The sequence below is a fragment of the Pontibacter beigongshangensis genome, assembly GCF_014332515.1.
GTDB classification, from domain to species: Bacteria; Bacteroidota; Bacteroidia; order Cytophagales; family Hymenobacteraceae; genus Pontibacter; species Pontibacter beigongshangensis.
Window position 1 is genome coordinate 1 of the sequence record NZ_VFSD01000023.1, and the last position, 115,343, is coordinate 115,343.

At 51.5% G+C, this 115,343-nt stretch carries 100 protein-coding genes and 2 tRNA genes (1 of these 102 running past the window's edge); 69 read left to right on the forward strand and 33 right to left on the reverse strand.

Annotated features, from left to right (window positions below; translation table 11 throughout):
* Positions 1–3: 3 nt before the first annotated feature.
* The 4 genes from FJM74_RS17155 to FJM74_RS17170 all read right to left on the reverse strand — a co-directional run bounded on the left by FJM74_RS17155 (position 4) and on the right by FJM74_RS17170 (position 4,207).
* Positions 4–528: an NADPH-dependent FMN reductase gene (locus FJM74_RS17155; RefSeq protein ID WP_187263870.1), complete on the reverse strand. Its 525-nt coding sequence runs from the start codon at positions 526–528 to the stop codon at positions 4–6.
* 134 nt (positions 529–662) lie between these two features.
* Positions 663–1,418: a succinate dehydrogenase/fumarate reductase iron-sulfur subunit gene (locus FJM74_RS17160; RefSeq protein ID WP_187263871.1), complete on the reverse strand. Its 756-nt coding sequence runs from the start codon at positions 1,416–1,418 to the stop codon at positions 663–665.
* A gap of 152 nt (positions 1,419–1,570) precedes the next feature.
* Entirely contained in the window at positions 1,571–3,505 is a 1,935-nt protein-coding gene (locus tag FJM74_RS17165) for a fumarate reductase/succinate dehydrogenase flavoprotein subunit (RefSeq protein ID WP_187263872.1), read from the reverse strand.
* A 15-nt stretch (positions 3,506–3,520) separates the two neighbouring features.
* Positions 3,521–4,207 carry a succinate dehydrogenase cytochrome b subunit gene (locus FJM74_RS17170; RefSeq protein ID WP_187263873.1) on the reverse strand — a complete coding sequence of 229 codons (687 nt, stop codon included), beginning with the start codon at positions 4,205–4,207 and terminating at the stop codon, positions 3,521–3,523.
* A 227-nt stretch (positions 4,208–4,434) separates the two neighbouring features.
* Here FJM74_RS17170 and FJM74_RS17175 point away from each other — a divergent pair, with 227 nt between their 5' ends.
* The 4 genes from FJM74_RS17175 to fabD all read left to right on the forward strand — a co-directional run bounded on the left by FJM74_RS17175 (position 4,435) and on the right by fabD (position 11,951).
* Positions 4,435–7,188 (forward strand): T9SS type B sorting domain-containing protein, encoded by a 2,754-nt coding sequence (locus FJM74_RS17175; RefSeq protein ID WP_241739225.1) that lies wholly within the window; start codon positions 4,435–4,437, stop codon positions 7,186–7,188.
* A gap of 14 nt (positions 7,189–7,202) precedes the next feature.
* Positions 7,203–7,613: a thiol-disulfide oxidoreductase DCC family protein gene (locus tag FJM74_RS17180; RefSeq protein ID WP_187263874.1), complete on the forward strand. Its 411-nt coding sequence runs from the start codon at positions 7,203–7,205 to the stop codon at positions 7,611–7,613.
* A 408-nt stretch (positions 7,614–8,021) separates the two neighbouring features.
* Positions 8,022–10,775, forward strand: a complete 2,754-nt coding sequence (locus FJM74_RS17185) for a T9SS type B sorting domain-containing protein (protein ID WP_187263875.1) — start codon at positions 8,022–8,024, stop codon at positions 10,773–10,775.
* 297 nt (positions 10,776–11,072) lie between these two features.
* On the forward strand, positions 11,073–11,951 hold the full coding sequence (fabD, locus tag FJM74_RS17190; RefSeq protein WP_187263876.1) for an ACP S-malonyltransferase: 879 nt from the start codon (positions 11,073–11,075) through the stop codon (positions 11,949–11,951).
* Positions 11,952–12,256: 305 nt separating this feature from the next.
* On the opposite strand, the gene FJM74_RS17195 is transcribed toward fabD, so the two are convergent.
* The 4 genes from FJM74_RS17195 to FJM74_RS17210 all read right to left on the reverse strand — a co-directional run bounded on the left by FJM74_RS17195 (position 12,257) and on the right by FJM74_RS17210 (position 14,929).
* The gene (locus FJM74_RS17195) at positions 12,257–12,778 is read right to left on the reverse strand and encodes a hypothetical protein (protein WP_187263969.1); all 522 of its coding nucleotides are present in this window, start codon (positions 12,776–12,778) and stop codon (positions 12,257–12,259) included.
* A 197-nt stretch (positions 12,779–12,975) separates the two neighbouring features.
* Positions 12,976–13,455, reverse strand: a complete 480-nt coding sequence (locus tag FJM74_RS17200; RefSeq protein ID WP_187263877.1) for a 3'-5' exonuclease — start codon at positions 13,453–13,455, stop codon at positions 12,976–12,978.
* A gap of 129 nt (positions 13,456–13,584) precedes the next feature.
* Positions 13,585–14,079, reverse strand: coding sequence for a 2-amino-4-hydroxy-6-hydroxymethyldihydropteridine diphosphokinase (folK, locus tag FJM74_RS17205; protein ID WP_187263878.1), 495 nt, complete (start codon positions 14,077–14,079; stop codon positions 13,585–13,587).
* Positions 14,072–14,929 (reverse strand): alpha/beta hydrolase family protein, encoded by an 858-nt coding sequence (locus FJM74_RS17210; protein WP_187263879.1) that lies wholly within the window; start codon positions 14,927–14,929, stop codon positions 14,072–14,074. The genes folK and FJM74_RS17210 overlap by 8 nt, the downstream gene beginning before the upstream one ends.
* 102 nt (positions 14,930–15,031) lie before the next feature.
* Between FJM74_RS17210 and FJM74_RS17215 the strand changes: the two genes are divergently transcribed.
* Both FJM74_RS17215 and FJM74_RS17220 read left to right on the forward strand, forming a co-directional pair.
* On the forward strand, positions 15,032–16,009 hold the full coding sequence (locus tag FJM74_RS17215; protein WP_187263880.1) for a polyprenyl synthetase family protein: 978 nt from the start codon (positions 15,032–15,034) through the stop codon (positions 16,007–16,009).
* 228 nt (positions 16,010–16,237) lie between these two features.
* Positions 16,238–16,861 carry a class I SAM-dependent methyltransferase gene (locus tag FJM74_RS17220; protein WP_187263881.1) on the forward strand — a complete coding sequence of 208 codons (624 nt, stop codon included), beginning with the start codon at positions 16,238–16,240 and terminating at the stop codon, positions 16,859–16,861.
* A gap of 310 nt (positions 16,862–17,171) precedes the next feature.
* On the opposite strand, the gene FJM74_RS17225 is transcribed toward FJM74_RS17220, so the two are convergent.
* Positions 17,172–18,434 carry a peroxiredoxin family protein gene (locus FJM74_RS17225; RefSeq protein ID WP_187263882.1) on the reverse strand — a complete coding sequence of 421 codons (1,263 nt, stop codon included), beginning with the start codon at positions 18,432–18,434 and terminating at the stop codon, positions 17,172–17,174.
* A gap of 172 nt (positions 18,435–18,606) precedes the next feature.
* On the opposite strand from FJM74_RS17225, the gene FJM74_RS17230 reads away from it, so the two are divergent.
* Complete coding sequence (locus tag FJM74_RS17230) at positions 18,607–20,886, forward strand: aconitate hydratase (protein WP_187263883.1); 2,280 nt, start codon at positions 18,607–18,609, stop codon at positions 20,884–20,886.
* Between the two features lie 69 nt (positions 20,887–20,955).
* On the opposite strand, the gene FJM74_RS17235 is transcribed toward FJM74_RS17230, so the two are convergent.
* Complete coding sequence (locus FJM74_RS17235) at positions 20,956–21,375, reverse strand: acyl-CoA thioesterase (RefSeq protein ID WP_187263884.1); 420 nt, start codon at positions 21,373–21,375, stop codon at positions 20,956–20,958.
* A 285-nt stretch (positions 21,376–21,660) separates the two neighbouring features.
* On the opposite strand from FJM74_RS17235, the gene FJM74_RS17240 reads away from it, so the two are divergent.
* Together FJM74_RS17240 and paaN are read left to right on the forward strand one after the other, a co-directional pair.
* A complete protein-coding gene (locus FJM74_RS17240; protein ID WP_187263885.1) occupies positions 21,661–21,993 on the forward strand; it encodes a hypothetical protein in 333 nt (110 codons plus the stop codon).
* 177 nt (positions 21,994–22,170) lie between these two features.
* Entirely contained in the window at positions 22,171–23,832 is a 1,662-nt protein-coding gene (gene paaN, locus FJM74_RS17245; protein WP_187263886.1) for a phenylacetic acid degradation protein PaaN, read from the forward strand.
* Positions 23,833–23,888: 56 nt separating this feature from the next.
* Here the strand turns inward: paaN and FJM74_RS17250 are convergent, their stop codons facing one another.
* On the reverse strand, positions 23,889–24,188 hold the full coding sequence (locus FJM74_RS17250; RefSeq protein WP_187263887.1) for a sll1863 family stress response protein: 300 nt from the start codon (positions 24,186–24,188) through the stop codon (positions 23,889–23,891).
* A gap of 459 nt (positions 24,189–24,647) precedes the next feature.
* On the opposite strand from FJM74_RS17250, the gene FJM74_RS17255 reads away from it, so the two are divergent.
* A complete protein-coding gene (locus FJM74_RS17255; RefSeq protein ID WP_187263888.1) occupies positions 24,648–25,088 on the forward strand; it encodes a response regulator in 441 nt (146 codons plus the stop codon).
* Between the two features lie 49 nt (positions 25,089–25,137).
* Here FJM74_RS17255 and FJM74_RS17260 read toward each other — a convergent pair whose 3' ends face one another.
* Genes FJM74_RS17260 through FJM74_RS17280 form a run of 5 tightly spaced genes read right to left on the reverse strand, consistent with a single transcriptional unit; the run spans position 25,138 to position 29,235 of the window.
* Positions 25,138–26,502, reverse strand: coding sequence for a sensor histidine kinase (locus FJM74_RS17260; protein WP_187263889.1), 1,365 nt, complete (start codon positions 26,500–26,502; stop codon positions 25,138–25,140).
* A 5-nt stretch (positions 26,503–26,507) separates the two neighbouring features.
* A complete protein-coding gene (locus FJM74_RS17265) occupies positions 26,508–27,542 on the reverse strand; it encodes an ATP-binding protein (RefSeq protein WP_187263890.1) in 1,035 nt (344 codons plus the stop codon).
* Entirely contained in the window at positions 27,532–27,936 is a 405-nt protein-coding gene (locus tag FJM74_RS17270; RefSeq protein ID WP_187263963.1) for an anti-sigma regulatory factor, read from the reverse strand. The genes FJM74_RS17265 and FJM74_RS17270 overlap by 11 nt, the downstream gene beginning before the upstream one ends.
* Positions 27,937–27,941: 5 nt before the next feature.
* Positions 27,942–28,352, reverse strand: a complete 411-nt coding sequence (locus tag FJM74_RS17275) for an STAS domain-containing protein (protein ID WP_187263891.1) — start codon at positions 28,350–28,352, stop codon at positions 27,942–27,944.
* A gap of 4 nt (positions 28,353–28,356) precedes the next feature.
* Positions 28,357–29,235, reverse strand: coding sequence for an STAS domain-containing protein (locus tag FJM74_RS17280; RefSeq protein ID WP_187263964.1), 879 nt, complete (start codon positions 29,233–29,235; stop codon positions 28,357–28,359).
* A gap of 396 nt (positions 29,236–29,631) precedes the next feature.
* Between FJM74_RS17280 and FJM74_RS17285 the strand changes: the two genes are divergently transcribed.
* Positions 29,632–30,099, forward strand: coding sequence for a DUF4136 domain-containing protein (locus tag FJM74_RS17285; protein ID WP_317175579.1), 468 nt, complete (start codon positions 29,632–29,634; stop codon positions 30,097–30,099).
* A gap of 291 nt (positions 30,100–30,390) precedes the next feature.
* Here the strand turns inward: FJM74_RS17285 and cobA are convergent, their stop codons facing one another.
* Positions 30,391–31,125: a uroporphyrinogen-III C-methyltransferase gene (cobA, locus tag FJM74_RS17290; RefSeq protein ID WP_187263892.1), complete on the reverse strand. Its 735-nt coding sequence runs from the start codon at positions 31,123–31,125 to the stop codon at positions 30,391–30,393.
* Positions 31,126–32,129: 1,004 nt separating this feature from the next.
* Between cobA and nirB the strand changes: the two genes are divergently transcribed.
* The 13 genes from nirB (at position 32,130) to mobA (ending at position 48,174) form a co-directional block, all read left to right on the forward strand.
* A complete protein-coding gene (gene nirB, locus FJM74_RS17295; RefSeq protein WP_187263893.1) occupies positions 32,130–34,634 on the forward strand; it encodes a nitrite reductase large subunit NirB in 2,505 nt (834 codons plus the stop codon).
* Between the two features lie 187 nt (positions 34,635–34,821).
* Complete coding sequence (nirD, locus tag FJM74_RS17300) at positions 34,822–35,178, forward strand: nitrite reductase small subunit NirD (RefSeq protein WP_187263894.1); 357 nt, start codon at positions 34,822–34,824, stop codon at positions 35,176–35,178.
* A 63-nt stretch (positions 35,179–35,241) separates the two neighbouring features.
* Complete coding sequence (gene moaCB, locus FJM74_RS17305; protein WP_187263895.1) at positions 35,242–36,192, forward strand: bifunctional molybdenum cofactor biosynthesis protein MoaC/MoaB; 951 nt, start codon at positions 35,242–35,244, stop codon at positions 36,190–36,192.
* Positions 36,192–37,421 (forward strand): molybdopterin molybdotransferase MoeA, encoded by a 1,230-nt coding sequence (locus tag FJM74_RS17310; RefSeq protein WP_187263896.1) that lies wholly within the window; start codon positions 36,192–36,194, stop codon positions 37,419–37,421. Before moaCB ends, FJM74_RS17310 begins: the two co-directional genes overlap by 1 nt.
* A gap of 226 nt (positions 37,422–37,647) precedes the next feature.
* Positions 37,648–39,006 carry an MFS transporter gene (locus FJM74_RS17315; protein ID WP_187263897.1) on the forward strand — a complete coding sequence of 453 codons (1,359 nt, stop codon included), beginning with the start codon at positions 37,648–37,650 and terminating at the stop codon, positions 39,004–39,006.
* Positions 39,007–39,417: 411 nt separating this feature from the next.
* On the forward strand, positions 39,418–42,939 hold the full coding sequence (locus tag FJM74_RS17320; RefSeq protein WP_187263898.1) for a nitrate reductase: 3,522 nt from the start codon (positions 39,418–39,420) through the stop codon (positions 42,937–42,939).
* A gap of 207 nt (positions 42,940–43,146) precedes the next feature.
* A complete protein-coding gene (locus FJM74_RS17325; RefSeq protein ID WP_187263899.1) occupies positions 43,147–44,634 on the forward strand; it encodes a rubredoxin in 1,488 nt (495 codons plus the stop codon).
* A complete protein-coding gene (locus FJM74_RS17330) occupies positions 44,631–45,368 on the forward strand; it encodes a sulfite exporter TauE/SafE family protein (RefSeq protein WP_187263900.1) in 738 nt (245 codons plus the stop codon). Before FJM74_RS17325 ends, FJM74_RS17330 begins: the two co-directional genes overlap by 4 nt.
* On the forward strand, positions 45,365–46,315 hold the full coding sequence (locus FJM74_RS17335; RefSeq protein WP_187263901.1) for a GTP 3',8-cyclase MoaA: 951 nt from the start codon (positions 45,365–45,367) through the stop codon (positions 46,313–46,315). The genes FJM74_RS17330 and FJM74_RS17335 overlap by 4 nt, the downstream gene beginning before the upstream one ends.
* Before the next feature lie 176 nt (positions 46,316–46,491).
* Positions 46,492–46,725, forward strand: a complete 234-nt coding sequence (locus FJM74_RS17340) for a MoaD/ThiS family protein (RefSeq protein ID WP_187263902.1) — start codon at positions 46,492–46,494, stop codon at positions 46,723–46,725.
* A gap of 112 nt (positions 46,726–46,837) precedes the next feature.
* On the forward strand, positions 46,838–47,311 hold the full coding sequence (locus FJM74_RS17345; protein ID WP_187263903.1) for a molybdenum cofactor biosynthesis protein MoaE: 474 nt from the start codon (positions 46,838–46,840) through the stop codon (positions 47,309–47,311).
* On the forward strand, positions 47,308–47,586 hold the full coding sequence (locus FJM74_RS17350; protein WP_187263904.1) for a SelT/SelW/SelH family protein: 279 nt from the start codon (positions 47,308–47,310) through the stop codon (positions 47,584–47,586). The genes FJM74_RS17345 and FJM74_RS17350 overlap by 4 nt, the downstream gene beginning before the upstream one ends.
* An 18-nt stretch (positions 47,587–47,604) precedes the next feature.
* The gene (gene mobA / locus FJM74_RS17355; protein ID WP_187263905.1) at positions 47,605–48,174 is read left to right on the forward strand and encodes a molybdenum cofactor guanylyltransferase; all 570 of its coding nucleotides are present in this window, start codon (positions 47,605–47,607) and stop codon (positions 48,172–48,174) included.
* A gap of 96 nt (positions 48,175–48,270) precedes the next feature.
* Here the strand turns inward: mobA and FJM74_RS17360 are convergent, their stop codons facing one another.
* From FJM74_RS17360 to FJM74_RS17385, 6 genes are all read right to left on the reverse strand, one after another.
* Positions 48,271–48,717: a c-type cytochrome gene (locus tag FJM74_RS17360; protein ID WP_187263906.1), complete on the reverse strand. Its 447-nt coding sequence runs from the start codon at positions 48,715–48,717 to the stop codon at positions 48,271–48,273.
* A gap of 434 nt (positions 48,718–49,151) precedes the next feature.
* Positions 49,152–49,373: a hypothetical protein gene (locus FJM74_RS17365; RefSeq protein ID WP_187263907.1), complete on the reverse strand. Its 222-nt coding sequence runs from the start codon at positions 49,371–49,373 to the stop codon at positions 49,152–49,154.
* Position 49,374: 1 nt separating this feature from the next.
* The gene (locus FJM74_RS17370) at positions 49,375–49,824 is read right to left on the reverse strand and encodes an SRPBCC family protein (RefSeq protein ID WP_187263908.1); all 450 of its coding nucleotides are present in this window, start codon (positions 49,822–49,824) and stop codon (positions 49,375–49,377) included.
* Positions 49,825–50,202: 378 nt separating this feature from the next.
* Positions 50,203–50,276 (reverse strand) — tRNA-Pro (locus FJM74_RS17375).
* A gap of 49 nt (positions 50,277–50,325) precedes the next feature.
* Positions 50,326–50,399 (reverse strand) — tRNA-Arg (locus FJM74_RS17380).
* A gap of 252 nt (positions 50,400–50,651) precedes the next feature.
* Positions 50,652–50,957 (reverse strand): ArsR/SmtB family transcription factor, encoded by a 306-nt coding sequence (locus FJM74_RS17385; RefSeq protein WP_187263909.1) that lies wholly within the window; start codon positions 50,955–50,957, stop codon positions 50,652–50,654.
* 225 nt (positions 50,958–51,182) lie between these two features.
* On the opposite strand from FJM74_RS17385, the gene FJM74_RS17390 reads away from it, so the two are divergent.
* From FJM74_RS17390 to FJM74_RS17430, 9 genes are all read left to right on the forward strand, one after another.
* Positions 51,183–51,479 carry a hypothetical protein gene (locus FJM74_RS17390; protein ID WP_187263910.1) on the forward strand — a complete coding sequence of 99 codons (297 nt, stop codon included), beginning with the start codon at positions 51,183–51,185 and terminating at the stop codon, positions 51,477–51,479.
* Positions 51,480–51,652: 173 nt separating this feature from the next.
* The gene (locus FJM74_RS17395; protein ID WP_241739226.1) at positions 51,653–52,477 is read left to right on the forward strand and encodes an SDR family oxidoreductase; all 825 of its coding nucleotides are present in this window, start codon (positions 51,653–51,655) and stop codon (positions 52,475–52,477) included.
* Positions 52,478–52,834: 357 nt separating this feature from the next.
* Entirely contained in the window at positions 52,835–54,010 is a 1,176-nt protein-coding gene (gene uxuA / locus FJM74_RS17400) for a mannonate dehydratase (RefSeq protein ID WP_187263911.1), read from the forward strand.
* Between the two features lie 903 nt (positions 54,011–54,913).
* Positions 54,914–56,047, forward strand: coding sequence for a Re/Si-specific NAD(P)(+) transhydrogenase subunit alpha (locus FJM74_RS17405; protein ID WP_187263912.1), 1,134 nt, complete (start codon positions 54,914–54,916; stop codon positions 56,045–56,047).
* A complete protein-coding gene (locus FJM74_RS17410) occupies positions 56,044–56,334 on the forward strand; it encodes an NAD(P) transhydrogenase subunit alpha (protein WP_187263913.1) in 291 nt (96 codons plus the stop codon). The genes FJM74_RS17405 and FJM74_RS17410 overlap by 4 nt, the downstream gene beginning before the upstream one ends.
* Before the next feature lie 3 nt (positions 56,335–56,337).
* A complete protein-coding gene (locus FJM74_RS17415; RefSeq protein ID WP_187263914.1) occupies positions 56,338–57,744 on the forward strand; it encodes an NAD(P)(+) transhydrogenase (Re/Si-specific) subunit beta in 1,407 nt (468 codons plus the stop codon).
* A 498-nt stretch (positions 57,745–58,242) separates the two neighbouring features.
* A complete protein-coding gene (locus tag FJM74_RS17420; RefSeq protein WP_187263915.1) occupies positions 58,243–58,620 on the forward strand; it encodes a hypothetical protein in 378 nt (125 codons plus the stop codon).
* A 102-nt stretch (positions 58,621–58,722) separates the two neighbouring features.
* Positions 58,723–61,014 carry a TonB-dependent receptor gene (locus FJM74_RS17425; protein ID WP_187263916.1) on the forward strand — a complete coding sequence of 764 codons (2,292 nt, stop codon included), beginning with the start codon at positions 58,723–58,725 and terminating at the stop codon, positions 61,012–61,014.
* A 32-nt stretch (positions 61,015–61,046) separates the two neighbouring features.
* Positions 61,047–62,297 (forward strand): sialidase family protein, encoded by a 1,251-nt coding sequence (locus tag FJM74_RS17430; RefSeq protein WP_187263917.1) that lies wholly within the window; start codon positions 61,047–61,049, stop codon positions 62,295–62,297.
* Between the two features lie 365 nt (positions 62,298–62,662).
* Here FJM74_RS17430 and FJM74_RS17435 read toward each other — a convergent pair whose 3' ends face one another.
* A complete protein-coding gene (locus FJM74_RS17435) occupies positions 62,663–63,646 on the reverse strand; it encodes an ABC transporter ATP-binding protein (RefSeq protein WP_187263918.1) in 984 nt (327 codons plus the stop codon).
* Between the two features lie 652 nt (positions 63,647–64,298).
* Here FJM74_RS17435 and FJM74_RS17440 point away from each other — a divergent pair.
* The 21 genes from FJM74_RS17440 to FJM74_RS17540 all read left to right on the forward strand — a co-directional run bounded on the left by FJM74_RS17440 (position 64,299) and on the right by FJM74_RS17540 (position 88,045).
* Positions 64,299–65,729: an FAD-binding oxidoreductase gene (locus tag FJM74_RS17440; RefSeq protein WP_187263919.1), complete on the forward strand. Its 1,431-nt coding sequence runs from the start codon at positions 64,299–64,301 to the stop codon at positions 65,727–65,729.
* A gap of 658 nt (positions 65,730–66,387) precedes the next feature.
* A complete protein-coding gene (locus FJM74_RS17445; RefSeq protein ID WP_187263920.1) occupies positions 66,388–68,322 on the forward strand; it encodes a PAS domain-containing sensor histidine kinase in 1,935 nt (644 codons plus the stop codon).
* Between the two features lie 227 nt (positions 68,323–68,549).
* Positions 68,550–68,963 (forward strand): hypothetical protein, encoded by a 414-nt coding sequence (locus FJM74_RS17450; protein ID WP_187263921.1) that lies wholly within the window; start codon positions 68,550–68,552, stop codon positions 68,961–68,963.
* A 91-nt stretch (positions 68,964–69,054) separates the two neighbouring features.
* Positions 69,055–73,065, forward strand: coding sequence for a response regulator (locus tag FJM74_RS17455; protein WP_187263922.1), 4,011 nt, complete (start codon positions 69,055–69,057; stop codon positions 73,063–73,065).
* Positions 73,055–73,885, forward strand: a complete 831-nt coding sequence (locus FJM74_RS17460; protein ID WP_187263923.1) for a CheR family methyltransferase — start codon at positions 73,055–73,057, stop codon at positions 73,883–73,885. Before FJM74_RS17455 ends, FJM74_RS17460 begins: the two co-directional genes overlap by 11 nt.
* Positions 73,886–74,452: a chemotaxis protein CheB gene (locus FJM74_RS17465; RefSeq protein ID WP_187263924.1), complete on the forward strand. Its 567-nt coding sequence runs from the start codon at positions 73,886–73,888 to the stop codon at positions 74,450–74,452.
* Positions 74,449–75,669 carry a sensor histidine kinase gene (locus tag FJM74_RS17470; RefSeq protein WP_241739227.1) on the forward strand — a complete coding sequence of 407 codons (1,221 nt, stop codon included), beginning with the start codon at positions 74,449–74,451 and terminating at the stop codon, positions 75,667–75,669. The genes FJM74_RS17465 and FJM74_RS17470 overlap by 4 nt, the downstream gene beginning before the upstream one ends.
* 560 nt (positions 75,670–76,229) lie before the next feature.
* Entirely contained in the window at positions 76,230–76,562 is a 333-nt protein-coding gene (locus FJM74_RS17475; RefSeq protein ID WP_187263925.1) for an ArsR/SmtB family transcription factor, read from the forward strand.
* Between the two features lie 44 nt (positions 76,563–76,606).
* Positions 76,607–77,452, forward strand: a complete 846-nt coding sequence (locus FJM74_RS17480; RefSeq protein ID WP_187263926.1) for an arsenite methyltransferase — start codon at positions 76,607–76,609, stop codon at positions 77,450–77,452.
* Positions 77,453–77,541: 89 nt separating this feature from the next.
* Entirely contained in the window at positions 77,542–78,615 is a 1,074-nt protein-coding gene (gene arsB, locus FJM74_RS17485) for an ACR3 family arsenite efflux transporter (protein WP_187263927.1), read from the forward strand.
* Positions 78,616–79,021: 406 nt separating this feature from the next.
* The gene (locus FJM74_RS17490) at positions 79,022–79,636 is read left to right on the forward strand and encodes an arsenate reductase/protein-tyrosine-phosphatase family protein (protein ID WP_187263928.1); all 615 of its coding nucleotides are present in this window, start codon (positions 79,022–79,024) and stop codon (positions 79,634–79,636) included.
* A gap of 474 nt (positions 79,637–80,110) precedes the next feature.
* The gene (locus tag FJM74_RS17495) at positions 80,111–80,617 is read left to right on the forward strand and encodes a GbsR/MarR family transcriptional regulator (protein WP_187263929.1); all 507 of its coding nucleotides are present in this window, start codon (positions 80,111–80,113) and stop codon (positions 80,615–80,617) included.
* A 61-nt stretch (positions 80,618–80,678) separates the two neighbouring features.
* A complete protein-coding gene (locus tag FJM74_RS17500; RefSeq protein WP_187263930.1) occupies positions 80,679–81,515 on the forward strand; it encodes a DCC1-like thiol-disulfide oxidoreductase family protein in 837 nt (278 codons plus the stop codon).
* A 12-nt stretch (positions 81,516–81,527) separates the two neighbouring features.
* Complete coding sequence (locus tag FJM74_RS17505; RefSeq protein ID WP_187263931.1) at positions 81,528–82,232, forward strand: DUF2071 domain-containing protein; 705 nt, start codon at positions 81,528–81,530, stop codon at positions 82,230–82,232.
* A complete protein-coding gene (locus FJM74_RS17510; protein WP_187263932.1) occupies positions 82,214–83,098 on the forward strand; it encodes a Rossmann-fold NAD(P)-binding domain-containing protein in 885 nt (294 codons plus the stop codon). The genes FJM74_RS17505 and FJM74_RS17510 overlap by 19 nt, the downstream gene beginning before the upstream one ends.
* Before the next feature lie 210 nt (positions 83,099–83,308).
* Positions 83,309–83,611, forward strand: a complete 303-nt coding sequence (locus tag FJM74_RS17515) for a hypothetical protein (protein WP_187263933.1) — start codon at positions 83,309–83,311, stop codon at positions 83,609–83,611.
* Positions 83,612–83,642: 31 nt separating this feature from the next.
* Positions 83,643–84,227, forward strand: coding sequence for a Crp/Fnr family transcriptional regulator (locus tag FJM74_RS17520; RefSeq protein WP_187263934.1), 585 nt, complete (start codon positions 83,643–83,645; stop codon positions 84,225–84,227).
* Between the two features lie 74 nt (positions 84,228–84,301).
* Positions 84,302–84,721 (forward strand): DUF4345 domain-containing protein, encoded by a 420-nt coding sequence (locus FJM74_RS17525; protein WP_187263935.1) that lies wholly within the window; start codon positions 84,302–84,304, stop codon positions 84,719–84,721.
* A gap of 1 nt (position 84,722) precedes the next feature.
* Positions 84,723–85,292 (forward strand): DinB family protein, encoded by a 570-nt coding sequence (locus FJM74_RS17530; RefSeq protein WP_187263936.1) that lies wholly within the window; start codon positions 84,723–84,725, stop codon positions 85,290–85,292.
* A 326-nt stretch (positions 85,293–85,618) separates the two neighbouring features.
* Positions 85,619–86,155, forward strand: a complete 537-nt coding sequence (locus FJM74_RS17535) for a type 1 periplasmic-binding domain-containing protein (protein ID WP_187263937.1) — start codon at positions 85,619–85,621, stop codon at positions 86,153–86,155.
* A 225-nt stretch (positions 86,156–86,380) separates the two neighbouring features.
* Positions 86,381–88,045: a hypothetical protein gene (locus FJM74_RS17540; protein ID WP_187263938.1), complete on the forward strand. Its 1,665-nt coding sequence runs from the start codon at positions 86,381–86,383 to the stop codon at positions 88,043–88,045.
* Between the two features lie 129 nt (positions 88,046–88,174).
* On the opposite strand, the gene FJM74_RS17545 is transcribed toward FJM74_RS17540, so the two are convergent.
* Entirely contained in the window at positions 88,175–89,215 is a 1,041-nt protein-coding gene (locus tag FJM74_RS17545; protein WP_187263939.1) for an LLM class flavin-dependent oxidoreductase, read from the reverse strand.
* 326 nt (positions 89,216–89,541) lie between these two features.
* Here FJM74_RS17545 and FJM74_RS17550 point away from each other — a divergent pair, with 326 nt between their 5' ends.
* The 3 genes from FJM74_RS17550 to FJM74_RS17560 all read left to right on the forward strand — a co-directional run bounded on the left by FJM74_RS17550 (position 89,542) and on the right by FJM74_RS17560 (position 92,640).
* On the forward strand, positions 89,542–90,456 hold the full coding sequence (locus FJM74_RS17550; protein WP_187263940.1) for a pirin family protein: 915 nt from the start codon (positions 89,542–89,544) through the stop codon (positions 90,454–90,456).
* Positions 90,457–90,917: 461 nt separating this feature from the next.
* Positions 90,918–92,132, forward strand: a complete 1,215-nt coding sequence (hmpA, locus tag FJM74_RS17555; RefSeq protein ID WP_187263941.1) for an NO-inducible flavohemoprotein — start codon at positions 90,918–90,920, stop codon at positions 92,130–92,132.
* A 19-nt stretch (positions 92,133–92,151) separates the two neighbouring features.
* Positions 92,152–92,640, forward strand: a complete 489-nt coding sequence (locus tag FJM74_RS17560) for an Rrf2 family transcriptional regulator (protein ID WP_187263942.1) — start codon at positions 92,152–92,154, stop codon at positions 92,638–92,640.
* A 353-nt stretch (positions 92,641–92,993) separates the two neighbouring features.
* Here the strand turns inward: FJM74_RS17560 and FJM74_RS17565 are convergent, their stop codons facing one another.
* Positions 92,994–93,878, reverse strand: coding sequence for an AraC family transcriptional regulator (locus FJM74_RS17565; RefSeq protein WP_187263943.1), 885 nt, complete (start codon positions 93,876–93,878; stop codon positions 92,994–92,996).
* Between the two features lie 163 nt (positions 93,879–94,041).
* Between FJM74_RS17565 and FJM74_RS17570 the strand changes: the two genes are divergently transcribed.
* Both FJM74_RS17570 and FJM74_RS17575 read left to right on the forward strand, forming a co-directional pair.
* Complete coding sequence (locus FJM74_RS17570; RefSeq protein WP_187263944.1) at positions 94,042–94,443, forward strand: DUF983 domain-containing protein; 402 nt, start codon at positions 94,042–94,044, stop codon at positions 94,441–94,443.
* 208 nt (positions 94,444–94,651) lie between these two features.
* A complete protein-coding gene (locus FJM74_RS17575; RefSeq protein WP_317175580.1) occupies positions 94,652–95,785 on the forward strand; it encodes a serine hydrolase domain-containing protein in 1,134 nt (377 codons plus the stop codon).
* Between the two features lie 561 nt (positions 95,786–96,346).
* Here the strand turns inward: FJM74_RS17575 and FJM74_RS17580 are convergent.
* Entirely contained in the window at positions 96,347–97,624 is a 1,278-nt protein-coding gene (locus tag FJM74_RS17580) for a PQQ-dependent sugar dehydrogenase (protein ID WP_187263946.1), read from the reverse strand.
* Between the two features lie 730 nt (positions 97,625–98,354).
* On the opposite strand from FJM74_RS17580, the gene FJM74_RS17585 reads away from it, so the two are divergent.
* Positions 98,355–98,792, forward strand: a complete 438-nt coding sequence (locus FJM74_RS17585; RefSeq protein ID WP_187263947.1) for a hypothetical protein — start codon at positions 98,355–98,357, stop codon at positions 98,790–98,792.
* 610 nt (positions 98,793–99,402) lie between these two features.
* On the opposite strand, the gene FJM74_RS17590 is transcribed toward FJM74_RS17585, so the two are convergent.
* Positions 99,403–100,161 (reverse strand): class I SAM-dependent methyltransferase, encoded by a 759-nt coding sequence (locus FJM74_RS17590; protein ID WP_187263948.1) that lies wholly within the window; start codon positions 100,159–100,161, stop codon positions 99,403–99,405.
* Positions 100,162–100,472: 311 nt separating this feature from the next.
* Here FJM74_RS17590 and FJM74_RS17595 point away from each other — a divergent pair, with 311 nt between their 5' ends.
* On the forward strand, positions 100,473–101,324 hold the full coding sequence (locus FJM74_RS17595) for a universal stress protein (RefSeq protein WP_187263949.1): 852 nt from the start codon (positions 100,473–100,475) through the stop codon (positions 101,322–101,324).
* 305 nt (positions 101,325–101,629) lie between these two features.
* On the opposite strand, the gene map is transcribed toward FJM74_RS17595, so the two are convergent.
* Complete coding sequence (gene map / locus FJM74_RS17600) at positions 101,630–102,427, reverse strand: type I methionyl aminopeptidase (protein ID WP_187263950.1); 798 nt, start codon at positions 102,425–102,427, stop codon at positions 101,630–101,632.
* Between the two features lie 3 nt (positions 102,428–102,430).
* Entirely contained in the window at positions 102,431–103,594 is a 1,164-nt protein-coding gene (nhaA, locus tag FJM74_RS17605) for a Na+/H+ antiporter NhaA (RefSeq protein ID WP_187263951.1), read from the reverse strand.
* Positions 103,595–103,892: 298 nt separating this feature from the next.
* Between nhaA and FJM74_RS17610 the strand changes: the two genes are divergently transcribed.
* Positions 103,893–104,549, forward strand: a complete 657-nt coding sequence (locus tag FJM74_RS17610) for a helix-turn-helix domain-containing protein (RefSeq protein WP_187263952.1) — start codon at positions 103,893–103,895, stop codon at positions 104,547–104,549.
* Positions 104,550–105,315: 766 nt separating this feature from the next.
* Positions 105,316–106,884, forward strand: coding sequence for a pectate lyase family protein (locus tag FJM74_RS17615; RefSeq protein WP_187263953.1), 1,569 nt, complete (start codon positions 105,316–105,318; stop codon positions 106,882–106,884).
* 232 nt (positions 106,885–107,116) lie between these two features.
* On the opposite strand, the gene FJM74_RS17620 is transcribed toward FJM74_RS17615, so the two are convergent.
* Positions 107,117–107,467 (reverse strand): DUF779 domain-containing protein, encoded by a 351-nt coding sequence (locus FJM74_RS17620; protein ID WP_187263954.1) that lies wholly within the window; start codon positions 107,465–107,467, stop codon positions 107,117–107,119.
* Positions 107,468–107,543: 76 nt separating this feature from the next.
* Complete coding sequence (locus tag FJM74_RS17625) at positions 107,544–109,100, reverse strand: aldehyde dehydrogenase family protein (protein WP_187263955.1); 1,557 nt, start codon at positions 109,098–109,100, stop codon at positions 107,544–107,546.
* Positions 109,101–109,333: 233 nt separating this feature from the next.
* Between FJM74_RS17625 and FJM74_RS17630 the strand changes: the two genes are divergently transcribed.
* The 6 genes from FJM74_RS17630 (at position 109,334) to FJM74_RS17655 (ending at position 115,341) form a co-directional block, all read left to right on the forward strand.
* Positions 109,334–110,167 carry a helix-turn-helix domain-containing protein gene (locus FJM74_RS17630; RefSeq protein ID WP_187263956.1) on the forward strand — a complete coding sequence of 278 codons (834 nt, stop codon included), beginning with the start codon at positions 109,334–109,336 and terminating at the stop codon, positions 110,165–110,167.
* Between the two features lie 592 nt (positions 110,168–110,759).
* Positions 110,760–111,104 carry a hypothetical protein gene (locus FJM74_RS17635; RefSeq protein ID WP_187263957.1) on the forward strand — a complete coding sequence of 115 codons (345 nt, stop codon included), beginning with the start codon at positions 110,760–110,762 and terminating at the stop codon, positions 111,102–111,104.
* Between the two features lie 769 nt (positions 111,105–111,873).
* Positions 111,874–112,638, forward strand: a complete 765-nt coding sequence (locus FJM74_RS17640) for an SDR family NAD(P)-dependent oxidoreductase (RefSeq protein ID WP_187263958.1) — start codon at positions 111,874–111,876, stop codon at positions 112,636–112,638.
* 70 nt (positions 112,639–112,708) lie between these two features.
* Positions 112,709–113,275 (forward strand): NADPH-dependent FMN reductase, encoded by a 567-nt coding sequence (locus FJM74_RS17645; RefSeq protein WP_187263959.1) that lies wholly within the window; start codon positions 112,709–112,711, stop codon positions 113,273–113,275.
* A 368-nt stretch (positions 113,276–113,643) separates the two neighbouring features.
* Positions 113,644–114,888 carry an amidohydrolase family protein gene (locus FJM74_RS17650; RefSeq protein ID WP_187263960.1) on the forward strand — a complete coding sequence of 415 codons (1,245 nt, stop codon included), beginning with the start codon at positions 113,644–113,646 and terminating at the stop codon, positions 114,886–114,888.
* A gap of 303 nt (positions 114,889–115,191) precedes the next feature.
* The gene (locus tag FJM74_RS17655) at positions 115,192–115,341 is read left to right on the forward strand and encodes a hypothetical protein (protein WP_187263961.1); all 150 of its coding nucleotides are present in this window, start codon (positions 115,192–115,194) and stop codon (positions 115,339–115,341) included.
* Here the strand turns inward: FJM74_RS17655 and FJM74_RS17660 are convergent.
* Positions 115,336–115,343, reverse strand: the final stretch of a protein-coding gene (locus FJM74_RS17660) for an MFS transporter (RefSeq protein ID WP_206684059.1). It continues 1,168 nt past the right edge of the window; the window shows 8 of its 1,176 coding nt (coding positions 1,169–1,176); its start codon lies off the right edge, out of view; it ends in the stop codon at positions 115,336–115,338. The two genes, FJM74_RS17655 and FJM74_RS17660, sit on opposite strands and share 6 nt — an antisense overlap.

Below are 115,343 nucleotides of genomic sequence, written 5' to 3' on the forward strand. Positions count from 1 at the left end.
GTGTTAAAACCGGATGAACTGCTCTATCTGTTGCTCAATTAGTTCGAGGTACAATTTGTTGGTAAGGGTGTTGCCGTCGAAGTTTTTGTTGATATGCGCCAGCTTGGGCTTTAGGGCCAGTACATGCATACCCAGGTAGTTAAAGATGTCGGTCAGGTGGCTCATGGCCATGCCGCTGCCCTGCATGCCAGACGATAGGCCCACCAGGGCAGCTTTCTTGTTGTTGAAGGTGTTCGGATAGTCCAGCCCATCGATAAAGGCTTTCAGCACCCCGGGGAAGGAGTTGTTGTATTCTGGCACTATAAAAACAAACTTCTCTGAGGTGGCAATCAGTCGGCTGAGCCTGTTAAACTTCTCGTTCTTGCCGGTGTTGTGGTAGAGGGCAGAAGAAATAAAGTCGGCAGGGAGTTTAGCCAAGTCCAGCACCTGGTAGGCCACGCCCCGCTGCTCCAGCAAAGACGCATACAGTTTTACAATGGCACTGGTGGTAGATTCAGGTCGGTTGGTTCCTGAAATAATTGTGATCATAGTTGGTTTTGAATTTCGGCATACTACAAACGGATCTGCCGCCACTTTGCAGGCTGGGCTGATTCAGGTTACAAGTAAACCAAAAAAGGCGAAACATGTTCTGTTTCGCCTTTTCTTTTGCTATAAAATGCAGCCTAGGCTACGTTTTCCGACGTTGCCTTGGCTGTAAGGTACTCTCTGTTCATGAAAGCGATGTTCTCCAGCGAGATGCCAACCGGGCACTCGGCAGCGCAGGCGCCGGTGTTGGAGCAGGCGCCAAAGCCCTCGATATCCATTTGAGCTACCATGTTCTCTACACGCGTTTTGCGCTCTACCTTGCCTTGTGGCAACATGGCCAGCTGCGACACCTTAGCGCTCACAAAGAGCATGGCCGAAGCGTTTTTACAGGCAGCCACACAGGCACCACAACCAATGCAGGTAGCAGCATCAAACGCCTTGTCTGCAATTGTTTTCGGAATCGGGATCTCGTTCGCATCCGGCACTCCGCCCGTGTTCACAGATACATAACCGCCTGCCTGCTGAATGCGGTCAAACGCAGCACGGTCTACGATCAGGTCTTTGTATACCGGGAAGGCGGCGGCCCTCCAGGGCTCAATGGTAATGGTGTCACCATCTCTGAAGCTGCGCATGTGTAGCTGGCAGGTGGTGGTGCCACGCTCGGGTCCGTGGGCACGGCCGTTTATAAACAGGCTGCACATCCCGCAGATGCCCTCGCGGCAATCGTGGTCGAAGGCAATCGGGTCTTCGTTCTTGACCAGCAGCTCCTCGTTCACCACATCCAGCATTTCCAGGAAAGACATGTCCGGAGAGATGTTTTTTACCGGGTAGGTTACCAGCTGCCCGGGGGTATTCATATTTTTTTGGCGCCAAACCTTTAACGTCAGGTTCATTAGTTTAGCATTTGGGTTATTACCAGCCATTTTTTCTTTCAATTAGAAATTAAAAATTTTGAATTAGAAATTATGTTAGAACTGATGCCCTGTTTCCATTAATCATGTGAGCCTCTCATTTCTAATCTTACATTTCTAATTTTTAATGACACTTACTTGTAGCTACGCTGTGTCAGTTTTACGTTCTCGAACTTCAGTTCCTCCTTATGCAGAATCGGCTCGTTGCCCTCGCCTGCATATTCCCAGGCAGCTACATAAGCGTAATTCTCATCGTCGCGCAGGGCTTCATTTTCCGGAGTCTGAGACTCTTCGCGGAAGTGACCGCCGCATGACTCGTTTCTGTTCAGGGCATCGTCTACCATCAGTTCTCCCAGTTCCAGGAAGTCGGCTACGCGGTGCGCTTTCTCCAGTGTCATGTTCAGCTCCTCGTTTACACCGATCACTTTTACATCTCTCCAGAATTCGGCGCGCAGTTTTCTGATTTCCTGCTTGGCAAATTTGAGGCCTTCTGCATTACGGGCCATGCCGCAGTAATCCCACATAATCTGGCCAAGCGCTTTATGGAAGTCATCTACCGTGCGGGTGCCGTTTATAGAGAGCAGTTTGTTGGTGATGGCCTGCACATTCTGCTCAGCTTCTTTAAAGGCTGGGTGATCAGTGCTAACCTTGTCGGATGGCATCTGTGCCAGGTAGTCGCCAATGGTGTAAGGAATCACAAAATAACCGTCGGCAAGTCCCTGCATCAGCGCGGAGGCACCTAAGCGGTTGGCGCCGTGGTCAGAGAAGTTGCACTCGCCGGTAGCGTACAGGCCAGGCAGATTGGTCATCAGGTTGTAGTCTACCCAAAGGCCACCCATGGTATAATGTACGGCCGGGTAAATGCGCATCGGGCTCTCGTAAGGGTTCTCATCAGTAATCTTGGCGTACATGTCGAAGAGGTTGCCGTACTTGGCGCTGATGGCGTTCAGGCCTTCGCGTTTAATGGCATCGGCAAAGTCGAGGTAAACCGCCAGGCCGGAAGCGCCTACGCCACGACCTTCGTCACACACCAGTTTGGCGTTACGGGAGGCCACGTCGCGTGGAACGAGGTTGCCGAAAGCAGGGTATTTGCGCTCCAGGTAGTAATCGCGGTCGGCCTCGGCAATATCGCTGGCTCTTAGTTCGCCTGTCTGAAGTTTCTTGGCAAGTTCTATTGTCTTAGGAACCCACACACGGCCGTCGTTACGGAGCGACTCCGACATGAGTGTAAGCTTAGACTGATGGCTACCCGAAACCGGAATACAGGTTGGGTGAATCTGGGTATAGCAAGGGTTTGCGAAAAGTGCTCCTCTGCGGTGTGCTCTCCAGGCTGCCGTGGTGTTGGAACCCATGGCGTTGGTAGAAAGGAAGAACACGTTGCCGTAACCACCGGTAGCCAGTACCACCGCATGGGCGCTGTGAGATTCTACTTTACCAGTGATCAGGTTACGGGTAACAATACCACGCGCCTTGCCGTCTACCATGACCAGGTCCAGCATTTCGGTGCGTGGGTACATCTTCACTTTGCCGTAAGCGATCTGGCGGTTCAGGGCAGAGTAGGCTCCCAGCAACAGCTGCTGGCCAGTCTGGCCACGGGCATAGAATGTACGCGACACCTGGGCGCCACCAAACGAGCGGTTAGCCAGCAGGCCACCATATTCGCGGGCAAACGGCACACCTTGTGCCACGCATTGGTCAATGATGTTGACAGATACCTGCGCCAGGCGGTACACGTTGGCTTCGCGGGCACGATAGTCGCCACCTTTTATGGTGTCGTAGAACAGACGGAAAACCGAGTCACCGTCGTTCTGATAGTTCTTGGCGGCATTGATACCACCCTGCGCAGCAATAGAATGTGCACGGCGTGGAGAGTCCTGGTAGCAGAAGGCTTTTACGTTGTAGCCAAGCTCACCGAAAGTAGCGGCAGCAGAGGCACCGGCCAGTCCGGTTCCTACTACTATAATGTCGTATTTGCGTTTGTTGGCCGGGTTTACCAGCTTTACATTAAATTTATGCTTCTCCCACTTTTCAGCCAACGGCCCTTCAGGGATCTTAGAATCTAATATCATAGTAAAGGAACTAGTTTATTGTTGAGTGAAAAAGAAATACAGCGGTATGATGGCGAAGCCGAGGCAGATCAGCACGGAAAAGGCAAATCCGAAAATCTGGATAAACGGCGTGTATTTCTTGTGTGTCAGGCCAAGAGACTGGAAAGCGCTCTGGAAACCGTGGATCAGGTGATACGCCAGGGCGATCATGCCGAGGACATAGATCAGAACATAGATCGGATTCTTAAATGCTTCAACCACTGACGTATACAGGTTGTCGTACTCTACGTTTTCGATCAGAACCGGGTCCAGACTGCCAAAACGGGCTGGTACAAAGAAGTTCCAGAGGTGCACAATCAGGAAAACAAGAATAACGGTGCCCAATAACCCCATGTTGCGGGAGGCCCAGGAGGTGGTATTCTGCTCCGGATGATTCTCTGCGTAATTAACAGGACGTGCTCCCTTGTTGCGGCGGGAAAGCACAATGGCATCGTAGATGTGGAAGAGAAAACCTAACACCAGTACAATTTCCATGGCTCTGATCACGCCGTTGCTGGCCATGAAATGCGAATAGAGGTTAAACGCCTCTCCGCCATCGTTCCTGAATAAAGTAAGGTTTCCAAGTAAATGAACCACCAGGAAGGAGCACAGAAAAAGTCCTGTGACAGACATTACGATCTTTCTCCCGATTGTACTGGAAAACGTTTTTGTAAACCAATTCATTTGAAACAGTTAAGGGTTATAGAATTATGCATTTATATTCTCCCAAAGTTACACGGCGGGCTTTTATGAAACAATTCTTGTCTCTATTTTGAATTAATCTAAATTACCAACCGCCAATTCCCATTTCCGTACCTTAAAAACCTGCTTCCCATTCGGAAGTTTACAATAATATTTCTTTATTTAAGTTAACAAAACACCTTCTCTCCACACAGATTCACCTTTGTCCTATGTTAAATAGTTTACGCTTAAGGTTTCTGTTGCTCCACGGACTTTGGTTAGTGTTACTGCTTTGCCTGCTGCTACAGCACGAGGCACAGGCCACACACCTTCGTGCCGGAGATATAACCGCCAAACGCGACACCACGCCTAACCCAAACCCGCGCCGGTTCTTTTTTACCATGATCATCTACACCAACCAGGACTCACAGGCAGAGGACCCCCAAGTTACGATTTATACAGGTGTAGGAAACGAGACCATTGTGGTGCAGCGGGGACCAATAACTCCTATCGGGAACCGAACAGACCGGGAGGAATTCAGGTGGGAGTATACCTATCCGGCAGACGGGAATTATACGGTTTCCTGGACGGGAGTAAACCGCAATAATAACATCCTGAACCTGGCGGCACCTTCCGACCAACACAGCTTTTACCTTTCCACTACCATCTCAGTTAATGCGCTTCGGGGGTTCAACAGTACGCCGGTGCTGCGCTACCCGCCCATAGATTTTGCCAACGTGGGGCGCAAATTCGTGCATAACCCGGGTGCCTACGACGCCGATGGCGACAGCCTCTCTTTTAAATTTACCACCCCGAAGCGACGGGATGCCAACAATAACAACATCATTACAGTGCCTGGCTACGTGCTGCCCAGCCTGCGGTTTACCTGCAACAACTCCACCGACTCCGGCATAAGCACCATGACGCTGGACCCTTTTGCAGGGCAGCTGGTTTGGGACGCACCTTGCCAGAAGGGCGAATACAATGTAGCCTTTGTTATAGAGGAGTGGCGGGTATCGCGTGGCGGGGGAGCCGTAAAGTTGGGGGAGGTCGTGCGCGATATGCAGATTACTGTGACCGAGACCCCCAATAAACCGCCGGTGCTGCAACCCAAAGATACCTGTGTGGTAGCCGGCACGGTTCTTAACGGCATCATAAGGTCCACCGATCCGGATGGCGATCTGATAACCCTAACTGCCATCAGCGGAATCCTGCCACCTGCTACCTTTCAACAGACTTCAAACACAGCGGGGACTGCCACAGGTGAGTTCCGCTGGGCCACTCTATGTGCCGATGTGCGGCAGCAGCCATACCAGGTACTCTTCAGGGCAGAAGACGTACGCCCGAATCCTTCCGAAAGGCTGGTTGACCTGCAGCCGTGGCGCATTACAGTCGTTGGCCCGCCTCCACAGAACCTGGTGGCCACGGGCCAGGGCAAGGACGTGCTGCTGACGTGGGACCCCTACATCTGCCAGAACGCCTCCTCCATCCGGATCTACCGGCGGGAGGGCCCCTCGGGCTTCGAGCCCGACACCTGCCAGACGGGCATCCCGGGCAGCACGGGCTACGTGCTGATCGCCGAGGTGGGCAAGGACGGGGTCTCCTACCTGGACAACAACGGGGGCCGGGGGCTGGAGTCGGGCAAGGAGTACTGCTACATGATCTACGCCGAGTTCCCGGTGCCGGGCCGTGGGCAGAGCCTGGCCTCCAACGAGGCCTGCGTGGCCATCGAGCAGGACATCCCCTACCTGACGCACGTGACGGTGGACGCCACCGATGCCACGGACGGGCAGGTGACGGTGCGCTGGACGCAGCCGGGGGCGGGGATCGGGCAGCTGCAGGGGCCCTTCCAGTACCGGCTCTACCGCAAGCTGGGGCAGGGCCCGGACGGGGGCCAGGGCTACACCCGTATAGCCTCGTTCGACAGGCTCTCGGACACGGTGTTCGTGGACCGGGGGCTCAACACCCTGGAGGAGTCCTACCGCTACAAGCTCGAGTTCTACCACTCGCCGGCCGGTACGCTGGCCCTCTACGACAGCACCAGCGCCTCGAGCGTGCGCCTGGAGCTGGCCGCAGCCCCGGAGGGGCCCAACGAGATCGCCCTGAGCTGGGGCTACCAGGTGCCCTGGGAGAACACGGCCGGGCTGCACCGCATCTACCGGCGGGCGGGGGACGCCTTCGTGCTGATCGACAGCGTGGCGGCCACGGCCGCGGGGGGCACCTACACCGACCGGGGCACCTTCGGGGGGCAGCCGCTGGCGCGGGGGCAGAGCTACTGCTACTACGTCGAGACGGTGGGGGCCTACCCGATCCCGGGGCTGCCGCGGCCGCTGGAGAACCTGAGCCAGCAGGCCTGCGCGCTTTTGCCGCGGGTGCTCTGCGCCCCGGAGCTGTCGGTGGACGCGCTGGACTGCGGGAGCTTCTCGCCTGGCTCCACGCCGCCGCCCTACCAGAACGTGCTCACCTGGTTGCCCAGCATGGCCGGGGACTGCACCGAGGAGATCGCCCTCTACAGCGTCTACTTCAGGGCGCGGCTGGAGGGGGAGTGGGAGCTGCTGGGCACCACGGCCGAGACGCGCTATGTGCACGCGGGGCTGGCGAGCTTCGCGGGCTGCTACCGGGTGACGGCCACGGGGGTGGACGGGCAGGAGAGCGCCCCGAGCAACGAGGTCTGCAAGGACAACTGCCTGCGCTTCGGGCTTCCCAACATCATCACCCCGAACGGGGACGGGCGCAACGACGTGTTCCGGCCCGACCGGGAGACGGGCTTCGTGCGCTCGACCAGGTTCAGGGTCTACAACCGGTGGGGGGTGCGGGTGTTTGAGGGCAGCGGGGACCCCTACATCAACTGGGGGGGCACCAGCAGCGGCGGGGGCCGGGTGAGCGACGGGGTCTACTACTACGAGGCCGAGGTGGAGTTCTTCTCCCTGGACCCGGCCCGGGAGCGGCAGACCTTCAAGGGATGGGTAGAAGTGGTCAGGTAACGTAAACGTATGATATGGAACTGAATCAGCAAAAATCGATTGTCTTTTATGACGGCTCCTGCGGATTTTGCCAGGCAAGCGTACAGTTTGTGCTAAAACACAACAGCAGGCAGAACCTGCACTTTGCGGCACTGCAATCAGAAATGGCCACACAACTGCTGGCGGAGGCAAGGCAGGCTGCGCCATTACCAGATGCGATGCTGTTTTATGAAGGTGGCCGGTTATACACAGCCTCTGGAGCTGCGCTGCGTATAGCCCGGCACCTTCGGTTTCCCTTCTTTCTGCTCGGTTATGGGCTGGTTATTCCTGCTTTTCTTCGGGATTTTTTATACCGGATGATAGCCAGAAACCGTTACCATATTGCTGGCCGCACAGCCGCCTGCCTGCTGCCTACACCACAGCAACGCAGCAGGTTCCTGGCCTGAGCGAGTTGGTCCGTTGCCTGCAAGCAAAATAATGTGCGTATTGCTAAATATAAATATTAAAATCTTCGTAGAGGTTACCTGAAAGAGACTCCTGTATTAATTTATGCCTATATTTAAATTCGCTGATGGGAGGTAGCCTGATGTGCTATCTTTGGTTTTGCTGCCAGAATCCGTTCAGGTAGTAAGGCAGCAGTAGAAAACCGTAGAATGCTGATCCTGGAAATCGGTGATTTAAACACGAGCTTTGCTGCCAGATGCCGCCTGAAAAAATAAATCCTGAAGGAAACAGGCCTTGCTGCCAGGCTCCGTTTAGTTTGTGACCGGAAGGTGGAGGAAGAGGAGATGAAACAGTTGCAGGCACTCTCATCACAGGACTTCCATAATATTATCATTACTATAGTTAAGAGTATGAGACAAGGTTTACACATAAGGTTCCTGCTGCCACATGCCTGGTTATTTATCCTGGTGTTGCTGCTGCTGGTTTCGTCTTCGGCCGTGCAGGCCACGCACATCCGGGCAGGGGACATAACCGCCAAAAGAGATACCACTCCCAACCCGAATCCGAGGCGCTACTTCTTTACCATGGTTATTTACCGCGATACAGGTGGTGTGCAGATGGACAATCCGGTCACTATCTGGAATGGGCTGAACAATATTACAGTGCCTTTAAACAGGATGATCCCCATCGGGAACCAAACGGAAAAGCATATCTTTACCTGGGAAACTACGTATCCGGCTGACGGCACCTACGAAGTTTCCTGGACGGGTATAAACCGGAACAATAATATTCTTAACCTACAGTCACCTTCTGAACAGCACAGTTTCCATATTACTACAACCCTCAATATCAACTCGCTGCGGGGCTATAACAGTACGCCGGTACTGACCGTCGATCCGATAGATCTGGCCATGACCTTCCGCAAGTGGGTGCACAACCCGGGTGCCTATGATGCCGATGGCGACAGCCTTGCCTTTAAGTTCAGAGTGCCGCAGCGACGAGAAGGTAGTGGTATTACCGGTAAGGTAATTAATGTGCCAGGTTTCGTGATGCCTCACTTGTACGACAATTGCCAGAATTCCATAGGCACAGGGCCTGCCACTTTTACACTTGACCCGTTGACGGGGCAGCTGGAGTGGGATGCCCCCTGTATCACTGGCGAGTATAATATTGCTTTTGTGGTGGAGGAATGGCGCGTGTCTCCTTCAGGCGGAGCAGTGAAGCTAGGCGAAGTAGTACGCGATATGCAGATCCTAGTGCGTGCTGGCTCTAACCGTCCTCCGATATTGGAGCCCAGAGATACCTGTATTGTAGCGGGTACCACCCTGAACTGGCTGATGCGCGCTACCGACCCGGACGGTGACCGGATTATGCTAACAGCCTCCAGCGGGGTTATACCGCCGGCTACTTTTACGCAAACCACCAATACGCCGGGCGCTGCTGCCGGGCTCTTTTCATGGGCCACCCAGTGCTCCGATGTACGCGACGAGCCATACCTGGTGGTGGTGAGGGCCGAAGACCAATTGCCGCTCGGTCAGCGGCTGGCCGATTTGCAGCCGTGGCGCATTACAGTCGTTGGCCCACCGCCGCAGAACCTGGTGGCCACGGGCCAGGGCAAGGACGTGCTGCTGACGTGGGATCCCTACATCTGCCAGAACGCCTCCTCCATCCGGATCTACCGGCGGGAGGGCCCCTCGGGCTTCGAGCCCGACACCTGCCAGACGGGCATCCCGGGCAGCACGGGCTACGTGCTGATCGCCGAGGTGGGCAAGGACGGGGTCTCCTACCTGGACAACAACGGGGGCCGGGGGCTGGAGTCGGGCAAGGAGTACTGCTACATGATCTACGCCGAGTTCCCGGTGCCGGGCCGTGGGCAGAGCCTGGCCTCCAACGAGGCCTGCGTGGCCATCGAGCAGGACATCCCCTACCTGACGCACGTGACGGTGGACGCCACCGATGCCACGGACGGGCAGGTGACGGTGCGCTGGACGCAGCCGGGGGCGGGGATCGGGCAGCTGCAGGGGCCCTTCCAGTACCGGCTCTACCGCAAGCTGGGGCAGGGCCCGGACGGGGGCCAGGGCTACACCCGTATAGCCTCGTTCGACAGGCTCTCGGACACGGTGTTCGTGGACCGGGGGCTCAACACCCTGGAGGAGTCCTACCGCTACAAGCTCGAGTTCTACCACTCGCCGGCCGGTACGCTGGCCCTCTACGACAGCACCAGCGCCTCGAGCGTGCGCCTGGAGCTGGCCGCAGCCCCGGAGGGGCCCAACGAGATCGCCCTGAGCTGGGGCTACCAGGTGCCCTGGGAGAACACGGCCGGGCTGCACCGCATCTACCGGCGGGCGGGGGACGCCTTCGTGCTGATCGACAGCGTGGCGGCCACGGCCGCGGGGGGCACCTACACCGACCGGGGCACCTTCGGGGGGCAGCCGCTGGCGCGGGGGCAGAGCTACTGCTACTACGTCGAGACGGTGGGGGCCTACCCGATCCCGGGGCTGCCGCGGCCGCTGGAGAACCTGAGCCAGCAGGCCTGCGCGCTTTTGCCGCGGGTGCTCTGCGCCCCGGAGCTGTCGGTGGACGCGCTGGACTGCGGGAGCTTCTCGCCTGGCTCCACGCCGCCGCCCTACCAGAACGTGCTCACCTGGTTGCCCAGCATGGCCGGGGACTGCACCGAGGAGATCGCCCTCTACAGCGTCTACTTCAGGGCGCGGCTGGAGGGGGAGTGGGAGCTGCTGGGCACCACGGCCGAGACGCGCTATGTGCACGCGGGGCTGGCGAGCTTCGCGGGCTGCTACCGGGTGACGGCCACGGGGGTGGACGGGCAGGAGAGCGCCCCGAGCAACGAGGTCTGCAAGGACAACTGCCTGCGCTTCGGGCTTCCCAACATCATCACCCCGAACGGGGACGGGCGCAACGACGTGTTCCGGCCCGACCGGGAGACGGGCTTCGTGCGCTCGACCAGGTTCAGGGTCTACAACCGGTGGGGGGTGCGGGTGTTTGAGGGCAGCGGGGACCCCTACATCAACTGGGGGGGCACCAGCAGCGGCGGGGGCCGGGTGAGCGACGGGGTCTACTACTACGAGGCCGAGGTGGAGTTCTTCTCCCTGGACCCGGCCCGGGAGCGGCAGACCTTCAAGGGATGGGTAGAAGTGGTCAGGTAACGTAAACGTATAAAGGCCTTCTGGAGACCCATCGGCTGCTCATGTTGCTGAAGGACCTCCGGAAGGCCTTTTTCATTCAAATAATTCGGGTAGAAGAGGAGAATCAAGCATGAGCTTTTCAGTGCAAATTTCTATTGGGCTATGGCTGGCTTCGTTTCCTGACACATTAAATTGGTATTTCAGACAGGATGCTTTAAGTTTACTGCCTCGTTGCTTCCGACCTTCTACAGAGGCATCAGCCGGAATTCTGAGGTGACTACGAGCGCAATTCAAATAGATAACATAAAGTATTTTTACATGAAGGCATATGTATTCCCGGGTCAGGGATCTCAGTTTGTGGGGATGGGCAAGGAGCTGTATGAGCAGCACGCTGAAGCCAAGGCCCTGTTCGATAAAGCCAATGAGATCCTGGGCTTTAATATTACCGAAATCATGTTCCATGGCACAGATGAAGAGCTGAAGCAGACGAAGGTGACACAGCCTGCCATTTTTCTGCACTCGGTGGCGCAGGCCTCCGTGGCCAAAGATTTTGCACCTGATATGGTGGCAGGACACTCGCTGGGTGAGTTCTCTGCGCTGGTTGCCAGCAAGGTGCTGAGCTTTGAAGATGGCCTACGGCTGGTTTCTAAAAGAGCGCTGGCCATGCAGGCCGCCTGCGAAGCAAACCCCTCTACCATGGCGGCCATTCTGGGCCTCGACGATGCCAAAGTAGAAGAAGTGTGTGCCGCCATAGAAGGAGAGGTAGTTGTGGCTGCCAACTATAACTGCCCCGGCCAGTTGGTTATTTCCGGCTCAAACAGAGGCATAGAAATCGCCTGCGAAAAGATGAAGGAAGCGGGAGCTAAGCGTGCTTTACCATTGCCGGTAGGAGGTGCATTCCACTCGCCGCTCATGAAACCGGCTGAAGAAGAACTGGCCAAAGCGATTGAGGGAACAACCTTCAGCCAGGGAATTTGCCCGATCTACCAGAACGTAGACGCCAAACCGCACACTGACCCTGCCGAAATCAAGCAAAACCTGATCAAGCAGTTGACGGCCCCGGTTCGCTGGACACAGTCGGTGCAGCAGATGCTGACCGAGGGCGCGACTCATTTTGTGGAGTGCGGCCCGGGCAAAGTACTGCAGGGGCTGGTGAAGAAAATTGAACGCACGGCAGAAGTAAGCTCAGTGGAGTAGTTGATTTGTATCCATGAAAAAGGTCTGCTTCACTTTGTGAGGCAGACCTTTTTTGTTTTGTATGTGTTCTTCTTGGCTTATCGTTAAATCTAGAATATTTTCAATGCAAGCATATAGCTGTTAATCGGAGGTGAGATAAGATAGCGTTTAAACAGGCGCATCCTCAGAAGGCAATAGGTTGGTGTAATTGAAAACTACACCCAGAAGAGATAATCCTGATTTTGCCAAGTTACTTATAATGGCTAACCTGCGCGTGCAGCAGGATGCAGCGTAGCAAAGCTTCTTGCTACACATTGTTTTACATTTCAAGACTGCCATAACTTCCACGGTTCATAAACTTGTAAGTAAAGTTGGTATAAACTGAAGTTTATTACTCCGGTCAGTATTAGCTTTATTGTAAGATCTATATCTCTGTTAGTGGAGTAATTTATTTTCCAGATCACCAGAGTTACCATGAAGGAGCTAAGGACAGGAAAGCCTAATCCTTGTTTATCTCTTACTTCTCCATAATAGAAGGTAGAACCAAAATATAATTCAAACCACTGCAATGCCGCAATCGCAAAGGCTGACGTCAGGTAGGTAGTTAGAACAGCTGTATTCTTTCTGTACTTGTCAAAGCATTGAAGTGTAAAAAATAGCAAGAAACTAAACCAGGCAATCGTTTTGAAGCAGTGAATTCTTCTTATGCCTGGATTAGAATAATAATCAGCGAAAGGATCGCTTACCGCTGTTTCCAGACCTTCTATTGGAATGTAATTGATTACAGAAAGGATAATGGCAAACGGAACCAAAAGAGCGAGAGCCGTTTCAAAAATAGTTGACTTCATCCATCATTTACCTATTTCCAGTTCTTAAGCTTGCATACTGCTTGTCTGTAAACCACCAACATGGTTTGCTGCAACGCGAATCTGAAATTTTAATTACCTCATTAATTTACAAGGCACATCGCACCCTTTTATTTAAATCTTTGTGCTATTAAAGCTGAAAGGAACTCGACAGTATTTCAGCGCTCCAAAACCCAACCCTACCCCATACTCCTCAGGTGCAGCATATACAGCCGGGCGCAGGCCATGGCGTCGCTCAGGGCGTCGTGGTGGTTCAGTTGGATGCTGTGTTGCCGGCACAGGTCGGCTAAACTCTTCTTGAAGATCTTGTAGGTGCATTGCTGCTCGTAGGCTGGCTGCGGCATGTTGTAATAGTCGAGGGTGTGGCGGAGGCAACTGAAGTCGAAGGCGCCGTTGTGCGCCACCACCGTCTGATCCTGAATGTAAGGCTGAAGCTGCTGCCAGACACTCTTAAATGTAGGGGATTGGCAGGTATGCGCCGCAGAAATGCCATGAATCTCGGTGTTGCGGTAAAAGTAGAAGTTGTCGGGTGGGCAAACCAGCTGATTAAGTTTGGCGGTTACGGCACCGTTTTCTACCCGCACCAGTCCCACCTGGCAGATACTGTAGCGCTTGCCTTGCGCGGTTTCAAAATCGATGGCGGTAAATGTATGGTTCATGTTTTTAATCTAAAGCAAGACCTTAAGTACTTCGTCTTGTAAATTGTGAATTATTCCAATCAAAAAGGGCCTCCAGAGGCACTTTTGCTGCTGGCACTGCTGTGTGCTGTACATCTTCTGCTTCTCGTTTTACTCAGGCTGCTCCATAAACTCGTGCACCTCCAGGGCATCTTCACAGTTTTCCAGAAGCGACTTTACGGTTTGCTGCAGCACCGGGTGCACCAGCTCGGGCGCAAGCTCGACCAGAGGCATCAGCGTAAAGCGGCGTTTGTGCAGTTGCGGGTGGGGGATGGTGAGGCGCTGCGTCTGCAGCACCAGGTCCTCATAAAACAAAATGTCGATGTCGATCACGCGCGCCCCCCAGTGCTCAACGCGTTCCCGGCCGAGTTCCTGCTCTATGCGGTGGATGGCCAAGAGCACCTGCTCCGGCTGCAGCTCTGTTCTGAGCCGGAGTACCTGGTTCAGAAACGCGGGTTGGTCTGTTTTGCCCCAGGCAGCGGTTTCGTAGAGTCTGGAGCTGCTGGTAATAGCCCCTACTTCAATAGCCAGACTTTCGCGGGCCTGCTGCAGAAAAGCAGGCCGATTGCCGAGGTTGCCCCCCAGAAGCAGGTAGATATCAGCCATGTTTCCGGATAAACTGAATGGTGAGGTCCGCGGCTTTTTGGGCGGCAGCAGGCAGGTGCGGCTCTGCATACGGATGCCTGCCTCCGTACGAGTGGTCGGTTTCGGGGAGCAGGTGCAGCTCAGCGTCGGGCTTCCGGCTTTTCAGGTCCAGGGCCATTTGCACCGGCAGCGTCTCGTCTTCTTCGCCATGCAAAATTAAAAGCGGCTGCTCGATTTGCTGCACCAGGTCAGGCAGGTGCAGGCGGTGCAGGTTGGCCTGGTAGTTTTCTACCAGTTGGTAGTAGAGCGGCATTTGCTGGCCGGTGCGGGCATTGGCTACCCACTGCACACCTTCCTGCTTCCACTGCGCCATCACCTCGGGCGGCCAGCGCATGTTAAAGTCGCTCACCCCCGACCAGGTGGCTACGCCAGTCACGCGGCTGTCTTCGGCGGCTTTTGCCAGCACGGCCCCACCCCCCCGGCTGTGGCCTATCAGGAAGATCCTGCTGGGGTCTAGCTCCTGTGCTGGTAAGGTGCCTGTGGGTGTGTACAGATCATCCAGCAATGTGCCTATGTCGTCGAGTTCCAGGCAGAAGTTGTTGTTGCCGAAAGCCTCCATGTCGTGCACATCGGAGCAGTCGGCTACGCTGGTGCCGTTGTGGGAGAGGTTCATTTTAATGAAGAAGAAGCCCTGGCCCGCAAAATAGTCGGCCAGCAGGTTAAAATGCCCCCAGTCTTTAAAGCCCTTGAAACCGTGCACAAACACCACCACAGGCTTGGGCTGCCCGCTTTCGTGGTAGCGGGCATCGGCGGTGAAGGGCCGCTGGTGGGGCGGGTGTACTATAAAGTCCAGTTTTTTTAGTTCGGGCATCTGCTGTTGCTGTTATCGGGTTAATATTATTCAATTATTAGCCCATTTGCAAAGACATCGCTTGGAAACCATGGGGAAGCATAGTAATATTGTGCACCCAAAATGAGCATCAGTCTAGACGAAATACAAGCACCCATCGCGCAGGAAATGCAGCTTTTCGAGAAGAAGTTCAGGACTTCCATGAAGTCTAACGTCCTCCTTCTGGATAAGATCATGAGCTATATTGTAAAACGCAAAGGCAAGCAGATGCGGCCCATGTTTGTTTTCTTTTCGGCCAACCTTTTTGCCAAGGGCATTACAGAAGCTACCTATCGCGGGGCGGCCCTGATAGAGCTGCTCCACACGGCCACCCTCGTGCACGACGATGTGGTGGACGATGCCAACTACCGCCGTGGCTTCTTCTCTGTAAACGCCCTCTGGAAAAATAAGATTGCCGTGCTCGTGGGCGATTACCTGCTCTCGAAGGGCCTGCTGCTCTCGCTGCACCACAACGACTTTGAGCTGCTCAAAATCGTGTCGAACGCGGTGCGGGAGATGAGCGAAGGGGAGCTGCTGCAGATAGAGAAAGCCCGTCGCCTCGACATTAACGAGGATATATATTTCGACATTATCCGCCAGAAAACAGCCTCGCTTATTGCCTCCTGCTGCGCCGTAGGAGCCGCCTCGGCAGGCGCCACGGTAGAGGAAATAGAGAAAGCCCGCCTGTTTGGCGAAAAGGTAGGCATTGCCTTCCAGATAAAAGACGACCTCTTCGATTACGGCACCGCTGAGATCGGAAAGCCTGTCGGTATCGACATCAAAGAGAAGAAAATGACGCTGCCGCTCATCCACGCGCTGCGCGAAGCTGATTGGCTGACCAAGCGCAAGGTGATTTACAATGTGAAGAACAACAACGGCGACAGCAAGCGGGTGCAGCATGTTATCGATTTTGTAAAAGGATCAGGCGGCATCAACTATACCATCGGACAGATGAACAAGTATTACTCGGAGGCACTGGCCATTCTGAGTACATTTCCCCCATCCCCTTCCCGCACTTCGCTGGAGCAGCTCATGGCCTTCACCATCGCCAGAGAAAAATAATCATTTCTGGAGTTAGAGTTACTGCTGGAGATAGCATCGGTAACCGTCTCCGGAACAGCACCACCACGGGCGGCAGCGCTTTTGGAAGGCCATTTTCATTAGAATAATTGCTGTTCTCTACGGCATATTTCCTCAAGCTGAAATAACTGTAAATCTCTTCCTTAAATCTGTAATGGAAGGTGACGATGCGGTAGGTAGCTTTGTGTGTATCAGCTAAACGCAACTCTCATGAGCATCAACACCAACACCTGGAACAGGCTCCGCTACACCATCTACCTTCCTGTTTATGACCTCATAGCAGATCGGGTGTTCCGCAAGTACCGTGCGCGCTCCCTTTCATTGCTGCAGGCCAAACCCACAGATGCTGTTCTGTTGCTGGGAGCAGGCTCAGGGTTGGACCTGGTGTACCTAAAGCACTGTACGAACCTGAGTGCCATCGATATTACGCCGGGTATGATCGCGAAGCTGAAGGAGCGGGCAGCAGCCCTGCAATTGCCGGTGCAGGCGCAGGTTATGGATGGGCAGAAGCTTTATTTTGAAGACAACAGTTTCGATGCGGTGGTGCTGCACCTGATCCTGGCTGTTATTCCGGACCCGGTGGCTTGTATAAAAGAGGTGGAGCGTGTGCTGAAGCCGGGAGGCACCGTGATGGTGTTCGATAAATTCCTGCCAGACGGGCAAGCCCCATCGCTACTGCGCAGGTTCCTTAACCAGATCGCCGGCACGCTTTTCTCCGACATCAACCGTTCCATAGGCAAGATCATAGCCCGCACCTCGCTGCAGGTGGAGCTAAATGAGCCAGCCGCACTAGGCGGCACTTTCCGGATCATCAGGCTTCGGAAGCCAAATTAAGCGAATTATTCTAATGGAAATGCCCTTCTGGAACTCCCAGTTGCCGTAGATAAGCCAGCAGTATAGCTACAAGGTGCAAACAAAGAAGGTTTGGTCGCGCAGGCCCTGATCAGGAGGCTGAAGGAAAGCCTCTGGAAGGCATTTTTCATTCAAATAATTTGAAACGCCTGCAAGAATCATTCTATTTTGAATTGCGTAACGGCCTTCGTCCCAACCTTCGTCTCTACAACAGGCGGCATATGTTGCTGGAGCGAAGGCCGTGATAGCTGGTATTTCATTTCTGACAAATAGTGAAGCGCAGTTTCCGAGCTTATTTTTCCGCGAGCAGCTTATCGATGGTCCTGTTAAAGTCCTCAACCCAATCCTCATAATACTGGCCGGTGCCGGGGCCGGAGAAGCCGGTATGGATTTTCCGGACTTTGCCTTTTTTGTCGATGATGATGGTGGTCGGGAACGACATCACGTGGTTCAGGGCCGGAAGGGCCGCTGCTGCTGCCTTGCCATCGGCGGGGCCGGCTACCAGCAGCTCATACGCTATGTCTAAGCGATCTTTCATTTTGCGGAGGCGCGCCGCTGCTTTTTCAAACTCCGGGTTACGCTCAAAACCAAGACCTATAATTTCAAACCCTCTGTCCTTGTTCTTTTTGTAGAACGGTGCCAGGTAGTTGGTTTCGTCCAGGCAGTTGGGGCACCAGGTTCCGAGCAACTGCACCACTACCACCTTGTCTTTAAACTTGGGGTCAGAGAGCGATACCTCTTTCCCATCGATATTGGGGAAACTGAATGCCAGCTCGTCGTAGCCGGGCTTCAGGAACGTGAGGGAGTCGGCATGGGCGAGGGCGGCGTTTTCGTTTCGGGTGGCGGTCCAGGTTCTGTAGCCGGTAATGCCAGAGTAGAACTCCCCGTTTATCGTGCTGCTATCAGCAGGAGCGGCCTTGAACAGGTAGACATGGTTGCCGTCGAAGGCCGAGAGCGCCAGGCTTTCTCCGGCCACTTCGCCTTCCAGGTAGCGGTAATCGCCGGTGGTGGTCATAAAAGTGCCGGTAAGGTAGTTTTCGTTCTGTTCAAAAAGGCCTACCGCCTGGGTGGTTTTTCCTTCTTTGTCGGAGAAAGTTACTTCCCACTTACCCGCATAGTTGTAGGTAGCCGGAGCAGGATTTTCCGAGAAGCGGTATGACTGACCGTGCGTGGCCGTAAACGGAATGCCATAATAGGAGGGGGCATCGTGCTTTACCAGCCGGCCGGCCATTTTTTCGCCCTCTACCTTCACAATCAGGTCCGCATCAAAAATGTGCAGCCCGATCCTGAGCGAATCGCCTTGCTGCTGCACATCGTCCAGCAGGATGCGTTCTTCTCCGTTTACCAGGTAAAGTACAGTTTTGCCATTTTGTTCGGAGGCCTCCATTATAAAGGGAATCTGTTGCCCCTGGGTGCTAAGCTGTGCCCGCCAGCTCCCTGCTGCCACTGCCTTATCATCTGATGTAGAAGAAGAACAGGATGTTATGAACTGGCTCAGGACGAATCCTAAAAACAAAATCAGGCTGAGTGGTGTATCTATAAAGGTGTATTTCATGAGGCAAAAGTAATGCACGTATTCCTGAAAAGCTATAATGGTTCTAAATAGCAGTTAAAGTAAAACCGTTGTTAATATTAGTAAGTACTAATGTTGCTCAAAATCTGGAGGATTTTGTACCTTTGTGGAATTATTAGTAAAGCATTTAAAACAATAATATAATAGCAAAACTATGGCATTTGATTTAGAAATGATCAAGGCAGTTTATGCCGGCATGGCCGAGCGGATCGCTGCTGCCCGTAACGCAGTAGGCCGGCCGCTTACCCTGACTGAAAAGATTCTGTACACGCACCTGTATGATGGCAATGCGTCGCAGAGTTTTGAGCGTGGCAAGTCTTACGTTGACTTTGCGCCAGACAGAGTGGCCATGCAGGATGCTACGGCACAAATGGCCTTGCTTCAGTTCATGCAGGCAGGAAAGCCGACAGTAGCAGTTCCGTCTACTGTACACTGCGACCACTTGATCCAGGCAAGAGTAGGAGCTGATCAGGACTTACAGGATGCCTACGATGAAAACAAAGAAGTGTACGATTTCCTGGCCTCCGTGTCTAACAAGTACGGCATCGGTTTCTGGAAGCCGGGCGCAGGCATCATTCACCAGGTAGTGCTGGAGAACTATGCTTTCCCGGGCGGCTTGATGATCGGTACCGACTCCCACACACCAAATGCAGGCGGCCTGGGTATGGTAGCGATCGGTGTTGGTGGTGCTGATGCCGTAGACGTAATGGCCGGCATGGCCTGGGAGCTGAAGTTCCCGAAAGTGATCGGTGTGAAACTCACCGGTAAACTGAGCGGCTGGGCTTCTCCGAAAGATGTTATCCTGAAAGTGGCCGGTATCCTGACTGTAAAAGGCGGTACGGGTGCCATTGTGGAGTATTTCGGCGAAGGTGCCGAGTCTATGTCTTGTACGGGTAAAGGTACTATCTGTAACATGGGTGCAGAGATCGGGGCTACTACCTCTGTTTTCGCTTACGACAACAGCATGCGTGCTTACCTGAACGGTACCAAGCGCGAAGAAGTAGTAGAGCTGGCTGATCAGGTAGCAGAACACCTGCGTGCCGATGACGAGGTATACGCTGACCCGGCTTCTTTCTACGACCAACTGATCGAGATCGACCTGTCTACGCTGGAGCCGCACGTAAACGGTCCGTTTACGCCGGATGCCGCCTGGCCAATTTCTCAGTTTGCTGCCGTAGTAAGAGAGCACAACTGGCCAACCAAACTGGAAGTAGGCCTGATCGGTTCCTGCACCAACTCTTCTTACGAAGACATGACCCGTTCTGCCTCTATCGCAGCACAGGCTATCGATAAAAAATTGGTTGCCAAGGCTGAGTTCACGATCACGCCTGGTTCTGAGCTGGTACGTTACACCACTGCCCGCGACGGTTTGTTAGATACGTTCGCGCAAATGGGTGGTGTGGTACTGGCTAACGCCTGCGGTCCGTGCATCGGGCAGTGGGCACGTCATACCGACGACCCTACCCGCAAGAACTCTATCATCACCTCGTTTAACCGTAACTTTGCAAAGCGTAACGATGGCAACCCGAACACGCACGCGTTTGTGGCCTCCCCAGAAATCGTAACTGCTTTCGCTATTGCCGGCGACCTTACGTTTAACCCGCTTACCGATACGCTTGTAAACGAAGACGGTGTAGCCGTGAAGCTGGATGAGCCACAAGGCATTGATATGCCAGTAAATGGCTTTGCTGTAGAGGATGCCGGTTATGTAGCGCCTGCCGAAGACGGAAGCACCGTGCAGGTGGCAGTAGATCCAAAGTCCGATCGTCTGCAGTTGCTCGAAGGCTTTAAGCCATGGGAAGGCACAGACCTGAAAGGGTTGAAGCTTCTTATCAAAGCGCAAGGCAAGTGTACCACCGACCATATTTCTATGGCAGGCCCGTGGCTGAAATACCGTGGCCACCTCGACAACATCTCCAACAACATGCTGATTGGTGCCATCAACGCGTTCAACGGCGAGGCGAACCAGGTATTCAGCGACATGACCCGCGGTTATGACTCTGTGCCTGCCACTGCCCGTAACTACAAAGCGGCTGGTATTGGTACTGTAGTAGTAGGAGACGAGAATTACGGAGAAGGATCTTCACGTGAGCACGCGGCCATGGAGCCTCGCCACTTAGGTGTTAGAGCCGTTCTGGTAAAATCCTTTGCCCGTATCCACGAAACCAACCTGAAAAAGCAAGGTATGCTGGCGCTGACGTTCGTAAACAAAAACGATTACGATCTGATCGAAGAGAACGACACGATCGACATCCTGGGTCTGGAGAACTTTACACCAGGTCAGCCACTGAAAGTAGTGCTGCACCACGCCGACGGTTCTATCGACTCTTTCGAAGTAAACCATACGTATAACGAAGGTCAGATTGCCTGGTTTAAAGCCGGTTCTGCCCTTAACCTGATTCGTCTGCAAAATAAGCAGGATGCGCAGGCTTAATGGCCTAACTAATAAGTATGAAAGAAGGCCTTGCTGCAAAGCAAGGCCTTCTTTGTTTTTAGACGGCGGCTAAAGAACTGAAATAGGCACCCGGGCTTCGTCGATTGCCACAAAAGTGAATTTTCCGGACACAGCCAGGTGTCGCTCCTCCCGGTACATTTCCTCAACATAAATATCCGCCCTCACATCAATACTGGTTGTGCCTATTTTGATAATAGTGCCTGATACCTCGATAATGGTGCCAGCCGGAATCGGTATTTTAAAGTCTATCTGGCTGGTAGAAACAGTGACCAGGCGTTTGCGACAGAAGCGGGTCGCTGCAATAAAGGCTACCTCGTCCATCAGCTGCATGGCTACCCCTCCAAACAGGGTGTCGTAGTGGTTGGTGTCGTTCGGGAAAACAGCCTTGAATACGCTGGTCTGGGAAAAGGAGATTTTTCGCTGGATTTCTAATGGTAAGTGGTTGAAGTTTTTATCGAGCTCTTGCATAAAAATAGGTTTAAAATACAAAGCTAAGGTTTAATCTTTAATGATTGTTTGCCTAAAAGAACACCTCGCAACAGGGTACGTAGGCCAAGGCACTGGCTGAGAGCTTAACCTGGCTTGCTGCCTTTTTAGAAATGTCTGCGGAGCTTATAGAAGGAATGCGTAAATGAATCTCCAACAATGGAATACGAGAAGCAGGAATTATTTTTTATTTACTAACGCGCATTAGTTTAATTCGTATATTTCCTTGACGTCACCAATATTTCCTCATCCGTTAAATTGAATGCTATGGTTCTGGACTTAGTAGATAAACATCAGGAAACAATACAGGCAGCCATAAAGGCGCTGCATACACGAACATTTTTTGCACACTATCCCGAAAATCCTTCACCAGAGATCTATGGTGAAAATACCGACAAGGAGGCTCGTGAAAAATTTAAGGCCAGCCTGAACAAACGCTTCGAGGAGCTGCAGCAAGGGGAGCCGGAAGGATGGGTGGGGCAGGAGGAGTCACCATATGAACAGCAACCGCTGGGCATCACCTATATCTTTAATGATTGTTTGCCTAAAAGAACACCTCGCAACAGGGTACGTAGGCCAAGGCACTGGCTGAGAGCTTAACCTGGCTTGCTGCCTTTTTAGAAATGTCTGCGGAGCTTATAGAAGGAATGCGTAAATGAATCTCCAACAATGGAATACGAGAAGCAGGAATTATTTTTTATTTACTAACGCGCATTAGTTTAATTCGTATATTTCCTTGACGTCACCAATATTTCCTCATCCGTTAAATTGAATGCTATGGTTCTGGACTTAGTAGATAAACATCAGGAAACAATACAGGCAGCCATAAAGGCGCTGCATACACGAACATTTTTTGCACACTATCCCGAAAATCCTTCACCAGAGATCTATGGTGAAAATACCGACAAGGAGGCTCGTGAAAAATTTAAGGCCAGCCTGAACAAACGCTTCGAGGAGCTGCAGCAAGGGGAGCCGGAAGGATGGGTGGGGCAGGAGGAGTCACCATATGAACAGCAACCGCTGGGCATCACCTATCCGTATTTTGCGCCGGACACCCTGGTGGAGCGGGCCGATAAAGCGTTTCATGCATGGCGCAAGGTAAAGCCCGACCTGAGGGCCGCCATGTTAGTGGAGTCGCTGGAGAGGCTGCGGGAGAGGTTCTTTGAAATTGCCTACGCCACCATGCACACCACCGGGCAGGCATTCCTGATGTCGTTTCAGGCCTCAGGGCCGCACGCCGCCGACAGGGCACTGGAGGCCGTGGCAACAGGCTACGAGGAACTGACGCGTTTCCCGGAATCTGCGGAGTGGGAAAAGCCAATGGGCAAGTATAATATCCGGCTTCAGAAATCCTGGGTGGCGGTGCCCAAAGGCATCTCGCTGGTGATCGGCTGCTCCACATTTCCTACCTGGAACTCTGTGCCTGGCTTGTATGCCAGCCTGGTTACGGGCAACCCGGTTATTGTAAAGCCACACCCCAAAGCTGTGCTGCCTATGGCGATGGTTGTAGCCGAGATTCAGAAAGTGCTGGTGGAGAACGGCCACAGCCCCGACATCTGCCAACTGGCTGTAGATGCCGAAGATCACCTGATCACCAAAGAACTGGCGGAACACCGCAAGGTGAAGCTCATAGACTACACCGGCAGTTCCCGGTTCGGAGAATACCTGGAGCAGCTGCCCGGCAAAATAACTTTTACCGAAAAGGCGGGTGTTAACTCTGTGATCCTGGACTCGGTAGAAGACATCGATAAAGTGGTGCAGAATCTAGCCTTCTCTGTGAGCCTCTACTCCGGCCAGATGTGCACTGCGCCTCAGAACTTTTTTGTGCCCGCAGCAGGCGTAAAAGCGGGGGAGCAGACCATTCCTTATGAAGAAGTAACCAGAAAACTGGCCGAAGCCATCACCAGCCTCGTGAATAACCCCAAAGCGGCGCCGCATGTGCTGGGTGCCATCCAGAATAAGGCCACGGTGGAGCGGGTTAAGGAGGCGCAGGGGCATGTACTGCTCAGCACCTGCGACTTCAGCAACCCGATGTTTGCCAATGCCCGCACCTGCTCCCCGGTTATATACGAAGCAGATGTAGCTGACAAAGAGAGCTACAGCCGCGAACTGTTCGGGCCGATTATGCTCATCATCAGAACAAAAGACACGGCCCAGTCTATAGAGTTGGCGCAGGAACTGGCGCTGGAGCATGGGGCTATTTCCTGTGGTGCCTACACCACCAGCCCTGAGGTAAAGGATCAGATTAAAGAAGCCATGAGCCTGGCCGGAACACCTGTAAGTTTTAACCTCACAGGCGGAATTTACCTGAACCAGCATGCGGGCTTCTCCGATTTTCATGTAACCGGAGCTAACCCGGCCGGCAACGCATCTTTCACAAATCCGGAGTTCGTGATAAAGCGCTTTACCTGGGTGGGCTTCCGAGAGCCGGCAATCTAACTGATAACTATTTAATACAAAGCCCCGGTAATTTTGCCGGGGCTTTGTATTGGTGGTTACTTCATAAACCCTTCGATATCGTTATTCAGGTTGTCAATTCCTTTGCGGAGGTCCTGCCACTTCTCCTGATAATCATCACTAGTGTCGTCGAGCTTTTGGGCTATCAGGCTTCGCTTGGCCTCCAGGGCGGCAATGTGCTCATGGTAGGTGTGGTTCGAGTCGGCTGTGGTAGCATGGGCCCGCCCTTTTAGGACCTTGATTTTTCCATCGAGCTCGTCTAAGCTTTTTTGAATGTCTTCCCTGCTCAGGTTAGCCGGTGCACGCATGTTCTCAGGTTTCATGTTGTATGTATCCATTGGTTCTTATTTAACTGTACCAGAAAATTAAGCCTGCCGCGAGACTTGTTTTTCCTAAATACTTAAAATTTCCGGAAAAGGATATATAAAATGAACTGCCAACCAGGCAGCGCAAGGAAAACGGAGGGCTTCCTAAATGGCGTATAAACTCGGGAAAGCAGCCGGGACTCTGACAAGGATTGCTAAATTTTAGCGGGTAGAGCAACTAAATGCTGCGAAAGGTAGTAATATCATCATTCTTAGGGATTAGCACTTCAGAATATTATTCCAAGCTAAATCAGAATAATGTTTTAAGTTGATAAACCCATTATTAAATACGAACTTTGTCAAACAAAACGCCACTTTCGTACTATACCGGGTATACCTGTCAGCCACCTCTGCCTTAAGCCGCAGGTCAGGCTATTTTAGAGAAATTGAAGTTTTATTCGCAATAATAATATAGGAACACACTTTTTTTGGATGACTGCATCTCAACCTCCCCTCGATCTGGTTCTGTTAGTGGACGACGACGATACTACCAATTACCTGAACAAACGTCTCCTGAGCGAAATGCAGGTGGCGAAGGAGATAATGGTTTTAAAAAACGGAAAAGAAGCTATTGAGTACCTCAGCGAAGCTTGCAACAACAGCGTGGTGGAGGATAAAAAATGCCCGGACCTTATTTTTCTGGATATTAAAATGCCGGTAATGGATGGGTTCACCTTTCTGGAAGAGTACCAGCGCAGGGGCCTCGATGCCAGCGACCATGTTATCATCATGATGCTGACCTCCTCTGCCAGCTTCTATGATCTGGAGCGGATAAAGAATTTCAAACGCGTTAAAAAGCATTATTCCAAGGCCCTTACCAGGCACGACCTCAAAGAAATCTTAGATGAGTTCTTCAGACATAGAAATAACTGATGTTTCCTGGTCTATGCCGTCTGTCTACCTTGCATAAGGAGGTCTGAGATCAGCCAGGGTCGCTGCCCTCTGTGGGCAGAACCGTAACCAGTTCGCTGGCAGGCCATGTGAAAATAAAGCGTGCCCCCCTTCCATCCGATTCGACCCAGACATCGCCTCCTTTGCCTCGTACCATCTTTCTGACAATGGCCAGCCCTATGCCGGTGCTCACATGCGTTGAATTCGCCGTCTCATACATTTCAAATATACTGCTTTGCGATGCAGCAGGTACACCAGGGCCATTATCTGCCACCACAAATTCCATCCAGTCGCCTTTCAGCAAAAAATCAATCTTTATCTGCGGCTGTTCAGCCAGGTCATGATACTTAATAGCATTGCCAAGCAGGTTGCTGAAGATCTGGTGCAAAAATATTTTTTCGGTAAGCAGTACAGGGAGCCTGGGCGGTATGGTCAGCTGTAAGGAGTTTTTAATGCCCAGCAGGCTCACCACGTCTGCTATCAGCACCCTCACATCGGTCTCAACCTTCTGCATGTTCTGGCGGCCGGCAAGCGAGTAGGATAGAATACTGGTAATAAAGTTATCCATCTTGGAGGTTTGCAGATACAGCATCTTAAACATCTCCTTGGCTTCGTCTAGCTTATTGGCGTGCAGGCAGTCTTCCAAGGCGCTCGACAATCCTCTTATGTTCTGAAGGGGTGCCCGCAAGTCGTGCGAAACGGTGTGGGCAAAAGCATCCAGCTCATTGTTGATCTTGTGCAGGAGTTTGTTCTGGCTTTCGCGCTCATGGAGTAGCTCCTGGATACTGGTGTTGTACTGTTGCAGTTGCTGGTTCAGTTGCCTGATCTCCCGGAGCTGTTTCTGCGCCACCTCATCGCGTTCACGCAGGTTGTCGAGCAGATCCAGCAGCTGCATGTTCTGTTGTTTTATTTCGGCGTAGGGCGACACTTTTTCCTGGTCGAGCTCCTTAATCCAGCCTGCCAGAGTGGCCCTCGACACATGCATGGCATTATAGGGCAGGCGCTGCCGCAGCGTCACCTTCGTGCCTTTCTCAGATCCGGTCTCAATATCAAAAAAGTCGACCAGTTTACGCGAGTTGCTGAGTCCTGTTCCTTTGGCGCCCACCTGTAGATCTGCCTGTTTCTGCAGCGCATCCAGGTTCCCGATGCCACGGCCATGATCCGAGACAACAGCTTCCAGCCATTTTACGCCAGCGTCTTCCACAAGGCCAAACTGTATTTGCCCGCTCCCTGCATGCTCTACCACATTGCGGCATATCTCCGATACAGCTGTGGAGAACTTGGTACGGCTACTCATAGAGATGCCAAGGCGCTCAGATAATTGCTTGGCCCTGTTATAGGCAAGCACTACATCCAACTCGTTCGATATATTTATTTTGATAATACTGCTGGTCATCCTGATTATGGTTTAGAACGGGCTACCATCACGAGTGTATCATCCGTCTGGCGGCTATGGTCTCTGTATAGTAAGGCAGCTATAATGCTGGCGTCGTGCCGGTGCAGGTTGGGGTACCGGCTGATGTCCCACCTGGATTTGATCCCGTCGGAGTGCAGCACCAGGACCTTGGAATGATGCCAGGTGTCGGATTGTGTGCTGAAAGATGATGGAATATTGTGCCCTAAAATGCCATTATAAGCCATAATGTTCCGGCTTGGTCCGTTCATCATGACAGGGCCTTCGACTGTAAATATTTTACCTGCTATATTGCCGATGCCGCAGTATTTAATCTGCTTACTGCCAAGATTCAGATGTACTATGGTGCCGACCGAGCCGCGTGTGCGGCGAATGGCGCCGTGTATTTGCCGCAGTGCCTGAGCCGGGTCTTGTTTATAATATGTTTCGAATGCCGCCGCCGCTTCGGTACTTGCTTGCTGAGCGGGTATGCCATGGCCAAGGCCATCCAAAGCCACCAGATAACAATCGTTTCCCTGCTCTATTACTGCAAAACCGTCGCCACAGGCATACTCCCCGGGTTTGGGAACCATAACGGTGGCCACTTCGAAGCGGCTTTTAGGAAGCGGAGTTGGGTCGTGGTGTGCTTTGTAGATTCTGGAAAGCAGGATAGTGCCAGCACCGGGCTGCGAATACATGTCGAACTCCTGCGACTGCCTTTTAATGGCTCCCAGGCCTTCTCCTGCTGTTCCTGCTGTGGAGCTGCCATCTTCCAGCATGCGCAGCGGTTCGGCCATGCCTGGTCCTTTGTCGAGGCAAAGAATTTCTATTCCTCTCTTGCCGATGGACCTTATCAGGATCTCGCCTCCCTCTGTGGTGTGTTTCTGCAGGTTGGAGGCCATTTCTGACACCACAATATTTATTTTTCCTACTTCAGAAGGAGAGAACCCATAGCTCTCGGCAATGCGGGTAATATCACGCTTTACGATATTGGCATAGCTGCGGTCTGGCAATGCAAAACGCTGGTGGTGTTTACCGTCCATTTTTCCAGTGTGTAACTGTTACGGCTGTTCCCTGCCCAACTTTGCTTTTTATATCAAACTCATTTACAAGACGCCGTGTGCCGGGCAGCCCAAGCCCCAGGCTTTTTCCGGTGGAGAAGCCATCCTGCATGGCCTGTTGTATGTCCGGTATGCCGGGACCTTCGTCTGTAAACGTTAGTCTTATGCCCGTTTGTCCGTTTTTGCTAATTATTTCAAGGGTTACTCTGCCTCCGTTTGCGTATTTGAGCATGTTGCGCACCAGCTCACTGGCCGCCGTAATAAGCTTGGTCTGGTTCACCAGGCTCATCCCTATTTTGGTCGCAAGCTCTTTTACCCGGTTCCGGAAGGGTACCACGTCCTGTTCCCGCACGATTTCCATCATGTCTTTGGTCATCGTAATCATTCCGGATCCTGTTCTGGCGCTTCCTCCTCTTCTTCGTCCTGGTGCAGCAGTATGTCGGTTTTCTGGTAGAGCAGGTCCATGCCGCGCTCCACATTAAGCGCCGTGTGTACTCCCTGCAGGGTTAATCCAAGTTCCACAAGTGTAATGGCTACAGCTGGTTGCATGCCCACCACCACTGTTTCGGCATCCATGATGCGCGACATGGAGGCGATGTTTCCCAGAATGCGGCCCATAAAGGAGTCTACGATGGTCACAGCCGAAATGTCAATCAGTACTCCTCTGGCCCCGGTTTTACTGACCATTGTAATGAGGTCGTTTTCGAGGTTCAGTGCCAGCCTGTCGTAAAGATCTACCTGTATGGTAACCAACAGGAACGGCCCCATCTTTAAAATCGGTATTCTATCCATGGTATTACCTTAGCAGTTTTGTGTTGCCGGCCTGTCCGGTTTTTCTTACTTGCAGGTTCAGCATCTCAAACGCGATCTGCAGGGCACTGGCCAGGGTGGCCTTGGTTCGGATATTGGAAAGGTCTATGCCCAGGTGCACAATTGTCTGGGCTATTTCGGCTCTGATGCCACTGATAATGCACTCTGCGCCCATCAGGCGGGTGGCACTCACGGTTTTAATAAGGTGTTGTGCCACCAGCGAGTCTACAGCCGGAACCCCTGAAATGTCGAGAATGGCAATGCTGCTGCCGGTGTTCACAATTTCCTGCAGCAGGTTCTCCATCACGATTTGGGTGCGGGAGCTGTCCAGCGTGCCGATAATGGGAAGGGCCAGAATACCGTCCCAAACCCGGATCACGGGTGTGGAAATTTCGTTTATCTCGTCGGTTTGCCTCAGAATAACTTCTTCGCGGCCTTTCAGGTAAGTCTCGAACGTGGCCAGGCTCAGGCTATCAAGCAGCTTATTGATCAATACCACCTCCTGGTAGAGTAGCCTGGGGTCGTTCTGATGCTCCTGCTCCAGCACATCTGTCAGGGCCTGCTTCAGGCTCAGCACATATAAATTAGTTTCGCGTGGGGAGAAGCCCTGGCGGGCACGGGTTATAGAGATATCGCCCAGCACATCGAGCGTCTGCTCAAATTCCGGCGTGTAAATGTTTTCGAAGTTACCATCGGAGGTAGCCTTCAGTAAGCCATCCAAAAACTCTTCTGATTGCTTGTTAAGTTCCTCGTTAGAGAGAAGGTCATCCCGAAGAGTATCATCAAGTAATTGATTTTGCATCCAGTTAACCAGGATGTCCTGTTTTTTCTTGAGCAGCAGTCTTGCAGTTGAGTTGGTATCCATAAATTGGCCTACGAAGGTGTTTTTTTTCTTGTCAGTCAAATATAAGTTAATATCGATTCACTACCTACTGTACCTCCCCGATAGCCGTTAATTATGGCTTTTTCCCGGAGATGGCAGCTGGTTGATGATGATCCTGTTCCCGAAGAGCAGGTAAAGGAGCGATTGTTTACGAGGTGCGGGAAGAGTATGTTCTGCAGATTCCAAATGCCAGCTAAGCTCTCCAGGAACTGATGGTTGGCTAAGGTCGTATACGTAACCGGTTGCGGCGAGCGGCAGCTGTGTCCGGATCGGCTAAACGGAAAGAGGTAACAGGCAATGAAAAAGGCAGACTATTTTATATTTTGTATGGCGTGTTGCGTGGTTGTTTTTGCAGCTGCCTGCTCTCCTATAAAGATCGTGAAAGCAGATGCAGCCGGCAATTTCAGGCTGTCGGACTACCAGACTTTTAATTTCTACGAGATGGAGGCCTCCGGCAACGCACTTCGGGCGTACGGGCAGCAGATGGATTTTATCAGAACCGAGATGATCCGGGAACTCGAGCGGCGCGGCCTGCGGCAGGCCGACGAGAACCCGGATCTGCGCATTAACCTGGGGGTAGTGATAGAGGAGGAGGTGCAGACCCGCGAAACAAACATCCTGACAGACCCGCCTACTTACATAGGCCAGCGCCGGTACAGCTGGAAGAGCCAGGAAGTAGAGGTCGGCCGTTACAACGAAGGCACTCTCTCTGTGGATCTGGTGCATAACAGGCGGAATGAGCTGGTGTGGCAGGGAGTGGCAGAAGCGGTAGTGCCCAAAGACCCCTCAAAACTCCGGGAGCGGATAACTGCAGGGGTAGAAAAGCTGGTCAAGCGAATTCCTTAGGTTCCGGCTAAGGCACATGCCCGAAGCCAGCATGGTCTCCGGAAGGCTGTTTTCATTCGAATAATTTGATTGCTGGTTGTTGATTGTTGTTGATGTGTTAATTTTTTGTTTTGGAGATTTGAGAATTTGGTGATTTGAAGATGAGCAGGAAAACATAAAATCATTCTTAACTCATAACTTCTCACGCTCAAATTATGAAAGTCCTGTGTCTTACGTCCTGTTTCCTACGTCCCTAAATAAGCCTCCGGAGGGGCTTTTTCATTAGAATAATTGGTGGGGCCTGGCCGGTTGTCAGGCATTTAGCTCCAGCCCCACGACCCATCCTATAATAATGAGGGCCGGATGCGTAAGATGATTCTCCCGGATAAGTTGCGGAAGATCTTTTACCTGCCCCGTTGCTGATTTTCTGTGTGGAAGCGAGGCATGTTGCACCACCGCAACCGGTATGTTCCCGCTTCCGGCTTCCTGATAGGTATTTGCTATCTCTTCTGCTTTTTTCATGCCCATATAAATAACCACGGTGGCATTGCTCTGCATGGCCAGGCGCAGGTCATCAGAGAGGGAGCCATCTTTCTTGGTGCCGGTAATCGCCCAGATGCCTTCGCTCACGGCCCGGTGCGTAAGCGGGATGTCTTCGAGTCCGCTGGCCTGCATGCTGGTAATGCCCGGTATATAATAGGTGTTAAGGCCATGTTGCCTCGCAAACAAGACTTCCTCAAAGCCCCTTCCGAATATGTAGGGGTCACCACCTTTTAGCCTCACTACCGTGCCTTTGCTGCGCGCCTTCTCCAGTATTAATTCATGTATTTTTTCCTGTGGCGTGTAAGAGCCGTAGGGGTGCTTTCCAACGTAAATCTTTTCGCAGTCCTCGCGGGTAATAGCCAGCAATTCTTTGTTGGCGAGGTTGTCGTACAGCACCACATCCGCGCGTTGCAGTATCTTGTACGCTTTTACAGTTATCAGCTCAGGGTCTCCGGGGCCTGCTCCTACCACATAGAGCGCTGGTGTTATCTTGCTATCTGACATACTACTCTTAACGATTTTTTGTAAACAGGAGATTTGAAGTCTCAATATTATAACCTTTCGCCGACTTTTTGCTCATCTAGTTAACTGATTCTGCTCCCGGCTTCCATTGCATCCAGCATTCATCCCTTCTATTGCAAGGCCTTCCAGGTAGTTGCCTTTCCCCCGACCACCTACATCCACCACATTTTTTATTCCACTATCCTGTATAGTGGAGCAAAATCTGGAAGATGAGAAAAAGACTCCTCCCCCTAAAAGCAGAAGCCACTTCGGCAGAAACTAAGATGATACCTATAAGCGCAAGATATAGTCGATGTCCTTACTTTCTGGAATTCTCCATGACAGAAAAAGCGATTTGAATTCCTCGCCTTCGTTAAGGAGGGGTTAAGGATAGTTGTTTTTTTTAGTTCTATTTCCGATAAGCTAAGACGCAGTCTAAGGTAAAATATGCGATTCGTAAAAATAAGATAAAAAAAAGAATTAAGGCTGATCCTTCTCACTTTAAACTCATAAGGCCCATATTTATAAGCGATTTATTGATTTCACTCCTTATTTGTTAAGTTATAATCATTAAAAACATAAAAATTAAGCAAGTGCCCCATGAATTAGAGGGGGTGTTGGTGTTAAATATTTAAAAAAAATAAATACACCCTATTGTTTTTTAAACGATCATGCTTACATTTAGCAAATATTATAAAAGATACCCTATTGATGATAGGGTTTATAAATTGTCTTGAAATAGATAAATTTATGAGTATAATTACATATTAAGTCTTCCTGAGGCACATCAAATGGAAATTTAGTATATTTTAATATAATAACAATTATTAGTTTAATAAGGTATGTGGTTTTTAAGTAGTGTAAATTGTAATTGCTAATTGTGTATATGTTAAGCTAAATAATTGAAAAAACGTTAAAATTTAAGTTAGTTTAAATAGAAATTAGTTTATTTCAAGAGAACAGGTGCCTGGTTTGGAAAGTTTTTACACTTATAAATATTGATTTTTATGTCACAGCAATCTATCCCCACAGTAGTAGTAATCGGAAATGGAATGGTCGGCTATAAGTTCTGCGAGAAACTTGTAGGAAAGTCAGCAAACTTTCGGATAATAGTTTTTGGGGAGGAGCCCCGTCGTGCCTACGACAGGGTGCACTTGAGCGAATTCTTTAACGGGAAGACCGCTGAGGACCTGGCGATGTCTGCAGAAGGCTGGTACCAGGAGAAGGACATTGTGCTGCACCTGGGCGACCCGGTCATAGAGATAGACCGCCTCGGAAAAACAGTGCGCTCCTCTGGCGGCAAAGTGCAGCCCTACGATTACCTGGTGCTGGCTACCGGCTCCGGCGCATTTGTGCCGGGCATACCTGGTGTGGAAAAAGAAGGCGTGTTTGTTTACCGAACCATTGAGGACCTGGTGCTGATACAGCAGTACGCCCGTAACTGCCGGACAGGTGCTGTGATGGGAGGGGGGTTGCTGGGCCTGGAGGCCGCAAAGGCGCTGATCGATCTCGGAATAGAGCAAACGCATGTCATTGAATTTGCGCCGCGGCTCATGCCCCGGCAGGTCGACTCGGTTGGTAGCAAAACGCTGCAAGCCAAGTTAGAAGCCTTGGGCCTGCAGATGCACCTAAGCAAAAGCACTGCTAATATAGCCGGTAACGGAAAAATTAATGCCCTGGAGTTTGCCGACGGAACCTCATTGGAAGTAGATATGCTCGTGATCTCTGCCGGAATACGCCCGCGCGACGAGGTGGCCAAACTGGCTGGCCTGGAAGTTGGCACACGGGGTGGCATTGTAGTAAATGAGAAGATGCAGACCTCCGACAGCAGTATTTTTGCGATAGGCGAGTGCGCCCTGCACGAAGGGACAATCTATGGCCTGGTAGCGCCTGGTTATGAAATGGCCGAGGTAGTGGCAAACCAGCTTTGTAGTGGCGATAAAGGCTTCTACGGGTTCGACATGAGCACCAAGCTGAAACTGATCGGTGTGGATGTGGCCAGCTTCGGCGATCCGTTTGTGGCCGAGCCCGATGGCCGATCTATCGTGTTCGAAGATGCTAACAAAGGAATCTACAAGCGCATCAACATCAGCAACGACGGAAAATACCTGTTGGGTGGTGTGCTGGTAGGCGATGCAGACGCTTACAACATGCTGCTCCAGACGGTTAACAATAAACTGGTACTGCCGCCAAACCCCGAAGACCTAATACTGGGAGCCAGAGGAGGAGAAGCCAGTTCGGGAGCCGGCGTCATGAGTCTGCCCGACGATGCGCTGATCTGTTCCTGCGAAGCCGTGACCAAAGGGGATATATGTTCCGCCGTAAACGAGCAGAACATAACCTCTGTGGACGGCATGAAGAAATGCAACAAGGCTGGCACCGGTTGCGGTGGTTGCGTACCACTCGTGAAAGACCTGATCACCGGTACGATGAAGGAAAACGGCCAGTACATCAAAAATGTGGTGTGCGAGCATTTCGATCATTCACGGCAGGAGCTGTTCGACCTCATGAAGATCAACAACATCCGCACCTACGACGACGCGCTGGACACCTTCGGCAAAGGCGATGGCTGCGAAGTGTGCAAACCGGTAGTGGCCAGCGTGCTCGCCAGCCTCTGGAACGATGTGATCGTGAAGCAGCACACCATCCAGGACAGCAACGACCGCTACCTGGCCAACATCCAGAAAGGTGGTACTTATTCGGTGGTTCCACGCATTCCGGGAGGCGAAATAACACCGGATAAACTGATCGTGATCGGGCAGGTGGCCAAAGAATACGGGCTGTACACGAAGATTACCGGCGGCCAGCGCATCGACCTTTTCGGGGCACACGTAAGCGACCTGCCGGCGATATGGGAGAAGCTGATTGATGCCGGTTTTGAGAGCGGGCACGCCTACGGAAAAGCGCTTAGAACTGTTAAAAGCTGCGTAGGCAGCACCTGGTGCCGCTTCGGCCTGCACGACAGCGTGTCGTTTGCCATAGAGGTAGAAGATCGCTACAAAGGCATACGGGCACCGCACAAACTCAAAGGCGGCGTAAGTGGCTGTATAAGAGAGTGTGCCGAGGCGCAGTCGAAAGACTTCGGAATTATAGCCACCGAGAAAGGCTGGAACCTGTTTGTATGCGGAAACGGCGGCTCCAAGCCACAGCACGCGCTGCTGCTGGCCACCGATGTAGACAAAGAAACCTGCGTGAAATACCTCGACCGGTTCCTGATGTTCTACATCAAAACAGCCGATCCGCTTACCCGTACCGCCACCTGGCTCAACAAAATGGAAGGCGGCATCAGCTACCTCAAAAATGTGATCATCAACGACAGCCTGGGCATAAACGAGCAGCTGGAAGAGGAAATGCAGGCCCTGATCAACAACTACCACTGCGAATGGAAAGAAGTGGTGCAGAATCCGGAGCTGAGAAAACAGTTCAACCACTTCGTAAATGCACCGGAAGAAAAAGACCCTTACGTGCAGTTCGACACCATGCGCGAGCAGGTGAAAGCCAAAGAATGGTAGCCAGGAAGGAGGCAATAACAAAAGGCTCCGGAGGGCCAGTTTCATTAGAAAAATTGCTGCTGAACTAAAAACTCAAATTTAAATAGTCGAGATAGATGAGGGCGAAATTAACCAGCGAACAGCTGCTGCTGCACCCGCTGCCAAAATTCACTCATCCACTTATTAACTCATTCAAAATTCAAAAACCATGGAAATTCAAGTTGCAGAAGCCGTAAAATGGGTAATGATTTGTAAAACAGATGATGTGCCGCAGAATGGTGGCGCCTGTGTGAAATACAAAGACGAGCAGATCGCTATTTACAACTTCGCCCGCCGCGGCGAGTGGTATGCTACGCAGAACCTCTGCCCGCACAAGCAGCAGATGGTGCTGTCGCGGGGCATGATCGGGAGCACCGGCGATGCCTGCGAACCGAAAGTGGCCTGCCCGTTCCACAAAAAAGCCTTCTCGCTTATTTCTGGAGAATGCCTGTCGGGGGAGGAATATCAGCTGAAAACGTATCCGGTAAAAGTGGAGGCAGGCATGGTATACCTCGGAATAGAATAAGTAATTTCTTGTTTTATCCGGAAAAAGCAGATTATTTAAGCCTTCAACTATAAATAAATCTGCATGCGCGACATCACACACAAGCAAATCACACTTCGCACAGCCCGGGCTGTAGCCGTGATCTTTTGCACCCCCGAAACCATTGAAACCATCAAAAGCGACCAACTCCCCAAAGGGAACCTGTTCGACGTAGCCAGAGCTGCCGGCTTTTTAGGAGCCAAAGCCACCCCGCAACTGTTACCGCACTGCCATCCCGTTGGGATAGACGGCATGCAGATAGAGTTTGAGTTTCTGCAGCAGGAACAGCACGGGGGGCAATTTCCCGAAGCTGTTTTTCAGCGCTCTGGCATTGTGATAACGGGTGAGGCCAAGTCGATCGGGCGCACCGGCATCGAAATGGAAATGCTCACTGCCGTTTCGGTGGCAGCCCTCGAGATTTACGACATGCTCAAGCCGGTGGACACGCAACTTGAGATCGGACACATCAAGCTACTGGAGAAGAAGGGCGGCAAAAGCGACCGCAAAAAGTTCTTTTCCACGCCGCCTACCTGCGCCGTACTCGTCTGCTCCGACTCTACCGCCGCCGGCACCCGCGAAGACGCAAGCGGCAAGCTGATAAAGCAGCTATTGGAGGAGGTAAAGGCCAACGTGAAACACTACGCTATACTGCCCGACGACCGGGAGCAGATACAACAGCAAATCAGAGCCTGGGTGGCCGAAGACGTGCATTTTATCTTCACTACGGGGGGCACCGGCCTCGGCCCGCGCGACAATACCGTGGCTGCCGTGGAGGAAATACTGGAACGCGAAGCAGCAGGCATCGCAGAGGCTATGCGGGCCCACGGACAGCTCCGCACACCGCTTGCCATGATGAGTAGAGGTGTAGCCGGAGCCATCGGGAATACCCTGGTCGTGACCTTGCCCGGAAGTACAAACGGAGCCAGAGAGTCGTTGGAAGCTATTTTGCCAGCCGTGTTCCATGCCCGCAAGATGATGAAGGGAGGCGGGCACTGATGGCGCAGCAAGCAGATCAGGCCCCGGCGCTGATCCCTTTCGAAGAGGCGCAGCAGCTGGTGAAGGCCCAAGCAAAGTCGTTTGGGCAGGAGCAGGTGGCGCTTGATGAGGCAGACGGTAGAGTACTGGCCACCGCCATACGCGCCGACCGCGATTATCCGCCCTTTAACCGCTCGGCCGTAGATGGTTTTGCCATCAGAACAGAAGACTGGGAGCAGGGGCAGCGGAGCTACCCGATACAGGAAACCATATTCGCGGGGCAGGCGCACCAGCAGGAGTTGCAGCCAGGAGCGGCCTATAAAATTATGACAGGAGCTGCCGTGCCGACCTCGGCCGATGCAGTTATCCGAAGAGAAGACACCACCGAAGGAGAGGGCACTGTGACGATTTTAATGGCTGCGGTTGCCACTTATCAGAACATAGCAAAACAAGGGGAAGACATACAAAAGGAGGAGGTGCTGGTGCCAGCGCCCATTCTGATTAACCCTTCTGTCATTAACTCGCTTGCAGCTGTGGGGCAGGCACGCGTGCTGGTGGAGAAGCTGCCACGCATCGCCCTTTTTACCACAGGAGATGAGGTAAAACCCATCAATGCAGCCGTCTCACCGATCCAGATCAGGAACAGTAACAGACACTTGCTGCAGGCGCTGCTCCGGAAATGGAACATAAAGCCGGATGTGTATCAGCATATTCCAGATACGAAGGAGGCGCTGCACCAGGCATTGCAAGGGGCACTGAAGCATGACATCATCATCATTAGTGGCGGTGTCTCGGCCGGAGATGCCGATTATGTGCCGCAGGTGCTGCAGGAGTTGGGTGTGGAGAAGCTGTTCCACAAGGTAGCCATCAGGCCTGGGAAGCCTGTTTTCTGCGGAAAATTGCCAGGCGGAGGAATGGTGTTCGCGTTGCCCGGAAACCCGTTCTCCTGCCTTGTTACCTTCACCCTGTTCATCGAATATTATCTCTACAACTGTTTCGGCTTCGACGCTGGATCAGTTTATAAATACAAACTGCTGGAGCCACGCACCAAGAAGCACAAGCTCACAGAGTTCTTCGCCGCGAAGCTCGATAAAGCGACTGCTGCGCTGCAGCCGCTCACGTTCAACGGTTCCGGCGACATACGGGCGGGGCTCATGGCCCATGGTCTGGGAGTTCATCCGGCGGAGCAACAGGTGCTCGGGCAGGGGAATCACATCGAATTCATATCCTTCAGCAATAGCCTGCTGTAAGCTAAGGTTGCCACAGCAGCCTTAGCCTTCAGCGCTGCTTGTGGAGAGGATGGAAGAGAAAGAAACAAAAATAGAAATCGCTGGTGCGAGCTTGTAGCTCGTACTTCCAAAGTTTTGCTGAAAAGTAGCGGTGCGAGCTACAAGCTCGCACCAGCGTCAGCTGAACCAGCTATGATTATTTCATTCAAGGTCTAGCATCTAAAATCTAATATCTAACATCTCAAAAATGAAGGCATCACACAAAAAAGCAACCTCCATAAACCTGTTTAGCCTGAAGACAATTCAGATGCGCACGTTCCACCTGTCGTGGCTGGCGTTTTTCCTGTGCTTCTTCGGCTGGTTTGGCATTGCGCCCTTAATGGCAATAGTTCGCGACGAGCTGGATCTGACCAAGGATCAGATTGGCAACATCATCATCTCTTCGGTGGCCATTACCGTTATTGCCCGGCTGCTCATCGGTTGGTTATGCGATAAGATCGGACCGCGAATCAGCTATACCGCCCTGCTTATTCTGGGTGCTATTCCGGTGATGTGTATCGGGTTCAGCAACAGCTACGAGTCTTTCCTGCTTTTCAGGTTGGCAATAGGTGTAATCGGAGCCTCTTTTGTGATTACCCAGTACCATACCACCGTTATGTTTGCTCCAAATGTAGTTGGAACTGCCAATGCCACCACGGCAGGCTGGGGTAACCTGGGCGGAGGCGTGACGCAGATGGTGATGCCGCTCATTTTCGCAGGCTTTGTAGGGCTTGGGTTCGTTGCCTCAGATGCCTGGCGCTACGCCATGGTGGTACCTGGTGTAGCCATGGTTATCTGCGGTATCCTTTACTTCAAGCTCACCAAAGATTCTCCGGCAGGCAACATCTCCGACCTGTCGGATATTGCGGCCGCCAAAAAGAAGAAAGACACTGTTTCCTTCTGGAAAGCTGCTGCCGATTACCGTGTGTGGGTACTGTTTGTGCTCTATGGCGCCTGCTTCGGTATTGAATTAACAATTAACAACATCGCCGCCATTTACTACCACGACTTTTTTGAGCTGGACCTGGGAACAGCCGGACTGATAGCAGGCCTGTTCGGATTGATGAACATCTTTGCCCGTACCCTCGGAGGATTCTTCGGCGACAGAGCCGGTATCCGCTACGGATTGAGCGGCAGAGTGTGGTTCCTGGGTGCTGTTGTCTTTATTGAAGGACTTGCCTTGATTGCTTTTTCACAGATGACGGTGCTGCCGCTCTCTATTATCGTAATGATCGTGTTCAGCCTTTTTGTGCAGATGGCAGAAGGCGCCACCTTCTCGGTGGTGCCTTTCATTAACAAAAAAGCCATGGGCGCTGTGTCGGGTATAGTAGGAGCCGGTGGCAATGCCGGTGCGGTGGCGGCAGGTTTTCTGTTTAAGGTGGATAACCTCTCGTACCCCGAGGCGCTGTTCCTGATTGGTTTGGTTGTGGCGGGCACATCGGTACTTGCCCTGCTGATCCGCTTCTCGCCGGCCATGGAGCAGGAAGCCCGTGACGAAATGCACCAGCTGCTGGCCGAGAAAAACGGACAAGCTGTTCCAGCCTACGAATTGGAAGAAGCGAGATAAGCAGGTCTGACTGGTAATTATTCGAATGAAAAAGGCCCTCCGGAGGCAAAAACAGGCCGCAAGACACATGACGTCAGACACAAGATTCTGTGTGAGGCACACGCTCCTCCTGCTTCTTCCAGACACTCGCAGGAGCTGCGCACGCTGCGAGGTCTTCAGGCTATAATTGGACAATCAACAAGCAATTCTTCTAATGAAAATAGCCTTCCGGAGCGATTTTGCCGATTTTTTGCCAAGGATTACAACGGATGCAAACCTGAAGCCTCGCAGCGTGCGCAGCTCCTGCGAGCGTTTTGTTAGCAACGCAGAAGTAGCAGTTTCTGCCTGTTAACCAAAGCCTCGCACAAGTCCAGAAGGAAAGTGTGTTCACCCCAAGCATAGATTAGTTAAAACCAAGGTTCAGACAAAACGATGACCAGACAACATAAGGATAAATTTGCCAGTACCTGCTGCTATTGTGGTGTTGGTTGTGGCGTAACGGTTTCGAAAGACAAAAGCGGAACAGTTACCGTAGAAGGCGACGCTGAATATCCTGTAAATAAAGGGATGCTGTGCAGCAAAGGCCTGAACCTGCAGTACACCGTAAACGATAAGAGCGACCGCCTGTTGTACCCGCAGATGCGCTACAACAAAAGCATGCCTATGCACCGCGTCAGCTGGGACGAAGCCTTGCAGCGCACGGCCGCCGTTTTCAAAACCTTTATTCAGAAATACGGACCAGAGTCAGTCGCTTTTTATGCCTCGGGGCAGTGCCTTACCGAGGAGTACTATGTGGTAAACAAGCTGATCAAAGGTTTTATCGGCAGCAATAACATCGATACCAACTCCAGGCTTTGCATGAGCAGCGCGGTGGTGGGCTACAAAATGGCCCTCGGCGAAGACAGTGTGCCCATCAGCTACGAGGATATTGAACTGGCCGACTGCTTTTATGTGACCGGTGCCAACCCCGCCTGGTGCCACCCGATTCTATGGAGAAGGGTCGAAGCGCACAAAGCCGCTAACCCTGGCGTAAAGATCATTGTGGTAGACCCCCGCGTTACAGATAGTGCGGCTATTGCGGATCTGCACCTGCAGCTGAACCCGGGCACCGACGTGGTGTTGAACCACGCCATCAGTCGTGTGCTGATCGAGAACGGCGACATCGATCTCGACTTTATTCAGAACCATGCCGAGGGTTTCGAGGCGTATAAAGAAATTGTGTTTGAGCGTTCTCTGGCAGAAGCGGCAGAAATGTGTGGTGTGCGTGAAGAAGAAATCCGGCTGGCTGCCACCTACATAGGCGGAGCCAAAGGCTTTATCTCGATGTGGACGATGGGCCTGAACCAAAGTGCCGTGGGCGTAGACAAAAACCTGAGCCTGCTCAACCTCAACCTGATTACAGGTCAAATCGGCAAACCCGGTGCCGGACCATTTTCACTTACAGGGCAGCCCAATGCCATGGGAGGACGTGAGGTGGGCGGCTTGTCGAACCTGCTGGCGGCGCACCGCAACCTCAGCGACCCGGCACACCGCGAGGAGGTGCAGAAATTCTGGGGTGGCACCTTGATCTCAGAAAAACCCGGCCTCACCGCCACCGAAATGTTCGATGCCCTGCACGACGGCCGCCTGAAGGCCATCTGGATTCTGTGCACCAACCCCCTCACCAGCTTGCCCAACGCACGATTGGCAGAAGAAGGCCTGAAAAAGGCGAAATTCGTGGTGGTGCAGGACATCAGCAACAAACCCGAAACCCTGAAATATGCGGATGTGGTGCTGCCGGCTGCCGGCTGGGCAGAGAAAGAAGGCACCATGACCAACTCCGAGCGCCGCATCAGCCATTTGGCGAAGGTAGTGGATGCTCCCGGCGAAGCATTGCCGGATGCAGAGATCATCTGCCGGTTTGCGCAAAAAATGGGCTTCCGGGGATTCGACTTTAAAAACGCCGCCGAGATTTACCAGGAGCATGCGGAGCTAACAGCCGGCACCAACATAGACATTACCGGGCTGAGCTATGAGCTGCTGCAGCAAAAGCGCAGTGTGCAGTGGCCTTACAAATTCGGTGAGACAGGAGAGGGAACACCTCGTCTGTTTACTGATAATATATTTTACACGCCATCTGCCAAAGCCCGGATTCATCCGGTGCCGGTAGCTTTCCGAAGCGAAGTACCGGACGAGGATTTTCCGCTCATTCTCACCACAGGCCGCATACGAGACCAATGGCACACCATGAGCAAAACCGGCAAAGTGAACAAGCTCAGGAAGCACATCTCGCAGGCCTTCCTCGAAATACATCCCGCCGATGCCGACAGGCTCAAAATTGCTGAGAACGATGTGGTGGTGGTTAGCTCCAGAAGGGGTGAGGTGCGGGTAAAAGCCAAACTGTCGGGCAACATAAAGCCAGGCGTGGTGTTTCTGCCGATGCACTGGGGCAAGATCCTGGGCAACGACCTGAACCGCGCCAACAACGTGACCAACGATGTGCTGGACCCGATCTCCAAAGAGCCGGACTTTAAGTTCTGTGCCGTGCATGTGGCGAAATACAAAAAGCCTTTCCAGCGCATTGTGGTGGTAGGAGCCGGGGCAGGAGCCTTTGGGTTTGTGAAATCGTACCGCGAGATCAACCCGGATGATGAGATCACGATCTACAGTAAGGAGGATTTTCCGTTCTACAACCGCGTCATGCTGCCCGACTACATCAGTGGGCAGCAGCAGTGGGAGCAGCTCGTGAAAATGAAAGATGCCGAAGAGCCAGCTTACAACATTTCACTGCTGCGTGGGGTTAGCGTGGAAAAGGTGAACCGCGAAGAGAAATATGTAATCGACTCCAGGGGCAACCGCAAAGACTACGATGTGCTGCTGATGGCCACTGGGAGCCGGTCAGCTTTGCCCAAACAGGTGCCAAGCCTGCCGGGCATCTTTACCATGCGCAGCCGTACCGATGCCGACAACTTCAAGAACCATGTGCCAAAAGACGGCCACGTGGTAATCGTGGGCGGTGGCTTGCTCGGGCTGGAAATGGCGGCGTCGCTGCGGGAGATAGGCGTGAAAATTACCATCATTCAGCGGGTATCCCGTTTCCTCGACCGCCAGTTGGACCCGCTCGGGAGCCAGCTGCTGCACGAGGAGATGGTGGACCAGGGCTGCGACATTTATTACAACGACGAGGTGCAGCTCTACTACGGCCGCTCCAAACTGACGGGCGTGGGATTGAAAAGCGGTCGCCGCATCGATTGTGATGCCATGATCATTGCCATTGGCACCGTGCCGAACCTGGAGCTAGCCCGCGACTGCGGCCTCGACTGCAAGCGCGGCGTGCTGGTGAACGAGCGCCTGCAGACCAGCGACCCCAATATTTTTGCCATCGGAGAGATTGCCGAGTTCGAAGGCACTTTGTATGGCATCACAGCCGCAGCCGAACAGCAGGCCGAGGTGGTGGCGCAGTACCTGAATGGCGACATAGCCAGCTTCTACCAGGGCAGCACCTTCATGAACATCATCAAAATTCATAGCTTCGACCTTTGTAGCATCGGCCTGCCCGAGTGCCCCAGCGATGACTATGAAGAGATTGTGTTCATCGACAAAGCGAAGCGCTACTACAAAAAATGCATCATCCACCAGGACCGCCTCGTGGGCACCATCCTGATCGGCGACAAAAGCGAGTTCCAGGAGTTCCGGGAGCTGATTTCGAACAAGATAGAACTGAGCGAAAAACGCCTGCAACTCCTGCGCAGTGGTAGCAAAGCGGAGCCGGTGCTGGGCAAACTGGTGTGCAGCTGCAACAATGTGGGCAGCGACAACATCCGCAACAAAATAGCAGCAGGCTGCACCGACTTTAAAGAACTCTGCGCCACCACCGGTGCCGGCACAGGCTGCGGCTCCTGCCGCCCAGAGGTAAAAGCGATTATGGACGAGCAACTGAAGCTGGAGGTAGTGGAAAGCCAGGTGTTGGTGTAATTTATCGCAATGACCTCGCAGCAGCAGCAGCAGCAGCAACAGCAGCAAAAGCCTCCAGAGGACCTTTTTCATTAGAAAAATTCATCTTAATCAGAATCTACAGTATGCTTCTATCAACCAAAATGCTTTAACAGATATTCTGAAAATTCTCAAATTCTGCACATTCTGATTCTGACAAAAAACTCAATCACTCATTCAAAATTGAAAATGCATACCATCAAGATAAATCTGCCGGGCGGCATCGTGGCTGCCGGAGACCTGTTTGAAGTACTGACAGCTGCTGAGAAGGCTGGCGTGGAAGAGGTGCGGTTTGGCAACAGGCAGCAGCTTTTTTTTTCGGTGGCGGAAGATAAACTGCCGGTGCTGAAACAGGATCTTTTTTTGGCTGATATCATGTTTGAGCTGGATGCCGACGTGCATCCGAACATCCTCAGTTCCTACGCCATAGAAGAGGTAATGTACCACCCCGACTGGTTGCGCGAGGGCGTGTACAAAGACATCCTGGACCTGTTCGACTACCGGCCGCAGCTCAAGATCAACCTCGTCGACAACGACCAGACCTTTTTCCCGTTCTTTACCGGCAACCTCAACTTTATCGCCTCCGACACAAGCAACCACTGGTACCTCTACATCCGCTTCCCGAAAACCAATATTCTATACCAATGGCCAACCCTGGTGTATTCCGAAGATATTGCCGACCTGAGCAGTACCATAGAGCGGACCATTTTTGCTTACCCCGAAAAATTTTACGACCAGCCTGCCATAGACGGCAGCCAGCTGCACCGGTTAGTCAGCGCCGGCGGCGATTTTGTGCTACAGCCCATCAGCAAACAGCTGCAGCTACCGGAGTTTACGTTGTCGTATTACGAAGGCTTTAACCGCTACGGCACCAACAAGCTGTGGCTGGGTATTTACCGCCGCAACGAGCTTTTTAACGTGCCTTTCCTGAAGGATCTGTGTAAAGTTTGTATGAAGACGCGGGTGGGGCAACTCTACACCACGCCCTGGAAATCGTTGATCATAAAAGGAATAGACGCAGCCGAACGGAACCTGTGGGATGCCGTGCTGTGCAAATACCGCATTAATGTGCGCCACGCCTCTAACGAGCTGAACTGGCAGGTAGAGGACCAGTGCGCCTACGGCCTGGAACTGAAGAACGAGCTGGTGCGCAAGCTGAATGAAGAAGATGTACGCACCTTCAAGCTTTGCTTCGCTATAAAAACGCAGCCGAAAACCGGCCTGTTCGGCTCCATCGTCATCCGCACGCAACATGGCATTACCCAAACTAACGAGAGAAGCGGGGAGCGTTTCGAAATTCTTTATACCCGCGACTTTAACCCTAATTCAAAAGATTTTATTAGTTTTAGGAAAGAAGTGCCTCGGCCAGAACTAAGTGCCTGCCTGATAGACTTATGCAGCTACTATTATGGCTTGCAAAGCGAGCCGGACCTGGTGGCTAATGCCATATACCTGGAAGAGGAGGTAACCGCTGAGCCGGAGGAGGAGCCTCAGGAAAAAGTGTACCAGTGCCAGCGCTGCTATACCGTATACGACGAACAATATGGCGATGCCGTAAACGACATTGCAGCCGGTACGCCTTTCGAGGCCCTGGCTACCTACTGCTGCCCGACCTGCGAGGCACCAAAAGAAGACTTTAAACTGGCAGAAATGCCACAACCAGTTCACACTGAATGAACCCTGACCTGTTGATAGCCATTTCGTTACTGATTGTCGGGTTCCTGTATGCCTCTGTGGGGCATGGCGGCGCGAGTGGCTATTTGGCAATGCTATCGCTTTTTGCCGTGCCGGTGCTTGCTTATAAGCCCATGATCCTGGTGCTGAACATGGTAGTGGCAGCTGTCGGGTTTTACCAGTTTTCGAGGGCTGGCTACTTTAAGTGGAAGCTGCTCTGGCCTTTTCTCATCACCTCCATTCCGCTTGCTTACATTGGTTCCAGCGTAAAGCTACCCGATGGTAACTTTAACCTCTTGCTGGGGCTGGCGCTTTTGCTGCCGGTTATCCGCCTACTGGGGTTGGGGCCGAAGGAGAGCCAGGAACAGAAAGAACTGAAGTTGCCGGTGGCGCTGCTCTGCGGCGTGCTCATCGGTTTTTTGTCGGGCTTGCTCAACATTGGCGGCGGAATCTTTTTAAGCCCTTTGCTGGTTATACTGGCATGGGCCAGGGCTAAGGAAGCCGCTGCGGTATCGAGTCTTTTTATTTTCTTCAACTCTCTGGCAGGGCTGCTCGGAACCTCGTACAGTGAATACGCTGTAACCAATTCTACTAATATTTGGTTTATGGCAGCTGTAGCAGGAGGCACCGTGGGTGCTTACATGGGCAGTCATCGTTTTCAGCAGGCCACCGTGCGCTATCTGCTGACGGCGGTGCTGGCAATAGCTTCCGTAAAATTAATATTTTTTATGCCATGATGGAGTTGAACGACAGTTACGGACGGACCTTTAAAACGCTGCGGGTGAGCTTGCTGAGCACCTGTAACCTGGGCTGTGTGTACTGCACCGCGGGTGACCCCACCATCAACGCCGATAAAAAAACCCAGACACCGGCTGCCGTGTTTCTGCAGCAGATTGAGCAACTCCACCAACAGCTGAACCTCGACACCATTCGCTTTACGGGTGGCGAGCCGTTGCTGTACCGCGAACTGGTCGAAGTGATAGCCGGCGCAAAAAAGATAGGAATTCCTAACATCAAGATAACTACGAACGCTTTCCTGCTCGATCGTATGGCGCCACTGCTGAAGGAGGCGGGGTTGCAGTCGATCAACGTGTCGTTGGATGCGGTGGAGGAGGAAGTGTTTTTTAGGATGACAAAACGCCAGCAGGTGCAACGGGTGCTGCAGGGCATCGAAACGGCGCTGGCCTGTGGGCTGGAGGTGAAGCTGAACGCTGTTATCCTGAAAGGCATGAACGATTGCCAGGTGCTGCCTTTGCTGCGTTACGCTTTTAAACATAATGTTGCCATCCGTTTTCTGGAAGTAATGGCCATGGGGCACCTGCACCAGCACGCAGCAGAATACCTCTACACCCAGAACGACATCCTGGCGACTATCGACAAGGAATATGAATTTTTTAAGCTGCTCCGCAAGCCCGGTGCCACCGCCAATTACTGGCAGACCCTGGAGGGGAAGGTGTTCGGCATCGTGGCCAACGAAAGCGAGCCCTTCTGCCACGACTGCAACCGCCTGCGCCTCGATGCCCAAGGCAACATCTATGGCTGCCTGAGCAGCAACCACCCGATATCGATCAGCAACGTGACGAAGGAGCAGGTGCTGCACAGCAAACTGCAGCAGGCCATGTGGCAGAAGCAAAGTACAAAGTTTACTGGCAGCGAACTAAGTATGCTCCATATCGGAGGCTAGGTTTTGTACAGTCATCCCGAGCGCAGCCGAGGGAACTATTAAGTACTTAACGGTACGAAAAAAGATTCTTCGACAATCGAGGGGCCCTACCCCCAGCTCAGAATGACAAATAATATGAATCATTGGTCTTCTGCAAATTGCAGCCCTTTAAAAATTTTCACACAAAACAGTAGAACATGAAAGTACAGGTATTTGCAGCGTTGAAAGATTATTTCGACAAGGAGTTTGAAGTGGCAGGGAAGGTGCAGGATGTGGAAGCGCTCAGGCAGCACCTGCTGGAGCTGAACGGCGCGGCCGGCAACATGCTCAAAATCTGCCGGTTTGCCGTTGATGATGAATTTGTAGATCCAGGCTATCAACTGAAAGAGAATGATACTGTTTGTGTGATACCACCAAGTAGCGGGGGCTGAGCAACTAAATTATAAGGCAATATCGGAAGCACAATAGATACGTTGAGTATTTAGTCTGCAAGCCCTCAACTCTATAATTTTTAATTAATCAAGTAGCACCGCAGTAACTTACATGAATTATCTTTCCGAATCTCCCCTTGATGTAGTTGGCCTGCTGGCTGCCGGGCACCACCCGAAGGCAGGCGCGATTGTGCTGTTCAGTGGCGAGGTGCGCGACAATAACCTGGGCCGAGAAGTAGCTTATCTGGAGTATGAAGCGCATGCATCGATGGCTGCGAAGCTGATAGCAGCGATAATTGAAGAGGCGAAGCAGAAGTGGCCGCTCCACATTGCCGTAGCGCAGCACCGAACGGGAAAAGTGGCCGTAGGTGAGTCGGCGGTGGTGGTGATCACGGCATCTCCGCACCGCAGCGAGGCTTATGCCGCCAACCGTTACATCATAGACCGGGTAAAGCACGAGGTCCCGATCTGGAAGTGCGAGTACTTTACGGATGGCACCCGCAAGTGGGGCGGCAACTGCAACTGCCACGACATTACCGGCGATGCCAACCAACATGTGTATGAATTTGACGAAGTAAAGAAATGAAACCGGTTATCACGATAGAATACTGCCCCAAATGCGGCTGGATGCTGCGGGCCGCCTACATGGCGCAGGAATTGCTGACCACCTTCACCGATGAACTTCACGGCGTGCTGCTGCAGCCAAGCGAGGTGAGTGGGCGCTATACCGTCCGGGTAAACGAGGAGCAACTCTTCGACAGGAAGGAGGCTGGGCGTTTCCCGGAAATAAAAGAGCTGAAGCAACTGGTGCGCGACAGAGTGAGCCCCGAAAAGAGCCTCGGCCATTCCGATAAAACCTAATCTATCTTACTCCTTCCTATGAAAAACCTGCTGGGCGTGGTGCTGTGTGGCGGCCAGAGCAGCCGTATGGGTTCCGACAAAGGCCTGCTGCTCCTCAACGGTATTCCCTGGGCCAGCCATGTGGCAGCGAGGCTAAAGGAACTGCCGGTGCCGGTGGTAGTATCGGTCAATCCGGGGCAAATAAGCAATTATTCGAATCATTTTGCCCCTCAGGAGCTTGTTGTGGATGCTGCCACTGTTGCCGTAGAAGGTCCGCTGAAGGGCCTGCTAAGCGTGCACCGGCAATACCCCACGCACGATTTGCTCCTCATGGCCTGCGACATGATCGATATGGAGACGGCTACGCTCCGCCAACTGCTTCAGGTACGGGAGCAGGAGCCGGAATACAATTTTTATGTATATCAGGAGGGAGAGTTTGCCGAGCCTTTCGGAGCCGTTTACGGAGCCACTGGTCTGGCAGCAGTGATGCAAAAGCTACAGGCGGGGAGCCTGCCGCGCAACAGCCTGCGCAGTGTGCTGGACAATGGCGATACAAAACGCCTGCCATTGCGCCACAAGCAAAGCTTCAGGAATTATAACCGCATGTAATAAAAACAGACGCAGCACACAAGATCTTTTGTTGGACTTTCCCGAAATCTGAAATCCCGGAATCCTGTGTCTTGTGTCCTGCGTCCTGTGTCTTTTTTAATTTCTGAGCGACAGCACGTACTTTGCCATCTCGGCGGCATCTTCCTTGCTGAGGTTCTGGTGCGGCGACATCGGGATTTCGCCCCATACGCCGGCGCCGCCCGCAATGATCTTGTCTGCCAGGTACTCTACATTTTCATCATTAAACTCATATTTGTTGGCCACATCTACATAAGAAGGGCCCAATACTTTTTTCTGTTCCTGGTGGCAGGCCAGGCAGTCGGATTTAGCAATGAGCTTTGCTCCTTTGTCGTATGGGTTTTCCGGAATGGCAGGCTCAGCAGGAGCTTTGGCAGCAGGAGTGCCGGCATCGGGGTTCGCAGCGCGGGCGGCCGCCACCGAGTCGCGGTATTCCCGCTCATAAAACTTACTATATTCAGAAGGTTTTTCGTTGCAGGCTGCCAGCAAGGCGCAGCAAGAGAAAATCAGAAACGTTTTTTTCATTCTATTCATTTTTAATTAACTAATCTGTCCGGCGCAAGAGGTCCGGGCGCCTGTCCCGGCAGTTTTATGGCTGCCCTAAACATGCTTACGAATCGCCTGGAACCGGTGCTAAGATATACAGATTATTTAATTAAACTCCCTTTCCAGCCTCATTTTCATGTATCCAGGTCACACAGGAAGCTCTTGCCGGGGCGGCACCAGCCTAAAAATCAGGGCCGAAAGTCTGGGATAATCAGCTCCGTGTACAAAACAAGGGTATGGGGCAGCGCAAGGCAGGGGGCAGGGACAGGCACCGCTCCGTTACAGCGTTTTCAGAAAATCAGGCGGTTAGCACACCAGCACAAGCGCACTTTGTTGTTAGCAAACAAATTATTTGAATGAAAATGGCCCTCCGGAGGCTTTGCTGCTTCTGCGGCCCCCCATCAAAAAAACGCTCATTCATCCGGCAGGACTTCGGCGCTGAATCCGTTGTGCTGTAGCAGCTCAATCAGGAGAGTTGGCTGCACCGAATCGTTTACGCATTCTACCCGCAGAATCTTGTCGCAGTCATCCAGGTCGAAGTTGGCCTGATAAGCCCGAAAGGTTTTATGAATCTGGTAGAGGAGCTTCTCGGCTTTATGCCTGTCTTTTACGTTCGTTCTGAATACCTCTACCATTTTAGTTGTTCGTCTCAGCGAGTTCCTTTACTTTCTGAAGCGCTTTTTCCCAGGCGGTGCAAAAAAAATCGAAGTGCTCCGGGGCGGTGTCCTGTTCTATGGCGAGTTCAGTTTTTCCGTTAGCGCCGCTTACCTGGTAGGTCTCCTTAAAACCCTGCCATTGCTTCACCACCTCGTCATCAAAAACTTCTTCTCCGTTCTTTAAAATGCCTAGGTGCTCGATAGAGATGATTTCTGAAGGTTTATGCACTAGTATTCTGCTCACCATGCCGTCTCCCTCAGGTGTTTTAAACAAGACTTTGCTGCCCTCTCTCCAGTCGGTTTCGGCATAGGAGCCTTCGTGGAAAACCGATGTCCAGGTGCGGTAGCTGGTGTCCTGGAGCAGTACGTCCCAAACCTTGTCTTTGGGGGCGTTAATTTCGGTTGACAGTTTTATCGTTTGCTTTTCCATAGGTGTTAAGGTTAATGTGTCTGTTGTGTGCTGATGCAGTTGACCGGGCTTGTGGCGGGGCCGATTATTCAGATCAAAATGGCCCTCCGGAGGTGCTGCCGGGCCTTGCCATGGTATAGCCAGCAGCCGGGAGTGGTGGTTTCTGGAGCAAATTTAACCTCTAATTCTGAAAGTTGAGGCGTATAACTGCGCCATTCTGAGGGGGTGATTGCGGCAATGCCTTCGCCTGTTTTCGGCACCGGGGAAGTTCGGCCCTGGCAGGCATCTTGTTTAGCGTGGCCGCTTCGGAACAGGGCTGCGGCCGTAGAGTTGTGTTGCGCTGATCAAAAAAAAAGGCCTGCCAGTCTCGTCCGACTGGCAGGCCTTTTTTCTTATTAGTCGGAGTGGCAGGATTCGAACCTGCGACCTCCAGCACCCCATGCTGGCGCGATACCAGGCTACGCTACACCCCGATCGAAATCTTAAAAGCCCTACATTGCTGTAAGGCTTCTAAGTTTTCTGTGCACTCGAGAGGATTCGAACCCCTAACCCTCGGAGCCGAAATCCGATATTCTATCCAGTTGAACTACGAGTGCCTTAGTGAGTGCAAAAATAGAAACTAAGTTGATAAAACGAAATTTCTTTACGAAAATAAAATAAGATAAATAATTGTGGCCTCGGGTCGGGTGCCTGCTGCCGGTGCAAATCGCGGGTGGCAGGAGCAGCGGCGCCGGAGGGCCATTTTCATTAGAATAATCTGGTGGACGGGCTGTTTGCCTGCTGCAGCAAGGGAAGCGGGACCTTTCTTACTGAAAGGGAGAATTGTTTTAACGTCAGCCTGGCAGCGGTTATATTATCTTGCTGCTGTTGATGTACCTGATTATCTGCACGATGCCTGTGTCTATCAGGGAGTAGTACACATGCTTGCCTTCACGCTGGGTCTGCAGCACGCCTTTGTCGCGCATGTTGATGAGGTGGTGCGAGAGCAGAGACTGTTCTATGTTTAGGGCCTCCTGGAGTTCGCCAACCGACAGGCGCTGCCTCTGCTCCAACAGGTCGATGATGCTGATGCGCACCGGGTGAGCTACGCACTTCAGCACATAGGCTGCCCTCTCCAGCCGCTTCTGATCAACCCTTACTTTTATTGTGCTCATCCGGAGGAAGTGTTTTTTTAATAGTTATGTATGAACATGTGTTCAAGTGTTTATATCTACTTGTTAGTACAATTTTTGTTTCTCAGAAGTTCCGGCTGAGCAGGCTCCTGGTCTATTCCGGCCCTGGAAAGAGCGGAAAAAAGCCTGCTTCAGACAGGCAACAGACGCTGCCACAAAACATAAGCAAATTAAAGGCAGCTGATCCGATACAATATTTTGGTTGGCATGCAGCGGCAGGACTTGCCTCTGTTGGTAGGAGTTGCCTGCCACGGCACACGTGCGGGCAAGGGCGAAGGTGGCGTACGCGCCGAGACCCTTAGCTGGCACTGCCCGCTGCGCCATGCTCTCCTGGTTAATACGGATCCGTTTATTGTGCAGGATGCCGGCTCCGGGAAATATCAGGCGGTTCAACTGTTTTGGCGGGCATGGCGCGGCAGGCGCAGGGAGGACAGGCTTTATGGGAGCAGAGGGTGGTGCAGCAGCGCAGGAGCAGGTTGTATAGACAGAATCAATTACGGCTAAAAGCTTATAGTTTAATACTATTAACACGCCTTGCCTGATACCTGTATAGTAACTAGGTAGAACAACAAAGCCGGAGGCCGTAAAGTAAAAAAATGGGCAGCTGAGGGCAAATTTTACAATTTTTATGCAAACGTTTGCAGCCAGGGCTCGTTTCTGTATAAAAGCCGTTAAACATGATGGAAGGGACAGCATTATTTTCACTGAAAGATAAAGTTATTGTCGTTACCGGCGCCACCGGTGTACTGGGCGAGGCGTTTTGCAAGGCAATAGCCGGGGCAGGTGCTAAAGTGGTGGTGATGGGCCGTAACAAGGAGCGGGCCGACGAGCGCGTGCAGGCCATACAGGCAGCAGGAGGGGAGGCCATATCCTTGTTGGGCGATGTGCTGGATGAGGAGCAGATGATGGAGGCCAAAGATCATATCCTGAACACCTGGGGCACTATAGACGGGCTGGTAAACGGGGCAGGTGGCAATATGCCAGGCGCCACGGTCGGTCCAAACCAGAGCCTCTTCGACGTGAACATAAACGATACAAGAAGAGCGGTGGACCTGAACTTATTCGGCACCATTATTCCTACCAATGTATTTGGCCGCGTGATGGCGGAGAAAGGCCGGGGCTCTATTGTCAATATTTCTTCCTTAACGGCTCAGCGCCCCCTGACCCGGGTAATGGGCTACACCCTGGCCAAAACAGCCGTAAAAGGCTATACCAAATGGATGGCCGTGGAATTGGGCCTGCGCTATGGCGGCAGCTTGCGCGTAAACGCCATCGCGCCCGGCGTTTTTCTGACAGAGCAAAACTACAGCCTGCTGATGAACGAAGACGAAAGCTACACGCAAAGGGCAGAGCAGTTTATCGCCAGCACGCCCTTTAAGCGCTTCGGCTCCCCGGAGGAGCTGACAGGGGCCCTGATTTACCTGCTCAGCGACGCCTCCAGCTTTGTAACCGGAGAAACTATTCTGGTAGACGGTGGCTTTAATGCCTACAGCGGCGTATAGCTTTTTAATTAGGATATTTGAAGATGAGTGACCAGAACAGACTTTAAAATAATAAAATCTTAATTCCTATCTTATAAAAAAGTCCTGTATCTTAAGTCCTGCACCCTGTGTCTGCTTTAAAGCAGCAGCAGCAGCACCTCTGGAGGGGCTTTTTCATTGGAATAATTCGGGATGACCGTCTTTTCCCTGATTTTTTAGAAACTTGGCTGGCCACACCCGATTTCCGGGGCAGCCAGCGCAGCAGACGCTCCGGCCATGATAATTTAACGCTACAACAGGCCTGTTGTAGCCAACGGTGGTATACGAGGCTCGGGAAGCTGTCGTTTTAAACAGATCAACAAACAAAAAATAAATTATATGTCACTACTACAAAGCTGGAGATGGTACGGGCCTAACGACCCGGTGTCTTTGCAGGATATTAAACAGGCCGGAGCAACCGGCATAGTAACAGCCCTGCATCATGTTCCAAACGGCCGGGTATGGACCGTAGAGGAGATTCAGAAACGGAAGGATGCGATTGAGCAGGAAGGCCTGGTGTGGAGTGTGGTGGAAAGTGTGCCTGTGCACGAAGCCATTAAGACGCAAGCCGAAGGTTTTGAACAATACATCGAAAACTACAAGCAATCGCTGCGGAACCTGGCAGCCTGCGATATCCGCATCGTGACCTACAACTTTATGCCCGTGCTCGACTGGACACGCACCGACCTGAGCTACACGGTGGACGACGGATCGAAGGCGCTCCGGTTCGAGAAAGCCGCATTTGTGGCCTTCGATGTGCTGATGCTGCAGCGCCAGGGGGCTGAAAAAGACTACTCGCCGCAGGAGCTGGAAAAAGCGAAGCAGCGATTCCAAACCATGAGCGACGAGGAGAAGCTCTTGCTGCAGCGAAACATCATTGCCGGCCTGCCGGGCAGCGAAGAAAGCTTTACACTGGAGCAGTTTCAGCAGGCCCTGGATACCTACAAAGGCATAGATGCCGCCAAACTGCGCCAAAACCTGATTTACTTCCTGCAGCAGGTGGTGCCGGTAGCCGATGAGGCAGGTGTGCAGCTGGTCATTCACCCCGACGACCCTCCTTACGCTATTCTGGGCCTGCCGCGCGTGGTAAGCACCGCGGCAGACGTGACAGCGTTGGTAGAGGCGGTCCCCTCGCTCAACAATGGCCTCTGCTTCTGCACCGGCTCGTTTGGCGTGCGGGCCGACAATGACCTGCCCGGCATTATCAGGCAGTTTGGCGACAGAATTAATTTCGTGCACCTGCGCAGCACCCAGCGCGACGCGGAAGGCAACTTTTACGAAGCCAATCACCTGGAAGGAGACGTAGACATGTACGCTGTGATGAAAGAGCTGGTAGCGTTATCAAAACAGCGCAATACCAGCATTCCGATGCGCCCCGACCATGGCCACCAGATGCTCGACGACCTCCACAAAAAAACCAACCCCGGCTACTCGGCCATAGGCAGGCTGCGGGGCCTGGCAGAACTGCGCGGCCTCGAGATGGGCATAGAGCGGTCGTTGTTCCAGGACAAGTAAGAGTTTTTGAAGGAAGCACGGCAACAGAAAGGCAGGCCTTACCTTTCTGTTGCCGTGCTAATTATGCTAATGAAAATGGCCCTCCGGCGGTTCTGCACCTCCACATGGCCTGGCAGCCGCCTGTTTTCAAAAGGATAGCTGCCCTTTTTTATCTCGACTTTTTATGCTTATTCCGCTCTTAAACCCGGCCATTCCGATAATATTGAACCGGCTTGCCAAATAGCCTTTGCTTACTCTTAAAGGCTTTGTGGTTCGTTAAGGTTGCCTTAAACACAGTTGAAAGCGCAATGGCAGGAAAATCCGGGAGTACAGGTAACATATTCTGACAGGTTTGCTAGCGGAATCCGGGAGCAATCATAACTTCCATCTGGTGCCGGTCATATTAAACTTTACCATCAAACTCCTGCCGCCTGCTCAATAAGTCTCCTCGTGCTTTGTTCTCTGGTCAATGTTGCGCACCTTTCATAAGATGAACTGCTAACCTGCGGCTTTCTGTGCAGAAATTAGCTGCAAAACCGGATTGTTTGCTGCTCGCAAACGGCAGTCGAACACCAGTTTAGGGCAGCGGTACAGCAGCCCCTTGCAGCTCTACAACAGCCTCCACAGATAAGAACCAGCCTCATCTGACCGGATGATGTGCAATAAGGCATCGGTTTTTCCCTATTTACTATTGAATTTGCAAAAAATATGACCACAAGGTTTTTATATTGATAAATTCTTTCTAATTTTTGCCACTTTTTACAAATTTCTAAACAGGAAGGTCTAAAATGATAATTATCATATGTAAGTTCCGAAATAGAAATATCTAATTAGATCGATGCCGCTGCCTACTCTTGTTGGAAAAACTGCTCTGGCAGTTTATAATAATTTTTTATTTAGTTATGACAATTTAATTTTTTAGCCTTGAAACTAGCCGTTCTTAAAGAGAGCAAAGTGCCTGAAAGGAGAGTCGCTCTCACTCCAGACGTGGTAAAATCGCTCACCAAAGCTGGATTTACCTGTGGCATTGAAAGCGGAGCCGGTGTTGAATCCGGTTTCTACGACAATGTATACGAAGATGCCGGTGCCATTATCTTCCCGGACAAAGCGCCCATGCTGCAGGATGCAGATGTGCTGCTGAAGGTAAATGCGCCTACCCTGGAGGAGCTGCAACTGATGCGGGAAGGAAGCGCGTTTATTTCGTTTCTTTATGCCTACACCGTGCCGGAGTTGGTGAGTATCTGTGTGCAGAAAAAGATCTCTGCTTTTGCCATGGATGCCGTGCCGCGTATATCCCGTGCCCAGAAAATGGATGCCCTGAGCTCTCAGGCGAACCTGGGTGGCTATAAAGCCGTGCTCCTGGGAGCCAACGCCCTGGGTAAGATCTTCCCGCTGATGATGACGGCCGCTGGTACTATTACGCCTGCCAGAGTGCTTATATTTGGTGCTGGTGTGGCTGGCCTGCAGGCCATTGCCACTGCCAAGCGCCTGGGTGCCGTGGTGGAGGTGACAGATGTTCGCCCTGAAACCAAAGAGCAGGTAGAGTCGCTGGGAGGCCGCTTCCTGGAAGTGCAGGCCGAAGGTGTGCAAACTGAGGGCGGATACGCCAAGGAGGTGTCGGCGGAGTATCTGCAAAAACAAAAGCAGCTCATTACCAAACATATTGCCGATGCCGACATTGTAATTACAACCGCCCTGGTAATAGGCAAAAAAGCCCCGGTGCTAGTTACGGCCCAGATGGTGGAAAGCATGAAGCCCGGCTCCGTGATCGTGGATATGGCCGTGGAGTCTGGCGGTAACTGCGAGCTGAGCGAGTTCAATAAAACCGTAGTGAAGCATGGGGTCACCATTATCGGAGAGTCTAACCTGCCGGCCCTGGTGCCCGTGAATGCCTCGGAGCTCTATGCCAAAAACGTAAGCACGCTGCTGCTCCACCTGGCCAGCAAAGACGGCTTTAAGTGGGAACTCGACGAAGAAGTGACCAAAGGCTCGCTGATTACCCACCAGGGAGAACTGGTGCATCAATTTACGAAAGAAATTTTAGCCAAAACAGTATGAACGCAGATACCCTTTTAGTACTCCTTTATGTGCTGGTGCTTGCCAGCTTTGTGGGCTTCGAGCTGATCTCGAAGGTACCGCCTACCCTGCATACCCCGCTTATGTCGGGCTCAAACGCTATTTCAGGTATTACCATTGTAGGTGCCATTGTGGCTTCCGGTCCGCAAGACTGGTCAGTGGCCAAGTGGCTGGGCATAGCGGCGCTGCTGCTGGCAACGCTCAACGTGGTGGGTGGCTATGTGGTGACGGACCGTATGCTGCAGATGTTTAAGAAAAAGAAAAAATAAGGCATGTTTGAGAAAGATCTACTTATAAAAATTGCCTACCTGGTAGCCTCCGTGCTATTTATTATGGGCATAAAAATGCTCGGCAAAACTTCTACTGCGCGCAAAGGCAACATCCTTTCTGCGGTAGCCATGTTTATTGCCGTAGCCGTTACCCTCCTCGACAGCCAGGTGCTGAGCCTGACTGAAATTCTGATCACTATCCTGATCGGTTCGATTCTTGGCACTATTGCCGCCCGCCGCGTAGAGATGACTGCCATGCCTGAGATGGTGGCGATCCTGAACGGTTTTGGAGGGGCGTCTTCTGTGTTGGTGGCCACCTCCGAATACTGGCGCATGGCCCATAACAGTGCCCTCACTATGGAAGCGATAATGATAATTACCGTTGTCATCTCCGTTATTATCGGCGCAGTTACGCTAACAGGGTCGTTTGTGGCCTTTGGTAAGCTGAAAGGTATTATCAGTGGCCGTGCCATTATGTTTAGCGGGCAGCATGCCCTCAATGCCATCCTCTTCCTGGCTGCAATCGCGCTATCGGTTATGGTGGTGCTGGAGCCAAATGCGGAAGTCTACATGATTGGTGTAATTGTAATTGCCCTGCTGCTGGGTATCCTCACCGTGATCCCGATTGGTGGTGCCGACATGCCGGTGGTTATCTCCCTGCTGAACTCCTATTCTGGTATTGCAGCTGCGGCCACTGGTTTCGTGCTCAACAACCAGGTGCTTATTATTGCGGGTGCGCTGGTAGGTTCTTCCGGTATCATTCTTACCCAAATCATGTGTAAGGCCATGAACCGCTCCCTTGCCAACGTGTTGCTTGGTGGTTTTGGTCAGACTAAGGCCGGCGTGACGAACGAAAGCGGTGAAGAAATAGTGGTTAAAGAAGTGGGTGTGGAAGAAACCGCCATGCTGTTCGACTCTGCTTCGTCTGTGATCATTGTGCCGGGTTACGGGATGGCCGTTGCGCAGGCCCAGCACATTGTGCGGGAACTGACAGAAATCCTCGAGAAGAGAGGAACAACCGTGAAATTTGCCATACACCCGGTGGCCGGCCGTATGCCTGGTCACATGAACGTATTGCTGGCTGAAGCCAACATCCCATACGACAAACTGGTGGAAATGGACCAGATCAACGACGAGTTCGCCAACACCGACATCGCCCTGATTATAGGTGCCAACGACGTGGTGAACCCGGCTGCCCGCACCAACCCGGGTAGCCCGATTTATGGTATGCCGGTGCTCAATGCCGATAAAGCCAGAACGGTAATTGTGTGTAAGCGCAGCATGAATGCCGGTTATGCCGGTATCGAGAATGAGCTCTTCGGATACCCGAACTGCCTCATGCTGTTTGGCGATGCCAAGTCTTCTATGACCAAAGTAGTAAGCGAACTGAAAGAGTCGGTTACGGCTTAAGTAAGATAGCTTTTTGTAAATACAGCAGCAGCGGTATCTGGTTTCAGATGTCGCTGCTGCTTTTTTGTGGGTAGTATCCGTCTCTACAAAAGCATACTACCACTAGTGCTTCATTTGTTGGACCTTATCCACGGGGCTGTCCCCTGGCAGCCCCTTCTTTGCAGGAACCAGGCCAATTGCTGACTTGCCCACAGAGCGCTGACTGGAGACACCGCACGGAAGCTTAAAGCCCAAAACCCAATTGATAGCGGAATAAACTCTTCCGGAGCACCTACCGAAATAGACTCCTGCGCCAGATCATTCCCGATGCTTTCGGAGGAAACATCCTCTTTGGAGCCTCTGCTGCACCTGTTGCTGCTCCTTTTGCTAGTATAATTGATATTTATCATTAATCGTGGTAGCTTTGGTCATTCATTATCGTATAGAACAGCAGCATCTTTGGCCTGCTTAAAAGACAAATACAAGACCTTAATATCTTTATCTCTGGCAAAATAATCTGTGAACAGAGTCTTCATCATATCGCTTCTGGCCCTCATGCTGCTCCAGACCTTCAGCAAGGTGCTGCTGGTGGTGGATTATCAGGCCAACAAGGAGTATATCATGGAGTTTTTGTGCATAAACCGCGATAAGCCGGAACTGGCATGCGAAGGGAAATGCCAACTTACAAAAAATCTTAAAGAGCAGGAGCAGGCCGAAAAGCAAGGTGGAGACCAAACCCAGGCGAAGGAAGTGCAGGTCAACCTGTTTTGCCAGATACGCTTTTCCTGTGATTTCACCCTGTTTATTTCAAAAAATCCTGCTATCCCATCTCTTGTAAGCGGGCATACCCTCACGCCCAGTTTTGCCTTTTTTCATCCCCCCAAAAGTGTAGTCTGACCTCTGCTGAAGGCACTGTATGTGCCGGAGTACCAGCTTTTGCGCAGGAGTTACTCCTGTGGCAGCTGCCCAATCATTTTTTGTAGACTGCACTTTTACTTTATGAAACGGATATTGTTCTGTGTCGTGTGCCTGTTGGCATGGTGGCACTGTGCCTGCGCACAAACAGGTACCAGTGGTCTGGTGATGGATGCGCTTACTAGAGAACCACTTTATGGCGTTAGCATTCGGCTGAAGCAGGCCAACACAGGTACCCAGACAGGTGCTGACGGGAGTTTTAAGCTGACGGATGCCTTGCCTACAGATACCCTCGTCTATTACTTTATTGGCTACAAATCCAGGGCGGTGGCGGTAGCCAACCATCAGAAAGCTGTGCTGCTGCAGCCATCTTCCAACTTGCTCGATCAGGTAATCGTGTCTGCCAGCCGCGAGGCGCAGGTGCGCACCGATGCCCCCATCGCCATTAGTGCCATCTCCAGAGAAGTCCTGCTCGATACCAGGGCCACCTCGCTGGAGCAGGTATTGAATAAGGTCAGCGGGGTGTATATGGTGAACCTCGGCAATGAGCAGCACACCATGGCCATCCGGCAGCCTATCGGATACAGAAGCCTCTTCCTGTACCTGGAAGACGGCATCCCGATCCGGACTGGCGGCAACTTTAACCACAACGCGCTGATTGAGATGAACATGGCCGCTCTGAAGACCATAGAGGTTATTCGGGGGCCGGCCTCCTCCCTGTATGGCAGCGAAGCCATTGGCGGGGCCATCAACTTTATCACGCAGTCGCCTTCGCAGCTCTTTACGGCCAAACTGCAGGCCGAGGCCAGCGACAGGGGCTACAGAAGAACTGATTTCAGCGTATCGAACACGGTAGGTAAACTGGGGATTTATGCGGCCGGTTATTATGCCGCTCAACGAAACGGGGTAATCGAGCACAGCGATTTTGATAAACTGGCCCTGACCCTCCGCACCGACTACGCCCTGAACGACCGAAGCAAGCTGGTGACTTCTGCCAGCCTGGTAGACTATAAAACTGACCAGACCGGCGGCCTCGACAGCAAGCGCTTCTATGAGGAAGAGTACAGCAGCCTGCACACCTTTACCTACCGTAAAGTAAATGCCTTCCGGCTGAGAAGTACCCTGGAGCACGAGTGGAACGCTTTGAACAGCACCCGCCTCACACTCTTTTTCCGCAACAACAGCATCGGGCAGAATCCTTTCTATGTCATCAAAAACACGGCAGGCAACTCCTTAAATGCAAAAGGAGAAATTAACGAGGATGCCTTCCAGAGCTTTGGGCTGCTGGGGCAGCATCGCAAAACCTTTTCTTTTCTGAATGCCCAACTCATAGGCGGCCTGAGCGCAGACTATAGCCCCGCTGCCTACCATGCGCAGCAAATCGACATCGACAGAGATGATACCGGTAAATATATCCGCTATCATAACACAGGTGTATTACTGACGGATTATAACGTGAAACTTCTGAACACGGCAGCTTATGCCCAGTTCGAGATGAATCCAATAGAAAAACTAAAGGCGGTTGCCTCCCTGCGCTACGACCGGATGGACTTTGCCTTTGATAACCACCTGGAGCCAGGGGCGTTTTCGGGGGCACCAGATGAGAAGAACGGGTTTAATAGCCTGACTCCAAAGCTTGGCCTGACTTACGACCTGGGCAGGAGCAAGGGGCTGTATGCGAATTACAGCGTAGGGTTCACGCCTCCTCAGATCTCGGAGCTGTACCGGGGGGTGCAGGTGCCAGCACTAAAGCCTGCCAACTATTACAACTACGAAGCTGGAGGCTGGCTTAGCTTTGCACAGGCCAAAGGTTACATCGACCTGAGCGTGTACCAGCTCGATGGCATCAACGAAATAGTATCGGTGCGCTTAGATGATGGCTCTTACGAGAACCAGAACACGGGTAAAACCCGGCATCGGGGAGTGGAATATACTTTGCGGTACAATCCTTTCGAGTGTTTGGCTTTCCGGTTCAGTGGCACCAATGCCCGGCATACGTACCTTCGGTTTGTGGAGCGCGGGGCTGATTTTGGCGGGAACGAAATGGCCACAGCGCCACGGTTTATCAGCAATGCGGAGCTTACCTACAAACCCGCTTTCGCCCAAGGCCTGCGCCTAAGCCTGGAGTGGCAGCACCTTGGCAAATACTACATGGACCCGGCCAACTCTGAGACTTATAAGGGCTACGACCTGCTGCATGCCCGCCTGGGTTACCACATCAGGGGCTTTGATGTGTGGCTGAATATGCTGAACCTGGGAAATGCCTTGTATGCCACCACTGCCGATAAGTTTGCTTATGGCCACAATTACCGGGTAGGCAGCCCACGCACCACACATGTGGGAGTGGCCTATACTTTTGCGGCGAAGTCGCGATAAATTCTTGTTTTCTGGTTTATAAACGCACCCTCATGATGTTGTTCATTCAAAAAATAACCACCTTCTCTTTTTTCGGCCTGCTCCTGCTGGCAGGTTGTCAGGCAAACGTTTCGGATAGTGCAGAAACTGAATTGCCTGCTGCTCAAAGAATTTCCGGACTTGGTTTAGCGGCTTCGTGCCCCTATCTTACTCAAAACCGGGAGGGGCAGGCGGTGCTGAGCTGGGTGCAGGCAAGCGACCCGGCAGGCAACTACCTGCTGCATTATGCTGTTTCTGCGGACAGTGGCAAAACGTTTAACACACCACGAGCCATTCCCACTACCAAAGGCGTATACCCGCACGATGAAAACCTGTCGAAGATCCTGTTCCGGAAGAACGGGGACCTGATCGCCATGTTTGCAGTAAGCAACCCAAACGACCAGAACAGCTACGCAGGCCTGGTCTACTATACCCAGTCCTTCGACGGGGGCAGCAACTGGACAGCGCCCAGGCAGCTGGCGGAGAATACAGCAGAGAGCATAGACGAGCGCTATTTTGACATGGAACTGTTGCCGGACGGCGAAGTGGCTGCCATCTGGTTGGACAGTCGCAAAGAGGCCGGGGCACATGGCTCCTCCCTCTACTTTGCCAGCACCAGGGGCCGCGAAGGCTTTGAGGGGGAGAAGGTAATAGATACGGACCTCTGCCAATGCTGCCGCACCGACCTGTACCTGGATGAGCGGGGGAAGCTGCACGTGGCCTACCGGGGTATTCTGAACAAGCAGATCCGGGACATGATGTACATGGTGTCGGCAGACGGTGGCAGGAGCTTTTCTAAACCAGCACGCATCAGCGAAGACAACTGGCTGATTGATGGCTGCCCCCACACCGGCCCGGCCATGACCTCTAACCAGAACGGCATGCACTACGCCTGGTTTACGATGGGAGGGGGCCATGGCGTATACTACGCCCAAAAGTCGCATGGCAAGGCATTCAGCCCGAGAGAAGCAGTTAGCCAGGCTCCCGCAGCCAAGCACCCGCAGATGGCCTCTTTCGGATCAGGTAAGCTGGCAATTGTATGGGACGAGCGCAGCCAGGAATCAGCAGGAGCCGGCAACTTTATCGGCTTGCAGCTGAGAGGGGAGAAGGGGGAACAGCTGCTGACGAAGCACCTGACACCGGATACCATCAGTGCCGTGTATCCGGTTATTATGCCTGTGAGCGAACACAATCTGCTTGTGGCTTATACGGTAAAATCTGATGGCCCGGCGGAGGTTTGGTATCAGGTAGTTGCCGGTAAGTAGGCTATTGTCTTTTTGATGGGCCATAGAAGCTACTTTAACTGATAGCACACCAAGTACATCCAAGTAAATTTTGTTGAACAGAAGCAAAATTATTCCAATGAAAAAGACCCTCCAGAGGCATTTAGCCCTTGTTCCCTGGTCCTTCATCCGTAAGAAATTAGTTGATTGTACTCAGAACCAATGCACAGGACTTTTGATTAGTTAAGAGTTAAAAGTGAAATATGATTAAAGCTTGCCCTGGTCGTTCATTTCCAAAACAACCATTTAACAACCAACAATCAAATTATTCTAATGAAAAAGGCCCTCCGGAGCTTTGCTGCTGGTTCTGCTGCACAGGCAGTTTTTATGGCAGCCTAGCACTACCTCTAAACGGGCCAGACATCGTCAGGAGATAAGGATACAGATACTTTATCTCCTGCTTCGAACGGCACAGGGCCTGTTCTTACCGTAACAATTTTTTCTGCCAGCCGCACATCAACTTCATAATGGCTGCCGTAGTACTTCACCTGCTCTACGATTCCCGGGGTGCCCTGGCTTGTATCGGCGTGTATTTTAAAGTTCTCCGGTCGTACCAGCAAGCTTTTTTCGTTCAGTGCGGTGTCGGGTATGGCAGAAAGTGCTTTAGCCATGGCACCATGCAGAAGGTTATAGCTGCCGAACAGCGCTGCGGTGTACTCATTTACCGGCTGTTTGTAAATCTGCTCCGGCGTGCCTTGCTGGATGATCTGCCCGGCATGCAGCACCAGAATCTCATCTGCCCAGGAGAGCGTGTCCTGCGGGTCGTGGGAGATCAGGATGCAGGTGATGTCCAGCTTCTCGCCGATGTCGTGGATAATGGATTTCAGGATTTTTTTGTGGGCGCCGTCCAGGTTCGAAAAAGGCTCGTCGAGCAGGAGCAGGCGGGGTCTTTTTATCAGCAGCCTGGCCAGGGCAATGCGCTGGCGCTCCCCACCCGACAGCTGGTTTGTCTGGCGCTTGGTTAAATGGCTGATTCTGCAGACCTCATACAAGTCCTCTGCCTCCTGGGCTGAAAGCTTGTTGGCGTATTTCAGGATCTGCTCCACCCGCAAAAACTGGGGCAGCTCAAACTGCTGCGACAGGTAAAAGATATGCGGATGCCCCGGCACCAGTTTCTCGGCCGGGCCAATAACTTTTTTGCCCTCAAAAAACACCTCCCCGCTGCTGGGCTCTGTCAGTCCTGCTATAATCTGCAGCAAGGTGCTTTTACCCGACCCGGTTTCTCCGGCAATGGCAATTTTCTTAAACTCCTGCTGCGAAAAACTGATATCCTTCAGAACAGCATTTCCATTTTCCTGCAGACTTACTCCCGCTACTTCTAACAAACTCATATAATTACAAATGGCTCTTCAGATTTTGCCTGTTTTCAGGGTTTGGCAGCTCAAAGCCTTTACCCGGGTGCAAATCTGATAATATATCCTTAAAGAAACATAGAAGAATCGACACGATCAAACACTTTGCCTGGCCGGGACTTTTCTGGTTGCCTGCTGCCTGCTGTTATTGCTGCCGGCTGTTGCTGGTCGAACCTGAGGAAGTGGCGCTATTGAAGAGAAAACGGCGGTGAATCAGTCATCAGCCGCGTATGCCGGCGCACACTAAAAGCCTGGCCGTGCAAACCAGGCACATCAGGTGCTACCGGAACTGTAGCAGGAGCCGCTGGCAATTATTCTAATCAAAACACCCCTCGCGAGGTTATGACAGCCCACTGCTCTGATTTGGCCGAGGCGGTCGCTACTGGTTTGTATGTAGTATAGGGCTGCTGGCTGCGCAGGTGCTGTGATCGGTCCCGAGATAAAATATGGGGCGTTGTTTTTTTAATTAATCTGCTATATTTCAGCACTTTACGGTTGTTTTATAAATAGAATACGTACACTACTATACACATGCTGCTCCTTATGTTGGTGAGGATGTATGGTCAAGACGCTATCCATCAGAATTCCCTGTCAGGTTATATTTATTTCATGAACAATTTTAAAAGTGCCAATGAGTACATATGCATTAAGGATGCTTGGTGGGGGAACTACAGAGCTTTCGAAAAAAGATGTCATACAATTCGCAGCCAACCTGCGGGGAGAGCTGTTCACACCCGACTCACCTGATTACGACCAGCTACGCACCGTCTGGAATGGGATGGTGAACCGGAAGCCGGCCCTGATTATCCGGTGCGCTGGCGTTGCGGACATAATGCACGCCGTGGCCTTTGCGCGCAGGCACCGTTTGCTTGTTTCGGTGCGCGGGGGCGGCCATAATATTGCCGGCAGCGCTGTTTGCGACGGAGGCCTGATGATAGACCTTTCGCACATGCGCTCGGTCCGGATAGATCCACTCCGAAAAACAGCCCGTGTGGAGCCCGGCTGCACGCTGGCCGATTTCGACCACGAGGCGCAGGCCTTTGGGCTGGCCACACCCGTGGGCATAAACTCCACCACAGGCATTGCCGGTCTTACGCTGGGTGGCGGGTTTGGCTGGCTCAGCCGCAAGTATGGCCTAACGGTCGACAATCTTTTGTCTGCTGATATTGTTACGGCCGACAGCCAGTTGGTTACCGTTAGCAAAGACAGCCATGCGGACCTGTTTTGGGCGATCCGGGGCGGAGGCGGCAATTTTGGGGTAATTACTTCTTTTGAGTATGAGCTGCACCCCGTAGGGCCCGAAGTGCTCTCCGGCCTGATCGTGCACCCGTTCCAGGACGCTAAAAAAGTGATGCAGTTCTACCGCCAGTTTACCGCCTCCTTGCCAGACGAGGCAGTAGTATGGGCCGTGCTCCGCAAAGCTCCTCCGCTCCCTTTTCTGCCCCAGGAATGGCATGGCAAAGAGGTCGTGGTGCTGGCGGTGTTCTACGAAGGCGATGCAAGTGTAGGTAAGGCCGTGCTGGATCCGCTTCGGGCTTTTGGCAACCCTATTGCCGATGTGGTAGGGCCACACCCGTATGCCGGTTGGCAGCAGGCCTTCGATCCGCTGCTGACGGCAGGTGCCCGCAACTATTGGAAATCGCACAACTTTAGTGAGCTGAGCGATGAGGCCCTTGATGTGCTGATCGATTACGCCAGTCAGCTGCCGTCGCCACACACCGAGATCTTTGTGGCGCAGGTTGGTGGGCAGGTGAGCCGGGTCGGTAAACAGGAAACTCCCTATCCGCACCGCGATGCCAACTATATCCTGAACGTGCATGCCCGCTGGGAAGACCCTTCAGAGGATGACCTGTGCACTGCCTGGGCCCGGGCTTTTTTCAGGGACTCCACTCCGTTTGCTATGGGAGGGGTGTATGTCAACTTCCTGACACAAGAGGAAACCGACCGCATTCAGGCGGCTTATGGCCCGAATTTAGACCGGCTGGTGGAAATAAAAGGCAGGTACGATGCAGGCAACCTGTTCCGGTCTAACCAGAATATAAAGCCAGGCACCTTTGCCTGAGCCGCCGCCGCTGTTCCCGCCCGGTGCTGCGGGTACTCCTGACCTGATCCTGGCAAAGTAGTTTCCGGTTCAGGCTACTCAGCGGCTAAAGGCAGTTCTGTGCTAGAATGCAGGGTAGGCAGCAATCTTGGTGTAAGCCTATTGGGTTGATATAGAGGGTTTTGGTTTGGCTGATGCTGAATAATGGAAACTTAGAGCACGAATGCGCCACTCCTTGTCCTCTATTACCGTACACCTGATTTTCAGAAGAAGCTAAACAAACCTTTTAGGGGCTAATAAACAAACAATCTGTTTTTGAAACTCAGGTTGGTTGCGGTTGCCTTGCGGTACATCATATCCAGACTTTTAAGAACTGGAGCCGGGAGGCGAAACAGCAGGATCAGCTTTCTGACATGCTCTGTATATGGAAAAGTGTTTTTAGTACTTCGTTGCGAGCTGCCCCCTCCTCAGAAAGCTGGGTTTTATCGCAAAAAATGTTGGGAGCTACGGGTATTCTGCTTTTCTTTATGATCCTGAATGCTACTAGTTGGCTTGCAATGATGCCGGGCAGCAGCTTTGCACCTGCTCTTTCCTCACCCGAAGGATTTAACTCCCGGCAGAACCGGATTCAACTGAAAACCTTGTACAATAGTAATTGTATTGGCACTTTAAAACAAACATGAATTCAGACCTAAACATTTTGCCCACTACCACCCAGGCAGCATCGACAACGGAAGATCATTTCCGGTTTTTGATAGAGCAGGTGACCGACTATGCTATTTTTCTGTTAGACACCACAGGCCATATAGTTTCCTGGAACGCCGGCGCCAGAATAATAAAGCAGTACGAGCCCGAAGAGATCATAGGAAAACATTTTTCGGTTTTTTACACAGCAGAGGCCAAGGCAGAAGACTACCCGGGCATGGAGCTGAAGGAAGCCAGGGCCAAAGGCAGATTTGAGGACGAAGGGTGGCGCGTGCGCAAAGACGGGTCGGTGTTCTGGGCCAACGTCATTATAACCACTTTATACAACGACCAGAAAGAGTTTATCGGCTTCTCTAAGGTAACCCGTAACCTGTCGGAGCGGAAAAAGGCAGAAGACGATCTGTATAAGTTTATAGATGAGCTAAAGGAAAGCGAAGAAAGATTCCGGCTCTTGATTGAAGGAGTAAGCGACTATGCCATCTTTATGCTGGACCCGGCAGGCAACGTGGCCACCTGGAACGAAGGCGCCAGAAAAATGAAAGGCTATGAGAGCGAGGAGATTATTGGCCGCTTCTTTTCAAAATTCTATAGCCGGGAGGCCGTATTGCAGGGGTTTCCGGAATTTGAGTTAACCCAGGCCCGAACCCATGGCCGCTTTGAAGATGAAGGCTGGCGGTACCGGAAAGATGGATCAGCTTTCTGGGCCAACACCGTGCTCACGGCTATGTACAATTCGGAAAAGGAGTTTATCGGCTTCTCCAAAATTACCCGCGACCTGACCGAACGGAAAAAGCTGGAACAGCAGCTGTACCGCATCAACGACGAACTAAAGGAAAGCGAGGAAAAAACGCAGCTGCTCATAAACAGTGTAAAAGATTATGCCATCATGATGCTCAACGTTGAGGGCTACATCATGAGCTGGAATACGGGCGCGGAGCGCATGAAGGGCTATAGTGCTAAAGAGATTACAGGCAAACATTTCTCGGTCTTCTACTCGCGCGAGGCAAGGGAGGAGGGCTTCCCGCAGTTTGAGCTGAGCAAAGCCATTGAGAAAGGACATTTTGAAGACGAGGGGTGGCGCATCCGCAAAGACGGCACTGCTTTCTGGGCAAACGTGACGATCTCTCCTATCTATAACCCAAACAACCGGCTGCTGGGCTTTGCCAAAATTACCCGCGACCTGACGGAGCGCCGCCGAAACGAGGAACTGATGCAGAAGAACAAGGAGCTGATCCGGATCAACAACGAACTCGACAGCTTTGTGTATGCCGCTTCGCACGACCTTAAAGCACCGGTCATCAACATGGAAATGCTCCTCACAGCCCTGGAGGAAGATATGGGGGCGGAGCGGGAAAAGCACCAGGAACTGCTCACTATGATGGCAGGCTCCATCAGCACCCTTAAAGATGTAATCAGCGACTTAGGGGATGTGATTAAGCTGCAGCAGGAAAAAGAGAAGCCCGTGAACGTTCCTATACTGGAGCTCCTGCAGGAGGTGAAGGCAAATCTGCGCGACCTGATCCGGGCGAACAAAGCCGAGATTGTGGTGGAGGAGCTGGCGTTCGAGAGCCTGAATTTTTCACGTAAGAACCTTCGGAGCATTCTCTTCAACCTTATCTCCAATGCCATCAAGTACCGCGATCCGCAGAAAACGCCTCTGGTCAGAATCAGCACCGCCAGGTCGGCCTCCGGCGATTATGTTTTATCGGTGGCTGATAACGGCCTGGGGGTTTCAAAAAACCAGCTCACCAAAATCTTCTCGATGTTTAAGCGTGCCCACGACCATGTAGAAGGCACTGGCATTGGCCTATACCTGGTTAAGAAGATACTGGAAAACTCAGGCGACAGTATTATGGTTGAAAGTGAGGTAGGAAAGGGCTCTGTGTTTAAAGTTGTTTTTAAACAGTAGGGGCCGTTTTCATTCGCATAATTAGCGCTTGGTACTTAATTATTCGAATGAAAACGGCCCTCCGGAGGTTCATTCCCCTTCTTATTCTGCTGCTGCCCGCTACTCTGCTGGACTTGCTGGTCCAGAGGCTATTTGAAACTGACTTCCGAATCCGCAAGTGAGCGCAGGAGGATCAGGAAATCCCCAACAGAGAATGTTCGGGCTGAGAAGTCCGAAACAACAAGGGTTTGTCCGAATTTTCAGGATATAAGGAGGAACAAGATTTTTTATTTTCTGAATCTTACGGCTGCTGTCCTTCCTATTTGCAGAATTATTTCCAAATCATCAAAGCTTCAAATCTCCAAGTCAACCATTTACCAGTTAAACCGTTTGGCAATCAACAACAAGCCATCAGCAACCAACAATCAAATTATTCCAATAAAAACTGCCCTCCGGAGCCTCTTCACCTGCTGCTGCTCCTCATAAGGCGGCATGAAACCGCACACGCCATAAGCGAATTAGGCGATCGCTGCCTTCTGCCGGCACGCATGGCAGCTGTAAACTCCCCCGCCGTTTTTATGATCGGTTTTGTCTTCTCAAATTATCAGGCATACAAGCTTGCCCAACACTCTCGGGCAAGCTTCGTGGGTAAAGCGCTTTAAACCTGGGGGAGTACTGAAATTTTAGGAAGCGTTTTAGTATTTTGCAAATTAAATGAGCCACGTATCATATCAGCGATAACTAACCGGTTAAATGAAAGTCATAAAAAATTTAAAGATCAGGGATAAACTGTTTCTGCTGCTGTCTATTTTATTAATTCCGTTGCTGTACTTCGTCGCATCTGCCGTGCAGCAGGAGGTGGAGGAGAACAAACGTTTAAAAGAGGAGGCAGTGCAGCTGGCCGAGTCAGAAAAGATATCGAGGGTTATCCATGCGTTTCAGCGGGAGAGGGCGCGTATGTTAGCGGCAGCGGGCGGAGATGAAGCTTTTCTGCTGGAGGCCAAAGCACAACGTGCCCTCACAGACGCAGCCGAGCGGGAGCTCAAAGAGTTTTTGCAGGGCAACGGCCGATCTTTTTCCGACATCTCCCTGCTGAGCGAGCTGCAGAAGTACCGTGCCGACACAGATAAATTAGAACTGGATATCACGGAGTTTAGGAGATACTCCAATAACTTGATTTATACCTTTTTAGACCGGATTGACACCAATGCCAACAGTATCGGAGATGTAGAGCTGGCCAGGCAGATGGTGGGTTTCAGGAGCCTGGTAGAGTCTAAAATACAGCTGGCCCGCATGCGGAGTATGCTCATGAAGGTGATGCAGGAAGGCATGTTCTCCTACGAAGACTACGCCGAAGTACGCTCGCAGCAACGGTTTTTTGAGCGCGCCATGGTCAGCTTTAACAGGTACGCCTCCCCGGAGTGGGTGGCGGAGGTGCAGCAAGTGGTTGACTCTGAGAATTACCGGAAGGTTGGCCTTGTGCTGCAGCGATTAGAAAGGAACCCGGAGACAAAGCTTGACCCGGATAGCGCTATTCCGGTTTTTAATCAATTTACCACCAGCATTGAGGATCTTCGGGCTGTGGAGCGTCAGCTCCTGGCACATATAAATGCGCAGGTACAGGCGGAAATTACCCAGAAATACCAGAACCTGATAGGGCTGGCCCTGGTGGTGGTTTCGCTGCTGGTGCTGCTTACGGTACTCGCTTTTTACATCATAAACCTGATCGCTACATCGCTCTCTAACCTGAAAGTGGCCGCAGATCGCATCCGGGTGGGAGCCACTGACGTGGCGATATCCGTACACAGCGCCGATGAGATCGGGCAGGTGGCCGATTCGTTCCGAGGGGTTCTGAACAAAACAGTGTCGCTTACCAAAGTGGCGCAGGCCATAGGGCAGGGCAATTACGAGGTGGAGGTAGAGGTGCAAAGCCAGGAGGATATCTTGAGCTACGCCATCAAAGACATGAAGGAGAACCTGCAGCGCTTCTCCCTGGACAATGCCAACCGAAGCTGGATTTTGAGTGGCATCTCTGAGCTCAACAACCTGATTGCGGGCACCTCGGCGCTGGCACAGGTGTCGGAGAAGGTAATCTCTTTTCTGTGCAATTACACAGGATCTGAGGCGGGCGTGATGTACCTGCACGAGGCAGGAGGCAGGCTAACACCCAAAGCCAGCTACGGTGTGTCCTGCAGCACCTCGCAGCTCGAATCGTTTGAAGTGGGCGTTGGCGTAGTGGGGCAGGCAGTGAGCGACCGGCAGGTAAAGTTGCTGCAGCAGGTGCCCCATGCGCACCTGAAAATAAAAACAGGCTTATCAGAAAGCGACCCGGCCAGCATTGTTATACTTCCCTTGCAGTTTACCGATAATCTGGTGGGAGCCCTGGAACTGTGCTCCCACCAGGAATACACCGAGCTGCAGCAGCAGTTCTTTAAGGCAGCGGCTGAGCGGGTGGCTGTTATGGTGCATACCCTCATGATCCACCTGCAGACGCAGGAGCTGCTCCACGAAACCCAGAACCAGGCCGAAGAGCTCGAAACGCAGCAGGAAGAGCTGCGCCAGCTCAACGCCGAACTCAAGGCCTCGGAAGAGGAACTGCGCGTAAACCAGGAGGAGCTGCAGGAAAAGAACTCGGAGCTCGAAGAAAAAGCCCAGCTGCTCGAAGAGCAATACGAGGCCCTGCGCGGCAAAAACGAAGCGCTGGAAGATGCCCGCCAGGCCATAGAACTAAAGATTAACCAGGTAGAGACGGTGAGCAAGTACAAAAGCGATTTCCTGGCCAACATGAGCCACGAGCTGCGCACCCCGCTCAACAGCATCCTGATCCTGTCGCGGCTGCTGGCCGATAATACCGAAAATACGTTGTCGACCAAGCAGATCGACCATGCCCAGATCATCCACCGCTCCGGCAACGACCTGCTCAAGCTCATCAACGAGATACTGGACCTTTCCAAGATCGAGTCCGGGCTGATACGGCTGGAAGTGGGGGAGGTCAGAACCAGTGATATACAAATGGAGCCGATGTTTGGCGAGATGGCCAAAAAACGGAACATCCGCTTCAGCCAGCATATCGCCTCCGACATGTACGACACCCTCACCACCGACCGCTTCAGGCTGGAGCAGATTCTGAAAAACTTTGTCGGCAATGCCATCAAGTTTACCGACGAAGGAGGTGAGGTAGAGCTTTCTGTTTATCCGGTTCGAAACAAACCCCGCTTCCGCTCAGAGGCGCTGAAAGAGCAGACCGAGATTATTGCCTTCTCTGTAAAGGATACCGGCATTGGCATACCCAAAGATAAGCAGGATATGGTATTCGAAGCCTTTCAGCAGGCCGATTCCTCTACCACGCGCAGGTATGGGGGCACTGGCCTGGGCCTTACCATCAGCAAAGAACTGGCTACACTGCTCGGTGGCGAGCTGCAGCTGGAGAGTGAGCCCGGAGAAGGTAGCACCTTTACCCTGTACCTGCCACGCACACCGCATCAACTGGCCGCCGCTACTACATCTGGCACCAGTACGGCGGCTCCTGCTGCACCTAAAACAGAGTCGGCGGTGCAGGTGCTGCAGCGGATGAACTCCAGAGAGAAGAAGGAGATCAAGGTGCTGATCGTGGAAGACGACAGAGGCTTCAGCGATATTCTGGCTGATTTCGCCAACGCCAAAAACTTTAAGGTGTTCAAGGCCTATACCGGTGCCGAAGGGCTGCAACTGGCCCGGGAAGAGAAACCCGACGCCGTGCTCCTCGACATACACCTGCCGGATACCACCGGCTGGGAAGTGCTGCGCCAGATCAGGGAGGATAAAGACCTGCGGCATATCAGCGTGCACGTAATGTCGGCTTACGACAGCGAAATAAACGGCGAGTTTCAGGAAAACGAAGAGTATCTTCCCAAACCAGTTACTCTCGAGATGTTGAATAAGGCCTTCACCTCCATTGCCGACAGTACCGATGGCCGGATCGAGAATATCCTGATCGTGGAAGACAATGAGATAGAGAACAAGGCAGTGGCAGAACTATTGCTGGCACATGGCATGCGATCGACTTCGGTGTACACAGCCGAAGAGGCGGAGCGGGTGCTGGCTAAGCAGAAGGTCGACTGCATGATTCTGGACCTCAACCTGCCGGGCATGAAGGGCTACGACTTCATGAAGTCGGTGAAGTCTAAAGAAGGCCTGGCAGAGATTCCGATTATTGTGTACTCCGGAAAAGACCTGAGCGAGGAGGAAGAAACCAGGCTGAGGGAATTTGCCAACACGATTATCATCAAAAACGAGTATTCTTACCTGCGCCTGCTCGACGAGGTGCAGCTGTTCCTGCACAAGGTAAACCAGAAGCTGCCGCTCGGTAACGAGTTCAAGATGAAGCTGCACGTGCCGGAGCAGATTCTGCAGGGCCGCAAAATATTGGTGGTAGACGACGATGTTCGAAACGTGTACTCGCTTAGCAGTTTGCTGGAACTCCACGGCATGGAAACCATTGTGGCCTACGATGGAAAGGAGGCGCTGCAGAAACTGGAAACAGAAACTGCCGTAGATATGGTGCTGATGGATATAATGATGCCGGAAATGGACGGCATTGAAGCCATCAGGCACATCCGCCAAAACAAACAATTTAAACACATGCCTATTATAGCGCTCACGGCCAAAGCCATGAAAGAAGACAAGGAGAAGTGTATCAAAGCCGGCGCATCAGATTATATTCCGAAGCCGATAGATACCGATAAGTTGCTGACACTAATGAGGGTGTGGCTGTATGAAGGTTGAGGACGAGACCCGTTTTGAGCAGGAGGTAGAGGAACTGATGGAGCAGGTGCACCAGCAGTATGGCTACGATTTCAGGGGATATTCGCGGGCTTCGCTTTATCGCCGCATCAGGCGCTTTACAGGCAATGCCGGCATTGGAAGCATGGAGCAGTTGCAGCGATCAGTGCTGGAAAACAGTTATTTCTTTGAGGGGTTTTTGCAGGAGATCACCGTAAACGTGACCGAGATGTTCCGCGACCCTTCGTTCTTCCTGTCGTTGCGGCAGAACGTGCTGCCGCTGCTCTCCACCTATCCGTTTATCAAGATCTGGGATGCCGGCTGCTCTACCGGTGAGGAGCTGTTCTCGCTGGCCGTTTTACTACAGGAGGAGGGGCTGCTGGACAGGACCAAGATTTACGCCACCGATGTAAACCAGAAGGTGCTGCGGCAGGCGAAGGAGGGGATCTTCCCGGCTTCGAATATTTCGGCTTATACGGCAGGCTATTATGCCTCGGGCGGTAAATATAACTTTTCGGAGTATTACGTCAGTAACTATGGAAGCCTCAAATTTAAGTCGTATCTTATCAAAAATGTGGTGTTTTATCCGCACAATCTGGCTACCGATGCCTCGTTTAACGAATTTCACCTGATCGTTTGCCGCAACGTGCTCATTTACTTTACCCATCCGCTGCAGGAACGGGTATTTAAGCTCTTCGACGAAAGCATGGTCGAGTTAGGATACCTGGGGCTCGGCAAAAAAGAGACCCTGGCGCTCTCTTCCATCAGTTCGAAATACCAGCTCACAGACAAAAGCAACAGGATTTACCGCAAAGCAGGTTAAATGAGGACATTTGAGAAGGTTGTGGTAATGGGTGGCTCCTGGGGCGGCATACAGGCTTCTATCGGGGTGCTGAAGGCCCTGCCTGCCGGATTCGGGTTGCCGGTGGTGCTCGTGTTGCACCGGCTGCGCAACACCGAAAGCGACCTGCAGCAAATTTACGCCAAAAAGATCAGCCTGAAAGTGGCGGAGATAGAAGAGAAAGAGCCGCTTACGCCCGGCTGCGTGCACCTTGCCCCGGCCAACTACCATGTACTGCTCGAGAAAGACAAAACGTTTTCGCTCGATGTTTCTGACCTGGAAAATTACTCCCGGCCGTCTATAGACGTTACGTTTATGAGTGCCGCTGATGTTTTCGGAAAGCAGGTGATCGGGATCTTGCTAAGCGGCGCCAGCAAAGATGGCAGCGCCGGATTAAAATATATTCACGACAAAGGCGGCATAGCCCTGGTGCAGGACCCAACCGAGGCCGAAGTGAGTACGATGCCCGAATCAGCCATTAAATTAATTCCAGGCTGCCAGGTTATGAATTTAGGAAAGATTCAGGAATTTTTACTTTCGATTGCATGATGATTGACCAACAACCGCAGGCAGCTTCTATGGAGCTCAATGATTCTTACCCGGTTAAGGTGCTTCTGGTAGATGATAAACCGGAGAACCTGATCAGCCTGGAAAGTCTACTGTACAGCGAAGGCGAGAACATTACCTACCTTTTTGCCGATTCCGGCGAAGAGGCCCTGAAAATTGCCCTGCGCGAGGAGCTTGCCCTTATTTTGCTGGATGTGCAGATGCCCGGCATGAATGGCTACGAGGTGGCGCAGTACCTGCACACAAACTCCAAAACAAAAGATATTCCCATCATCTTCGTGACGGCTATCGTAGAGCAGTCGTCGCATGTGGTGGCAGGATTTGAGGCTGGTGCGGTCGATTTTCTGTTTAAGCCGCTGCACCCGTACATTACCCGGGCAAAGGTAGCGGCCTTTATCAACTTCTTCGTTCAGAAAAAGGAGCTGGAAAAGGCCAACAAAGCTGCCCTTAAAACGAACCGGGAACTGGAGGAAAGGGTAAGGGACCGCACCAAAGAACTCACCAAAATAAACAAAGACCTCGAGAACTTTGTATACACTGCCTCCCACGACCTGAAAGCCCCCATCACCAACATAGAAGGGCTCATAAAGGCGCTGCAGGAAACGCTGGTGGAGAACTGTGTGCAGCTGGAAGAAACAACCTCCATCCTCGAGATGATCGATACTTCCATAGACCGGTTTAAAAACACCCTGGCCGACCTTACCGAGGTGGCTAAACTGCAGTACGAGGAGGAAACCGTACATGACCGTGTCGGCTTTCAGGAGATCATGGATGATGTGAAGCTGCATATCAAGCGCATGATCCAGGAGTCGGAAGCTGAGATTATTGAAGATTTCACCCAGTCGCCGGACCTGGTTTTTTCGCGCAAGAACCTGCGCAGTATCATCTATAATCTGGTGTCGAACGCCATTAAGTACAGGAGCCCGCTCCGGAGGCCCCAGATCCGGGTGAGCACTTACCCGGAAGGAGACTACAGCGTGCTTGCCGTGCAGGACAACGGGCTGGGCCTGAAAGAGCAGGACCACCAGAAAGTCTTCAGCATGTTTACCCGCCTCCACGACCACACCGAAGGCACCGGCGTAGGCATGACTATCGTGAAACGAATTGTGGAGAACAGCGACGGCAAGATTGAACTGGAGAGCGAACTGGGCAAGGGCTCTACCTTTAGGATTTATTTCAAGATTGGGAGCGTAGTATAGGCCGCGCCCAAATCACATTGAAGTTGTATAATAATTTACGATTCCCTCTTAGATTTGATCTGGTTACACTCAACTATCCCTTCAGTATTGTTGTAGCATAAATTCCTGAAAATAAATCTTAAATAGCTCTGTTGGGTTCATGGTATCCGACTTTGGACGGTACCATTCGTGCTGGTTTTGCCCCTAGCTTCTTTGCATACCTGGCCGATGATCCGAGGCGAATAGGCATTGCATAAAAAGCAGCCAGAGCGCATGGCAGCCGGACAAAGTCCCCACAGTTTAAATTATGCTAATGAAAAGTGGCCTCCGGAGGCACTACTGCCTCTTTTGCTCCGTCTTCTATGCACCAGATGGCCATCCTTTTATTTCATCAGGCCTGAAACCGTTAGGGCAGGAGTGTCCAAAGCAGCTCTATACGAGAAACATCTATTAATCCCTCCTAAGAAATTAACCTGAAAGCGCAGTAACAAAAACATTTACCGAAAACTTAATATTTTGCCCGCCTCATCTCTTGACTTTTTCTATTTATAATCGTAATATTACGATTATAAATAGAGCTTATGGGACTTTCCAAAACAGAAGAATTCAGGCAGTCAGATATCAACGTAGCCAGATATGCCAAAGCGCTGGCACACCCCGCTCGCATTGCCATCCTGCGTATTCTGGTAGATCGCAGTTCCTGTATCTGTGGCGATATTGTAGAGGAGCTTCCGCTGTCACAGTCTACGGTGTCGCAGCACCTGAAGGAGCTGAAAGAAGCAGGCCTGATAAAGGGAGAGATTGAGGGCAAGAAAGTTTGCTACTGCATAGACGATCAGGCTTGGAAACAGGCACAGCAATTAATAGAAGACCTGTTTGCCCGATATAAGCCATGTTGCACTTCCTGCTGCTAACCGAGCAGCTCTTTACCTATCTAATCACCAAAAAATGTAAGATCATGAATAATCCGGATGAACTCAAAAAAATAGTAAAGGACAAATACGGAGAAATTGCCCTGCAAAGCAAAGAGCAAAACGAAGCCTCCTGTTGTGGTGCCACCGGCTGCGGCACCGTAGATTATGCCATTTTCGCAGACAATTACACCACCCTGGAGGGCTACAACCCCGATGCTGACCTTGGCCTTGGCTGTGGCCTGCCCACCGAATTTGCCCAGATAAAGCCAGGGGATACCGTAGTAGACTTAGGGTCAGGAGCCGGTAATGATTGCTTTGTGGCACGGGCCATTACCGGCGAGAGCGGAAAAGTGATCGGCATTGACATGACCGAAGCCATGATCGCCAAAGCCCGCGCCAATGCCGACAAGCTGGGATTCAACAACGTGGAGTTTCGGCAGGGTGAGATAGAAGATATCCCGCTTGCCTCCAACCGTGCCGATGTGGTGATCAGCAATTGCGTGCTGAACCTGGTTCCGGATAAGCGCAAGGCCTTTGCCGAAACCTTCAGGGTGCTGAAACCGGACTGGCACTTCAGTATTTCTGACGTGGTGCTGATCGGGGAGCTGCCGGCCGGATTGGTAAATGCCGCCGAAATGTATGCCGGCTGCGTATCCGGAGCGATCCAGAAAGACGAGTATCTGCAGCTTATCCGCGAAAACGGCTTTGAGAATGTAACCGTGCAGAAAGAGAAAGTAATACAGGTGCCGGACGAGATATTGCAGGATTACCTCGATACGGAAGGCATCCGCCAGTTCAGAGAGAGCAATACAGGCATCTTCAGCATTACCGTTTACGGCCAGAAGCCTGCCAGCGCCAGTTGCTGTGAACCCGGAGCCGGCTGTTGCTAATGACTTTTTTAGGAGAAAAATGATTTTCTATAATCTCTGCCCGCTGCTTCATTTTACCAAAATGCAGCGGGCAGCATTCCCTACTTTCAATGGCAAAAACAACTACCGCCCCCAAGCAGATTGCTTTTTTTGAACGCTACCTCAGCATTTGGGTCTTCCTGTGCATCGTGACTGGCATAGTGCTGGGCAAGCTGACAGGCTCCTCCATGAAAGTGATCAGCGACCTGAACCTGAACTCCATCAACATCCCGGTAGCCATCCTCGTCTGGCTGATGATTTTTCCGATGATGGTGCAGATCGATTTCAGCTCGTTGCGAAACGTTGGAGCCAATAAGAGGGGACTGATGCTGACCGTGTTTATTAACTGGCTGATCAAGCCGTTTACGATGGCCTTTTTTGCCTGGATCTTCTTCACGAAACTGTATGCTGCCTGGATATCGCCGGAGCTTGCCAACGAGTACCTGGCGGGTGCCATCCTGCTGGGTGCTGCGCCTTGCACCGCCATGGTGTTTGTGTGGTCTTACCTCTCAGATGGCGATTCTAACTTCACACTGGTGCAGGTTTCTGTCAACGACCTGATTCTGCTGGTAGCCTTTATCCCGATCGTGCGTTTTTTGCTGGGCGTTACCGACATCGAGATTCCGTACAATGTATTGTTCACCTCAGTGCTGGTTTTCGTGCTGATACCGCTGGTATCCGGGTACATTACAAACCGCTGGCTGATCAAAAGCAAGGGAGAGCACTGGTTTAAATCACGGTTTCTGCCCCGCCTGAAGCCTGTTTCTATGGTGGCTTTGCTTACCACGCTGGTCTTGCTTTTTGCCTTTCAGGGGGAGCAGATACTGGAGCAGCCGCTCAATATTGTGCTTATCGCCATTCCGCTCATCCTTCAGACCTATTTTATCTTTTTCTTTTCGTGGTACATCGGCCGGCGTTTCCTGAAGCTGCCTTACTGTATAAATGCACCGGCCGGCATGATCGGGGCCAGCAATTTTTTTGAGCTTGCGGTGGCCGTGGCTATTGCCATTTTCGGGTTAAACTCCGGTGCCTCCCTGGCCACTGTGGTCGGCGTGCTGATAGAGGTGCCGATTATGCTTTCGCTCGTGCGTTTTGCAAACCGCTGGAACTACGATAAACCAGTAACTGATGCTACGCCAGTTTAAAAATAAGAAATTATGGCAGATGTGCTTTCCGGTAGCTTTATAAACATTAAAACTACCTGAAAATCAAATTGGAGGAGTGCCAGGTGAAAATATAGACAGTTACAAAACTTATCGGAACGAGGCATTTGATTTGTTTTGCTTATGAAAGAATCTTGTGTCTTATTTCTTGCGTCTTGTGTCCTGTTGCAAATGGCAGTACAAATTCGATTTCCGGGATTTAAGTAGCCAACTATAACCACTTGTAAGGCTGAATGAAATTATTCAAATAAAAAATCCCCTCCAGCAGCTTTTTTTGCTGCTGCACATAAACCCCCTTCTCAGTGTTTCTGTTGCCCGGCCAGATCGGGGGGCTGTTTTTCACAATCCTGAACCTAATCTATACACACTTTAAAAATAAAATGCTGCTATGCTTCTTACCGCCCTGCACCACACGATTCAGCAACTAGAGCAAGACTTTGCTGCCATACCGCCTGCTCGGAAAGAACTTTTGCAACAGCTTACGGCCTATATCCGGCAGAAGAAGGAGTGTCAGGAAATTGTAAAGCTTATTTTCATTTGCACGCACAACTCCCGCCGCAGCCACATGGCCCAGCTTTGGGCACAGGCCGCTGCGTCCTATTACAACATACCTGATGTACAGTGCTATTCCGGAGGAACAGAAACCACCGCTTTTAACCCGAGAGCAGTAATGGCCATGCAGGAAGCAGGGTTCGGCATACAGTCGCGGCAGGATGGGAGCAACCCGGTGTATGTTGTAAGTTTTGCTGATGAAGAAGCGCCTGTGGAAGTCTGGTCGAAAAAGTTTGATGATGCGGCCAACCCGGCAGCAGGCTTTTGCGCCATCATGACCTGCTCCGACGCAGACGAAAACTGCCCCTTTGTACCAGGTGTGGAAAGCAGGATAAGCATTACCTACGACGATCCAAAAAACTTTGACGGCAACCCCCAGGAAGAGGAGAAGTACCGGGAGCGGGCAAGGCAGATTGGCGCTGAAATGCTATATATCTTTAGTGAGGTCTAGCGTAGGGCTTCGCCAGATTAGAAATTAGAAATTATGCCGGATATGCTTTCTGGCAGCTACCGTGGCTTTTTTCATCTGTCTGTGATTCCTGAATTGCTGCAAACAATTTGGCAGCTTCCCTTGGGGCTAAATCTGGAAATCTCTTTTAACAGCGGTTGCATAGCACTTTTTAGCTACCTAACAGATGAAGCACACAGCAGCGTTTGCACCTGATGGTGTGCTTAAAGTCATGGAGAACGCTCGCAGGGTTGGTACCCTATCTCAATTATTTAAATAAAAATGGCCCTCCAGAGGCTCGCACTAGCGAACAGAACATAGAATTAAATCCTGATTTTTCCCCTAAAAGATGAGCTTCAACGGGGGGCTTTTGCTTCCATAGTAACTGCTGCGTAAAAGGAGCTATTAAAATAATCCTTACTTTATAAAACTTTCAATAACTATTGAAAGTATAGAAAATTATACTACCTTTGGTACATGCAGTTAGAAGAAGGAAAAGAGAAGTTCATACAAGCCTGGGGCACCTTGGGGTCCAGCTGGGGCATAAACCGCACTATGGCGCAGGTGCATGCCCTGCTGCTCATTTCCCCTGAGGCCCTGAGCACGGAAGATGTGATGCAGGAGCTGAATGTGTCGCGGGGAAATGCGAACATGAACCTGCGCGCCCTAATCGACTGGGGCCTGATTTCTAAGGAACTGAAGCCGGGGGAGAGGAGGGAGTTTTTTGTGGCCGAGAAGGATATGTGGAAAGTGGCCAAGCAGGTGATCCGGGAACGCCGCAAGCGGGAGCTGGAGCCCATGCTGCGCATATTGGAGGAACTGAGGCAGGTGGAGGGGGCCAAAGGAGATAAAGAGACAGAAGCTTTTACAGAGGCCATTACAAACCTGCACGAGCTATCGCTGAAGGCCGACAAAACGCTGAACACCATGCTTCGGGCTGATGAGCATTGGTTCCTTAGCTCTTTTATGAAGTTGATGCGTTAATTTTTTTACCTATAATATTTCAATGATTATTGAAAGTTCTATAAGTTAAGGATGAAAAACCATGCAGAACAAACTGATTATCTACGACGGCAACTGCCAGGTATGTGTGGGCTTGCGGGACCTGATGCTAAGGCTGAGGCTGGTGGGGGAGCAGGAGTGTGTGGCCTACCAGCAGCTGCAGCCACCGCTCCGCCAGCAGGTGCAGGCCGAACGCTTCCGCAACGAAATGGCCCTGATCGACACGCACGGAGGCGATACGCTTTACGGTGCAGAGGGTGTGTCTTTTGTGTTTGCCAGCAAGCTGAAGCTGCTGCAGCCGCTGTTTCGGTTCCGGCCATTTTTCCTGCTGTTCCGCTTTCTCTATAAAATCATTGCCTTTAACCGCTACCTCATCGCCACACCCAAAAAGCAAACTATCTCCTGCGACTGCTACCCGGAGGCGGCCACAAAATTCAGGCTGGTTTATATCGGTTTTGCCCTGCTGCTGTCTGTTTGCCTGACCGCGTTTTTTGGGGTCTCTGTGCACCAGGCGCTTGGGGTAGGTCCTGGGGCAGGTGCAGGGCAGTTGCTGCTGATGGCCGGTACAGGCTGGGTAATCCAGATTGTGTTGGCAGCCTTGTTCCTGGAGCGGCAGCAGGCGCTGGATTACGTGGGCCACCTGGGCACTATCATGGTGGTGGGGCTCCTGGTGCTGGTGCCAGCCATCTGCTTTTACTTTATTACCGGCCTGCTGTTTTACCCTTTGCCTGTGCTGAGCGTGTTGTGCAGCAGCGGCCTGATGCTCTACCTGCACTACCACCGGGTGCAACACCTCGGCCTGTCACAGCGCTGGACGGTGCAGTGGTTTCTGCTGCTACAGGCAACGGCGGTGCTTTGGTTACTTTATTTTCAACTTTAAACCCCTCAGCTTATGGAAATGCTCAAAAAATTGCCGCTAACTTATGTAGGAGAGCTGCACGATGTCCGGTTAATCAACTTTTCTGTGGAGCAGGAGGAGGTGCTGCCGCTTCTGCCGGAGCGGCTCCGGCTTCGCGACTTCCAGGGCCGTTCCCTCATCTCGATGGTGAACGTGAAACTGCGCCACATGCGCCCGGACTTTATGCCCGATGCACTGCACTTCAATTACCAGCACATCGGTTTCAGGTTGCTGATTGATGACCGGAAATATAATGGCGCTAACAGAAATGGAGATGCCAAAGGAATCTACTTCCTCCGTTCGTTTACAGACAAGTCGCTGATGGTGCACGGCGGAAGCATATTCACCAATTACAGGTTGGAGAAAGCAGCTATCACAAACAGCGATAATTCTTTTGAACTACGGCAGGGAAACGAATTTCTGAAATATAACCTACGGGATGAGCAGCCACCGCAGGTAAAGGAGGAGCTGAAGCAAATGGTAGGAGCGCTGGACCGGGCCTATTCCTACATCGGCGATACCCTAATGAGGGTGCAGATCATGCGGGAAGGCTGGCCCATAGAGTGGGCGACCTGCGAAGGATTTGAAACGAACTTCTTCAGCACTGCAAAGTTTGAGGGAGCCTTCCGGGTGCGTGACATGGTTCCATACCAGTGGTTGCCACCTAAGCCTGTACCGCAATGCGTATTGTCGTATTAGGAGCCAACGGCCAGGTTGGTTCCCGGGTGCTTAACCGGTTGTTGCAGGATTATCCGCCGGAGCAGGTGGTGGGCTGTGTAAGAGCAGAGCGTATGGCAGCTATGCACGGTGCCGCTCCTTCTAATAGCCTGCTGCCTTTTAACCCTTTCACGGACAACTGGGAAAAGCTTGGCAAAGTAGATGTGCTGATCAACTGCATCGGCATTATCCGGGAAACCGCTGGGCTGGATTTTACCGTGGCGCATGGCGATTTAACAGCTCGCATGCTGCAGCACAGGGCGCAAATCGGTAACCCGAAACTTATCCAGCTTTCGGCCTTAGGGGCAGATCCCGGAAGTGCCTCGAAATTCTTAAGTACCAAAGGGCAGGCGGATCAGGAGCTGTTGCAGTACCCAGGTACGGTGGTGCTGCGGCCTTCCATTGTCTGCACACCCGGCACTATGCTGAGCAGAAAATTGCAAGGGCTACAGAAGCTATGTAGGTATATGGGTGGCTTTCTTCCTTTTCCGGATACTACGCTCCAAACAAAACTACAGCCCGTGGCAGTGGAAGACCTGACGGAGCTAGTTTCACGGCTGTGTGTGCTGCACGATCACCCGCCTATGGTAGAGGTAGGTGGAAGTGATGTCTATACCGTCAGGGAATTGTTGGAGATGGTGCCGGCCTGCAAACGCATCCTTCCGTTTCCACAAACTATATTTGACCACCTTTCCCCGCTGTTGCGTAAATTTTTCCCTGGCTTGCCCGACAAAGAGCAACAACTCTTGCTACAGCAAAACAATGTGGCAGACACAGTGGCTTGCGAAAAGATACTGGGTAGAAAAATGGCTTCCACATCAGGCTTTTGGCAAAGAGAACTCGCGTAGTAAAGAATCAGCTTAGGCTGACAGCGGCATGAAATACCTCTGAAAGGCCTTTTTTATTCAAATAATTCAAATTTTGAGCTGATCTCCTGCAGTGGAATCGCTTGCGCAGCTGCATCATTGAGTCCGACGTGGCAGCAATAATGTAGCCTGTATCACCATTTTCCGGTTGCTTTTGTAGCAGGAATCGGCAGCGCTGGCTAATTTTGTTTTATGAACTCCGTTAAACTGAGCGCCAACTACCGCCTCTACGCTTTTTCTGGCTACCAGAGCATGAAATCTGCCATGCCGTATATGCGCTCTGTGGTGCTGGCCAAAGAACTGGCCGCGGTGCAGGAAGCGGAGGTAAGAAGGTTTGTGGGGCGCATCAGCGGGCAGGGCTATGTCAATTACCTGGAGCCTGCCGGATACCAGTATGCTCTCCGCTCGTACCGGAGGTCTTTTATCACGGCTTTGCAGAAGTTATACAAAAGTAACGGCTACGCAGCCAGGTATATCCTGATTGAGCGCGTATAGCCAATACCAATAAGCAGCAAAACGGCAGCACATGGAAGAAAAATGGCAGCAGCTGAAAAAACTGGTAACAGCCATCCGGCCACTACCGGAGCAGGATTGGCAGGCATTCGCGGCTGTCTGGAAACCTTTTTCCGCCAAAAGGAAAGAGACGCTGACGGCGGCAGGGGAGCAGGAACATTACCTGTACTTTGTGGCAGCGGGCGTGCAGCGGGTGTTCTATTTCGATGATCAGAACCGGGAGGCTACCCTGCTTTTTACCTACGCCCCCTCGTTTGGAGGTGTGCTCGATGCGCTCCTGCTGCAGCAACCTTCCCGCTACTATTATGAAACCCTGACACCTTCTGTTTTTCTGCGGGCATCTTTCAGCGAATTAGAGCAGTTGATGCAAACCTACCCCTCCATCGGGCTCATGGTCAGAGAAGGAATTACGCATAGCCTTTCGGGGGTGCTGGAGCGGCTGGTGGAGCTGCAGTGTTTTTCTTCGGAAGAAAAATTCAGGAAACTGTTGCAGCGCAGTCCGCATATACTGCAGCTGGTGCCGCACAAGTACCTGGCAAGTTACCTGGGCATAGATGCCACCAACTTCAGCAAGTTGCTGAATAAGGTGCGGACCTGAAATGTTGGTATTTGCCAAGAATTAACTTTCGGCTTTCGCGCAACTTTGTAACGTTCACTAAAATGTACATCGTTATGAAAATTCAGAAAATTTTGCGCCTGGCCTCCAAAGGCTTCATCCTGGTATCCGCTCTCAGCTTATTATCGGTTAGTGTGATGGCGTTTGCCAGCCCGCAGGCGGTGATGGACCTGGTGCACGTGCAGCTCACCAATACCGACGCTTTCAGCTCCATTAGGGGTGTGTATGGCGGCGTGGGGCTCACCTTGTTCATCAGCCTGATCTACCTCCTGTTCTACGACACCCGAAAAGGGCTCGCCTTTCTGTGCCTGCTCTGGGGGTTTTACGCTTTGTCGCGTACCATCACTATTTTTTGTGAAGGAGCGCTGGGAGATTTTGGTACGCAGTGGCTGCTGACGGAGTCGGTGCTGTTTGTGCTGGCCCTGTTGCTGGTGGTAGCGTATAGAAATCCGGCGTCATCTCCAGAAGCTCACTGACATGAAAGCTGTCAACAAAGCGCAATTGCTGGCTTCGCTCGAAGATAGAGTGGAGCAGCATGTGCAGGAGGCGGTCAGGGTGTTCCAGAACCTGGACGAGGAGGTGCTGCTGAAGCCGGCTGCTGATGGCGGCTGGAGCATTGCCCAGTGCCTGGCTCACCTGAACAGCTACGGCGACTATTACCTGCCCCGCCTCAGGGCAGGTTTCGAAAGCCAGCAGGAAGCAGCTGTAGCAGAAACATATAAAGGCACCTGGCTTGGCAACCAGTTTATCCGGATGATGGCGCCGGAGACCGGCCGCAAAAAATACAAAGCCGCCAAAATCCACCTGCCAAAAGAAGCAACGCAGGGGCAGGCCATTGTCAGGGAATTTATCCGGCAGCAGGAGGAATTGCTGTTGCTGCTGCGCCAGGCCCACAAGGCTGATCTGGACGCCAACAAAATTCCGGTTTCCGTGCTTACCTGGCTTCGGCTAAAACCGGGCGATGTGCTGCAGTTTGTGGTGGCCCACAACGAGCGGCACATGCTGCAGGCCGAGCGGAATCTGCCTGTTCCGGATGTGGCCGTCTGAGGCAGATAAAGTTAGTTTCGCTCGTTGCCCCGGCCTTGTGCCGGGGTATTTTTTTGCTTCCAGCACAATGTCTAAAGCTGTGCTGGCACCTGGCCATGGTTTAGCCAGGTAGCTATTCTTAGTGCCCTGTAAAAAAAAGGAAATATATCACACTTTATCTTAAAATAATCCTGGTAAAGAGCCTTTTGTGAGGTCTTTAAGAATGGATGCACATCTTTAAATATAAAAAAAATATTTATTAATGAAGAGCCTGTATATAATTGGAACAACATTTGCCGTTATCAAACTACTTTACCTCCAGTATATCTTCAGAAGGGATGAGACACATGAAAAAGATAGGATTTGCGGCAAAGCGGTTTACCATAACTGCTGAAGATGTATGGGAACTGGAAGCAAACTACCTGGCTGTCCCGGCCAGCCACGCGTCTGGCCTTTACCGCGCGCTTGTTTCTGTGTCTGACCTGTTGGACAAGTACGAGAAGCTAATACTGATTTTCCCTCCCGGTAATTTGTATCCTGCCAGCATCTTAAAGGCTTTTCTGCAATACTGCCAGCGCCACCAGAAAAACTATGCTATCCACAGTAATGCTACCGATGAAATACCCGCTCCCGGCACGGGCTATCTTACACTAGCCGAAACCGATCTGGCGGCGCTTATCAAAATAAGCAGGCGCCTGCGCTATGAACTGGGCCAGGACATGGGTATCCTGTCATTCGACGATAGCCGCGTGAAAGAACTGATGGGCCTTACGGTTCTTACGGCAGCAGAGGCAGGAAATGATAACGCTTCACTGCTCCTTCAGCCGGCCTGCCAAAGTACGTGTGCTGGGCCAGTAAACGTTATCCGCCGAAGCTCCCTTTAGGTTTAGCTCGCACAATCCCCTTCCTGAAATGTACCGGCAACTTTGCCCGGCGTGTGGTTGGTGTTCCTTTTTCCATGGCCAGGAACGGCAACTCTGAACTCATCAGATTAGACAAAAAAAGAAGCCGAGGCACAACAGATTCTGACAGTCTTTTGTACAGAATTATTCTGATTAACCTATTTGGCATACCTTTGTAAAACACTTGGTGCTTTACAACACACAGCTATGAAATACTTCTTCGTTTGCCTTAGCTTCCTCATACTTTTTACTTGTCAAAGCGGCACCAGCCTTGCGCAGGAGTGGCAATGGTCGGTTCCGCTGGAAGCAGTTACCGCCAACGGTGCTAACAGCGCCCCCCGCGCCTTTCTCTGGATTCCGCCGGATTGCAAGCGGGTGCGGGCTGTGGTGGTGGGGCAGCACGACCTGTTGGAAGCGGGTATTCTGGAGCACCCGGCCTTCCGGCAGGAATTGGCAGACCTCGGCATGGCCGAAGTTTGGGTAACGCCTGGTTTTGACCTGGTTTTTGATTTTGACAATGGAGCCGGAGATCAGTTCAATGCCATGATGCAGGCGCTGGCCAAGGTGTCGGACTACCAGGAACTGGCTTTTGCACCGGTGGTGCCCATTGGCCACGCCGCCGCTGCCAGCTTTCCGTGGAACTTCGGCGCCTGGAACCCGGACCGCACCTTAGCGATGCTCTCCATAAAAGGCGATGCGCCCCTGGCCAGCAAGATCGGAAGTGGCCGCCCCAACCCGAGCTGGGAAGACCGCAGCATAGAAGGTGTGCCCGGGCTGATGGTGATGGGGGAGTACGAGTGGCGGGAAGAACGGCTGGCCCCGGCCATGGCCTATCGTGTGAGGTACCCGGCCGCGCCTATCTCCTTACTCGCAGATGCCGGCCGTGGCCACTTCGATTATTCTGATGAACTGGTGTCTTACCTGGCGCTCTTTATCCGGAAGGCTGCTAAAGTCCGCCTCCCGAGCCGTGTGCCACTCGACGAACCGGTTTCTCTCAAGCCGGTGGACCCGATCAGCGGCTGGCTGGCAGACAGGTGGCGCGGCGATTCTGTGCCGGAGGCCCCGCCTGCCCCATATGCCAGCTATACTGGCAAGCCGGAGGAAGCTTTCTGGTACTTCGATAAGGAAATAGCTGCTGCAACCGAAAACCACTATGCCCGCATGCGCGGCAAAAAGCCACAACTCCTGGGCTTTGTGCAAAACGAGAAAGTGATTCCTCAAAATAAATCGCACGCGCAGGTACAGCTAAAATTCACGCCTCTGGAAGACGGCATTAGTTTCAGGGTAGGCGCTGCGTTTCTGGATTCGGTGCCGAGCGGGAACACGAACCCGGCAAAATGGACCAACCTGCCAAAAGGAGCCCTGCTTGGTCATGCCGAAGGCCCGATCACCCTGTCCAGGATAGCGGGACCGGTGGAGCTGGTAGGGAAGGATACCTTTCGGATCAGCTTAAACCGCGCAGGGCTGGCTAATACCGAACGCGCTAAGGGCATCTGGCTTCTGGCCAGCCACCCAGGCGACAGCAGCTACAAGAGCGCCGTGCAGCAGGCCAACCTCACGTTCCCCTTACCAAACACAGCAGGCGATCCGCAGAAAATCACTTTTCCTGAAATCCGGAACCAACGATTCAAGAAGATAAAAAAAGCCTCTATGCTGCTCCATGCCACATCGGATGCGGAGGTGCCTGTGCAGTTTTACGTGCGTGAAGGGCCGGCTGTGGTGACAGGAAACGAGCTTCGGTTCACGAAAATCCCGCCACGCAGCCGGTTCCCGGTCAAGGTAACTGTGGTGGCCTGGCAGTACGGGCGCAACGCATCGCCAAAGCTGCAGAGCGCGGCGCCTGTAGAGCAGGTTTTCTATATTGTAAAGTAGGAGCACTTGTAGCGTAAAATATGGCCTGCTGCCCTTGCAGCAGCAGGCTCCGGAGGGCCTGTTTCATTCAAATAATTGCTGTTGTAACAGAAGCCCCCTTTGGCACTTACAGGTAAGAATAGCGCCTTTCTACTGCTGCTGCCGCACCGCTTTTTTAACTGCCGGCGCCACCACCGTTCCCAGCAGCTCGATGGCACGCAGGACTTTGGCGTGCGGCAGCGTGCCCACGCTGATGTGCAGCAGAAACCGGGTGTTCCCGAACAATTCGTAATTGTAAAGTATCTTGTCGATGACCTGTTGCGGGCTGCCAACCAGTAAGGAGCCTTTGGGGCCGCGCATCATGTCGTAGTGCTGCCTGTCCATGGCCGACCAGCCGCGCTCGCGGCCTATCTTGCTCATCAGGTAGGCATAAGGACCATAAAATTCGTCGGCCGCCCGCTGAGAATCATCCGCAATGTACCCATGCGAGTTTATGGCCAGCTGTAGTTTTGCCTCGTCGTGCCCGGCCTTGGCATAGGTTTCCCGATAGAGGTCGGTGAAAGGAACAAACCTCTCCGGAGAGCCTCCGATAATGGCCAGGGCCATGGGCAGGCCTTTGCTGGCTGCGCGCACCACAGAGGCCGGTGTTCCGCCTACTGCCACCCAAATGGGCAGTTCTTCCTGCACCGGCCTCGGGTACACGCCACGGTTGGCTATGGCCGGCCGGTGTTTGCCTTGCCAGGTCACCAGTTCGCTTTTATTCAGCTGAATCAGCAAATCCAGCTTCTCGGAGAATAGCGTGTCGTAATCTTTCAGGTCGTTGCCGAAGAGGGGAAAGGACTCTATGAAAGAACCCCGGCCAGCCATGATCTCCGCCCTTCCGCCCGAAAGCAGATCGACATGCGCAAAATCCTGAAACACGCGCACCGGGTCGTCGGAACTCAGCACCGTGACAGCACTCGAAAGCCTGATTTTCCTGGTCTTAACCGCTGCGGCTGCCAGTACAACGGCGGGAGCCGAAACTACAAAATCGGAGCGGTGGTGCTCCCCGATAGAGAATACATCCAGGCCGACCTGGTCCGCCAGTTCTATTTCCTCCATCAGGTTCATCATGCGCTCCTGCGAGCTTAGCAGTTTGCCTGTTTCGGGATCGGGGGTGTTTTCTACGAAAGTGGTGATTCCTATTTCCATGATCAATGTTACTACATGTTTTTGATTTTAAAAAGAACTTTGCCTCCAGCAGAAGTATTTGCCTGCCGCCGCTATATAGCCACCGGCTACTTATCGGCTTTTACTTCTTCGTTACTACAACTTATAGAGATTTGGGTGTCGTTTCTATCAAGGTGATGCAATTTCTGGGTCTGATAAAGAAAGACACGTCCATAACACGGTGCACTTCTCTACAAGCTATACGGAAACCTGCTGAAGGAGTGGCTGTGCCTTTCGGCTTGCTGGCGATCAGCAAAAATACATTGTCTGTCAGGCGCTGATTTCCGTTAAGTATATAAAAACTCATTATGCTGGATATTGTTATAAAAGCCCGACAGGCCTCGCTGGGGCCTGGTATGGAAGTGCGCCGAATTCTGCCTTTCAGACTGCGCAGAATGGTAGGTCCCTTTATTTTTATGGACCATGCCGGCCCTATCGAGATGGAGCCGGCTTTGCTGCCCTCCATGGACGTATTGCCTCATCCTCACATTGGCTTGTCAACGGTCAGTTACTTGTTCGGGGGGCAGGTCACGCACCGCGACAGCCTGGGGGTACAGCAGGTAATCAGGCCCGGAGAAGTAAATTGGATGACGGCCGGCAGCGGCATTGCGCACTCTGAGCGGTTCGAAGATCCGGCGGCCCTGGCTGGCGGAGCCCTGGAGATGATCCAGACCTGGGTCGCGCTGCCAGAAAAAGATGAAGAAGCCGCACCTGCCTTCCACAATTACAAACCGGAGGAGCTGCCTGTTTTTACAGAAACCGGGGTTTGGATGAGGCTGATAGCCGGCAGCGCCTACGGCCTGAAGAGCAACGTGAACACCCACTCGCCCCTGTTTTACCTGCATGTGGTGCTGGAGCCGGGCACGCGTTTTGGCTTGCCACGAGAGCATACCGAACGCGGATTTTATGTAGCCAAAGGTAGCGTAGAAGTGGCCGGGAGAGCTTATACGGAGGGGCAGATGCTGGTCTTTAGCAAAGGAGCAGAACCCGTTATTCTGGCAAAGGAGCAGGCTACCCTCATGTTGCTAGGAGGCGAGCCGCTGGGCGAAAGGTTTATCTGGTGGAATTTTGTGTCTTCCAGGAAAGAACGCATTGAGCAGGCCAAAGCCGACTGGAAAGAAGGCAGAATCCTGTTGCCACCCAACGACAACCAGGATTTTGTTCCACTTCCCGAAGATCGGTCCAGGCCGGCCGGAAACCCTGCTCCACAGGCTCTTTCCTGAGGAGTTTCGTCAGCTTAGCAACACCAGCTCCGGAGGGGCATTTTAATTAGAATAATTCGATTTGCTGATTGCTGATTTGGAAATGAATGGCCTGAGCAGGCTATCTCATAAATCCCAGTCCCTGGCTTGAGGCGCCGGGGGAAGGGGTTCCCGTTCCTGGTCGTGAGCGCTCAGCGCCTCATGTAGGCAACAGAGCAGCCAAATGGCAGCGGGGCTAGCAGCAGCGAAGACAGTTGGAGCCAATAGATGACGAAATACCAAGGCCCCAGCATTTGTTATAGACTCAAAGCATTTAATTTGCCGGCTCCTGATTGGTCTAAGGGCCAGATTGTTGAACAGGTAATGTAAAGGTGTTTCTTGCAGGTCATCGAACCAGCATATCCTAAAAGGTGATATTGGTCATTTTTAGGGTAAATGCAAAGATGTAAATTTGATGCAACTTTAATAAATACCATTAACTTATGATTTCAGCAAAGCAAATAGGACTAATTAAGGGTACCGTGCCGGTACTGAAGGAGCATGGCGTGGCCTTAACCACACATTTCTATAACCGCATGTTCAAGCACAATCCTGAATTGAAAAATGTGTTTAACCTGGGAAATCAAGGAAGTGGGAAACAACAGCTGTCGCTTGCGCTTGCTGTACTGGCCTATGCTGAGCACATAGAGGATCCTTCGGTGCTGGCGCACGCCGTCACTAAAATAGGGCATAAGCACATGAGCCTGGACATCAGGCCGGAACATTATAACATAGTTGGCAAACACCTGCTCGCCTCCATCAGCGAAGTGCTGGGAGACGCCGCCCATACAGAACTGCTGGAGGCCTGGGCACTTGCCTACCAGCAACTGGCTGACCTGATGACCGGGATCGAAAAGAACCTGTATAGCGAATCTGTGGCGCGGGAGGGAGGCTGGACCGGCTGGAGGCCTTTTATCGTTAAACAGAAAGTGAAGGAGTCGGAGGAGATTACCTCCTTTTATCTGCACCCTGCCGATGGTGGTAAAGTGGCGACCTTCCTGCCGGGGCAGTACCTGAGTGTACGTATGTACCTGCCAGAACTGAACCTGTTCCAGCCCCGCCAGTACAGCCTCTCCAGTGCGCCAAACGAAAACTTTTACCGGATCTCGGTCAAAAAGGAAACAGGAGGAGGGTTTCATCCGGACGGCCTTATCAGCAACCGGCTGCACGACGAGGTGCAGGAGGGAGCCGTGATAGAGGTGGCGCCCCCGGCCGGAGATTTCACCCTGGACACCAACAAGCATACGCCGGTTGTGTTTATTAGCGGCGGCGTGGGGCAGACACCACTCCTGAGCATGCTGGAATACCTGACCAGCACCGACAGCGACAGAGAGATAGTGTGGGTGCACGGCTGCCGTAACAGAAAAGTGCATGCCTTCCGGGAGCCGCTGACTACGTTAGAAGCAGACCACGGCAAATTACAAAAACATATTTTTTATGATTCTCTGGATGAGGACATGCAGGTGGAAGGATATTATGAGGGAATCGTGGAGCTCGATAAACTGAAGGACCAAGCCATTCTGCAGGGAGCCGATTATTATATCTGCGGACCTGCCCCTTTCATCAGAAAGCAGTTTGAGGACCTGGCTGCTATGGGAGTGAGCCCAGAAGCCATCCACTACGAAGAATTTGGGCCAGCTACTCTCACGCTGGCATAAGCTGAAACTATCCGGACAAATGAAACTGAGCCAGTTCACCGATTTTGGCCTGCGCATATCCATGTATATGGCGCAGAAGCATGCAGCGCCATCTGCTACAACCATCACGGAGCTGTCGGAGAAGTTCGGCATATCCAGAAACCATCTGGTGAAGGTGGTTCAGTTTCTTTCCGGGAAAGGCGTTATAGCCGCCCAGCGGGGCAGAGGGGGCGGCCTGCGTTTAGGAGATCATCCGGCAAACATTAAAATAGGGCAGCTGGTGCAGCTCCTGGAGCAGAGCGAAGGCCTGATCAACTGCCGCACAACCCACTGTTTTCTGGATGGCAGCTGCCTGTTAAGGTATGTGCTGGACAATGCCTACCAGGAGCTTATCTCTTTCCTGGACAAGTACTCGCTGCAGGATGTAACAGGAGGCAGGACCGGCGCCATGCTGCAGCAACTAATCCAGGGCCACACACCGCCGCCAGCTGCGGTGCGCCTGCCAGAACCCGCCAAAGAACAGGCATAACAGAAGGCCTTAGCGGCCTGGCATTGTGTGTTTCCGCTGGCGGCTGCTCTTGCCGCCCGACATGTTTTTAACTGCCGGGGTAAGGAAACTATTGCTCCCTCCATTTGATATTTAAAAAGGTTTACCGCTGGTAAAGCTGCCAAAAGGCATTCCTGCCATCATTTCTAATGTTGAATTCCGATTTTTAATTTGGTGAAGCACTAAGTACATGCAAGTAAAATCTGTCGGATGCGGGCCGGATCAGCAGCATCAGGAGCCGAAGAGGTCTCCGAAGGGCTGTTTTAATTAGAATAATTCCGACAAGCAGGCTTCTCTCTTCTCAAACCAACCCGGCAATATTTACTGGGATGTACTTAGGCTGATCTATTGGCCGCTCTGAACTGCTCGGGCGTATGGGCGGTGTGCTTCTTGAAAAACCGGAAAAAGTAGGTGTTATCGAAGTAGCCGAGCTCTGCGGCAATTTGCGAGCTTGTCAGGTTGGCGTGTACCAGCAGCCGTTGTGCCTCCAGCAGGATCCGGTACTGCATCAGTTCCTTGGTTGTTCTGCCCAAAGATTTTTTACAGATTTCATTTAAGTGCCTGGGCGTCACGTGCAGGCGTTCAGCATAAAAACTCACCGGCTTATGTTCCTTATAATGCTGGTCGATCAGGCGCTCCAGGTTTTGCAGGAGTGTTTGCTCTTTCACTAAATCGCCTGTGCCTGCTTCGTCAGGTTCAAAAATCCGCGTTAACTCCATCAGCAGTATATCCAGGTACCTGCTGAGCACGACCTGGCGCATTGCCTTTGCCTGCTGGTGTTCCTGCTTTAGCAATTGCAGCAGGGGCAGCAGGGCGGCTTCGTTTTCTTTGCTGAGGCTCAAAACCGGGTTGTGTAGCAGCGCATTGAAAAACGGGAAATCGAACAGCATTTTATGGGGGTACTCTCTGGCGTAGAACTCCCGTGTGAAGAAGATGACAAAACCATCTGCATCTCTCGACAGTTTCCAGCTGTGTACCTGCCCGGGTGTCAGAAAGAACACCGTTCGCGGTTTTACTTCGTATTCTTTAAAGTCGATGGTATGGGTGCCCGTACCCTGCGTTACGATCAGGATGATGTAAAAATTGTGTTTGTGGGGCTCGCGGATAAAAAGGTGCTCCTGCAGGTGAACAGAAAAAGGGCTGAAGTAAAAGTACTGGTCCTGCTGCGCCAACGCTTCAAAATCGTGAATCTGGTAAATGGGCAAATGTTCTTTCTGCATATAGGCTTTGTACGTGGCGCAGGTTAGCCCGGCATGTGGCTAGGGCATCCTGCTCTTTGTGTTCTCCGGAGATTAATAAAAGTACAGCATTAAGTCGTTTTTGTGCCGTTATAATCGTAAATAGAATTGCTAAATTTGCTTAGACAAGTAATATCTATAGAAAATGAGCCAGAAAAATTCTTTTTTATATAGCGTAGTAAAAGCTAAATGCCCGAGGTGCCGCGAAGGAAACATGTTTCCGAAAGGTACCCTGTATACCACCAAGTTTGCAGACATGCACCAGTATTGCCCATGCTGCGGTCAGGCTTTTGAACCGGAACCGGGCTATTACTATGGAGCCATGTACGTGAGTTTCGGTTTTAACGTGGCTATCTTTCTGGTGGCGTTTATTGTGCTGCACCAGTTGGTGGAGGAGGTAAGTCTTGCCATGATGCTAGGCATGGTGGCCGTTCTTGTAGTCGGTTTGCTGCCGGTTATCTTCCGGTTGTCGCGGGCGCTATGGATCAATATCTTTATCAGGTACGAAGGGCCCTGCAGCCAGATACCGGAAAAAGCCCATGTTTAGCAGCCGCCGCCAGCAAACAACCAAACCGGTATAAATTCTGAATTTTGCGCCTGCAAACTCAGGAAATTAAATTATATTTATCACTCAATTTCTTGTTGGTGGTTCCGGTATGGCCTTTCTCAGATTTCTGCTTGTGGTGCTAAGACGATTCGTCGCCTTCAGCTTCTTGTTGTGCTTGTTTTCCTGCTCAGGATCGAAAAATGAAAATGTGTTCGATTTCTTTTGCTCGGATGAGGAAACGCGGCAGCAGGTGGAGGTTCCGGCCTCTTTTACCGCAGACAGCGCCCGCCTCTTAGGCCATAAGGTCGACTCCCTTTTCAATTATCTGCATCGTAAAAAAGGCTTTAACGGAACGGTACTGGTTACGAAATACGACCAGGTCATCTGCCGGAATGCCTATGGCTATGCCGATTTTGCCCGGAAAGATACTCTCTGCCTGGAGACAGCTTTCCAACTGGCATCAGTATCCAAGCCGTTTACAGCCATGGCCATTATGATCCTGAAGGAGCAGGGCGAGCTGAGCTACGAGGATAGCGTGCAGCAGTACATCCCCGATTTTCCTTACAAAGGCATAACCATCCGGCACTTGCTTATGCACCGCTCCGGCCTGCCCAACTATACTTATTTCAGCGAGAAACTATGGCCCGACCGGAAGGTGTCGCTCACGAACAACGACGTGCTGAGCCTGATGGCCGTTCATCAGCCTAACTTCAACTCAAAGCCCAATGCACGCTTCGAGTACAGTAATACCGGGTATGCGGTGCTGGCCTCCATTGTTGAAAAAGCTTCCGGCATGGCGTTCTCCGATTTTCTACAGGAGCATATTTTTGAACCCCTGCAAATGACGCAGACGTTTACCTTCAGCCAGGATTTGAATGCACCGTCAGGAAAAGTAGCGCATGGCCATCTGGTGGGCAAACGGAAAAGGTCTCCTGATTTCCTTGACTCTGTGCTGGGCGACAAAGGCGTTTATTCTACGGTGGAGGATTTATATAAATGGGACCAGGCCCTCTACACGCAAAGGCTGGTAAAGCGCGAAACGCTGGATGAAGCTTTTACCGGCTTTGGCTTGCCAAAGAAGGACAACGAAGATTATGGTTTTGGCTGGCGCATTCGCCGGATAGAAAGTGGCGATACCGTAGTGTACCATGGTGGCCTGTGGCACGGCTATAATACCTACCTGCTGCGGAACCCAAAGGACCACAGCGCTATCATAGTGTTGAGCAACCTGACGAACGGCAGCCTGAACTATATGAAGGAAGTAAGAAAACTCTTATTTCCGGAACAGCCAGTTCTGCTGGCCGATAATAAAAAAATGCAAAAAGAAACAGCCCGCAATTAGCGCCGGGCGGCTGTTGTGATGTGGCTCGTTCAAGCTGTCCCTTAAGGTTAAAGCAATATAATAAGCGTTTATCTCCAGCAACTTGTTAGGGCCCATCTGGAAAGCTGCTGGGATAAGAGTACGGGCTGGCAGCTCGCACCGGAGCAGCAGAAAGGAAAAAACATTGATTTATCCTGCAAAATTAGCTCCGAAGGGCCCTTTTTATTAGAATAATTCAGGTAGTGCGGAAGATGCCATTGTCTGGTTTAGGTAGCAAGCTCACGTCCAGGCTGAAAGTGACCACATGCTGCATCTGGTCAGAACCTTGCTGACTGCCTTCTTATTTCAATTTCACGAGTATACGTCAGTACCTGATGCAATGGGAATAATAGGTGTAATTTCTCAGGCGGGGCGTTGCCCTTGAGTATCGCTGCCGCACCTGAACGTGCGGCAGCGATTTGGTTTTTTCAGGTATGAAACAGATTAATGCGCCAGAAATGCTGCTTTTGCTCTTTTCACGGTTAAGCTAACCAGTGAGGATTGCTTTCACCTGGTTCTGTTGCTTGCCAGAGCAAGGCAAGCCTAAAGTCCTGCTCCCCCGGTAGTGGATGCTGGCGATATTTTCCAGAGTTCCCCATTTGATTCGTCGGTGACCAGGTAGAGCGCGCCATCCGGTCCCTGCCGCACATCTCTTACCCGTTGACCGCGGTCTTTTAGCAGGCGCTCCTCACCGGTTACGCGTCCGTTCTCTATTTGCAGGCGCACCAACTGCTTGTCGGTAAGCGAACCCACAAAAAGGTTGCCCTGCCACTCCGGGAAAGCATCGCCTGAGTAGAACTGGGCACCTGACGGAGAAATAACTGGGTCCCAGTAATAAACGGGTTGTTCATAACCATCACGCTGGGTTTTCGCAGTAGCTACTGGCTCGCCGGAATATTCTTCGCCATAGGTTACCAGGGGCCAGCCGTAGTTCTTGCCTTTCTCAATCAAATTCAGCTCGTCGCCACCCTGCGGCCCCATATCCACCGACCAAAAGCGGCCCTCGCCATCGAAGGCAGCGGCTTCCACGTTTCTTTGGCCAATCGTCCAGATCTCAGGCAACGTGCCCTCCTTGTCTATAAATGGATTTCCGGGTGCTGGTTTGCCATCGGTAGTGATGCGCAGAATTTTCCCCATGTGGCTGTCCATGTGCTGCGCCTGTGGACGTATTTCCTTGTCAGAGCGTTCTCCGAGTGTTACGAACAGATGGCCATCCGCATCGAACACGAGGCGTGAGCCAAAGTGCTTGTCGCCATCATACGTAGGCATGGCCTGGAATATTACCCGCACCTGTTCGAGCCTTTTGTTGTCTGATGACAGCACACCACGGGCCACGCTGGTGCCATTTCCGCCCGTCCGGGGCTCCGAGAATGACCAGAAAATAGTCCGGTCAGAGCCGAAGTTTGGGCTCAGCGCCACATCCAACAAGCCTCCCTGCCCTTTCGCATCCACCTTAGGCAGACCGCTGATGGGCTCCCCAACTTCTCCTGTAGCCGTCACGAGGCGCATATGGCCCGGTTTCTCTGTCACCAGCAGGCTGCCGTCAGGCAAGGGTTCTACTGCCCATGGCTTGTTCAGTCCCTTCGCCAGCACCTCCACCTGATAGGCTGCTTCTGATGTAATGGCGCAGGCGCGCGTCTGTCCTTCAAAAGCGGGGCTCTGTTCGGGGGAGTTGGCCTCCCGTGTTTCCAGCGGGTTGCAGTTGTTTGAGGAATCAGTTGTTTGTGCCACCGTGTTATCCTGGTTGTTGGTGCGGTTACAGGCCAGGCCTAAAGTAGCCAGGAAAATGGTAGAGAGGATCGTTTTCTGAAATCTGCCCATGAGTAGCTGTTCTTGGTGGTTGATTGTTTCTGACTGATTTGCATAAGCACCTTTCCGGAACCTATAGCTCTATTTTATCTTGGTTTACTTTAATAGTACAAAGAAGGTTTAGCTGTATTTTACTGGCGTGACAGCTCATATTGGATAGTATAGTTTCTTAGCAAGTTTATCCGGCAATAGATCGCAGGCATCATCCGATAAAACCTAACGCTGCTGCTCACAACTTTTGCCTGTAAACCTGACACTGAAACAGTAGGTTGTTGGCAACCAGGTGTTTTCCCAGGGGTGGCTTAAAAAGGGATGCGAAACCGGAATCTTATGTGAGTGGGCGCTTTTCGGCAAATTTCTTGCTTCATACGAAACTTTTTTGGTTGCAACTGTATGATTGGGATCAGCTATTTGTACAGCTGTGGCCTTGGTCAGCCAGGCACTACCACAAATTTGCTGACAACGTGATGGAGGCAAGAATTCCTTGATAAATAAAAATATATCTGTTTTTTAAGGCGAATGTAATTGTTATTATTTTATGCTTATATTGGCTTATCGTAAGAAGACGTGTGTTTTTGTTTCTGCCACAAATTCAGTCCGTTTTGACCAGTTAAATGGAATTTAACTCCTATATTTTAAGCATGCTGCAATGTTTACGTCAGACAATAAAAAGGAAATGCCACAGAACCGCATGCCTGATCAAAATGCCTTTGCCTCTCCCCAGTATCATAAGACCTTTTTCATGTCTTCAGGCGAAGGTTTACCTATTGAAAGTAGCAGGATGCAACTCTTCCGGACAGATTTTGTAGAGATTGTGCTGCACATGCCAAACCACCTGTTGCTCACGCGCTGGCTCAGGCCCGTTGTGAGCAGTGAGTACGGGCACGGCATTGAGGAGACCAGCCGCTTGTTTTTGAAGTACGACCTAAACAAGCTCCTGATCAATAACTGTAGAATGGGTGTGTTAACGATAGAGGACCAGGGCTGGCTCGGCCGGTTTTCAGTGGAAGTTATCTCCAAAAGCAAGCTGCAGCGCCTGGCCATCATTTCCTCTTTCGATATTCTGCAGCAACTAACCAACGAGGTTTTAGATGGTAAGGTAAAGGAAGCGACCCCTCCCTTCGATACCAGGTATTTCTTAACCGAACAAGATGCCTTGGAGTGGCTGCTGATGCCGTAGCAGGTGAAGGGGAAGAATTTTGTATTTGATTTTCAGATGCGTGTTTGTCAGTTGCTGGGAGATTAGTCACTAGCGCTTCGCCAAATTGAAATTAAAAATGAGAAATGGTGGCAGATAGGCTTTCTGGCAGCTCTACAAGCCTTGAACCTTTCTGGAAATCAAATTAGAAAAGTATTAAGTACCTGTAAGTGAAATCCTCCGTGTGTGGGCCGGATCAGGAGCAGAAGCAGAAGTGCCTCCGGAGGGCCTTTTTGATTGGAATAATTCTGAATGACAGCCTTTTATGCTTCTCTTACTGGCTCGATATTATTTACTCGAATGTACTTGGTATGGATCGCTTTACTTCTTAAAGAAATAAGCAAGTATTCCTGTTTGTTCTTGAAGCATGTCTGAAGCGCGTCAGGAGACGCGTCATGAGTCCGCACTCGTCTGGAGACGAGCGCGGGCAGCAAGTCTGCCTGCTAAAAAAACCTGGGGGATCTAGCTTGAGGTACTATGGTTTTAAAGGTGCTCTGGGCTAGGGGAGTAATTATTCCAATCAAAAAGGCCCTCCTGAGGTCTTTGCGCCTGCTCCTGCACCAGCCTGCAAACAGCGGCAGCCTCGTATGGCTTAATCACTTTTCTGTTGCTTTTCAAACATCAGGAAATGCTGGATCGGCAGAAAGTCCTCGCGCTTGTACAGCCTGAATCCATTTGCCTCCAACTCTTTTGTTACCTGCTCAGCCGTCATTTTGTGCAACTCCCGGATCATCACCTTCGGGTCTTCTGCGCGGTACTCCAGCAACAGCAGTTTGCCGGTTGGCTTCAATGCCCTGTGTATCGCCTGTAGCATTTCCTGGGGGTATTCCAGCTCGTGATAAACATCTACCATAAAAGCCAGGTCGAGCGAGGCATCGGGCACCTGTATACTTGTAGGGCCGCTTTTTACCACTTCCACGTGGCCTAGCCCTTGTTCCTTACTACGCTTTTTAAGTTCAGAAACAAACCCATCCTGCAGCTCCACCGCGTAGATTTTGCCCCTGGGTATTTTCTTGGCCACTTTAAACGTATAAAAGCCGGTTCCTGCGCCTATGTCAGCTACCACACTTTCAGGAGTTAGCATCATGCTGTTAATGGCTTGTAGCGAGTTTTCTTCTTTCAGCCTGGTGCTCCTGTCTAGCCAGTTAGCACCACCCGTGCCGATAACCCGGGCAATTTCACGACCCATGTATACTTTGCCGGTACCGCCCGAACCCGGTGCCTTTGTAGTGTAGGTGGCTGTTGCTTTTTGCTCCACCTGCGCCTGACAGCCACTGTTGCCAGCATTCAGGAAGAACACCGATAACAGCACAAAAAGCGCCTTCAGGCTTCGATATTTGAATATTTCCATGTAAGCAGGCTATTTCAGGTATACTGTTTTATCTTTTCTGTTACGGTATACATCGGCTGGTGGGCCCGTTTTAAGGCTGCTTTTTTCAAACCTGATGGGCCTCCGGTCTTAGCCGAACCTGATACCGCAAAGGGGCTGGTGGAATGGTCTTTTGAGCATCATCATCAGAAGACCTTCTCAAGATATGTCCAAAATTTACTATATAAAACGATCTATTTGCAGTAATTTAGCTTAAACCTGACGTAGGTAACAGGGAGTATGATAGAATAGCCGGGTAGGGGCGGGAATTCCTGTTAAATGTAAAAATGACTATGATGAAGACTATATTAGTACCCACGGATTTTTCAGTTAATGCTTCGGTAGCTGCTCGCTATGCGCTTGATCTTGCAACAAGTTTAGGCGGGTTCGATATCCATTTCCTGCATGCCTACGTTCCTTTTACATCAGCGTTCCAGGCTCATGCAGCTAACCAGGAAGACGAGGACCGTTCCAGGCTGGAAGCTGAGAAGGGCCTGGCTGAATTTATCGGAGCGCTTGGGCCGACGCCAGACGTGCCGGTAACCTTTAGTTTATCGCAGGATAACCTCGTGAATTCCATAGAACAATGCGCTAAGGACAAAATGGTCAGCCTTGTTGTAATGGGTACGCACGGCGCTTCTGGCACCAGAAAAGACGTGCTTGGAAGCAATACCCACGATGTGGCAAAATCTATATCGGTGCCTCTGCTTATCGTTCCGGAGCACACGGCCCGATTCCAGTCCGATAGCGTTGTTTTCTTTACGGACTACCACCAGGGGGATGTGTTCACCTTAAATGTATTCAAGAGTATTTTTGGTGAGGCTAGCAGCCGCTGTACACTGGTGCATATTCATAAGGACGAGGAACTGCCTGCAGAAAGCGACAGGCAAAAGCTGGCAGACTGGAAGCTGGAACTGGAGAGACTAACCGGCTACAAGAACTTAAACACCGAACTTGCCCATGTACAGGAAAATATGGAGGCGGTTAGCCAGATCATTGAACGTTTTGGGGCCACCCTTACCATGCTTACCCTGGTGGAAGGAAGAAATTTTTTTGAAACGCTACTGCATAAAAGCCTGGCGAAGGCTATTGTCTTTAACCCCGAAACGCCAACTCTGCTGACGACCTCCGAGGAAAGCGATTGACCGCACCGACATGTTCAGCACAAAAGAGCAGCAGCCTAGATTGATGCCCTTAAATGGGAAGTGAACCCGCAGAGGTTTAGTTGTAAATACTGATAACGTAGTACACTCCTGAACTTCTGCGGGTTCTTAAAAGCACGATCTGCCGGCTGCGACACAATTCACTGAATCTGTGGCTGGGTTCTCTGGTTCTTCAGAAAAATAAAAGATATCCTGCTGTGCAAAAATTCTAACATACGGCACCTCCTGTCTCGTTTCAGCACAAGCTATGCGGGGTAGAGCAATTTTTTGCATTAAAAGGTGTTGCATCAGTAATAACTGGAATTCAGATTACTGTTGGCTTTCTCGGCCTGCTCTATCATCTTAAAATCAGAAAGCACCAGCGGGCTACCTTTTTTTACGCACACGTCGTGTTCAAAATGAACTGATGGTTTGCCGTCGGCAGTGAGGATGGTCCATTCGTCATCAGCCAGCAAAACCTGAGCCGTGCCCAGGTTAATCATGGGCTCGATGGCAAGCACCATGTTTTCCTTCAGCATTTTGCCCTGGCCTTTCCGCCCGAAATTAGGAACGTCAGGCTTTTCATGTAAATCCCGGCCCAGACCGTGGCCTACCAACTCCTGCACAACACCAAAGCCGAATGGCGCTACATACGACTGAATGGCATGCCCAATGTCGCCCACTCTCTTGCCGTTTATTGCTTGTTCAATACCTTTCAGCAGAGATTCTTTCGTTACGCGAACCAGTTTCTTTAGCTCTTCGGGCACATCTCCAAGCAGAAACGTATAGGCCTGATCTCCATGAAACCCGTTTTTATAGGCCCCGACATCCAGCGAGATAACATCGCCCTCCCGTAAGGGCACATCATTCGGGAAACCATGGACAACGGCATCGTTCACCGAGGCACAAATGTGGAAAGGGAAGCCTCCAAAGTTATGAAAGGACGGAACCGCACCATTATCCCTTAAAAACTCCTCAGCATGTTTGTCCAGTTCCAGCGTGGTAATTCCTGGCTTTATGATCGATGCAAGGGAGGCTAATGTGCTGCTCACAAGCATCGCACTTTCTGCTATCAGAGCGACTTCTTCTTGTGTTTTAGTGAGCATCTGTTATTGTTCTAACGGTAATTTGGTTTTACTTAACAGCATATAGCCCGCCACACCCGAAATTAAGGATGCAACCAGAATAGAGAACTTTGCCTCCGCAATGATGGAGCTGTCTGAGAAAGAAAGCAAGGCAATGAAGATGGACATGGTAAATCCGATCCCTGCCAAAAGACCGACGCCTATGATATGCTGCCAGTTTGCCCCCGCCGGAAGCTGGGCTATTTTTAGCTTTATGGCCAGCTTCGACATCAGGAATATCCCGATTGGTTTCCCCAGGAAAAGTCCCACTATAATTCCCAGACCCACCGGAGATACCAGGCCTTCCAGCATGGTGTTTTCAAAACGGATATTGGTGTTAGCCAGGGCAAATACGGGTACGATCAGGTAATTGACGGGCACAACCAGGGCGTGTTCTAACTTCAGCAGGGGCGATGTCTGCCCTTCCTTTACACCTAACGGGATAGCCAGGGCGGTGAGCACTCCTGCAATGGTGGCATGTATTCCTGAGTGATGGATAAAGTACCAGATCAGCAAGCCTGGTATCAGGTAAAATACAAGTGAGCGGACCCCTAATTTATTGAATACAAGCAACAAAAGAAATAACCCTCCGGCATATGCCAGGTACACCATGTGCAGCTCAGCGGAGTAGAAGATGGCAATGACAAGGATGGCTATCAGATCGTCCACGATGGCCAGGGCTGCCAGAAATATTTTGAGTGATATAGGCACTCTGGTGCCCAGCATGGCCAGGGCTGCAAGGGCAAACGCGATATCGGTTGCCATGGGTATGCCCCAGCCGCTTACCGTTTCAGTGCCCTGGTTCAGAAAAAAGTAGATTCCGGCAGGAACGAGGGCTCCGCCAAAGGCACAGAGAATGGGCAAGGCCGCCTGGCGGGGAGTAGATAAGCCACCGTCCACAACTTCTCTTTTTATCTCCAGACCCACCAGTAAAAAGAAGATGGCCATAAGCCCGTCATTGATCCAGAGGGCAACAGAGTACCTCAGTTGCACCGAATCTGTTTCAAACCCGAGCGGGTAGTTGAGCAGGCTTTCGAACGATGCCCCCAAAGGTGAGTTGGCTAAGCCCAGGGAGATTAAGACACACATAAAAAGAATTATCCCGCCGCTGGATGCGGAATTAAAGAATGTCGCAAATATTTTTCGCATGATGTTTTCTATAGATTATGCCCAAAGGTACCTCCTATAGGTAGAGATATGAAAGTAAAAATTGGACACTCAGGTAGGTTTCACCCCATTTTTTATGCATATTTGCTCAGGTATGCCTATAAAACTGTTGCGAAAAATCAAATTCACTGCGCCCTCTGGTTCCGCGTTGTTGCATAAAAAGGAGGTGTTTTACAGGGATTTCCCTGCGAAACACGTCGTTAGCGCCTATGTTTTTCCGTGTAGTGACCTTGAGTCGAACCAGCCACTTTTTAATGATGGCTTCCCTTCCGTGATTTTCATGCCGAACCCTTCTGATGATGTTCATTTGAAAAGGAAAGGCAAAACCATAAAACTTAAATCAGCCTGGGTTTGCTGTGGGGTAATCAAAGATACGCACTGGGAGATTCCGGAAGGGCTTGAGTATATTTTAGTCTTACGGTTCAAACCTTCGTCTTTTTATTCCATCTTCAACATTGACCCCACCATATTCCGGGCCCAGCCCGTTTGTAGCCTGCAGGACATTGTGGACGAAAGCTGGGCCAGGAGGATAGAGGAAATGTACCGGAAAGACACAGTGGCGGAGAGAATAACCTTCATGAGCGATGTGCTGTCCTCGTACGATGAAAGTAATTATTTGCCGTTTTTGTTGCAGTCTGCCATTGACTACATAGACGAGCGAAAGGGCAATACCACGGTAGCCGACGTTCTGGATACGCTTGGAGAAAAAGTGAACCACAAGTGGCTGCAACGCAATTTTGTGAAGTATATAGGCATTACGCCCAAAAAGTATATTTCCCTTCAGCGTTTTGTCTATACCTACAGCCAGTACGACCGGGATAAATCATCAGACTTATTCACGGCTGCCATCACCAACGGGTATTACGACTATAATCATTTCTTCAAAGACTTTAAACAGTATATTGGCGTGGCTCCCTCTCAATATGCCTGGGATTAAGTAGTTGCCGCACAGACTTCATCCGAAGCCGTGCAGACTTTGATTTTCAGAAAGGTGTAATGCCTGTTAAGCTGCCCGCAAGCCTGTCTTTTGGAGAAAAAGCTGTTTGTTCCCTGGTTGTGCGCCTTTGGGGAACGGACCTATTCGTTCTGTCTGCACATTAATCCATACGCCTGTTTGTTTTTGTAAAGAGCCTCCTAACAATCGAGGTGGGCCATGCTTCGGTTGAGCCGGGGGCAGGAGGCTGTGCTTCTTCAGCAGAAAAATTGCCCGATTCAGCTATGTCAAATCCATTTTGAGACAAAACAGGTTAGCTTCCGATGAATTAATATAATACCTTAACCCGCGTTCCGCCCTATTAACTACCGGTCGTTTTATTCAGCAGGTTTCTTAAAGCTCCGGGGCTACAGCAGAGCTGCCTTGTTAAGCATGCCTGTTAGATGACAGGCCGATAGCTGCAGTTGCCCTTTGTACTCTTAGAGTCAGTAAAAAAACCTGTCGCACAAAAGCATCAGCAGACGGCTCCGGAGGGGCGTTTTTATTAGAATAATTCATCAGCCGGCCCCCAGGCCACGCGGTTATCTGACCTGATAAAACTGATGGGGGGGTGCTGCGTGCTGCCTGCATGATTAACAGACGGATCTTTAGCTGCAGCAGCGTTTTTGGCTCCAGAGGGGCATTTTGATTAGAATAATTGCCACGGTACCCGACAAGCCATCAAGTGCCGGGCAACTGGTAAGAATTTTCAGTTAAGAGATATACAAAAATGAAAAAAACCCATCACATTATCGCAGCCGGCCTGCTCTCGCTTGCTCTTTTATATCCGGGGGTAGACGCAATGGCACAAAACAGCAACAGAGCCGCCGGGCAGCCTGAACCCGGGCAAATACCCCCTCATCCACCAAGATTGCCCGAGGGCGCTATTCCTGCCTTTCCGGGAGCATGGGGAGGAGGCATGTTTACCACAGGAGGCCGCGGCGGCAAAGTAATGGCCGTTACTAACCTCAACGACAGTGGAACAGGAAGCTTGCGGGCTGCCTTAGAAGCCGAGGGCCCTCGCACGGTGGTGTTTCGTGTGGCAGGCACGATCAAAGTGAACAAAGACATCAATATCAATCATCCTGACATCACCATAGCAGGCCAGTCCGCCCCAGGCGACGGTATCTGTGTTGCCGGCACCCTTAATATCAACACCCACAATGTGATCATCCGCCACCTGCGCGTGCGCCGGGGTGTTCCTACCGGAGGGCAGGGTGATGATAATATTGGAGGCAATCCGCACCATCACATCATCATCGACCATTGTTCTGCCAGCTGGGGAATGGACGAGAACATTTCGCTCTACCGGCACATGCGGCCGTCGCTGGATGGCAGCACGCAAATAAAGGATCCAGCTGAGCATGTCACCATTCAGTGGACGATCTCCAGCGAGGCGCTCGATGCCAGAGGGCATGCTTTTGGCGGCACCTGGGGAGGGAACCCCGCCACCTTCCATCACAACCTCTTTGCCAGCAACACGGCCCGGAATCCGTCGATCGGCATGTCTGGTCCGTTTGATTTCCGCTACAATGTTCTGTTTAACTGGCAGCACCGTACCATTGATGGTGGCGACGAAACTTCTGAGATCAATCTCATCAACAACTATTTTAAACCGGGGCCTGCTACCAGAGAGAATATGCGCGCGGTCTTTGCCCGCATCGAACAGCGTAGTATGTACTCCCCTGGTAACGCATGGAAAGAAGGCGACTGGTATCCTAAAGAGCAAAACCGCCCCGGCAAATGGTATGTTGCCGGCAATATCATGCACGGAAACGATGCGCTGAACAATAACAACTGGGCTGGTATGCGCAGCAAAGAGACGAAAGCATCTATCGTTTCCAGCGGGAATGAGGCCGAAAATATAGCCCGTGTCAATACGCCGTTCGTAGGATGGCCGGTGGCACCGCACCAGCCGGCAGAGGCCGCTTTCGAGTCTGTGCTGGCAAAGGCTGGGGCTACTTTGCCTAAACGTGATGCGGTGGACACCCGGGTGGTAGAAATGGTGCGCACCGGAAAACCGACGACCAAGACCGGTATCATCAAAGATGTATCCGAAGTGGGGGGGTACCCGAACCTGACCTACGATCCTGCCAAAGTACCTGTAGATAGCGACGGAGACGGTATGCCAGACCAATGGGAAATCAAATACAAGCTTGACCCAAAAAATCCGAAAGATGGCGCTATGGATACTGACGGCGATGGTTATACCAATCTTGAAGAATACCTGAATGGCACTAATCCTCAGGAAAAAATCGATTACCGCAACCTGGGCAACAACGTCGATACGATCAGTTAAACAGCTTGAGTCGAAGCATTAAAGGGCGGAAGCGCCTGAGTACAAATAAACCGGCATACCCCCAAATTTTTAAAGCCCAACCTCTGCCTGAGGTTGGGCTTTGCCTTTGGATACAATCCTTCCGTTAAGGGCAACCTCTGCAAGAGCGTGGGTGGTAACCTAGCCTGGGAACAAAAGCGAGTGCTGTAATGCGAGGTTCTTTAAAATGGTATATACAGGCAGGGCTTGCTGGTTAAACTGCTCCTGTCTCTTGCCTGGTAATAAGTGCATGGGAGGTAAGCACAAACGCAAAGCCCAGCAAACTCTCCAGCGAAAAGCCGCCTCCCATGCCGGGTGCTGCATCCAACAGCAGCCGGGAGTGCTCGTAGTAATTGTGCTGCTCTTCCGACAGGTAAAATTCACAGCCTTCCACCTCGCCGATCAGCACGTCGCGGGAGCCGGGCTTATATTCTCCTTTCTCGTAGCACATGGGCTGCGAGCCTTCGCAGCAGCCGCCACTCATATAAAACATCAGCTCGCCGTAGCGCTCTTTCAACTGGCTGATCACTTCTTTTGCTTTTTCTGTCGCTAGTATCTTTTCCATAATTCTGTAAATTTATTTTATAAAAAAATCACCTGAGGGAGCCCCAGGTGATTTCAGGTTGATGACAAACTTTAGGTTAAAAGAAACCTTGCTTCTTCTTGTCGTAGGATATCAGCATGTTCTTGGTTTGGCGGTAGTGGTCGAGCATCATCTTATGGTTCTCTCTACCGTAACCCGACTGCTTGTAGCCGCCAAACGGGGCATGGGCCGGATAAGTGTGGTACTGGTTCACCCAGACACGGCCGGCCTGTATGGCTCTCGGCACCTGGTACATCTCGTGTGCATCGCGGGTCCAGACACCGGCACCCAGTCCGTAAATGGTGTCGTTGGCGATCTCAATGGCTTCCTCGGTTGTTTTAAAAGTGGTGAGAGACACAACCGGGCCAAAAATCTCTTCCTGGAACACACGCATCTTGTTGTGTCCTTTCAGGATAGTAGGCTGGATATAATATCCATTGGCTAGTTCACCATCTAATTTCTGCGGTTCGCCACCTACCAGCACTTCGGCGCCTTCTTCTTCACCGATCCTGATGTAGTTGAGGATCTTATCGTACTGGGGCTTCGATACCTGCGCCCCGATCATAGTCTCACCATCCAGCGGGTTGCCGGCTTTAATAGCTTTTACGCGTTCTATCACACGGGCCGTAAAGGCGTCGGCTATACTCTCGTGCACCAGGAGTCGGGTTGGTGCGGAACAGATCTCACCCTGGTTCAGGGCGAAGAAGGCGGCTCCTTCCAGGGCTTTGTCAAAGAACTCGTCGTCGGCATCCATCACGGACGGGAAGAAGATGTTCGGCGATTTACCGCCCAGTTCCATCGTGGAAGGAATGATGTTTTCGGAGGCGTACTGCATGATCAGCTTACCTGTTGTCGTGGACCCGGTAAACGCAAGCTTGCTGATTCTTGGGGAAGTGCCCAGCGCTTTGCCAACCTCGGCTCCGAAACCGTTCACCACGTTCAGCACGCCGGCTGGTAAAATGTCACCGATCAGTTCCATCAGCGCCAGGATACTCGTTGGGGTCTGCTCCGCCGGTTTCAGGACAATCGTGTTGCCGGCAGCCAGGGCCGGGGCAATTTTCCAGGCGGCCATCAGCAGCGGGAAGTTCCAGGGAATAATCTGCCCTACCACCCCGATCGGCTCGTGCAATACGATGCTCACCGTGTTCTCGTCGTGCTCGGAAATACCGCCCTCCTCAGAACGGATCACGCCGGCAAAATAACGGAAGTGGTCGACCACAAGCGGAAGGTCTGCTGCGCGCGTTTCACGAATCGGCTTCCCGTTGTCGATGGTGTCGACAGTAGCCAGGTACTCCAGGTTGTCTTCTATTTTCTGAGCAACCCGAAGTAGCGTGTTACTGCGTTCCCTGGCAGATGTCTTGCTCCATTCCGGAAATGCCTTATGTGCCGCGTCCAGTGCCAGTTCCACGTCCTCTTTGGAAGAGCGGGCCGCCTTTGCAAAAACTTTTCCGTTGATTGGCGAAATATTATCAAAATATTCTCCCTTCACCGGTGGGACAAATTGCCCGCCAATAAAGTTGTCTTGTGGCAACTCTCTGCCTTTGAGCTGTGGAAACTTATATAATTTCTTTTCAGCTTTACCGTTTTTTATAATAGGTTCTACTATAGTGCTCATAATTTTATATCTTTAAATGTGGTTAAATGTATTTGATTGCAGCATGCTACTTGATTTGCAACTCTTACAAATTTACAACAATATCAGGCGCAGGGGGTAGTACAGAGTACCCATAAGGTAGGACAAAAGGGAAATTGCCAAATAACAGTAAGGTGTTGTTCAGGAACATGCCCGGCTGGAAGGGTTGGCGGCTACAGCGCTGACAGAAAATTCTGCTTAACATTTACCAGCTTATGAATCCAGACCAGGACCTGTTTCTGCTAAGCCCGCTCGACGCCCCGCTACAGGCATATTTTGAAAGTCCTTTCCGGGAAGACTACTTTGAAATTGCCTGGCTGAAGGACGAGGAGCCCATGCATTTCGTAAAAGAGGAAACGCTCCGCATCAAAGGGGACTGGATGTACCTGATCCCGGCCAACCGCTCGCCCCGCCCCAGCAAATCCGGCAAAAAAGGAATGCTTATCGCCTTTCATAAATCAGTGCTGGACTATGAGGTCAAAGAATTTGCGCTGGATGTCATCAGGCTTTTCCTTGGTAAAGGCACGGGTAGTTTCTCCACCATTTTGCTGGAAGAAGACATGGCCACCAGCCTGGATAGCATCCTTCGGATCTTACAAGACGAATATGAGCAGCAGCAAAAGAACCTTCTGGTGCTTAAAGCATTACTGAAGGCATTTCTATTGAAGCTGATGCAGTATAAAACGCAGACCCTAACCCGCCATGGTCTGGATGAGAAGCGGGTGTACCATTTCCTGTTGCTGCTGGAGCACCACTTCAGGGAAGAGAAATCAGTTATATTCTATGCGGATAAGCTCAACATCACGCCCAAACGCCTGAACCAGATCCTGAAGCAAAAGACCGGAAAAACAATTACGCAGCTCTTGCAGGAACGCATTGTAGTGGCGGCTAAACAGCAACTCGTCATCAGCGCACAGACTATACAGGAAGTTGGCTACAGCCTTGGTTTTGAGGACAGGTCGTATTTCAGCAGGTTTTTCAAAAAAAAGACCGGTCAGACACCGGAGCAATTCCAGAAACAGGCAAAAGAGAGGATCTTTCCTGTGTAGTGTGTGGCAGGCAGCATACCGGTGCGTCAGCCAATCTCCTTAAAAATAAAGACACGTACAATCAGGTCTCAGGCAGGAAAGCCCATAGCCATTGTCTACTACGGCTCTCGCACACAAGGTCCTTCGGGGAGAACAAAATGGGAGTGGCATTATGAAGGTATGGAAGGAATTGTATTTACGGTTCACTTCCTCTCCAGCACTGCCAAAGAAAAATTCTCTTTTCAATTGATGGAGCACCAGCCGCTGCCTGCCTGTACTCACCAATTATACAGGCAGGCAGCCAATAGAGGCCTGCAGCCTGCAGCAGGTTGCCTGGCATGAGCGTGATAGTTTTGACACACATTATCCAGGACTAATTGCCATTTCGGAGTGGAACCTCGTATACAAGTAAGTAACAGGTAATCTTAAGGATTTGGCGTTCAGTACGCTGGAAACAGCCTTAGGGTAACGCATGCCTGTAAGTGTGCCTACTACCCTGTAAGGCATTGATGGTTCCGATGGTAGAAAAAGGACGTTTTAGATGGGATCTTTCTTTGATGCCGGCAAAGAGTTTTTATCCAATAAATGTGACGTAACATAAAAACAAGTAATCATGAACGAAAAATTTAAGTACAATACTACATCCGAAGCCATTGCGCAGCTCAGAGCTGCGGGATTTGATAAAAATCTTACTTTAAAAGACGGCTACGTATGGTGGGAGTCTGAAAAATTCGGAGCTGAAGATATCAGGATCGCCTCCGTAAGCAGGTATGAAGGAAACTCAGATCCAGGGGATGAAGCCACTGTTTATGGACTGGAAATGAAATCCGGCCTGAAAGGAATACTGGTAACGGGCGATGGCATCTACTCAGATTCAAACACGGTTGCCCTCCTGCAAAAATTACATCTTGCCAAACTGGACAAGTACAGCACCAGTCCCCCCAACGAAAGATCATAAGCTAGCCTTTCTTTTGTGTTATCATAAAACAAAGAATCGGCACGGCCTCGATACTACTACCGCAGCTATGTCTTGTGGCATGGTCCTTCAGCTATTAGCCGGATAGAAGCATCGGCTCAGATTACGGCAGCTTTTAGAGATATGCGCCAGCACCTGTCAGCCATTGGCCTTACCCTCAACGGTAAAGCGCCAGAGTCTATCAGGCAGGCAATTTATCTTTTTGACGGATGTATTCGCCTGCAAATCTCTTCTGCCTGTGCCACTAACCCAGGGGTTTTCGCACAAAATACAGGATTAGGAAGCGGTCGATAAATGTCTGGCAAAGTGCCCTGTTTGGCTCTGGGAGCGATTATTCTAATGAATTAGGCCCTCCGGAGGTTTATTTGTCTGGATCAGGATTCACAAAATTTCAGGATGAATAGGACACTTATTGTCTGAATCTCTTTGTAGGGTGCCTACCCCAATGATATGCTGAATATAAAGATTCTCAGGATGAGTGGAGCATTAAGAGGAGCTGCAGCCTTCCATGATTTCTAGTTTCTAATTATTTACCTGGCGGAGGCCCATACCGTGCACCCTGTAGGAAACCACCGTCAACTCTTTGGGGAGGATGGGTTAGGCGGAATGGAACCTTGAAGATGTTTTTTGGCTGGTGATGAAGTCGTTTAACCTTTTTTTGTATTTATTACTACCAGGTGCCCGGAATTTCTGGCCGACTATTCGATAATCATCAAGGATTAAAAAAACACGAACTATTAAAATTTATACTATGAAAAAGCTGGAAAGCAAAGTAGCTATCATTACAGGTGGTGCCCAGGGGATGGGCGCGGTAACGGCCGAACTTTTTGCAAGAGAGGGGGCCAAAGTAGTTATTGCCGACTTCAACGAAGAGAAAGGGCAGGAGCAGACAAATAAAATAAAAGCCGCAGGAGGCGATTGCTCTTTTGTGAAAACAGATGTCTCTAAATCAGAAGATGTTGAGAATATGGTAAAATTCACCGTTGATACCTACGGAAGACTCGACATTGCCCTGAACAACGCAGCCATTACGCCGGATGACAAGCCGATTGCCGATTTTGATGAAGCGTATTGGGACCGATTAATGTCAATCGATTTAAAAGGTGTTGCGCTGTGTCTTAAATATGAGGTGCGGCAGATGATGGCCCAGGGTGGCGGCGGTTCAATTATTTGTACTTCTTCTGTAAGCGGTATTCGCCCCCAGCCCGGTACACCTGCTTATATTGCTGCTAAACACGCCGTTATTGGCTTAACAAAGAGTGCAGCCATGGACTATTCTCCTCACGGCATCCGGATTAATTCTGTTGCGCCCGGCGCCATTGACACCCCGATGTTGAGAGGGGCGCTGGAACAGTTCGGATTAGATGCGGAAGAATACGCCAAGCAGTTAAGCATGCTGGGGCGTTTTGCAAAAGCGGAAGAAGTGGCCCAAGCTAATCTCTGGCTGGCTTCTGACGATTCGTCTTTTGTGACAGGAGCGGTGTATGCCGTTGATGGCGGCTATACCGCGATGTAATAACCTTGTAAATCAATGAATAAAATTATCATACCTGATCTTATTAACCAAATAAGTAAAAACAAAACGTATGGAAAAGTATAACATTGCCGTTTTCGTAGGCAGCCTTCGCAAAGAGTCCTATAACCTGAAAACAGCCAAAGCGCTCAAGGCCCTCGCCCCGCAGTCTATGTCGCTTGAGCTGGTGAGCATCGCGGAACTACCCATGTTCAACGAAGACCTGGAGGCCACGCCGCCCGGCGAGTGGGTTACGCTCCGGGAGAAGATCCGCGCCGCTGACGGCCTGCTCTTCCTAACGCCTGAGTACAACCGCTCTGTGCCGGCCGTGCTGAAAAATGCCATTGACGTGGGCTCCCGCCCTTACGGACAAAACTCATGGGACGGAAAACCCGCCGCCGTTGTGAGTGTGTCCATCGGAGGTATCAGCGGTTTCGGTGCCAACCATCACTTGCGCCAGTCGCTGGTCTTCGTGAACGTGCCTGCCATGGCGCAGCCTGAAGCCTACATAGGTGACGCAGGAGAACTGTTTGATGACAACGGAAACCTCACCAGCGACTCTACCAGAGACTTCTTGAGCAGTTTTATGCAGGCTTTTGAGCTATGGGTCGGGGCGCACGCAAAAAAGCAGGCTACCTAAACCAGCAACGTGAATAATATAGACAAAAAGTATACCTGGTGGCTGACGCCACGGGTTAAGACCGCAAGATTATGAGGGTATTTGCAGCAGATTATGCCCTCGCAATCTTGTCATTTGTCACGTCAATTAACCCATCAACAGCAGGTTCAGCCTGTCCATTTCTCATTGACATTCAGAAGAGTCTTAGATATAAAACAATGTCCTGAGAATGTCTGTACTCTTTAACACACGGCACTGACACAGGTGCATGTTGAACTCTTTCGGAAGCATACCTCCTTCCTCACCGCGCTGCCCCTCGCCCGATAACTCTACCGCAACACCTGAGTTGTACAATTCACCTTTCTATTAAATTCTAAAATTAGTTTAATATGAAAAAGAAGTTTTTTAATGCGAAACTGTATCGCAACGCATCGGCCACCGAAATGGTAGTGGAGGACGGAAAAATTGCCCAAGTTGGGGCTAATCTGCCAAAGTGTGATGAGGAAATCGACCTTAACGGGAAACTGGTCCTGCCTCCTTATGTAGATTCACATCTGCATCTGGATTATGTATATACCGGACGGAACGACGGAGGCAAGATTAAAACAGGAACACTTTTCGAAGGCATTACCCGCTGGCATGACATAAAGAAATCGCAAACAAAGGAAGATGCCAGAGAACGGGCATTGGCCGCCATACGGGAAGAGGTTTCCCAGGGCGTACAGTTTATCCGCACACACATCGACGTGACAGACCCGACACTTCTTGGGATGCAGGTTATGCTTGAGCTTCGGGAAGAACTTAAAGACATCGTAACCATCCAGATTGTGTCTTTCCCGCAGGAGGGAATGTATGCTTACAAAGGCGGATACGAACTGGTGGAGGAAGGCCTGAAGATGGGGGCGGACTGTGTCGGGGGCATCCCGCACTTCGAATGGGCCAGGGAAATCGGCGAGAAATCAGTGCATAGCTCGGTGGAGCTTGCCATGAAATACGGTAAAATGATTGATGTGCACTGCGACGAGACAGACGACCCGATGGCGCGTTTCGTGGAACTGCTCAATGCCCTTACCATGGTAGAAGGTGCCGGACACAAAACAGCAGCCAGCCATACCTGTTCTTTTGGCAGCGCAGACGATGCCTACGCGTACCGCATGATGGGCTTGTTTAAAGCCAACGGCATGAATTTTATTGCCTGCCCTACCGAAAACGCCTACCTGCAAGGCCGCCAGGATACTTATCCGAAGCGCCGCGGCCTGACCCGAGTGAGAGAGTTTCTGAGAGAGGGCATCAATGTGAGTTTCGGGCAGGACTCCATCAACGATCCATGGTACCCCTTAGGCAACGGAAACCTGATGAATATCCTGGACAACGGTATACACCTGACGCAGGTTGCCTCTTACCAGGAATTGGAAACTGCCTTTGATCTGATCACTTACAACGGTGCCAAAACCATGATGCTGGAAGATCAATACGGTCTGGAAGAGGGTAAGCCGGCTAACTTTATTGTCCTCAACGAAACTTCTGTATTTGAAGCAATCCGAAAAAGAACAGACGTGTTAGCCTCTGTCCGCAAGGGCGAATTCCTGTTCCGTCGCAGAGAACCGGAATATGAAATAGCTTTGGACCTGTAATTATTTGTGAAGAATGTAACAGAAGCCGGCTATGTTGGCGAAGCTACCTTTAGGTAGAAGCTATTTTGAACAGGAGGCCCTTGCATGATTTTAGGAACTTACCAGGAATGAGACAATGACAAGGTGAAAATACCGGATGTTCCGGTTTTTATTCTCTTGTAGTTAATTCAATACCCATGCCGGCAGATTTAGATGAGGGGTCAGACCTTTTTTAATGCGCAGGGGTGGGGTTTATGGCTGCCTGAATAAAGGGAGCTGCAGAGTTTGCTTGTACACAACAAATTTAACAATAGAACAATAGCTATGGAACAAATCAAAAATACACCCAAAAGCGAAGTGTCGAAAAAAAGTGATGGTAAATTTTTTGAGTTTCCTCACCTTTATGGTAAGGTACTACCCCAGGATAATATTATCGGAGGGAAATTCGTGCCACCTGTAAAAGGCGAATCATGAAC

Bases quoted from the DNA above. Each gene is read 5' to 3' on its own strand.
- FJM74_RS17180 (WP_187263874.1), top strand. From the start codon at position 7,203: ATGGAACTGAATCAGCAAAAATCGATTGTCTTTTATGACGGCTCCTGC.
- FJM74_RS17640 (WP_187263958.1), top strand. From the start codon at position 111,874: ATGAAAAAGCTGGAAAGCAAAGTAGCTATCATTACAGGTGGTGCCCAG.
- hmpA (WP_187263941.1), top strand. From the start codon at position 90,918: ATGATTTCAGCAAAGCAAATAGGACTAATTAAGGGTACCGTGCCGGTA.
- FJM74_RS17390 (WP_187263910.1), top strand. From the start codon at position 51,183: ATGCAGCGGCAGGACTTGCCTCTGTTGGTAGGAGTTGCCTGCCACGGC.
- nirB (WP_187263893.1), top strand. From the start codon at position 32,130: ATGTCACAGCAATCTATCCCCACAGTAGTAGTAATCGGAAATGGAATG.
- FJM74_RS17385 (WP_187263909.1), bottom strand. From the start codon at position 50,957: ATGAGCACAATAAAAGTAAGGGTTGATCAGAAGCGGCTGGAGAGGGCA.
- FJM74_RS17620 (WP_187263954.1), bottom strand. From the start codon at position 107,467: ATGGAAAAGATACTAGCGACAGAAAAAGCAAAAGAAGTGATCAGCCAG.
- FJM74_RS17615 (WP_187263953.1), top strand. From the start codon at position 105,316: ATGAAAAAAACCCATCACATTATCGCAGCCGGCCTGCTCTCGCTTGCT.
- FJM74_RS17470 (WP_241739227.1), top strand. From the start codon at position 74,449: ATGATGATTGACCAACAACCGCAGGCAGCTTCTATGGAGCTCAATGAT.
- FJM74_RS17320 (WP_187263898.1), top strand. From the start codon at position 39,418: ATGACCAGACAACATAAGGATAAATTTGCCAGTACCTGCTGCTATTGT.
- FJM74_RS17585 (WP_187263947.1), top strand. From the start codon at position 98,355: ATGTCTTCAGGCGAAGGTTTACCTATTGAAAGTAGCAGGATGCAACTC.
- FJM74_RS17410 (WP_187263913.1), top strand. From the start codon at position 56,044: ATGAACGCAGATACCCTTTTAGTACTCCTTTATGTGCTGGTGCTTGCC.
- FJM74_RS17215 (WP_187263880.1), top strand. From the start codon at position 15,032: ATGAGCATCAGTCTAGACGAAATACAAGCACCCATCGCGCAGGAAATG.
- FJM74_RS17275 (WP_187263891.1), bottom strand. From the start codon at position 28,352: ATGGATAGAATACCGATTTTAAAGATGGGGCCGTTCCTGTTGGTTACC.
- FJM74_RS17310 (WP_187263896.1), top strand. From the start codon at position 36,192: ATGGCGCAGCAAGCAGATCAGGCCCCGGCGCTGATCCCTTTCGAAGAG.
- FJM74_RS17500 (WP_187263930.1), top strand. From the start codon at position 80,679: ATGCAGAACAAACTGATTATCTACGACGGCAACTGCCAGGTATGTGTG.
- FJM74_RS17625 (WP_187263955.1), bottom strand. From the start codon at position 109,100: ATGAGCACTATAGTAGAACCTATTATAAAAAACGGTAAAGCTGAAAAG.
- uxuA (WP_187263911.1), top strand. From the start codon at position 52,835: ATGTCACTACTACAAAGCTGGAGATGGTACGGGCCTAACGACCCGGTG.
- FJM74_RS17525 (WP_187263935.1), top strand. From the start codon at position 84,302: ATGAAAATTCAGAAAATTTTGCGCCTGGCCTCCAAAGGCTTCATCCTG.
- FJM74_RS17630 (WP_187263956.1), top strand. From the start codon at position 109,334: ATGAATCCAGACCAGGACCTGTTTCTGCTAAGCCCGCTCGACGCCCCG.
- FJM74_RS17350 (WP_187263904.1), top strand. From the start codon at position 47,308: ATGAAACCGGTTATCACGATAGAATACTGCCCCAAATGCGGCTGGATG.
- FJM74_RS17340 (WP_187263902.1), top strand. From the start codon at position 46,492: ATGAAAGTACAGGTATTTGCAGCGTTGAAAGATTATTTCGACAAGGAG.
- FJM74_RS17330 (WP_187263900.1), top strand. From the start codon at position 44,631: ATGAACCCTGACCTGTTGATAGCCATTTCGTTACTGATTGTCGGGTTC.
- FJM74_RS17545 (WP_187263939.1), bottom strand. From the start codon at position 89,215: ATGGAAATAGGAATCACCACTTTCGTAGAAAACACCCCCGATCCCGAA.
- FJM74_RS17645 (WP_187263959.1), top strand. From the start codon at position 112,709: ATGGAAAAGTATAACATTGCCGTTTTCGTAGGCAGCCTTCGCAAAGAG.
- FJM74_RS17365 (WP_187263907.1), bottom strand. From the start codon at position 49,373: ATGGTAGAGGTATTCAGAACGAACGTAAAAGACAGGCATAAAGCCGAG.
- FJM74_RS17195 (WP_187263969.1), bottom strand. From the start codon at position 12,778: ATGAAGTCAACTATTTTTGAAACGGCTCTCGCTCTTTTGGTTCCGTTT.
- FJM74_RS17250 (WP_187263887.1), bottom strand. From the start codon at position 24,188: ATGGATACATACAACATGAAACCTGAGAACATGCGTGCACCGGCTAAC.
- map (WP_187263950.1), bottom strand. From the start codon at position 102,427: ATGCTCACTAAAACACAAGAAGAAGTCGCTCTGATAGCAGAAAGTGCG.
- FJM74_RS17370 (WP_187263908.1), bottom strand. From the start codon at position 49,824: ATGGAAAAGCAAACGATAAAACTGTCAACCGAAATTAACGCCCCCAAA.
- FJM74_RS17520 (WP_187263934.1), top strand. From the start codon at position 83,643: ATGGAAGAAAAATGGCAGCAGCTGAAAAAACTGGTAACAGCCATCCGG.
- FJM74_RS17430 (WP_187263917.1), top strand. From the start codon at position 61,047: ATGATGTTGTTCATTCAAAAAATAACCACCTTCTCTTTTTTCGGCCTG.
- FJM74_RS17510 (WP_187263932.1), top strand. From the start codon at position 82,214: ATGCGTATTGTCGTATTAGGAGCCAACGGCCAGGTTGGTTCCCGGGTG.
- FJM74_RS17590 (WP_187263948.1), bottom strand. From the start codon at position 100,161: ATGGAAATATTCAAATATCGAAGCCTGAAGGCGCTTTTTGTGCTGTTA.
- FJM74_RS17495 (WP_187263929.1), top strand. From the start codon at position 80,111: ATGCAGTTAGAAGAAGGAAAAGAGAAGTTCATACAAGCCTGGGGCACC.
- FJM74_RS17435 (WP_187263918.1), bottom strand. From the start codon at position 63,646: ATGAGTTTGTTAGAAGTAGCGGGAGTAAGTCTGCAGGAAAATGGAAAT.
- FJM74_RS17230 (WP_187263883.1), top strand. From the start codon at position 18,607: ATGGCATTTGATTTAGAAATGATCAAGGCAGTTTATGCCGGCATGGCC.
- FJM74_RS17535 (WP_187263937.1), top strand. From the start codon at position 85,619: ATGAAAAAGATAGGATTTGCGGCAAAGCGGTTTACCATAACTGCTGAA.
- FJM74_RS17505 (WP_187263931.1), top strand. From the start codon at position 81,528: ATGGAAATGCTCAAAAAATTGCCGCTAACTTATGTAGGAGAGCTGCAC.
- FJM74_RS17465 (WP_187263924.1), top strand. From the start codon at position 73,886: ATGAGGACATTTGAGAAGGTTGTGGTAATGGGTGGCTCCTGGGGCGGC.
- FJM74_RS17570 (WP_187263944.1), top strand. From the start codon at position 94,042: ATGAGCCAGAAAAATTCTTTTTTATATAGCGTAGTAAAAGCTAAATGC.
- FJM74_RS17580 (WP_187263946.1), bottom strand. From the start codon at position 97,624: ATGGGCAGATTTCAGAAAACGATCCTCTCTACCATTTTCCTGGCTACT.
- FJM74_RS17345 (WP_187263903.1), top strand. From the start codon at position 46,838: ATGAATTATCTTTCCGAATCTCCCCTTGATGTAGTTGGCCTGCTGGCT.
- nhaA (WP_187263951.1), bottom strand. From the start codon at position 103,594: ATGCGAAAAATATTTGCGACATTCTTTAATTCCGCATCCAGCGGCGGG.
- FJM74_RS17530 (WP_187263936.1), top strand. From the start codon at position 84,723: ATGAAAGCTGTCAACAAAGCGCAATTGCTGGCTTCGCTCGAAGATAGA.
- FJM74_RS17240 (WP_187263885.1), top strand. From the start codon at position 21,661: ATGGTTCTGGACTTAGTAGATAAACATCAGGAAACAATACAGGCAGCC.
- fabD (WP_187263876.1), top strand. From the start codon at position 11,073: ATGAAGGCATATGTATTCCCGGGTCAGGGATCTCAGTTTGTGGGGATG.
- FJM74_RS17155 (WP_187263870.1), bottom strand. From the start codon at position 528: ATGATCACAATTATTTCAGGAACCAACCGACCTGAATCTACCACCAGT.
- FJM74_RS17260 (WP_187263889.1), bottom strand. From the start codon at position 26,502: ATGACCAGCAGTATTATCAAAATAAATATATCGAACGAGTTGGATGTA.
- nirD (WP_187263894.1), top strand. From the start codon at position 34,822: ATGGAAATTCAAGTTGCAGAAGCCGTAAAATGGGTAATGATTTGTAAA.
- FJM74_RS17165 (WP_187263872.1), bottom strand. From the start codon at position 3,505: ATGATATTAGATTCTAAGATCCCTGAAGGGCCGTTGGCTGAAAAGTGG.
- FJM74_RS17650 (WP_187263960.1), top strand. From the start codon at position 113,644: ATGAAAAAGAAGTTTTTTAATGCGAAACTGTATCGCAACGCATCGGCC.
- FJM74_RS17565 (WP_187263943.1), bottom strand. From the start codon at position 93,878: ATGCAGAAAGAACATTTGCCCATTTACCAGATTCACGATTTTGAAGCG.
- FJM74_RS17360 (WP_187263906.1), bottom strand. From the start codon at position 48,717: ATGAAAAAAACGTTTCTGATTTTCTCTTGCTGCGCCTTGCTGGCAGCC.
- FJM74_RS17610 (WP_187263952.1), top strand. From the start codon at position 103,893: ATGCCGAACCCTTCTGATGATGTTCATTTGAAAAGGAAAGGCAAAACC.
- FJM74_RS17440 (WP_187263919.1), top strand. From the start codon at position 64,299: ATGAGTACATATGCATTAAGGATGCTTGGTGGGGGAACTACAGAGCTT.
- FJM74_RS17235 (WP_187263884.1), bottom strand. From the start codon at position 21,375: ATGCAAGAGCTCGATAAAAACTTCAACCACTTACCATTAGAAATCCAG.
- FJM74_RS17480 (WP_187263926.1), top strand. From the start codon at position 76,607: ATGAATAATCCGGATGAACTCAAAAAAATAGTAAAGGACAAATACGGA.
- FJM74_RS17515 (WP_187263933.1), top strand. From the start codon at position 83,309: ATGAACTCCGTTAAACTGAGCGCCAACTACCGCCTCTACGCTTTTTCT.
- FJM74_RS17325 (WP_187263899.1), top strand. From the start codon at position 43,147: ATGCATACCATCAAGATAAATCTGCCGGGCGGCATCGTGGCTGCCGGA.
- FJM74_RS17220 (WP_187263881.1), top strand. From the start codon at position 16,238: ATGAGCATCAACACCAACACCTGGAACAGGCTCCGCTACACCATCTAC.
- FJM74_RS17335 (WP_187263901.1), top strand. From the start codon at position 45,365: ATGATGGAGTTGAACGACAGTTACGGACGGACCTTTAAAACGCTGCGG.
- folK (WP_187263878.1), bottom strand. From the start codon at position 14,079: ATGGCTGATATCTACCTGCTTCTGGGGGGCAACCTCGGCAATCGGCCT.
- FJM74_RS17170 (WP_187263873.1), bottom strand. From the start codon at position 4,207: ATGAATTGGTTTACAAAAACGTTTTCCAGTACAATCGGGAGAAAGATC.
- FJM74_RS17160 (WP_187263871.1), bottom strand. From the start codon at position 1,418: ATGAACCTGACGTTAAAGGTTTGGCGCCAAAAAAATATGAATACCCCC.
- FJM74_RS17395 (WP_241739226.1), top strand. From the start codon at position 51,653: ATGATGGAAGGGACAGCATTATTTTCACTGAAAGATAAAGTTATTGTC.
- FJM74_RS17655 (WP_187263961.1), top strand. From the start codon at position 115,192: ATGGAACAAATCAAAAATACACCCAAAAGCGAAGTGTCGAAAAAAAGT.
- FJM74_RS17175 (WP_241739225.1), top strand. From the start codon at position 4,435: ATGTTAAATAGTTTACGCTTAAGGTTTCTGTTGCTCCACGGACTTTGG.
- FJM74_RS17280 (WP_187263964.1), bottom strand. From the start codon at position 29,235: ATGGATACCAACTCAACTGCAAGACTGCTGCTCAAGAAAAAACAGGAC.
- FJM74_RS17635 (WP_187263957.1), top strand. From the start codon at position 110,760: ATGAACGAAAAATTTAAGTACAATACTACATCCGAAGCCATTGCGCAG.
- FJM74_RS17415 (WP_187263914.1), top strand. From the start codon at position 56,338: ATGTTTGAGAAAGATCTACTTATAAAAATTGCCTACCTGGTAGCCTCC.
- FJM74_RS17255 (WP_187263888.1), top strand. From the start codon at position 24,648: ATGACTGCATCTCAACCTCCCCTCGATCTGGTTCTGTTAGTGGACGAC.
- FJM74_RS17490 (WP_187263928.1), top strand. From the start codon at position 79,022: ATGCTTCTTACCGCCCTGCACCACACGATTCAGCAACTAGAGCAAGAC.
- FJM74_RS17315 (WP_187263897.1), top strand. From the start codon at position 37,648: ATGAAGGCATCACACAAAAAAGCAACCTCCATAAACCTGTTTAGCCTG.
- FJM74_RS17210 (WP_187263879.1), bottom strand. From the start codon at position 14,929: ATGCCCGAACTAAAAAAACTGGACTTTATAGTACACCCGCCCCACCAG.
- FJM74_RS17425 (WP_187263916.1), top strand. From the start codon at position 58,723: ATGAAACGGATATTGTTCTGTGTCGTGTGCCTGTTGGCATGGTGGCAC.
- arsB (WP_187263927.1), top strand. From the start codon at position 77,542: ATGGCAAAAACAACTACCGCCCCCAAGCAGATTGCTTTTTTTGAACGC.
- FJM74_RS17540 (WP_187263938.1), top strand. From the start codon at position 86,381: ATGAAATACTTCTTCGTTTGCCTTAGCTTCCTCATACTTTTTACTTGT.
- cobA (WP_187263892.1), bottom strand. From the start codon at position 31,125: ATGTCAGATAGCAAGATAACACCAGCGCTCTATGTGGTAGGAGCAGGC.
- FJM74_RS17475 (WP_187263925.1), top strand. From the start codon at position 76,230: ATGGGACTTTCCAAAACAGAAGAATTCAGGCAGTCAGATATCAACGTA.
- paaN (WP_187263886.1), top strand. From the start codon at position 22,171: ATGGTTCTGGACTTAGTAGATAAACATCAGGAAACAATACAGGCAGCC.
- FJM74_RS17460 (WP_187263923.1), top strand. From the start codon at position 73,055: ATGAAGGTTGAGGACGAGACCCGTTTTGAGCAGGAGGTAGAGGAACTG.
- FJM74_RS17185 (WP_187263875.1), top strand. From the start codon at position 8,022: ATGAGACAAGGTTTACACATAAGGTTCCTGCTGCCACATGCCTGGTTA.
- FJM74_RS17560 (WP_187263942.1), top strand. From the start codon at position 92,152: ATGAAACTGAGCCAGTTCACCGATTTTGGCCTGCGCATATCCATGTAT.
- FJM74_RS17270 (WP_187263963.1), bottom strand. From the start codon at position 27,936: ATGACCAAAGACATGATGGAAATCGTGCGGGAACAGGACGTGGTACCC.
- FJM74_RS17455 (WP_187263922.1), top strand. From the start codon at position 69,055: ATGAAAGTCATAAAAAATTTAAAGATCAGGGATAAACTGTTTCTGCTG.
- FJM74_RS17595 (WP_187263949.1), top strand. From the start codon at position 100,473: ATGATGAAGACTATATTAGTACCCACGGATTTTTCAGTTAATGCTTCG.
- mobA (WP_187263905.1), top strand. From the start codon at position 47,605: ATGAAAAACCTGCTGGGCGTGGTGCTGTGTGGCGGCCAGAGCAGCCGT.
- FJM74_RS17265 (WP_187263890.1), bottom strand. From the start codon at position 27,542: ATGGACGGTAAACACCACCAGCGTTTTGCATTGCCAGACCGCAGCTAT.
- moaCB (WP_187263895.1), top strand. From the start codon at position 35,242: ATGCGCGACATCACACACAAGCAAATCACACTTCGCACAGCCCGGGCT.
- FJM74_RS17225 (WP_187263882.1), bottom strand. From the start codon at position 18,434: ATGAAATACACCTTTATAGATACACCACTCAGCCTGATTTTGTTTTTA.
- FJM74_RS17445 (WP_187263920.1), top strand. From the start codon at position 66,388: ATGAATTCAGACCTAAACATTTTGCCCACTACCACCCAGGCAGCATCG.
- FJM74_RS17200 (WP_187263877.1), bottom strand. From the start codon at position 13,455: ATGAACCATACATTTACCGCCATCGATTTTGAAACCGCGCAAGGCAAG.
- FJM74_RS17550 (WP_187263940.1), top strand. From the start codon at position 89,542: ATGCTGGATATTGTTATAAAAGCCCGACAGGCCTCGCTGGGGCCTGGT.